Here is a 111,622-nt window from a genome sequence, read left to right as displayed (position 1 = left end):
TAATTCCTGAACCTATCAGGGTTTTTTAGGGCCTGCTGGCGGCAACGCTGGCGGGCCCTTTTCTGTTTGCGCCGAGACCGGAGAAAACCCGCCTATTGCCGAAGTTTCAACCTGAGATGGGATTGTACCCGGCCCGGCAGTGCTTACCTTAGGTAGGGCGGAGGGAGAGAGCCGCCAATCAAAAGAATGCACTCAGGCAACGCGCCGGTTTGGTCCAGGCGCGTCACAGCACAGATGTGCCTGATGGAACAGGGATAGCCACAATAGTAACAACAGGAGAACATGATGGTCGCACTTGAACAGGGAACTTGGGTTGTCATTGCCGATGGCGAAAAGGCGCTGGTTGTCGAGAACATCACCGATGCAGAAGATCCAAACCTCGTGGTTGTTTCCGTGGAAGAGCACGACGCCCCGCTGCGTCCAACCGACAGGGCAGGGCGGCGCTTTGACGGCGGGCCAAGCCAGAAGTCAGCGGTGGAAGAACCGAACTGGAAGGCGCACGCGAAATCTCTGTTTGTGCAGGACGTTGCCAATCTATTGAACCGCAAGGGGCTGAAGGGGGCGTATAACCGTCTGGTGCTGGTCGCCAGCCCGCATGTTCTGGGCTTGCTTCGTCGCAGGCTGCACAGCGAAGTTCTGTCCAAGGTGGTGGCCGAGGTCGACAAGACCCTGACCAATCATCCGCTGAACAAGGTGGAATCCATGCTTAAGGCAAGGTTTGCGAAACCCGCTTAACCTGGCAGAACCATGGCGCGGGCGGCGCTTGCGGCCCGCAGCCTCTCAGGTCAGAAGACCCCGCAGCCGGGTCATCGCGCCCTTTGGGTTATCGACCCAGGTGACAAAGTCCCCCAGCGAGGCATCTGCAAAACCCTGATCAACCACCTGATCCAGCAGCGTTTTCAGTCCGTCCCAATAGCCGTTCACATTAATCACCAGGATCGGTTTGTCGTGCAGGCCCAGTTGTCGCCAGGTCAGCGCCTCGAACAGCTCATCCAGCGACCCCGGGCCGCCGGGCAGGACCACGACAGCATCCGCATTCATGATCATCACCTTTTTGCGTTCGTGCATGGTTTCGGTGATTACAAAATGGGTCAGGTCGGTCTTCCCAACCTCACGTTGCAGAAGGTGAACCGGTATCACACCAAACGTATCGCCACCGGCGGCTTGGGCGGCGCGGGCAACCTCGCCCATCAGGCCCACATCCCCTGCACCGTAGACCAGCCGCCAGCCTTCCTTCGCCAACAGCGTGCCAAAGGTGCGCGCGGCTTCGGGATATGCGGAATCGGCCCCATTTCGTGACCCGCAATACACACAAACGGATTTCTGAGACATTGTGATCGCGCTCCGGGGTTGTGCCTGAGGTTTTGACCCCTGATAGCGGGATTGATAGGTTGGCTCAACCGTCAGGCAGAATGTGTTTTAGCCAAAGCACTTGCGCTGTGAAGTGAAGGGGAAAAAATGGCCGAGTCGGGAAGTGGAAGGTCCGGAGGTGCGCTGTGGGGCGCAATTGCTGGTATCGTGGTCTTGGCCGTAGCGGGCGGGGTTTATCTGTTTGGCACCAACACAGAGGCACCGCAAACGACCGCCCCACAGGATGAAGTTGCTGATCAGGCCCCGCAGGAAAACACCGAGGACGTCACCGTTTCCGAAGACGCGGCCGAAACCCCGGATACCGCGTCAACGTCAGATACGGAAACTGCGGCAGCAGAACCCGAACCGCCCAAGGCGCCCGCGCTGGACCAGATTTTTGTCGAACCCGATGGCAATGCTGTCTTGTCCGGCTCGGCTGAGCCGGGATCGCAGGTTAATGTGCTGCTGGACGGCGAACCCGTACACCGTTTCACCGTAGATCCCAGCGGCAAATTTGCTGAATTCATCTCAATCCCATTTGCCAATGCCGCGCGGGGGCTGACGCTCGAGACACATGGCGAAGATCCAGTGCGCTCGGACGATTATGTGATCGCGGCTCTGCCAGAGCCTGAACCCGAGGTCGAGCCGACCCCCCCGATCGAAACGGCGGAGGCACAGCCCGAGCCCGCTCAGGATACCCCGGTTGAGGCCGAGGAGGGCGCGCCGCAGGACGAAACTGCTGAGGCTGCGGCTGAAGAGGCTCAGGCCCCTTCGACCGGCGCCGAAGAAACCCCGGCACCAGATGTGGTAGCGTCGGCTGAGCCTGAGGCTGCGCAAGAAGAAGAGAGCGCAAGCACAGGCCAGAACGTGGCGGTCCTGCGCTCGGGTGAGGATGGGGTTGAGCTGGTTCAGGCCCCGACGGCGCAGCCGCAAGACCCCGAAGAGGTCGCGCTGGATACAATTGGCTATTCCGACACGGGCGATGTTGAGCTGACGGGCCGTGTGCCGGGCGGGTCCGTTGTTCGCCTGTATCTGGACAATAAGCTGGTGGCCGACCTGACCCCGGCTGAGGACGGCAAATGGCGGGGCGAATTGGATGGGGTTGATCCCGGTGTCTATACCCTGCGTGTGGACGAGGTCGGCGTGGATGGCACGGTGGTCAGCCGCCTTGAAACACCGTTCAAACGCGAGCCGGTTGAGGTTCTGCGCGCCGCCGAAGCCCCCGCTGAAACCGATCAGGTCAGCGATGCGCCGCCGCCGATCCGGTCCGTGACCGTGCAAGAGGGCGATACATTATGGGCGATCTCGCGCGACCGTTTTGGTGATGGCGTTTTGTATGTGCGTCTCTTTGAGGCCAACCGGGACGCGATCCGCGATCCCGATCTGATCTATCCCGGTCAGGTTTTCACGATCCCCGAGTAAGATCACGGTTCGGGCGGGTAAGAAAAAAGGCGGGCCAATCAGCCCGCCTTGTTTTATTCGGCCGCTTTCAGAGGAGAGGAGGGCGGACGCCCCGGTTCAGATTGCGCGCTAGACGAGAAGGCGTCGTCGGTCCAGAGAACCTCGTTGGCTTGTACCTGGCGCGCAGCTTTGCCGATGGCCATGTCCTGCGCGATCTGGCTGGACCGGCCCGAAGTCACGCTGGCCAACAGTCTTCCCAGCCAGATGATGTAGGTCGATAGCCAGACCCGCAGTGCCAGGAACGAAGGCGTTACGATCAGCGTCAGGATCGTCGCAACCCCCAGGCCAAAAACCACCGCCGTGGCCAGCTGTTTCCACCACAGCGCTGTCGGGCTGTTGATCGAATAACCGCCATTGATGAAGTCCAGCGACAGGCCGAACATCATTGGCGCCAGACCGGCCATCGTGGTCAGCGTGGTCAGCAGAACTGGGCGAATACGCGCCTCGGCCGTGCGGATAATCGCCTCGATCCGGGGCATATAGCGGCTGTATTCCTGATAGGTGTCGATCAGAACGATATTGTTGTTAACCACGATCCCCGCCAGCGCCACGATACCCGTGCCTGTCATGATGATCGAAAAGGGCTGGCCCATGATGATCATCCCGATCAGAACGCCGGTCGTCGACAGCACCACCGCCAGCAGAACCAGCACCGAGTTATAGAGCGAGTTGAACTGTGCCAGCAGGATCACGAACATCAGACCCAGGGCCCCCATGAACGCGCTGACCAGGAAGGCGCCAGATTCCTCCTGATCTTCCTGATCTCCGGTCCATTCCCAGCTGATCGCGTTCGAGAAAGGATCAGTGTTCAACCACTCGGTCAGAACAGCGATACGCTCATTCGCGTTGATCAACGCAAAACGCGCATCCCCATCGTCAATCGATGTGCGCAGATCGTCCAGCGATGGCGCGCCGGTCAATTGGAACAGCTCATAGTCGGTTCCGTCGGGCCCCGTGATCACTGCGCCCCTTGGCGTTGCGTCTTCTTCCAGCGTGCGGACAATGGCCAGACGCTGTTCTGTGCCGTCAGGGCCATCGACCACCACCTTTGACAGGCCCGGTTCAACATCGGCCTTGATGTCGTAATAGCGCTGCTGGTCGACCCGGTCGATCTCGGCCAGTTTGGCCACCGGCTGGCGGGTGACAAAATTCGACAGGGGCACCAGCCCGTCCGGTGTCCGCACCTTGAGCGAATCGAGGGTCGACAGCACGCGGTCTTCCTCGGGCAGGCGCACGCGGATTTCGACCTCTTCATCGGTGGTGTCGGGGCGCATCTCACCCAGCAGGATACCGCGCGTGACCAGCTGCACCATCGCGCCAACCGTTGCCACATCGGCCCCGAACCGCCCCGCCTTGGCGACATCCACGTCAATCTGCCAGTCGATGCCGGGCAGGGGCATCGTGTCTTCGATCTTGATCAGGCCCGGAGTTTCTTCAAACGCCGCACGTGCGGATTCGGCGGCGGCGGTCAATTCCTCCCACCCGTCGCCTTTGACGCGCAGATGTACAGGCTTGGCTGATGCCGGGCCCTGTTCCAGCGCGCGAATTTCGACCACAAATCCCGGCAGTTGGGCCAGCTCTGCGCTGAGCTGTTCCAGAACGTAATCACCATCATATTCCGGGTCGATGATCTGACGTTCGAACAACCCGAAAAAGGCGGGTTCCGACAGATTCGGGCGGTCTTCCCAAGGGGTGATTTCAAACTGAATGCGGCCTACGGTGTCTGACGGCGAACCTGCCCCGCCATCATTCTGATCCAGCCCGCCTTCACCGGCGAAAGCAAATACGTTCGTGACAGCCGGGTGGGCGCCGATCACTGCCTCGGCCGAGCGGACCATCGCGTCCTTTTCGGTCAGCGACAGGTTCCCTCGGGCGCGGACAAAGGCAGTGGCCTGTTCCGGTTCGGTTTCGACGAAGAATTCGACGCCCCGGTTGTTGTCGCCGTAATAGGACATGACTTGCATGACGCAGAAACCGACGACCACCAAAGAGACGATTGGCATAACCGGATTGCCGACCAGGAACTTGATCAGATAGCCAAACCAAGTGTGTTCGCGGGCCGAATGAACGCGCTCTTCGCGGTGGCGTTCGATCTTGGCCGCGCTCAGTGTGACCGAACCGGCAAAGCCACCGAGCACGAACAGCAGCGCGCCAAAGATCACCCCACCCGAGCCGCCTTGCGGCAGCAGGTAGTCGGAGTTCAGCATCTGCATTGCGCCAAGGAAGATCATGTAAAGCGATGGCGGCACCAGCGCCGCGCGCACCCACCACGGGGTCAGGCTGCGCAGCCAGGTGGATGTGCGATCAAAGCTGCGGCTCAGTCGACCCGACACGCCGCCCACAACGGGCAGATAGATCAGGGCAACGATCAGCGAGGAAGACAGAACAAAGATCAGCGTAATCGGCAGCATCTTCATGAATTCACCGGGAACGCCCGGCCAGAACAGCATGGGCAGGAAGGCACACAGCGTCGTCGCAGTGGACGATACGATGGGCCAGAACATCCGCTGCGCTGCCTCGACATAGGCGTGCATGGGGCCGATGCCTTCTTTGATGCGTTTGTCGGCATATTCAACCACCACGATGGCGCCATCGACCAGCATTCCAACGGCCAGGATCAGGCCGAACATCACCATGTTCGAAATGGTCACACCCATGACCGCCAGAAACGCAAAGCTGAGAAGGAAAGAGGTCGGGATGGCAAAACCTACCAGCAAGGCCGCGCGCGTTCCCAATGAGGCCAGAACAACGATCATCACCAGTGCGATGGCGGTCAGGACTGAGCCTTCAAGCTGTCGCACCATTGAGGCGACGATGCGGCTTTGATCGTTCGACGTGCCGACATCCACCGCCGCGCGCAGCTCGGCCGGCCATTTTTCCTGTGCGGTGGCAATGGTCTCTTTCACCTGTGCGACGGTGTCGATCAGGTTAAAGCCCTTGCGCTTGACCACCTGCAGGGCAACGGTGGCCTGATTGTCGAACCGCGCCGTGCCTTCGCGGTCTTCGAACGTATAGTTGATCTGCGCCAGCTCACCCATGGTGACCACCCGGTCGCCATTGACCTTGACGGGCAGGCTATAGACGTCCTCGGCGGTTTTGAAAGACGAGGGGATCTTGACCGAGAAAGTGCCCTGCGCCGTATCAACCTCACCCGCTGCGATCAGCTGGTTGTTGTTTTGCACCACGCTGATCAGCTCATCCGCCGACACGTTGTAGGCCTCCAGCCGCAGCGGGTCGATGATCACCTCAAGCAGCTCGTCGCGATTGCCTGCGATACCGGCTTCAAGCACCGAATCCAGGGCCTCAAGGTCGTCCTGCAAGTCTTTGGCAAGCCGCGCCATTGTGCGTTCTGGTACCGCGCCTGTCAGGTTAACGATGACAATCGGAAACTCTGACAGATTCACTTCGTTGAGCGAATATTGCTCGGCCCCGTCGGGGAAGTCCGCCTGCGCGCTGTTCATGGCATCCCGCACGTCGGCGGTGATGGCGGTCTTGTCCCAGCCGAAATCGAATTCGAGCAGAATTCCGGCATAGCCTTCGGCCGCGGTGGCCACCATCTCTTTCAGGCCATCCAGATCAGCCAGCTCGGTTTCCATCGGCTTGATCAACAGGTTCTCGGAATCTTCTGCCGAGATGCCGGGGAACTGGACTGACACGAACAGGACCGGAACCTCGATATCCGGTTCACCTTCTTTCGGAAGGCCCACATAGGCAAACCCGCCAACCGTCAGCGAGATTGCAATGAAAGCCAGAACCATTCGGGCCCGTGTGGCGGCCCATGCAACCAATCCTGTCATTGTGCAGCTTCCCGATAGGTGGGTCGGACGGTCACGCCCTGCATGACAAATTCCTGTCCGACGACGATGACATTCACGGTTTCCGGCAACCCATCGATCCAGACACCTTCGGCGGTGTCGCGCAATAGGCGCACGGGCATGAAGTTCACGATGTTTCCGTCTCCGACCGTGCGCACGCCTACTTGGCCCTGGTTGTTCAGGGTCAGCGCAGACTGGGGCAACAGATGCGCCTTGGCCCCTGCCGCCGAGATACGGATATCTGCGGTCTGCCCGTCGCGGATAGAGAGGTCGGAGTTCGGAACAGTGATCTCAACCTCGAAGGTGCGGGTCGTTTCATCTGCCGACCGGCTGAGGAAGGTGACGCGCCCGCCGACCTCAAGCCCAGTGACCAGTCGGGCCGACGCCTCGGAACCGACGATGATCTTGTTCACATCGGTTTCGGGCACAAAACCCACCAGCTTGATCGGGTCCAGCTGAATGACCGTGGCACACAGCGAACCCGGCTGCATCAGACTGCCCAGTTCTGCGGTGTCACTTTCCAGCAGCCCGGTGAACGGGGCCTCGATGGTTTGACGCCCGACCTCGCGCTCGGCGGCGTGGACCTCGGCTTTCGCGGCTTCGATACCCGCGCGCGTGGCCTCCAGCCCCGCCTCGGCGGTTTTCACACCGGCTTCGGCCGAACGCATAGCTGCCTCGCTGGAAATCCGGCGGGTCTCTGACCCAAAGCCCGTTTCAGACAGCCGCTGCGCCGCGGTCAGGTTGATTTCGGCCTCAGCCACAAGCGCATGTGCCTCGTCAAGGCGGGCTTCAGCTTCGGGGATGCGGCTTTCGGCTTCCAACTGGGCTGCCTTGGCTTCGGCCAGGCTGGCAGGGCGGGTGCCGGGGTCAAGTTCGCACAGCAAGTCGCCGGGTTCGACAAAAGTCCCCTTGCGCTTGGGTTCAGAGATCACGGTCGACGTAGTTTCGGCCAGAACCTCGACCTGACGGTTGGCTTTGGTTTGCCCGCGCAGCAGCACCGCGCTGTCAATTTCACGCGCGACCGAGCGCAGCGCCACGACCCCGATACCGGTCTGATCCTCGGGCGAGTCGGCTGCGGCCTCGGCGGTTGACGTCGCGTCTGCCTCGGTATCTCCGCGTCCGGCAAAGGCGAACAGCGCGTCGCGCTCAAACACCAGCAAGAACAACGCTGCAATCACAAGCAGTGCATTCACGAGTGAAATCAATCGCATACAGGGTGTCTCCCAGAGTTTTTTGCCGATTTCTTAAGGGCGTATATGCCAGAAAGTGGGGCCAGACTTATATCATTTCTACACTAAACTGGATAGTTCGGATCACTTTTTTGCGCAAGATACGTCAGCTGCTTTGAAAATGTGCAAATTCCGGCCCTTGGCTTGGCAAAGGCGGCGGGGTATGACATTGCGCCATACGAACACGTCAAACCCCGGGGAGCAGGGATGAGCGACACCGACAGTTTTATTGAAGAGGTGACCGAAGAGGTCCGCCGCGATCGCCTTTTCCTGCTGCTGCGCCGCTGGGGTTGGGTTGGTGTTCTGGCCGTGGTCCTGATCGTCGGTGGTGCCGCGTTCAATGAGATTCGCAAGGCCCGCACGACCGGGCAGGCGCAGGCGCTGGGGGATGACATCCTGACCGCGCTGGCGCAGAACGACTCGGGTCAACGGGCGTCCAGCCTGGCCAGCATTGAAACTGTCTCGCCGGGCGGGGATGCGGTTGTGAACATGCTGCTCTCGTCCTCGCAGATTGAGGCGGGGTCGCGGGATGAGGCTGTGAACAGTCTGAACGCAATCGCCGTTCAGGGTGACCTGCCCGAGATTTACCGCGCCATCGCGGCCTTCAAAGCGCTGCTGCTGCAAAGCGACACACTGCCAGCCGCAGATCGGCGCGTGCAGTTTGAGGCGCTGGCGGCACCGGGTGCCCCCTTGCGTCTGCTGGCCGAAGAACAACTGGCCCTGATCGATGTGTCCGAGGGCAATGTCGATGCGGCCATTGAACGGCTGCAAGCCATGCGTCAGGATGCCGAGATCGGTGTCGACCAACAGCAGCGCGCGGCGCAACTGATTATCGCCCTTGGCGGCGAACCGGAACCGTTGGTGGCCCAGCAGGGCTGATCCACGGCAGAAAAATGACAGGCGAGTTCAGAGCATCATGGTGACAAGTCTTTTCTCACGCATAGGATTGTCGGTCGCGACCCTTTCGCTCACGGTGCTGGCGGCCTGCGAAGAGCCCGAGATCATCCTGCCCGGTCTGCGTGAAGACATCCGCCCCGCGTCGGACAACGAAGCGGTTGTGACACAGGGCTCGAAACCCATCAGCCTGCCGGCGCAGAGCGCGAATGCCACCTGGTCGCAAAGCGCGGGAACGCCCGCCTATCGCACCACCAACGCAGCGCTGCGCGCGGCACCTCAGCGCGTCTGGTCAGCCTCGATCGGTGAGGGGGATTCACGCAAGAAGCGCATCACGGCAGAACCTGTTGTGGGCGGTGGCCTGATCTATACGCTGGACGCGGGTGCCACTGTTTCGGCGGTAAACCCACAAGGGCAGGTGGTCTGGAGCACGGACCTGATCCCGCCCAATGACGGCGACACGGACGCAACCGGCGGCGGGCTCGCCTATGCCAATGGCGCGCTTTATGTGTCGTCCGGGTTTGGCCGCCTGACCGCTTTGGATGCCACATCCGGCGGGATCAGATGGCAAAAGCGCCTGAATGCCACCGGCAGCGGCGCGCCTTTGGTCAATGACGGGTTGCTGTATCTGGTCGCGGGCGATGAAACCGGCTGGGCGGTGAACACCAAGGATGGCCGGATCGCTTGGCAAATTCAGGGCACGCCGAGCGTAGGCAATGTTCTGGGCGCTCCGGCGCCGGTGATTGCATCGGAATTTGCAGTGTTTGCTTTCGGATCCGGCGACGTTGCTGCAACTTTCCGCAAGGGCGGCATTCGCCGCTGGAACGCATCCGTGGCCGGTGGCCGCCGGGGTCGCGCCGCCGCGCAGATCGTGGACGTGACCGGCGGGCCGATGGTGGTGGGCGACACAATCTATATCGGCAACCACTCGGGCCGCACGGTCGCATTCGATTCAAACTCTGGCGAGCGGATCTGGACTGCGGGCGAAGGTGCCGTGGATACGGTCTGGCCTGCGGGTGACAGCCTGTTCCTGATCAGCGACCGCAGCCAGCTGGTGCGGCTTAGCCGGGCGGATGGGTCGGTAATCTGGGCGCAGGACCTTCCGGGTTTTGTGAAAGACAAACCCAGACGCCGTGGTCCGATCGTGGCCCATTACGGCCCGATCCTTGCGGGCGGTCGCATTGTCGTCGCCTCAAATGACGGGTTCCTGCGGTTCTTCAACCCGGTCGATGGCACGCTGGTCAATCAGATCGAAGTCCCCGGCGGTGCCACCACGGCTCCGGTTGTGGCGGGTCAGACGCTGTACGTGGTGTCGACCAAAGGTGATTTGCACGCTTTCCGTTGACCGCAAGATGCGCTAAAGGGCGCGTCTGAGTCTTGAAAGTTGAGTATCATGTCGCTGACCCTCGCCATCGTGGGGCGCCCGAATGTGGGCAAATCCACCCTGTTCAACCGCCTTGTGGGCAAACGTCTGGCGCTGGTCGACGACCAGCCCGGCGTGACGCGCGACCTGCGCGAGGGCGAAGGGCGGTTGGCCGATCTGCGGTTTACCGTTATCGATACGGCGGGTCTTGAGGACGCAACCGACGACAGCCTGCAGGGCCGCATGCGCCGTTTGACCGAACGTGCTGTGGACATGGCCGATGTGTGCCTGTTCATGATCGACGCGCGGGTGGGGGTAACCCCGACTGATGAGCTTTTCGCCGACATCCTGCGCAAACGGTCCAAGCATGTGATCCTAGCGGCCAACAAGGCCGAAGGCAGCGCCGCCGATGCCGGTGTGCTTGAGGCGTATAATCTGGGTCTTGGCGAACCCGTGCGCCTGTCGGGTGAGCATGGCGAGGGGATGACGGATCTGTATGCGCAACTGATGCCTCTGGCGGACGCGGCGGCAGAGAAAGCCGAAGAAGAAGCCCCCGAGACGGATATTGAACTGGATGAGGATGGCGAGGGCGAAACCCCTCTGATCACCGCAGCCAAGCCATTGCAGGTGGCCGTTGTTGGGCGTCCGAATGCGGGGAAATCCACGCTGATCAACAAGATCATGGGCGAGGACCGCCTGCTGACCGGCCCCGAGGCCGGGATCACCCGCGATGCGATCAGTCTGCGGATCGATTGGGCCGACCCGGATGGTGACAGCACACCGATGCGGATTTTCGACACGGCGGGCATGCGGAAAAAGGCCAAGGTGCAGGAAAAGCTGGAAAAGCTCTCCGTATCGGACGGCTTGCGTGCGGTGAAATTTGCCGAGGTTGTGGTGGTTCTGCTGGATGCAGCCATTCCGTTTGAGCAGCAGGACCTGCGCATTGCCGATCTGGCCGAGCGTGAAGGCCGCGCCGTGGTTGTTGCCGTGAACAAGTGGGACATCGAGGAAGACAAGCAGGAAAAGCTGCGCGATCTGAAAGAATCCTTTGAGCGTCTGCTGCCGCAACTGCGCGGCGCGCCGCTGATCACGGTATCGGCCAAAACCGGTCGCGGGCTGGAGCGTCTGCGCGCCGCAATCCTGCGGGCTCATGATGTCTGGAACCGCCGCGTGCCGACGGCTGCCCTGAACCGCTGGCTGACCGCGATGCTGGAACAGCACCCACCGCCAGCGCCGCAGGGCCGCCGGATCAAGCTGCGTTATATGACTCAGGCCAAGACCCGCCCGCCGGGATTTGTGGTCATGTGTTCGCATCCTGACAAGATGCCGGAAAGCTATAACCGCTATCTGGTCAACGGTCTGCGCGAAGATTTCGACATGCCCGGTACCCCCATTCGCCTGACATTGCGCGGGCAGGGCGACAAGAACCCCTATAAGGGACGGCGCAAGAAAAACGCCGGTGCCTTGGCCAAACATCTGAAGGGTCGCGCGTAACTGCGCCAATTTTCAGCATTTTCAACCGAAGGGCGTGACAGCCCCGTCGTCGCAGGCTAGCATTCGCTTGCGCGCATGTGTTTTCGTGCGCGCTGCTTGAATATCAGCGATATGCAAATAGTTTCATTGTGAAATTGACTTGGCCAAGCGTAGGGACAGGCTGAATGAATTTGCGGGAATATACACGACAATACGCGGTGCAGGACAATCGGCTGGCTGCACTCAGCTATTTTGGCACCTTCGCCGTCTATTTTGCCTCGCTTGCGCTGGCCATCGCAAATGCGGACCGGTGGTATGTGATGATCCCGGCCGGGATCGTTTTCGCCTTTTCCGCTGTGCGGCTTTACGTGCTGCAGCATGATTGCGGTCACCATTCTCTGTTTGAAACGCGCGAACAAAATGAATGGGCGGGCCACGGGCTTTCACCTTTCACCTTTGCGCCGTTTGAGGTGATGAAGCAGAACCACAACCTGCACCACGCGGGGATCGGCAATCTTGAGCATCGCGAAACCGGTGAAATCCACACCATGACCCTGCGCGAATGGAATCAGGCGGATTGGAAAACACGCCTGTTCTACCGCCTCTACCGCAACCCGTTCATACTGGTGCCCGTGGGGGCCTTGTTTACCTATTTCATCCGCTACCGCTGGCCCAAGAACACGATGCGGTTCGGGGTATGGGGGGTTGTGCTGCACAATCTCTCGATCGTGGTCTTTCTTGGGTTGCTGTACCTGATCGCGGGTGCAACGGGCATTCTGGTCTGGTTGGTGTTTTCGCTGCTGGGCGGGATGCTGGGTGTCTTCCTTGTCTACTTGCAGCATAATTTTGAGGACACCTATTGGGATCGCCGCCCTGACCTTGATCCGCAACTGGCGGCGTTGCAGGGGTCCTCGGCGCTGGATTTCGGGTGGTGGTTTGACAATGCCGTGGCCTGCATCACCTTGCATGACATTCATCACTTCAATGCCCGTATCCCGTCTTACCGGCTGCGGGCCTGCCACTATAACCTGCCACCGGAATACACGCCGCGCCGGATCAAGTTCCCCGAGGCGGTGGCGGCGCTGAACCTCAAGCTGTGGGATGAGGACGCCAAGCGGCTTGTTCCTTTCCCCGCAAAGGGCGGAACAGGAACGGTGGCGCAGGGGACGTAAACGGGTTGTGGGTGTGTATATCCTTGGTATATACAGGGCCGTGCAGGGAGACAGAAAGGACAACGAATGACCGCAGTGACAGAAGTTAAGGGCGTAGGTGAGGCGATGGCGCAAGCGCTTAGCGCCAACGGTTTCAAGACCGCCGAAGCCATAGCCAAGGCCAGCCCCGCAGACCTGATCAAGGTCCCCCGAATTGGGGCGGCGCGGGCTCCGCTTCTGATTGCTGCTGCGAAAGAGGCGATTGCCGCCAAACCGGCTGCCACCAAGCGGGCTGCGGCCAAACCCGCCGCTGCAAAACCCGCTGCGGCCAAACCGGCGGCCAAAAAACCTGCTGCGGCCAAACCCGCAACCCGCCGAGCACCGGCCCGCAAACCGGCCACGCGCCGGGCTGCACCGCGCAAAACAGTCGCTGCCGCAGCCGCCGAGAAACGCGCCGAAGAGGCCGCGCGCAAAGCTGCCGAGGAAAAAGCAGCAGCCGAAGCTGCCGAAGCAAAGGCCCGCAAAAAGGCCAAAGCCAAGGCCAAGGCCGAAAAGGCCGCCAAAAAGCGGCAAGAGATGGAGGCCGTGTTCTCAAAGGCCAAGGATAAGGTGAAAGCCAAGTCCAAAAAGGACAAAAAGTCCAAGAAGGACGACAAGAAAAAAGACGACGCAAAGTCTGATAAGAAAAAAGACAAGAACAAGGACAAGAAGAAAGACAAGAAAAAGGCGAAGAAGTAAGCCTTCCTCGCCTTTGAATGTTTGAAACCGGCGGCTTTGGCGCGCCGGTTTTCTTATGCCAGCGTGCCGTCCTGCTGCAGGGTCAGCTTGCCGCCCAGATAGGGGCCAAGTACCTCGGGAAGGGTAACGGTGCCATCGGCGTTCTGGCCGTTTTCCAGCACCGCAATCAGGCAACGCCCAACGGCCAGACCTGAGCCGTTCAGGGTGTGAACATATTCCGGCTTACCACCGCCCTCGGGACGGAACCGCGCATTCATGCGGCGGGCCTGAAAATCCCCACAGGTCGAGACCGAGCTGATCTCACGATAGGTGTTCTGACCGGGCAGCCAGGCTTCGATGTCATAGGTGCGGCGCGCGCCAAACCCCATGTCACCAGTGCACAGGATCACGGTGCGATAAGGCACGCCCAGTTTCTCCAAAATCCCCTCGGCGCAGCGCAGCATGCGTTTCTGTTCCGCGTCCGAATTGTCGGGATGCGTGACCGAGACCATCTCGACCTTTTCGAACTGGTGCTGACGCAGCATGCCACGGGTGTCTTTACCCGCGCTGCCCGCCTCGGACCGGAAGCACAGCGAATGCGCGGTATAGCGGCGGGGCAGATAGCTTTCGTCGATCAGCGTGTCGTTGACGATGTTGGTCAGCGAGACCTCGGAGGTTGGGATCAGCCACCAGCCTTCGCGGGTCTGATAGCTGTCTTCGCCGAATTTCGGCAGTTGGCCGGTGCCCTGCATCATCTCGGACAGAACCAGAACCGGGCCGTTGACTTCGGTCAGGTCGTTTTCGTTGATATGCGTGTCCAGCATGAACTGCGCCAGCGCGCGGTGGATGCGCGCAACGCCGCCGGACAGCAGCACAAAGCGCGAGCCAGAGAGTTTGGCTGCTGTTTCAAAGTCCATGCCATCCTGAACAGCTTGGATTTCAAAATGCTCTTTCGGAGCAAAGTCGAGTTCACGCGGGGTGCCCCAGCGGTTGACCTCGACATTGTCGTTTTCATCCGCGCCTTCGGGCACATCGTCTGCGGGCAGGTTGGCGATGCGGATCAGTTGGTCCGCAAGCAGGGCGTCCAGATCCTTGGCCTCGGTCTGCATGCGGGCAACTTCGGCCTTTTTCTCGGCGACCAATGCGCGCAGGCGCTCAAACTCGGCCTCATCACCGCGCGCTTTGGCGGCGCCCACCTCTTTGCTGGCCTTGTTCTGTTCGGCCTGCGCGGTTTCGGCGGCCAGGATCTTGGCACGGCGGCTTTCGTCCAGCCTCAGTACATCTGACGACACCGGCGCGTCTCCACGGCGCGCAAGGGCGGCGTCGAAGGCGGCTGGGTTTTCGCGAATGGCGCGGATGTCGTGCATGGTTCAGATCCTTAAATGCGTGAATCACTGAACCCGCTTATGCACCATCTAACTGGCAGGTTGTAGCACCGCTTACGCTTTATCCATGTCCCCGTGTGTTTCATGCGCCAGATGGCCATCCCAATCCTCGGTCGGGATTTTCGGCTCGGGCGGGTCGGCCATGTAGGATGGCGTCATGATCTGAACACCGTTTTCGTTGAACACCGCCACGATATTGCGATGCAGATCCGAGCGGATCTTGGGGATGATACTGCCGCGCGTGGTGTAGCCGTTGATCTGGTAGTTGATCGCGTAATCGGCCAAAGCGGTCCACAAAACAAAGGGTTCCGGCTTGGCCTTGATGCCCTTGGTGCGATCTGCGGCCTCGATCAGCATGGCCTCGATCTTTTTGGGCGGTTCTTCATAGCCAATGCCGACGGTGGTGTGCAGCAACAGCCCGCTGCCATCGGTTTTCTTGGAAAAATTCACCACGTCCGAGTTCATCAACTGCGCATTGGGGATCGAGATCAGCTCGTTCTTGATGGATTTCAGATGGGTCTCCATCAGCTTGATCTGCACAACGTCACCGATGTGATCCCCGATCTGAATACGGTCCCCGATCGAGGTAGAGCGGCGGTAGATCACGAACAGACCCGCCAGCATGTTCGACACGACCGAGTTCGCGCCCAGCGACAGCATGGCGCCCACCAGAATGGTCAGCCCCTGAAACGCGGCCGAATCCGATCCGGGGATGTAGGGGACGGCAAAGACCAGCGCGATCAGGATGACAACGACACGCGCGATGTTGAAGGTTGGGTTGACCCAGTGTTTTTCGAAATCGCCCAGATCAAACGACCCTGCCTCGACCGCATCAAAGAACACGCGCATGCCCCGGATGATATACAGCGTGACCCAGGTGATCAGCCCCAGCATGATCATGTTCGGGATATAGCTGAGGATGCCCCGGAAGATGACCAGAACTGGTTCTGTCAGGTAGGTCAGCAGCAGCTGCGCGAAATAGCGCGTCTCGGCAAAAGCCAGCAGAACGAAGGACAGGTTGTAGTAGAAGCCCAGAAAGAACACCACCAACAGCACGAAATTCAGACCATAGCGGACCAAAGCGGCAATCGCCTCGGCCTGAACGCTTTTGGCGGTGGCGGTTTCCACGTCTTTCAGATGGCGGGTGACGAATTCCAGCGTTTTGCGCCTGATCCGACGGTGCAGCCACAAGATGGCAAAGATGAAGACAGCAAAGCCCAGCGTCCAGGCGCCGGCCTCGATTGCGCCGGACACGCGTGCCTGGTCGGTTCGGTTGGCGCGGTATGAGAGGATCGCGGTTTCAATCGCCCGACCATGCAGAAAACTGAGAACGTCCAGCTCCATCTGCTCAAGCTCGGCATCGGCCTCGGTGACGACAGAGACCGAGGTGCCATCCACCAGAATGCGCGTGCCCAGATCGATGTCTTCGTAGGTGACGACCACCTCTGATGCTTCCGACGCTTCAGCGACGTCAATGATCGCGGTCTGAACCGTCTCGGCGCGTTCCGAAGCGGGCAGGGCAGTTGAACCGCGCAGGAAAAACAACATGTCGCCGTCTACGATGACTGGCGCTCTAAAAACTTCCGAGTTGGCGATCTCGGGTTGCTCCAGTTCTGTCGGTGCCTCTTGCGCCGCCAACGGCAGGGATAGAAAGGCAAAGACGATACCCGCGCGCAGCATATGCACCACAAGATGGAAGGGGTTGAAGTTTCTTGTCATTTGGCCTCCTTACCCCAGAGTACAGCCAACGCAACAGATGTTTCTAGGACATATCTGCAACGCTGACGAACATCCTTGCTGCACGATGGGGTCTGTCACAACATTCCGGTGCCGCCTTTGCTTGCAAACGGCGGGTTCAAGGCATAGGTTCTCGCCAAATTTGCGGAGCCCTTTCGCAAAACACCAAACCAAAAGGAATGTCCCATGGAAGGTGGCGCAATCGCCCAGTTTCTCCCGCTGATCCTGATCTTTGCGATCATGTATTTCCTGCTGATCCGTCCGCAGCAGAAGAAGATGAAGGAACATCAGGCCATGGTCGAGGCCGTGCGCCGGGGCGATCAGGTGGTCACCCAGGGGGGTCTGATCGGCAAAGTGTCGAAGGTCAAGGAAGGCGAGAACGAGATCGAGGTCGAACTGGCCGAGAACGTCAAGGTTCGTGTGGTCAAGTCGACCATCGCTCAGGTGCTGAACAAGACCGAACCGGCGAAGTAACTTCGCGCGACACTTCGTTGAAAAGGCAGGGTAATGCTGCAAATTGATACCTGGAAGCGGGTTCTGATCTGGCTGGTCTGTGTGACGGGCCTGCTGATGGCCCTGCCGAATGCGTTCTATACGCGCGTCGAGCAATCCAACGACGCCAAAGCCGCGATTGAGCTTGGCGTCGACACTCCCGAGATGCAGGCCGAAGCGGCGCAATGGCCCAACTGGCTGCCGTCTTCGCTGGTCAATCTTGGCCTCGATCTGCGCGGCGGCGCACATCTGCTGGCCGAGGTGAAGGTTCAGGACGTCTACGAATCCCGCATGGATGCCATGTGGCCCGAGATCCGCGACGCGCTGCGTGATGAGCGCGCGACCGTGGGCACGATCCGCCGTCAGGACTCGGCCCCCGATGAGATTCGCGTTCGCATCAGCCAGCCCGAGGGCATGCCCCGCGCGCTGGAGGTTGTGCGCGGTCTGGCCCGTCAGGTGCAAACCCTGACCGGGGTCGGGGCCACCGACATTGAGGCCCGCGCCGAGGGCGACACCATCGTCGTGCAACTGTCCGAGGCGGAAAAGCTGGCCTCAGACGACCGCACCGTGCGTCAGTCACTGGAAATCATCCGCCGCCGGATCGATGAGGTCGGAACGCGTGAGCCGACCATTCAACGTCAGGGTGCCGACCGTATCCTGATTCAGGTACCGGGCATCGGCAGTGCAGGTGAACTGAAAGAGATCATCGGCACCACCGCGCAGCTGACATTCAACCCCGTCGGTGGCCGCACCACGGACCCGGATACCGCGCCGGGCATCGGACAAGAGGTCGTGCCGTCAATCGATGAAGAGGGTGTGTATTACATCATCGATTCCGCGCCCGTCGTCACGGGTGAAGAGCTGGTGGACGCGCAACCCTCGTTCGATCAGAGCGGGCGTCCGGCGGTCAGCTTCCGGTTCAACACCTCTGGCGCGCGCAAATTCGGTGACTACACGCTTGAAAATATTGGCGCGCCCTTTGCCATCGTTCTGGATGATGAGGTGATCTCGGCCCCCGTGATCCAAAGTCATATCCCGGGCGGATCGGGCATCATCACCGGCAATTTCACGGTTGAGGAGAGCACCAATCTGGCTGTTCTGCTGCGCGCAGGGGCCCTGCCTGCGGGGCTGGAATTCCTCGAAGAACGCACCATCGGACCCGAGTTGGGACAGGACAGCATCGACGCGGGTAAAATCGCCACCATCGTGGCCTTTGTCGCGGTGCTCAGCTTCATGGCGCTCAGCTATGGTTTGTTCGGGGTGTTCGCCAATATCGCGCTGATCATGAACGTGGGGCTTCTGTTTGGCCTGCTCTCGCTGATCGGGGCCACGCTGACCCTGCCGGGTATTGCGGGGATCGTTCTGACGGTGGGTATGGCGGTGGACGCGAACGTGCTGATCTTTGAACGTATCCGCGAGGAACTGAAATCCGCCAGAGGGCCAGCGCGTGCGATTGAGCTGGGCTATGAAAAGGCGCTGTCGGCTATCGTCGACGCCAACGTCACCACCTTCATCACCGCCGTGATCCTGTTTGCCATGGGCAGCGGTCCGGTGCGCGGCTTTGCGATCACGCTGGGTCTGGGCATCCTGACCTCGGCCTTCACCGCGATCTTCGTCACACGCCTGATGGTTGTGATGTGGTTCGAACGCCGCCGTCCGAAAACGATCGAGGTTTGATCATGAGACTGAAACTTGTCCCCCAGAACACCTCGTTCGATTTCTTCAGCCGCTGGAAGGTCTGGCTGGGTATCTCCGGCCTGATGATGGTGATTGCCTTCACGTCCTTCATGTTGCAGGGCCTGAACTTTGGCATCGATTTCCGGGGCGGGACCACCATCCGGACCCAATCCGCGCAAGAGATCGACATCGGCGTCTACCGCGACGCCATCGCTCCGCTAGAGCTGGGCGATGTCACGATCACCGAGATTTTCGATCCCACCTTTGGCGAAGATGAAAACGTCGCCATGATCCGCATTCAGGCGCAGGCCGATGCCGAGGCAGTCGAAGCCGCGACCATTACCGCAGTCGAAGCCGCCTTGCAGGGCGTGGTGCCGGACATTCAATTCGTGTCCGTGGAATCTGTAGGCCCCAAAGTGTCAGGGGAGTTGATCCAGACAGCGGTCATCGCCGTGGCCTTGGCTATCGGTGCGGTGCTTGTCTATATCTGGCTGCGGTTCGAATGGCAGTTTGCGCTGGGGGCGGTTGCGGCCCTTGTGCATGACGTGATTCTGACCATCGGCATCTTCTCGGAACTGCAAATCCGCTTCGATCTGGCCATCATCGCGGCCTTGCTGACTATCGTGGGCTATTCGCTGAACGACACGGTGGTTGTCTTCGACCGGGTGCGCGAGAACCTGCGGAAGTACAAAAAGAAGGACCTGAAAGAGGTTCTGAACATCTCGATCAATGAAACCCTCAGCCGGACGGTTATGACCTCGGTCACCACGCTGCTGGCGCTGATCTCGCTCTATGTTCTGGGCGGGGATGTGATCCGCGGCTTCGTCTTCGCGATGATCTGGGGCGTGATCGTGGGGACCTATTCGTCGGTCTTTGTGGCCTCGACCATCCTGTTGTGGCTTGGGGTCAAGCGCGACTGGTCCAAGCCGTCGAACACGTCGGGCAATCAGTTTGCCAATATCGACGCCTGAGTTATTCGGCCAGTCCCCCACGGGGCTGGCCGTTATCCTTTTCGCGGCCTTTCTTGGCGGAGTGGTGCGCGGCTTCTCGGGCTTTGGTACCGCGCTGATATTTCTGCCCATCGCGACACCCTATCTCGGGCCCTTCGGTGCGTTGATCGGCCTGACCATCATGGACATATTCGGCCCGCTGCCGAACCTGCGCAGAGCTTGGCGTGCCGTGGACAGGGGGGACCTGACCCGGCTGGCCATCGGATGCGGGGTCATGCTGCCGGTCGGGCTATGGCTGCTGACAATGGTGCAGCCCGAAGTGTTCCGTTACGCGGTCAGCCTATTGGCGATCTTCATGCTGGCCGTGCTGATCCTTGGTCTGCGCTATCACGGCCATGTCGGTCGCGCGATGGTTGCGGGTATCGGGGCGGCGGCCGGGTTTCTGGGTGGTGTCGCGGGCCTGCCGGGACCGGCGGTGATCCTGTTCTATATGTCGCGGCCTCTGCCGGTCGAAACGATCCGCGCCACGATCCTGCTGTTCCTGTTCGTATTCGATTTCCTTCTTCTTGGTTACCTAACGGGTATGGGCCGAGTTACCTGGCCCGCAGTTGCGCTGGGTTTGGCGCTTGCACTTCCGAATCTGTTGGGCAACTGGATCGGCGGCTGGCTGTTCCGGCCCGAGTACGAGCGGCTCTATCGCGGCGCAGCCTATCTGGCGATTGCGGTTGCGGCCTTGTCGGGCCTGCCCCTTTGGGGCTAGAAAACCCCATGCGCCTGAATGAAATCTCATACAACAACTCCGCCCCGGTCGACGGCTATGGCCCCGGCTTTTTCCGCATTGGTGGGCAGGTCTATCACGGACCCGTCCTGACCGGCCCCGCCGGAACATCGGATTGGGGCGGATATGCTGACACCGCCCCTTTGCTGGCTCTGTCGGATGCGGTGGATGTCCTGTTTATCGGCACCGGTGAGGCAATTGGGCATATCCCCGCCGACCTGCGCACCGCGCTCGAAGGGGCAGGGCTGGGGGTGGAAATCATGAACTCCCCGGCCGCCTGTCGTACCTATAACGTGTTGCTTTCCGAAGGCCGCCGCGTCGCGCTTGCCCTGATCCCTGTCTAAAGGATCCTCTTCATCTGTCCAAAAATATCCCGGGGAGCGCGAGGGGCTGGCCCCTCGCTCCCTCACTATCCAAGTGAACAACACCAAACACCCTGCGGCAAATCTCGCCTTTTGCCCCTGACAGCAATCAGATAAGCGGGTCCCATGACTTTGACTGTGACCGATCTGGCCATCACCCGGGGTGGCGTTCCCGTCCTTGAGGGCCTGAGCTTTACGCTGCATCCGGGCAAGGCACTGATCCTGCGCGGGCCCAACGGGATTGGCAAAACCACCTTGCTGCGGACTTTGGCCGGGCTTCAGCCGCCCATGACCGGGCAGATCGAAGGGGCCGAGGATCAGATCGCCTATGCCTCTCATTCCGACGGGTTGAAGCCCACGCTTACGGTGGTTGAAAACCTGAGCTTCTGGGCCTCGGTCTTTGGCACACAGGGCATTCAACCCGCGCTGGACGCTTTTGCCCTGAATGATCTGGCCGACCGCCATGCGGGCAACCTGTCGGCAGGGCAGAAACGGCGGCTGGGGCTGGCGCGGATGCTGGTGACGGGGCGACCGATCTGGATGCTGGACGAACCCACCGTTTCGCTGGACAAAAACGCCGTGCAGATGTTTGCCGACGCGGTGCGCGCCCATCTGGGGCAGGGCGGGTCAGCCCTGATCGCCACCCATATTGACCTTGGTCTGGATGGCGAGGTGCTGGACGTGGGGCCCAACAAGGCCAAACCCAAACCTATCGAAGATTTCGACGGAGGCTTCCTGTGATCGCCCTTTTGATGCGGGACCTGAAACTGGCCCTCCGCGCAGGCGGGGGCTTTGGCCTTGGGCTGGCGTTCTTTCTGATCGTCACCGTGCTGGTGCCCTTTTCCGTGGGGCCGCAATCCTCACTGCTGTCGACCATTGCACCGGGTATCCTGTGGCTGGGCGCGCTGCTGGCCTGCCTATTGTCGCTGGACCGCCTGCTGGCGCTGGATTGGGAGGATGGCTCGCTGGACTTGTTAGCCACCGCGCCTTTGCCGTTGGAGGCTGTGGTCTCGGTCAAGGCGCTGGCCCATTGGCTGACCACCGGCCTACCTCTGGTTCTGGCCGCGCCGTTCCTTGGCGTGCTGCTGAACCTGCCGGTGCCGGGGTTTTTCTGGCTGGTGATCTCGCTGCTGATCGGCACCCCGGCGATGAGCGTCATCGGCACATTCGGTGCCGCCCTGACCGTCGGCTTGAAACGCGGCGGCTTGCTGCTATCGCTGCTGGTCCTACCGCTTTATGTCCCCACGCTGATCTTCGGTGCCGAAGTGGCCCGCCGTGGCGCCACGGGGATGGAGACTCAGACCCCGCTGCTCATGCTGGCTGGGATCACTGCTGCGACAATTGCATTACTGCCTTTTGCCAGCGCCGCCGTTTTACGCATCAACCTTCGGTGACGTGCTCAGACTTTGACCAAGGTCAATTGAGAACACACCCGACTCGGACTAGATAAAACACATGTCTATCGCAGCCAAAGCCAACGCCCTCTGGGAATATGCCAACCCGCGCAAGTTCCTTGCGACCAGCGAACGTGTGATGCCGTTTTTCTGGATCACATCAATCGCCTGCATCGTTGTCGGTCTGGTCTGGGGGTTCTTCTTCACGCCGGACGACTACAAACAGGGCTCGACCGTCAAGATCATATACCTGCACGTTCCTGCGGCGCTGATGGCGATCAATTGCTGGCTGATGATGCTGGCGACCTCGCTGGTCTGGCTGGTGCGTCGCCACCATGTCAGCGCGCTGGCCGCGCGGGCCGCCGCGCCGATTGGTATCGTCATGACGCTGATCGCGCTGGCCACCGGGGCGATCTGGGGGCAGCCGATGTGGGGCACTTGGTGGGCCTGGGACCCGCGTCTGACTTCATTCCTGATCCTATTCCTGTTTTACCTGGGCTATGTCGCCCTGTGGGAAGCGATCGAAGACCCCGATACGGCGGCTGATCTGACCTCGGTCCTCTGTCTGGTGGGGTCGGTCTTTGCGATCCTCAGCCGCTATGCGGTGAATTTCTGGAATCAGGGCCTGCATCAGGGCGCGTCCGTGATGCGCGCTGCGGCTGTCACCGGTGCGGATACCGAGGAAAAGGTCAGCAATATCTATTTCTATCCGCTGCTGCTGTGCATGATCGGGTTTGTCCTGCTGTTCATCGCATTGGTCCTGTATCGCACGGGCACAGAAATTCGCGCACGCCGGATTCAGGCGTTGCTGGCGCGGGAAAGGGTGAACGGATGATACCTGACCTGGGAAAGTATGCCGACACGGTCATGTGGTCCTATGTGGTCTCGATCGGCTTGCTGGTTGCGCTGGTCGCACTCAGCGTGATGCGCGGCCGCAAGGTCCGGGCCGAGATGGAGAAGGTCGAACAAAGGATGACGCGCAATGGCTAAGATCTCGCCCCTGATGCTGGCGCCGCCGCTGATCTTTGGCGCGTTTGCCGTACTGGCTGGCATTGGCATGTTTCGCGACGACCCTGATGCCTTGCCTTCAGCCCGTCAGGGCCAACCGGCACCGCCCGTTGTTCTGACGGAGTTCCCGGGCAAGGCGCTGTTTGACGATGCAACCCTGCGCGATGGTGAGGTCAAGCTGGTCAACTACTGGGCCAGCTGGTGCGCCCCGTGCCGCGCGGAACATCCCAACCTTGAGGCCCTTTCGGATGAGGGCATCCCGGTCTACGGCATCAACTATAAAGACCCGCTGGGCAATGCCGAATCCTTTCTGACGGAGCTGGGTGACCCCTACGCTGCTATCGGCCGGGATGAGCAGGGCCGCATGGCGCTGGACTGGGGCCTCTACGGTGTGCCCGAGACCTATGTTGTGGACGGCGAGGGAACGATCATCCTGCGCTTTGCCGGGCCGATCACCCAGCGCGTGATCGAAAGCACGATCCGCCCCGCATTGGAAAAGGCGGCTGGCAACTGACGCCGGGTTTCACATCCCTCAAATGCCACAAAGCGCGCGGCAGAGCTGCGCAACAAAAAAGGACGCCGCTTGGGCGTCCTTTTGCGTTTTCGATCAAACAGGTGCCGGGCTTTAATCAAACCCGATGCCTGTTTCATTTGGCGATGGTGTTCGCAGCAACCTCGTTGGCGATCAATGTGCGTTTCGCACTGTCATCCTGAGCAATCATGCCGGGGATCAGGAAGGCGTCGACCAGCATCCAGATGCCCAGAGGGATCAGCAGAACCAAACCAACCAGAAACGCGACCGTGGCCCAGCCGATGATGAACATCAGCAGCATCGCGACGGCGGTGCCTGTGCGGCCAAGATAAAAACGGTGCGCGCCAAAACCGCCCAGAAAGAACCACAGCAGATAGGCGACCACGGTTGATTTCTTTTCGTTGGTCAGGCGTTGCTCGACCAGCATTTGCTGCTCTGTTGAAAGTGCCATTAGACGTACCCTTTTCAATTATCTTTTTGAGATGTGAATCACCTATAAGATGAGCATCCGGAACAAGAAAACCCCGCCAGAGGCGGGGTTTGTGAAAGCTTTGTAAGTTGTGGCTTTTTCGTCAGCCAGCCTTGGCAAGGTTGCGTAGCACGTATTGCAGCACGCCGCCGTTCTCGATGTATTCGATCTCGGGCGCTGTATCGATGCGGCACTTGAGGGTGATGTTTGCCTCGCGCCCATCCGAATAGGTGATCGTGCAGGGCACCTCTTGCAAGGGTTCCACACTGTCCAGACCGTGGATCGAAACCGTCTCATCCCCGGTCAGACCCAGTGACTTGCGGCTGTCGCCCCCTGTGAATTCCAGCGGAATGACCCCCATGCCCACCAGGTTTGATCGGTGAATACGCTCAAAGCTTTCGGCGATCACGGCTTTCACGCCCAGCAGCGCGGTGCCCTTGGCCGCCCAGTCCCGGGACGATCCCGCGCCATATTGCTCACCGCCAAAGACAACCAGCGGGGTACCCTGTTCCTGATAGGCCATCGACGCCTCGTAGACCGAGGTCTGCTGCCCGTCCGGGCCCTTGGTATAGCCGCCTTCGACGCCGTCCAGAATCTCGTTCTTGATGCGGATATTGGCGAAAGTGCCGCGCATCATGACCTCGTGATTGCCGCGGCGCGACCCATAGGAATTGAACTCGCGCGGCTGCACCTGTCGGTCGATCAAGTACTGCCCCGCAGGCGTTTGCGTGGCAAACGACCCCGCAGGTGAGATGTGGTCGGTCGTCACCATATCCCCCAGAATCAACAGAACCTTGGCCCCGTCGATATTCGAGATTGTCCCCGGTTCCGGCCCCATGCCCTGAAAATAGGGTGGGTTCTGGATATAGGTCGAGGTCGGCGGCCAGTTATAAGTCTCCTGTTGCGGAACTTCGACGTCCTGCCATTTCTCATCACCCTTGAAGACATCGGCATATTTCGACTGGAACGCCTCGCGGGTGACGGTTTGCTGCACCAGTTCGGCAATCTCGCTTTGCGTGGGCCAGATGTCTTTCATGAAGACGTCATTGCCGTCCTTGTCCTGACCAATCGGTTCCGAGGTCAGGTCGATATCCATCGTGCCTGCCAGCGCATAGACGACCACCAGCGGCGGTGAGGCCAGATAGTTGGCGCGCACATCGGGCGAAATCCGGCCCTCAAAGTTGCGGTTGCCCGACAGAACCGAGGTGGCGACCAGATCGCCTTCGGAAATCGCCTCGCTGATTTCCTTCTGGATGGGGCCTGAGTTGCCGATACAGGTGGTGCAGCCATAGCCCACAAGGTTGAAGCCAATGGCATCCAGATGCTGTTGCAGGCCAGCGGCCTCAAGATATTCCGACACCACCTGTGAACCGGGCGCGAGCGAGGTCTTGACCCAGGGCTGGCGGTTCAGCCCCAGCTCATGCGCCTTTTTCGCGACCAAGCCAGCGCCGATCATCACATAAGGGTTCGAGGTATTGGTGCAGGAGGTGATCGAGGCGATCACGACCTTGCCCGATTCCATGCCGTATTCTTCGCCTTTGACCTCAACCTGCTTGCCCATGGGGCGTTTGAACGTCTCGGCCATTTCGCGGGTAAAGGCCGCTTTGGCGTTGGTCAGCGCCACATAATCCTGCGGACGTTTCGGCCCCGAGATGGCAGGTACGATGGTGCCCATATCCAGCGTCAGCGTGTCGGTGTAGATCGGCGCATAGTTCTCATCGCGCCAGAACCCGTTTTCCTTGGCGTAGGCTTCGACCAGTGCCAGACGATCCTCATCCCGGCCGGTATTGCGCATGTAGCGCAGGGTTTCGCCATCGATCGGGAAGAAGCCACAGGTCGCCCCATATTCGGGGGCCATATTCGCAATGGTCGCCCGGTCGGCCAAGGGCAGACGGTCCAGACCTTCGCCATAAAACTCGACGAACTTGCCGACCACGCCCTTTTCGCGCAGCATTTCAACGACCTTCAGCACCAGATCGGTGCCGGTGGTGCCCTCGACCATCGCGCCGGTCAGTTCAAAGCCCACAACCTCGGGGATCAGCATCGAGATCGGCTGACCCAGCATCGCGGCCTCGGCCTCGATCCCGCCGACGCCCCAGCCCAGAACCGCCATGCCGTTCACCATGGTGGTGTGGCTGTCAGTGCCGACCAGCGTGTCGGGATAGGCGACCTCATCCCCGTTCTGGTCAGTATCTGTCCAGACGGTTTGGGCCAGATACTCAAGGTTCACCTGATGGCAGATGCCAGTGCCGGGGGGCACAACGCGGAAGTTGTTAAAGGCCGACTGGCCCCATTTCAGGAACTGGTAGCGTTCCATATTGCGTTCGTATTCGCGATCCACGTTCATCTGAAACGCGCGCGGGTTGCCGAATTCGTCAATCATGACTGAATGGTCGATGACCAAGTCCACAGGGTTCAGCGGGTTGATCTTTTGCGCATCACCTCCAAGGCCCTTGATCCCGTCGCGCATCGCGGCTAGGTCGACCACCGCCGGAACACCGGTGAAATCCTGCATCAACACCCGGGCAGGGCGATAGGCGATCTCACGCGGGTTCTTGCCGCCATTGTTGGCCCATTCCCCAAACGCCTTGATGTCATCGACGGAAACGGAAAAGCCGTCATCCTCGAACCTGAGCATGTTCTCCAGCACCACTTTCAGCGCGGCGGGCAGGCGTGAGAAATCGCCCAGACCGGCCTCTTGCGCGGCGGGGATGGAATAATAGGAAATGGATTTGCCATTCACGCTCAGGCTGCGGCGTGTCTTGGCGGTGTCCTGTCCAACTTTAATGGGCATGTACTGGCCTCCCTCTCAAATACTTGGATGTTGGGATTCGCTATGAGTTTTCTGTCGCATGATTGCGGTTGGTTCAAGGTTAAGGTGCCTTGCTCTTGATTTGTATGCAAAAGTATACAAATCAAGAGCAAGTAACATAAAGTCTCAAGAAACCTTGATTGGTGGGTGAAGCGGAAAGCGGTTACACCATTCAGGCATCTTATAGGTTTCAGACAGAAAAGTTATCAGCCCGAGGTCACACATGATCAGATCCGCCGCCATCGCAACTGCGCTTTCTCTTGCCCTGACTGCCCCGGTAGCAGCAGAAAGTGATCCCGTGGTGATCGAGCTGTTTACGTCACAAGGGTGTTCATCCTGCCCGCCAGCGGACAAGCTTATGCACGAATTGGCCAAGCGTGACGATGTGATCGGACTGGCCCTGCATGTGGATTATTGGGACTATATCGGGTGGGAGGATGAATACGCCAAACCCTCTCATACCCAGCGCCAACGCGCCTATGCGCGGCAGGGCGGGCGGTCGATGATCTATACGCCACAGATGGTGATCAATGGTCAGCAAGACGTGGTCGGCGCGCAATCGCAAGAGCTTGAACGTATCATTGATGCCCATCTGACTGCGGCCCCCGAGGCCGAGGTCACGGCCTCACGCTCTGGCAACGAGGTGACGGTTGAGGTCACGCCGGTTGAGCTGCCTGAGGGGGCGACATTCGAAGTGCGCGTGGTTCAGTATTCGCCCATGCGCCATGCCTCGATCCGCCGGGGCGAGCTGGCGGGGCATGAGTTGGACTATGCTAATGTCGTCGAATCCTGGCAGGTGGCAGGGCAGTGGGACGGCGCTGCTCCGCAAGCGTTTTCTGCCGAGCTCAACTCGGACCTGCCAGCTGTTGTTCTGGTGCAAAAGGTCGGGCATGGCCCGATTGTTGCCGCCACTAAGGTCAAGTGATCAGGGCATATCCTCGGGCTGAACCCCCAGCCCGTTCCATGCCTTCCACCGGCGGTGAATCCAGAACCACTGACCCATATGCTGCCGAACCATGGCCTCAAGATCATCATTTGTGAATTGGGTCATGGTTTTGGGATCGGTATGCTCCACCGGGTCATGCAGAACGATCTCAAAATCGATGCCGTTGGGCTGACGCACCGCATAGCAGGGGATCAGGACCGCATTGTACTTGATCGCCAGTTCGGCATTCAGAACCGAGGTGACGGCGGGTTTGCCGAAAAAGGTCAGCTCTTCCCCGCCATGGGCATGCAGGTCTGACACGATGGCAATAATGCCGCCCTTTTTCAGGGACCGGACCATTTCCACCATGCCGCGGCGCCCCTGTTCGAACATGGGTGCGCCGGTTTTGTAGAACGCCTCGACATAGGCGTCGTTGAAATAGGGGTTGGCCATGCGACGGTACAGGCAACCGATGGGCTGGCCGCTGCGGGCTTGCAGGGCGATCCGGGCGGCCAGGTAATGCCCGAAATGGGCGGTGATCATCATCACCGGGCGTCCTTCTGCCAAAGCGGCATCAAATGCTGCGATGCCCGGGCCTGAGACCTTGGCCGTGCTTTGACGTTCCGTGAACCCTTCGGGCGAGAAATGCTCCATGATCGCGCGCCCCGCATTGTCGGGGACATCGCGGCAGATGCGCTTGACCTCAGCATCGGACAATTCGGGGCAGGTCAGTTTCAGGTTCTTGCGCACGCGCTCGGTAAAGCCGACCAATGGCGCAAGAGAGCGCACAATAGCCCCCATCGCAGCGATCCGACGTTCATAGGGCAACAGGCGCATCGCCCCGATCACGCCCTTCAGAAACAGGCCGGTGACATAGTATTTCCGAAGCGCCCCGCGGCTGAGCTCCGACTTTTCGACGGGCATGATCTGGTCTCACAGGCTGTTGATGTTCGGAGGCCAGACATACAAGGCGCATTCCCCGATCACAAGCGCTCCAATGGTATGTCAGTCTTCCGCGTCTTCGTCGACCAGCGTGATGGTTCCGTCATCTACAAGGGGGCGAATGGCCCCGACGATCAGCGTCATGGCGGCTTCGGCGTCTGATTGTTTGACCTTACCGCGCTCGCCGATCTCTTCCCGCAAATTGTCGGCCATGCGGGTGGACATGTTGGACAGCAGGAATTCCGTCGCGGCCTGATCATCCTCGGCCGATGAGCCCGCCAAGGCCGTCACCAGATCCGCCTGATCCACACCGCGCAGAATTGCCGGGACGTCGCGCGGCAAAATCCGAGCCGGAATATGCGCATAGGTAAAGATCGAGCGGCGCACGACGCTGGCGAAATCCGAATCCTCTTCGTCCAGCGCAGACAGAACACCGTCGCGGGTCGAGGCGGCGGATTGATTCAGGATCGATCCAAGCCGCGCACCGGGCCCATCGGCAAAGGCAAGCGAGGGCCTTTGGTCCAGTTGCGCAGCCAAGGACCAGCCAATCCGTTCCACGGCTTCGGGCGTGACATTGGCGGTTTTGGAAACGGCATAGGTGATCCGGCGCGCGATGGGGCCGGGCAGATGCCCCAAAAGCTCAGCCGCCTTGGCGGTGTCCAGTTTCGACAGCATGACGGCAGCAATTTCGGTGCTTTCGGCCTGAGCCATCGCGGCCAGATCTTCGGCGGGGATATCGCGCAGTCGTTGCCAAGGATCACCGATTTGCCGCACACCGGCCACCTTGCGCAACCGCGCGGCTGTGGCGGGTGCGATCTTGCCATCCACCGCATCCAGCGCCCCGGCAAGACCATGGGGAAAAGACAGCCCGATTCCATCCAGCGCCTCGGCAAATTCATGGGCCACGGCGTCCAGCGTAATCCGATCGACCAGCCCCATCTGCCCCAGTTGATGGGTCAATTTTTCCTGCAGCTCGTCAGGCAGTTCTTCCAGTGGGATGTCAGCGCCTTCGTTCAGCAACAGCCGGACAACGACCGCAGCCTTTTGCCGATTGCTGAGCGCGCGGGGTACGACACGGGGGGCGTCGTCTTTGAGATCGTGTACCGGAGCTGCCCCCGGTGCCACCTGTACCAATGAATGTGTGTCCTGCATCTGCCTGTGGTGCCAAAGTTCTGTTCCACAGGCAGATTACGGAGAGTCGGGTAAAGAAAGGCTGAAGCTTAGTAGTTAAAGGTCAGCCCGGTGCGGATAGCCTCGCGCAGCGACGCCTCGGCCCAAGTGCCTTCTCCACCGCGGGCCTTGATCTCGCGCCATTGTTCGATGGCCAGATCGGTTTTGCCCTCGGTCACGAAACCCTGACCCATATAGCTGCGGGCAAGGATGTTGTCGGGGTTGGCTTCGATGGCGTTGTTGTAGAAGACATTCGCCAGCTCAAGCTCACCCATTTTGCGGTAGGTAAAGCCCCAATAGGTCAGAACGCGATCGTCGTCCTGATCCATGATACGCAGAATGTTCTGCGCGTTCTCAAGCTGTCCGTCATAGGCCAGCTCGCGGACGGCCTCATAGAGTTCGTCTTGGGAAAAGTTGGTTTTGTCCGGCTTGACGCACCGCCCGGCCTCTTTGTCATAAACGCGGCCAAACAGGCATTTCTTGGTTGTATTGGTTGGCTTCGGGGCGGTGCTGCCACCGCCGCCTGCGGCATAGACGGCCGGGGTGAAGACAAGGGCCTGAAGGGCAATGGCAGAAGCTAGTACGAGACGCATTTTCCTACTCCGTTCTCTGGGCTGCTTAGACCAAGCATAGCGTGATCCGATAAAAAGCTAACAACCGCAGGCTCGCTTTTATTCACAAGTAGGAAAAATTTTCGTCTTTTCTGTTTCTTTCGCGCGGGTTTCGCACCCGGCCCAAGATTTTTCGACGAAAAATCTTTGCGAAGGGCCGGGGCGGTCGCTCGGGTTACTCGCCGAAGACGCGGGCAAAGATCGTGTCGACATGTTTGGTGTGATAGCCAAGGTCGAATTTCTCTTCGATTTCTTCGGGGCTGAGGGCGGCGGTGACATCGGCGTCGGCCAGCAGCTCTTCTTTAAAATCGGTGCGGTGTTCCCAGACCTTCAGCGCGTTACGCTGAACCATGGCGTACGCATCCTCGCGGCTGACACCGGCTTGGGTCAGCGCCAGAAGCACCCGCTGGCTCATGACCAGACCAGGGAATTTATTCATGTTTTCAAGCATGTTTTCGGGGAAGATCAACATCTTGTCGATCACACCGGTGAGACGGGCCAGCGCAAAATCCAGAGTGATCGTGGCGTCCGGCCCAATCATGCGTTCCACCGAGGAATGCGAGATATCACGTTCGTGCCACAGCGCCACGTTCTCCATCGCCGGGATTACCGCCGCACGCACCATGCGCGCCAGACCGGTCAGGTTCTCGGTCAGCACCGGGTTCTTCTTGTGCGGCATGGCCGACGAGCCCTTTTGACCCATCGAGAAGAACTCGGCCCCTTCCAGCACCTCGGTCCGTTGCATATGGCGGATTTCGATGGCGATGTTTTCGATGCTGCTGGCGATCACGCCCAGCGTCGCAAAGAAGGCCGCGTGACGGTCGCGCGGGATGACCTGCGTGCTGATCGGCTCGGGCACCAGCCCCAGCTTGTCGCAAACATGCTCTTCAACCGCGGGATCGATATTGGCGAAGGTGCCAACCGCGCCGCTGATTGCGCCAGTGGCAATTTCGGCCCGCGCGTCGCGCATGCGGGACAGGTTGCGGTCCATCTCGGCGTAAAAACGGGCGAAGGTCAGGCCCATGGTGGTGGGCTCGGCGTGGATGCCGTGGCTGCGGCCGATGCGAACAGTATCCTTGTGTTCGATCGCGCGGCGTTTCAGGGCGGCCAGCAGACCTTCGAGATCGGAGATCAGCAGGTCGGCGGCACGGGTCAATTGCACATTCAGGCAGGTGTCCAGCACGTCCGATGAAGTCATGCCCTGATGGACAAAGCGCGCCTCTTCGCTGCCGACATGCTCAGCCAGATGGGTCAGAAAGGCGATGACGTCGTGCTTGGTGACGGCCTCGATCTCATCAATACGCGCCACGTCGAATTCCACATCCTTGGCCTTCCACACGGCCTCAGCGTTTTCGCGCGGGATCACGCCCAGATCGGCCATCGCGTCGCAGGCATGGGCCTCAATCTCGTACCAGATGCGGAACTTGCTTTCGGGCGACCAGATGGCAACCATCTCGGGGCGGGAATAACGTGGAATCATTGGCGGCGGCACCTTATTGTGATTTGGCAGAGATCGATGCGGCGCGGTTTAAACCTGACCCGCCACAGGAACAAGGTGTGAGTGTGCATATGAGACGGTTTGCCCTGATTTTAGCGCTTTTCCCCGGTTTTCTGGCAGCGGAAGAGTTTCGACCGCTGAGCGGGGATGAGATTCAGCAGGCGTTGACCGGGCGCAAGCTGGGTTATGGCGCGGATGTCTGGCAGACATTTGATGCCTCAGGGGTGACCGACTATTTCTCGGGCGGTCCAAGCGCCGGACGTTGGGCGGTGCGGGGGGAGCAGTATTGCTCGGTCTGGCCGCCATCGTCGCTGTGGGCTTGCTATGATGTGCAGCGATCGGGCGATGTCATCCGGTTCATAGACAATCAGGGTGCTCGAACAGACGGTGCGTTTACGGAATGACCCTGCCGCAAACCCTGTCAGATTTCGAAGGACGCTGGTCCCTGACACGCACCATACGCGACGCGCGGGCAGGGCAGGTTGTGCAGGCCGATGGGGTCGCTCATCTGCACCGCACGGACGATGGGTTGATCTATGACGAAGAGGTCATCCTGCGCATCCCCGGACAGGCCGAGATGAAGGGCACCCGACGCTACCTGTGGCGCGGCGCGGGGGATCGGATCGCGGTTTACTTTGACGATGGGCGCTACTTTCACGGCCTGAAACTGGGAACGGATCGGGCCACTGACTATCATGATTGCGCCCCCGACAGCTATGATGCCGAGTATGATTTCTCGGGCTGGCCCCGCTGGAGCGTGCGCTGGATCGTCTCGGGGCCGCGTAAATCCTATGAAATGGACACGGAATTTGTTCTAAGATAGCGTAATCAACTTGAAGTGAGTGCCCTTAAAGGGCATTGCTTTCACAAAATTCCGTTCCGAATGGGGAGAAGTGAAAATGAATGCAAACGTACTGGCCAACGCCTTTGGCCCGCGCGAGGGCACTGCACTGCGCGTCAAGCAAGCGGCTCTGGTCGCACTGGGCATTGTTGTTCTGGCCGTTGCTGCGAAGATCAAAGTGCCGATGTGGCCTGTTCCGATTACGATGGGCACCTTTGCCGTTCTGACCATCGGCACAGCCTATGGTGCACGCCTTGGTCTGGTGACGATGCTGGGCTACCTGTTGGTCGGCGCGCTGGGCTTTGACGTGTTCGCGGGCTCTTCGGCCGAGAAATTTGGCCTGACCTACATGATGGGCGGCACCGGCGGTTACCTGGTGGGTTACCTGATGGCAACTGTCCTGCTGGGTGCGCTGGCAGCGCGTGGCTGGGACCGTTCGGTTGGCAAATTGGCGCTGGCGCTGGTTCTGGCAAACGTTTTGATCTATGTCCCCGGCCTGCTGTGGCTGGGTCAGCTGTATGGCTGGGACAAACCGATCCTGGAATGGGGTCTGACACCGTTCCTGCTGGGGGATGCGATCAAGCTGGCTCTGGCCGCGCTGCTGATCCCTGCAGTCTGGAAACTGATCGGTGACGCCCGGACCTGATTTCCGATAATTCTGTTCAGACAAACCCGCGCCCGGAGCGATCCCGGCGCGGGTTTTTTGTTGCAAGATGAATGAGATACTGGACAACACTGACCCAAACCGGGCAATCTGATGTCAAACAAATCATCAGGTTATTGAGATATGCGTATTTTATCTGGCCCAACCCTGGCGTCCTGCGCGGCGCTTTGGATTGGTGCAACCGCACCCGCCTTGGCTGAGACGCCGGTCACTTATACAGATGCAGGCCGTGTGCTTTTCAGCTTTGCGGTTCCGGACTTCTGGGCGGTGCGCACAGGCGGCCCGCGTGAGATTGAGGATACAGAGCTTGGCGATCTGCGCGCGGTGGCGCGGGTCATGGGGATCAAACCGGTCACGGATGACAATGTCTGGATGGGATTCGTTTCGCCCGCAGGGGTCGCGTCGATCGAGGGCGGGCTGCGGTATCTCGGCGATATCGACAAGTTCCTTGTTCAGGAACCGACTGTGACGGGTACGTCGGACACGCGCATCGGGGGACTGCCTGCCAAGGTGATCCGTGGCACCGGTACGCGTGACGGGCGCGGGATCAACTTTACCGCCACGGTTATCGACCTTCCCAATAACCGCGTCGCAGTGGTGGTCGCCATCCTGCGCGAAGGGGCCGATCCGGCGTATGTCGATGTTCTGAATGACGTTTTCACGTCGTTTCGGGCCCAGCGGTAAGGAAACATGCAGATGGTAACCAAACCTATCAAACGTCTGGTGCTTACTTTGGGCCTTGGTGCGGCAAGCTTTTCTTTGACGGCCTGTGACGGTGTCACGGTGGGTGTCGGGTACGGGTATGATCCGTTCTACGACTCGATGCTGTGGAACGACTATTACCACGATGTCGACGTGGATATTGACGTGGACCGCCCGGTGCGTCCCAGACCACCCGAAGGACGCCCCCCGGCGCGGCCAAATCCCCCTGTGGGCAAGCCGCCCGCGCGGCCAAAACCGCCGGTAGCGAAACCGCCCGCACGACCACGTCCTCCGGTCGCCCGACCCCCGGCGGCGCGTCCGCCGATCCATCGCCCGGCAGGACGCCCGCGCCGGTAAGGGGTCAGGTCAACAGCTCGGTTGTGATATGGGCAGATCCCTCAAGCGTTTTGTGAACCGGGCATTTGTCGGCGATTTCCAACAGCCGGTCCCGCTGTTCCTGATCCAGCGGACCCTCAAGGCGTATCTTGCGTCGGAACTGGTCGATTTTGCCCTCGCCGACAAGGCCAGCATCCTGCGCGTGGACCTTGTTGTGGCAGACATCCACGGTAACACCGGTCAGCGGCCATCTTTTGCGCCGGGCATACATGCGGATCGTCATTGATGTGCACGCGCCCAGTCCCGAAGAGACGAACCCATAAGGCGACATACCTTTGTCCGTGCCGCCGTAGGATTCAGGTTCATCCGCAACCGCGTGGTGACGGGGGCCGGATTGAATATCCTGCAGGAACCCTGCCGCATCCGCCTCGGTCACGCGCACGACACCTTCGGGTGCGCCCGGAGGCGGGGCCGGAGGGCACAGAGGGATATAGCGCCCGACCCAGGCCGCAATCACATCCGCCGCATATTCCGCGTCTGCGGCGCGCGTGATCAGATGATCGGCGTCGTCCAGTGTCACAAAGCTTTTGGGATGCTTGGCGGCCAGAAAGATCGTGCTGGCATTGTCGATGCTGACGGTCTCATCACGTGGTGCATGCAGGATCAGAAGCGCAGCCTTGAGATCGGCAATCGCAGGTGTCAGGGCGGATTCCGAGATATCGTCGACAAAAGCCTTGCCGATGCGGAAGGGACGACCGCCCAGCATCACCTCGGCCGAGCCCTCCTGCTCGATCTCGGGCAGTGCATCCGTGAAATGGTGCGACACGTGACCGGGATCGGCGGGCGCACCCAATGTCACCACGGCCTTTACGCTGGGGATGCCCGCGCGTGCGCGCAAAACGGCAGCTCCGCCCAGCGAGTGGCCGATCAGCAGCGACGGGGCCATGTCGCGGCCTGCCAGATACTGTGCAGCGGCAATCAGGTCATCGACATTTGACGTAAAGGTAGTGTTGGCAAACTCACCCCCCGAATGACCCAACCCGGTAAAGTCAAACCGCAGCACCGCAATGCCCATCGCTGCCAGTCGCGCAGCGACCCGGCGGGCGGCAGGAATATCCTTGGAGCAGGTAAAGCAGTGCGCAAACAACGCAGTAGACAGAACCGGCCCATCCGGCAGATCAAGGCGCGCAGCCAGTTGGTTGCCGTCGTGACCGGCAAAAGTAATGCGTTCGGTGGGCATAGCCATTCCTTACGTGTCGGGATGAGTGTAATAGTGTTTATTTCCGGCTGGTTGCTCAACCCCAATGTAGGATGCGTCACGGGAAGGTGAGTGGAAACTACACATTTTAATCAATGAGACCGCGAGTATAAATGTTCAAATTTGGTGATGAATACACACTCAAATATTCGTTTTAATTATTTTAATTCAGGCCCCATCTTGTCGTTATCACACCTGACAAGCCAAGGAGGCCCCAATGTCCCATACCGCATCCGCCCCGCGTGGCGTTGTTTTCCGCCCTGATCTGCTGATCATCATTGCCCTGACCGGAGTGCTTGGCTTTGCCCTGGGGCATGAATGGAAAATGGCAGCCCCGACCGAAATCGAGGCTGCCATTCCATCCGAAGACTGGCACGGGAATGTCCGGCGTTCAACCTGGCCGGACTAGGCCGCTTATTCCTGACCCATAAGTTGCGGGTCGAATGGATAGGTGGTGAGGTTCTCATACCCATCCTCGGTGATCAGAACCTGATCTTCCAGCTTAATCGAGAAGTCGCCGCCAACCTCGCCGACGGCGGCTTCGACACACAAAACCATGCCGGGTTCCAGCGCATAGTCGTACGATCCCGCAACCGCCTGATCCGGGTAGGCGACCAGCGGCCATTCATCACACAGACCAACACCGTGCATCAGGCAGCCATATTTCTGCGCCTGAAACTTGTCGTCCAGCTTATGCGCATTGGCGGTCAGTTCGGGGATGGTAACGCCGGGTTTCAGCATCTCCATGTTAGCCATGATATGTTCATGCGCGTGCTGCATGGCATAGACCATATCGGCGCGGGGCTTCTGATCCCCGATCCACCAGGTGCGCGAGATGTCGATGCAGATCCCGTATGAGCCGATCAGGTCGGTATCAAAGGCAATGATCTCATTTTGTTGCGTGATCCGTGGACCGCATTCCTGAAACCACGGGTTAGTGCGCTGACCCGAGGCCAGCAGGCGGGTTTCGATCCACTCACCACCGCGGCGGATGTTTTCAGCGTGCAGAACGGCCCAGATGTCATCTTCGGACGTCTTGCCGTCACCCACATTGGCGCGGGCGAACTTCTCCATCTCGGCAACGGCGGTTTCGCAGGCGTGGCTGGCGCAGCGCATGGCCAGAATTTCGTCCGGGCCTTTGATGGCGCGGGTCTTTTCGGTGACCTCTTCGCCCTCCATGATCTCGAACCCTTGCGCCTCAAGCGCGCGCAGGCCGTGCAGCATGATCTTGTCAACCGCCAGACGTTTGTTGCCGCCGCTATGCTCTTCGATCAGAACCCGCACTTCGTTCGAGAAGACATCGGCTGCCACGTCGACCTTGTCGCCCCGGTCGAAATAGAACAGGTCCGCGCCCGAGCGCTGTTCGCGCACCAGCGGGTTGAATGTCGACAGGAAGGGTGAGTTTTTATAGTCCCAGATAACCATGTAGCCGTCGGCACACAGCAGCACCGCGCGGAACGGGTTGTGGGTGTTCCACAGCTGCATATTGGTGCTGTCGGTGGCGTAGCGAATGTTGAGCGGGTCAAACATCAGCAACCCGCCATAGCCACGATCCACGATGGCCTGCGTCAGGCGCTTCCAACGGTGCTCGCGCATGCGGGCCAGATCGGGAAGGACCAGACCCGCGGCCTCCCATTCTGCAAAGGCCAGCTGGGTCGGACCGATTTCAATCCGGTCATTTTCATTCGGAGTACCGTCGCCAAGTGTCTCGCCCCTGGACGGGTCGATTTTGCGGGTGTCGCGGTAATGTTGATTCATAGTGGGTCTCCCTGCCTGAGCGGCAGAATGAAGAATCAGCGGCTGGTTGTCCCGAGAATATGCGACAGCGCGCCGGTCGTTTTCGACCCACGACGCCGCGGCGAAATGCTATGCATCCCTCATGAAGATTCTGCAGAAAACCATCCCCTATGATCCGCGAAACCCGCGCCCTTTGCCCGGCATCCAACCGGCCAATATGAAGGATTGGTTGCATCGCGATGACGCCTTTGCCGGTCAGATGCAAAGGCGCGAAGACATTCTGCGGGATCATCGCAAAGACGTTCTGGCAATGGATTCACAGGCTGAACCCGCCGCGCAGGAGCTGTTGGCGCTTGTGTTGGAGTGCGCCTATGGGGGTGCAACCGATCACGTGGCGCGGCCCGATGGTCGGCGCATTCAGATCGACCGGGATCAGCCGCTAGAGACGCTGTGCCTGCTGGTGCAAGAGGATTTCTGCATTCTTCAGAAACAAGGGGAGGAACATGTTCTGACCGGGGCAATCCTGTGCTTTCCAGCCAGTTGGCGTCTGTCGGAAAAATTCATGCGGCCGCTTATCGGCATACATGATCGGGTGGACAGTTATGACCCCAATGTCGCACGCCGTGTGCAACGTCTGTTCGACGGGATACAGCCGGGGCGCCCGCTGTGGCGATTCAATGCGCTGTGGTACGCGGATGCCGAACTGTATCAACCCCGCAGCGCCAGTGACCCGCGCGACATCAGCGACCCGCAAGCGACGCAGTTTATGCGCAGTGAGCGCCAAACCCTCGTGCGCTTGCCACACACACAGGCAGTGGTTTTTTCGATCCACACCTATGTCCTGGATGCCGAAGATCTGCCCAAAATGGAAAACCCCGCCTGATGGCGGGGCCTCCAAGGAGGGTCTTAGGGGTAAGTGCTACATGCCCAACACGCTGGCGACGCCGGCAAATGCTCCGCTTGTGCTGAGAGCGGAGATTGCAACAGTGTAGGCAAGTACCTGAGTGTTCAGGCGAAAATCTTCACCCTTTATCAGGTTCACAGCGGCCACAGAGACCGCGATGGGCACGGACACGCTGGCCACGGCACCGGTCAATCCCCAACTGGTCAGTCGCAGGATATCGCTGGGTTTGTCGTGGTCGAGGGGGCGCGTGCCTTCGTCCTCATCCTTAGGCTGCTCGATAGGTTCCGTCCGAAAAGCGATGCTGAGCAACTGCTCATCAGACAGCTGGATCGGCCGGGCTGCTGGTGCCAGCGCCCGTTTTTGTGCCTCATCCAGGTCTTCTGTTTCAGTGATGTCCAGCCCCGCGAAGGGGCCTGTCACTGCCTCGAAAATCTGTTTTCTGTCTCGTGGTTTTGAAGGCGTCAGCGTGTTGAACGCGCTCATGAATTGTTCGGTGGTCAGTACGGTGTTGGGCGACAGCCACTCAATACGACGCGTGGCGCAGATATCGACCATCCGGTACAGCATGACCACAAGCATCAGCTCGGAAATCTCGCTGTCATCCAACAGGGGAGAGACGGGAGAGATTGTGACGGTCAGTCGGTTTTTGGGCAGGGTGGCGACCTGCTTTTGCATGGTTTTCAGACCTGCGGCGCGATCCATGCGCTCAAACCGGTCGCCCGAGCCGGGAACCTGCGTGTCAAGGGTCAGGCGAACCAGGTACTGGCTGCAGACAATGCTGGCTTCGGTGTCGCTCAGCATGCTTTTGCGTTCGACCAGATGCCCGTAATCCTGCAGGGTCGCGGCTACGATGCTGCCGAACCGTTCGATTTCGCCATCGGTTTCACCGTCGAACTGAAGACCACCATGATAGTTGTGCTTCGGGCTCACTGCGCTGTCCTTTGTCGTAGCTTGTCTGAGAAACAGGTTAACGACCGAGTTGGGGCAGATTTTGGCGAAAATGGAAAAAAATCAAAAATCGAAGGGATTGATTACACTATGGAAACCTAGACATTTTAGGGGCCACTTAATGTCTGTGGCAGAAATGTGTCGGTATTGAGGTCCATTGCCGCCGAAAACTGGCGTAGATCAGCCGTCGATTCGGGTTGCCATAATCGCAATGGACTGCTGGTAGACCGTGGCGGCATTCCATTCCTGAATAACCGTGAAATTCGGTTGCCCGGGCTGATAGCCACGGCCCGGTTTCCAGCCTTTTTGCCGCAGAAAATTGGCGGTTGAGGCCAGCGCGTCCGTCATGTTGTAGAAATCCACCTGACCGTCGCCCGTAGCATCGACGCCAAAGGCCAGCGCATTGCCGGGCAGGAACTGAGTATGCCCCAATTCTCCATGCTTGGCCCCCTTGGTTGCGGTCGTAATGCTGCCTTGATCCACCAGTTTCAACGCCCCGATGGCATGGGGGATAAAGAACTCGGATCGGCGACAATCATAGGCCAGAGTGGTTATTGCTGACACAACCTGACTGTCGCCCATGAAGTTCCCAAAGCCGGTTTCCATTCCGTGGATCGCAATCAGAATCCCGCTTGGCACTCCATATTGACGCTCAAGCGCGGCGTAGAATTGCGGGTTGCGCGCCTTACGCTTGCGCCCCTGCGCGACGATCGTGTCGGCCCCGCGCACACGCATGAATTTGTCTAGCGAGTACTTGAAGCTCTTCTGATTACGGTCCGCTGCAATGGTGCGGGTGGCATATTGCGTCTGCGCCAGCGCCTGCAGTCCCTTTTTCTTAACACCCGCCCGTCGCGCCTGTTTCGCGAAATCCTGTTTCCAAGCTTCAAACCCGCTGCTGGTGTTTCCGCAGGGGGCGGCGGCTGCAAGTGTCGGCAGGGAAAAGGCAAGGATCAGTGCAAAACGTAACATCGGTGAAATCCGTTCAAATGAACTGCTGGAATCAGGGTACGCCGCATCCCACAATGTTCAAAGCCGTTAATACAGATCCAGTTCGCCCGTCCCTTTCAGGCTTTCGAACCATTCGTCCGGCGTTTTGTTGATCTTGGCATGCTTGACCATCATCGCATTCATGTTCGGCAGCTGTGATGAGTCTGGCCATGCGTCCGGTTGCCAAAGGTTTGCGCGGATGACGCATTTTGGACAATGGGCAAAGACCGTGTCGACCCGAACCAGCAGGGCCAGTTTGGGCGCGTGTTTCTGGATTGCCATTTCGTTCAACAGTTTCGGATCAGCGCAGATCCGGGCGGTTCCGCGAATGCGCAGGGTCTCCATCTTGCCTGGAACGAAAAAGATCAGACTGACGCGGGGGTCCTCAAGGACGTTGTGAAACGTATCGACACGCTTGTTTCCGGGCCGATCCGGAATCGCGATCAGCGTGTCCGAGAGCACCTCAACAAACCCTGCCGGGTCGCCGCGCGGCGAGATGTCCAGGTGGCCGCCGGGATTGGCCGAGGCGATCAGGCAAAAGGGCGAAGCAGCGATGAAGTCGCGGCACATCTGATCCAGCGCAGGCAGTTCCTTGGCGATGATTTGGGGCAGGGGCGCGCCGGTGAGACGTTCCAGGTCTTCGGCGGTGGTCACGAAGTTCGAGAATTCTGTGTCCATGCGATCTCCTCCTGAGGTTAACTGTGGAAGATCGGTCCGAACGAAACAAGGGCGCCCGATTGGGCGCCCTAGAAAGAATTTTCGTCGAAAATTCTTGGATCAGCAGCTGTAGTACATGCCGTATTCTACAGGGTGCGGCGTGTGCTCGTAGGTTTCGACCTCTTCCATCTTCAGCGCAATGTAGCCGTCGATCTGGTCTTTGGTGAACACGTCGCCCTGCAGCAGGAAGTCGTGATCGGATGCCAGAGCTTCCAGAGCTTCGCGCAGCGAACCACATACGGTCGGGATGTCGGCCAGTTCTTCGGCCGGCAGATCGTACAGGTTCTTGTCCATGGCTTCGCCCGGATCGATCTTGTTCTTGATGCCGTCCAGACCAGCCATCAGCAGAGCTGCAAACGCCAGGTAGGGGTTCGCTGCCGGATCGGGGAAGCGGGCCTCAACGCGCTTGGCTTTCGGGCTTTCGGTCCACGGAATACGGACACAACCCGAACGGTTACGGGCCGAATAGGCGCGCAGAACAGGGGCTTCGAAACCCGGGATCAGACGCTTATAGCTGTTGGTCGACGGGTTGGTGAAGGCGTTCAGGGTCTTGGCGTGCTTCAGGATGCCGCCAATGAAGTAGATCGCTTCGTCCGACAGGTCGGCATATTTGTCGCCAGCGAACAGCGGCTTGCCGTCTTTCCAGATCGACATGTTTACGTGCATGCCGGTGCCGTTGTCACCCGCGATCGGCTTCGGCATGAAGGTGGCCGATTTGCCGTAGGCGTGGGCAACGTTGTGGATGACGTACTTGTACTTCTGCAGCTCGTCGGCCTGTTTGGTCAGGCTGTCAAAGATCAGGCCCAGCTCGTGCTGACAAGATGCAACCTCGTGGTGGTGCTTGTCGACCTTCATGCCCAGACGCTTCATGGTCGACAGCATTTCCGAACGCAGGTCCTGCGCTTCGTCAACGGGGTTCACCGGGAAGTAGCCACCCTTGACGCCCGGACGATGGCCCATGTTGCCCATCTCGTATTCGGTGTCGGTGTTCCACGACGCGTCGGTTGCGTCAACTTCGTAGGATACCTTGTTGATGCTGTTCGAGAAGCGGACGTCGTCAAACAGGAAGAACTCAGCCTCGGGGCCCATGTAGGCAACGTCGCCGATGCCGGATGCCTTCAGGTAGGCTTCGGCTTTCTGCGCCGTACCGCGCGGGTCACGCTCATAGGCTTCGCCAGTGTCGGGCTCAACGATCGAGCAGTGCAGGCAGATGGTTTTCTCTGCATAGAACGGATCGACATAAGCGCTTTCGGTGTCGGGCATCAGTTTCATGTCTGAGGCTTCGATCGACTTCCAGCCTGCGATCGACGAGCCGTCGAACATGAAGCCTTCTTCCAGGAAGTCTTCGTCAACCTGATCAGACATGATGGTGACGTGCTGAAGCTTGCCGCGCGGGTCGGTGAAGCGGATGTCGACGTATTCCGCGTCTTCGTCGCGGATCAGCTGAAGAACTGCGTCCTTGCTCATACTCTCTATTCCTCTACTTGGAGTGTTCGATTACAGCGCGTCCGAGCCGGTTTCACCGGTCCGAATGCGAATGGCTTGTTCAACGGGCGACACAAAGATTTTGCCGTCGCCGATTTTGTCGGTTTTCGCGGCCGAAACGATGGCCTCGATTGCGGCGTCGACCTGATCGTCATCCAGAACGACCTCGACCTTTACCTTGGGCAGAAAGTCGACGACATATTCCGCGCCGCGATAGAGTTCCGTGTGGCCTTTCTGACGGCCAAACCCTTTGACCTCGATCACGCTGAGGCCCTGGACACCCACGTCCTGCAGCGCCTCTTTCACTTCGTCCAGTTTGAACGGTTTGATGATCGCTTCGATCTTCTTCATCCCGGGCTCCTATAACACTTGTCAGGGTCGGACTGATCACGTCTAAGATCGGCGGGCAATCTGATAGCGAAAACCGAGGCAGGCGCGTGCCGAGAAAAGAGGCGTTGGATTAAATTTTGACCGACTTGCATAAAAAGTAATCAGAATTGAATCGCGAGGGGATTTGAGATGACGGAATTGCTGACAGCCGCGCAAATGCGGGCCATCGAACAGGCCGCGATTGAGTCCGGTGAGGTAACCGGGCTGGAGCTGATGGAGCGGGCCGGGCGCGGCGTTGTCGATGCGATCTATGAGGAGTGGCCCGAGTTCAAGGATCGAGGGGCCAGCCCCTCGAACTCCCCGGGATATTTGGGGCCAGATGAAGGGGATCCGCTGCGCGCTGTGGTGCTGTGCGGGCCGGGGAATAATGGTGGGGATGGGTTTGTTGTTGCGCGCCTGTTGCTTGGGCTGGGGTGGCAGGTTGAGGTTTTTCTGTATGGAGATGCAGAAAAGCTGCCGCCGGATGCGCGGGTGAATTATGAGCGGTGGGTGGAGTTGGGGAGTGTGCTGCCGTTGCCTGAAGGGATGTGGTTGCCACGCTGCGATTTGCATGTTGATGCGCTGTTTGGCACTGGTTTGACACGTCCGATTTCCCATGCTGTTTCATATTCCCTTTCCTATTTGCACAAACGCCACCCGCACTTTGTTTCTGTTGCCGTCGATATTTCTTCCGGCCTGTGTTCCGACAGCGGACGTCCTATCGGAATTTCTGGCAAGGCGGATTTGACGGTCACCTTTCACAGGGCAAAGAGAGGTCATTTCTTGGCGGAAGGTATTGCGCGTAGTGGTAAGATAAGGATCGTAGATATTGGCTTGCCGACAAAAAAGTTTTGCACGACCGAGGATTTAGTGGCTTCAATAAACGATCCAGCGCGCGCGATCATGGGGCCTGATGAAATTGAAAAACTCAATATAGAAGCAGCGCGAGAGTTCGGGTCAAAGGTAAGGCTGGCGGTGCCAGTACATTCTTTGGAGAAATCTGAGCCGCAACACAAATACTCCCACGGCCACGCTCTCATCCTCTCGGGCGGTCCGGCCAAGACCGGCGCGGCGCGGTTGGCGGCGCGGGGGGCTTTGCGGATTGGGGCAGGGCTGGTGACGCTGGGGGTGCCTCCGTCGGCGCAGATGGAGGTGGTGGCGCAGGTGACCGCCATCATGGTGCAGCGGGTTGATGGGGCCGAGGGGCTTGCGGATGTGCTGGGCGATGAGCGGCTGAATGCGCTGTGTCTGGGGCCTGGACTGGGCATAGAGCGCGCGCGGGAGTTGGTGCCGGTGGCGCTGCAGGCCAAGCGGGCGACCGTGTTGGACGCCGATGCGCTGACGGCGTTTGGGGATGATCCAGAAGCCTTGTTCCAGCAGCTTCATGAGGCGTGTGTTCTGACCCCGCATGGGGGCGAATTTGCGCGCCTCTTTCCTGATATTGCCGAGAAATTGGCGGCTATTCCGACCAAAGGACCAGCTTATTCCAAGGTGGATGCGACGCGTGAGGCCGCAAAACGGGCAGGCTGTGTGGTGCTTTTCAAGGGGCCGGACACGGTCATCGCCGCCCCAAATGGGATGTGCGCGATCAACGCGGCCTGCTATGAGCGGTCCGCCCCGTGGCTGGCTACGGCAGGATCCGGCGATGTGCTGGCCGGGTTCATCACGGGATTGCTGGCGCGCGGGTTTAGCCCGATGCAGGCGGCAGAGACGGGGGCCTGGCTGCATGTGGAATGTGCGCTGCAATTCGGGCCGGGGCTGATCGCCGAGGATTTGCCTGAGCAATTGCCCAGTGTTTTTACAAAACTGAATATATGATTTTATAGGCGATTCTTGGCCGACTTGCGACCTCTTCGGCGGCAATTGGCCGAGCGGTTGGCGCGGGTGGAGCAACGAGTGTTTGCCACCGACCCAACACCACGCCAGACTTTGCTTGGAGGGGAACTCCGACTGCGGCAGTGCTGCGGATAATTTGTTGAAAAAAATGAAATTACGTCCGGCTTTCTACCGGCCAAACAACGGCGTCTTTTCCATTTGCCAAAGCGCGTCGGGGTGCGGAACCCCGGGATCGGACGGCCATAAACCGAGGGTCGAAAGCCGGGTCTTTCAAGGTGAGTGAAATGACCCAGAACCTTAAACTGACTTCATCCCTGGCGGCCCTGGCCGCGTCCATGGCCATTCCCGCCGCGGCTGAGCTGAAATATGAGAACAACAGCGGCGGCTATGTTGAACTTTATGGACAGTTGGACCCGGTTATCGTGTCTGTCGATGATGGCGAAGAAACCGAAACGCGATTGCTGGACAACGATCTGTCCAACAGCCGCGTGGGTCTGCGTCTGATGCAGCCTTATGGCAGCAATGAGTTCATGTTCCGCTTTGAGACGGGGTTGGGTCTTCCGGGGACCGGAACAGCCAATCAGGACGGAACCAACACCAATGGCTGGACCCGTGAAGATATCCGGCATGTCGATTTCTCTTTGAAAGGGGGATATGGCAAGTTTTCGGCCGGGCAGGGGAGTATGGCCTCGGATGGGGCAGCCGAGACGGACCTGTCTTATGTCGGAACGGCGCTCTATTCCTTTACCAATGATGAAAACGGGGCCTTTTTCTATCGCGGCCCCGACGGCGTTCTGAGTGACATCACCGTGGGCGATTCCTCAAGCAACTTTGACGGCAGCCGCAGGGGCCGCATCCGCTATGACACGCCCGATTTCAACGGGTTTTCGGGGTCGATCGCCTATGGTCAGAACATCCTGTCGAGCAGCGATGACGATGATTACTACGACATTGCGGTTTACTACCGGAATACCTTTGCAAATGGCGTCGCCTTTGCGGCCAGCGCGGCCTATGCGGTGCGCGACTTCGATGACGGCTCGGGCGAGCGGCGGGATGTGATCGGCTCAGCCTCGGTCCTGTTGCCCAGCGGGTTCAGCTTTACGGCGGCTTTGGGCGCGCGTGACGATACGGCGGCGGGGGCCAGTGATCCGGATTATTGGTACACAAAACTGGCCTATGAGGGCGATTGGGTGTCCTGGGGGAAAACCGGAATCGGTATCGATTACTTTGACGGAGCGGATTTCGAGAACGACGGATCCAGCACGAAATCCTGGGGGATTGCGGTTGTCCAGCGGATCGACAGCATCAACACCGATGCCTATCTGAAATACCGCAATCACGACTTTGACGACATGGTCGATTTCGACAAGAACGAAGCCTGGGTGCTGGGCGCGCGTTGGAAGTTCTGATCTAGGGATTGGGGTCATGGGGCGCCCTGGGCCTGTCCGGGGTGCTTTTTTGTTCAAAACACCGGCAAAACAAGACTGATCCGGGCTTTGCCCTCTTGCACGCGGGCGGCTGGGCAAATAGAAGGCGTCAAATTTGCCCGGCGCGCCGTTTTGCGCGCCCCGAATCCTATGGGGACTACCATAATGCAGGTTACCGAGACGCTGAACGAAGGTCTGAAACGCGGCTATAACATCGTCGTTTCCGCGGCTGAGCTGGACGACAAAGTGAATGAAAAGCTGGTTGAAGCGCAGCCTGAGATTGAGATGAAGGGCTTCCGCAAAGGCAAGGTGCCGATGGCGCTGCTGAAAAAGCAGTTCGGCCAGCGTCTGCTGGGCGAAGCGATGCAGGAAAGCATCGACGGCGCGATGAACCAGCACTTTGAAGACAGCGGCGACCGTCCGGCGCTGCAGCCGCAGGTCAAGATGACCAACGAAGACTGGAAAGAAGGCGACGACGTCCATGTCGAGATGTCCTATGAGGCACTGCCTGCGATCCCCGAAGTTGACCTGAAATCGGTCGAGTTGGAAAAGCTGGTTGTCAAAGCGGATGACGCAGCCATCGACGAGGCGCTGAACAACCTGGCCGAAACCGCACAGGATTTCAAAGCGCGCCGCAAGGGTTCCAAGGCGAAAGACGGCGATCAGATCGTGTTCGATTTTGTCGGCAAGGTTGACGGCGAAGAGTTCGAAGGCGGTGCAGCCGAGGATTATCCGCTGGTTCTGGGCTCCAACAGCTTTATCCCCGGTTTCGAGGATCAGCTGGTTGGCGTGAAAGCCGAGGAAGAAAAAGACGTCACCGTCACCTTCCCCGAAGAATACGGTGCCGCGCATCTGGCCGGTAAAGAAGCCGTTTTCACCTGCACCGTGAAAGAAGTGAAAGAGCCCGTCGCCGCCGAGATCAACGACGAGCTGGCAACCAAGTTTGGCGCCGAGGATCTGGACGGTCTGAAAGGTCAGATCGCCGAGCGTCTGGAAGCCGAATATAACGGTGCGTCGCGTGCAGTCATGAAGCGCGCCCTGCTGGACGTTCTGGACGAGAAAGTGTCGTTCGAGCTGCCGCCGTCGCTGGTTGAAGCCGAAGCCAAGCAGATCGCACACCAGCTGTGGCACGAGGAAAACCCCGAGGTTGAAGGCCACGATCACGATCCGATCGAGCCGACCGACGAGCACAACAAACTGGCCGAGCGCCGCGTGCGTCTGGGCCTGTTGCTGGCCGAGCTGGGCCAGAAGGCCGAGGTTGAAGTGACCGACGCCGAGATGACTCAGGCGATCATGAACCAGGCCCGTCAGTACCCGGGTCAGGAGCGTCAATTCTTTGAATTCGTGCAGCAGAACGCTCAGATGCAGCAGCAGCTGCGTGCGCCGATCTTTGAAGACAAAGTCATCGACTACATCGTCGAGCTGGCACAGGTTGCAGACAAAGAAGTCAGCAAAGACGACCTGCAAAAAGCCGTTGAGGCACTGGAAGAGGAATAATCCTCTTCTGCCCATGACCCATGGGCACAAAAAAGCGGAGCCGTCTGACAATCAGACGGCTCCGGTGGGTGGCTTTTGAACTTATGAGGTGAGGGGGTCAGGCCTCATGAGCAAAAGCACGGGGGGTACTTAACAGAGCGAATTTCTGCTCTGGCGTGAAGCGATCCGAGAGCGCTTCGATCAATTTCAGCACATCGTTGACCTCTTCCTGCGTTCTGGCGGAATGCATCTGTTCAACGAAGTATTTTTCAAGTTCGGTCAGTGGTTGGTGATCGACATTTGCCGGCGTCTCGACCTCTGTGCCTGCAAAGCGTTCCAGCGCCTGCTCTTCGGTCAGGAAGACGTCATGCTCGATCCCGGCATAATCGCGAATGCCTGCGATACGTTCATCCGAGCAGTCCATCAGCGCGGCCATGGCCACCACTTTGCCCATCGGTTTTGCCGTGCCCAAGTAGTCATAGGGCGCATTGCCTGATCGTTGCAGGACACGGTTCATGATCGGATCGATCACGGCGATCGAATCCAGAACACCGGCGGCCTTGGCATATTCGAATGATCCGATCATCACCTCACTGGTGACATAGGATACAGAGTTCTTGCCACGACCGCGGCCAAGCTTCTTGGTGTCGACGCAAAAGCGGGTCGCTTCCCAAATCTGCGCGCTGCGCAGCGGTGGTTCCCCGTCCAAGATCGAATGAAAGACGTCGGACAACATGTGCGGCCCCGTTGTCTGCAGCAGGCGCATGCACCCAACGACGTCCCCTTCGTCGCTGATGCTGACCACATGTGCAGGATTCAGGTCGTCAAACATGTCGCGCTCGCGACCGTCCTGAATATTCACTTCCCATCCCAAACGATCCCCGAACACGCGCGCGCGGAGTTGATACATTTCGTCCAAGACGTCTTTAAACTTATGTTGGTTGATACCATCAATTACGATGATCATTTCCATCCCCCTACAGTCTGGTTACCGTGAACCCAGAGTTAACCAACTCGTGAATTGAGACTATTGGGGGTTTCCCGTAATTTTGCGGTTTTTTTGCTTACCCGGGGGCGATTAACCCTAGACCAATGGCCCGGCCAATGGCCTGAGGTGTGGTCAATGCACCGAGTTTTTCCCGCCCGGAACGCACATGTACTTCAACCGTGCGGTGGGAAATGGACAAAATGTCGCCGATATCCTGCTGAGATTTACCCTCGGCCACCCATTGCAGGATCTCTTTTTCGCGGGTCGAAAGCGAGGGCAGATACAGCGCCTTTGCAAGAACGCCGGACTGCATAACCGTATCATGCGCATTCACGGCCGCCATTTGCAGATCGCCCATGACGTGCTTTTTGAGCTTTTCCCACTCAGCGTCTGAACAATCGCGCGTCACGCTGAGGATACCGCATTCCCCATAGGGCCCGCGAACCGGAACCGTCAGACCACGCGGCGTGATCCCGAAATCATGGGCGTCGCGGAACACCGCATTGAATTTCTCGTCATGGTTAAAGCGGCTCCAATCTACCGGAGCGATACTGAGCACTGACTGATAGATCGTAGGATCGAAATGGTGAAAGCCCTGGCTGCCGTAATGAATCTTCCATTCATCGGGATAGTTGGCATAGCCCTGCACATCACCTTTGACAGGATTCATGGTGGCGTAAGACGCGTAGTCAAAGCCAAGTTCCTCGCAGACCGAGTTGATTATGTCAGCGGTCGACTTCTCCTGTTGGTCGAGCGCGGCCAAGTCTATGAGTTTCACCTGTCCAACCCTTATATGGCTCCCTTCATCCCCAAGAGCGCCAAGCCTGTTCGCATTTCGTACTACGTTGCGTTAACTTATACGCTGAATTCAAGGCAATAGTTCAATTCACGCATACATATTGCGTACTTCGCGCAACAGAACCTGTCGAATTTGGTCCATTTCGGCGGAATTCCTCTCACTTTGACGCTAAATCGCGTCGAAAGTCCATGGTTTTTGCGTTTTGCGATCGCGCGTCATTCGGGGACAAGACCAGTTTCTACCAGCATGCCGCGTGCTTTTGCTTCGGGCCAATAACCTTTGGCATAGAGGAAAATAGCGCGTTGTTGATCTCCGTCAGACAACAGCCAAGCGCCGCGCAGGTATTTCCCGGCAAATTCCAGGTTCGTGTCTGCGTCCAGAAGACCTTGCGGGTTTCCGGTGTATCCCATCGAGCGCGCCGTGGCGGGCAGGATCTGCAGCAAGCCGTAATAAGGGCGGTTTACGGCCCATGGGCGGTGTGTGCTTTCCCGGATGGCCAGCTTGTGGACCAATTCCCGCGGCACCTCATAGTGATCGGCCCATTTGTTGATCGAGGCCCGCAGTTCGGGGGTTTCGTTGGGATAGAGCGGGGGATCAAACGCGGCTTGGGTCGGTGTGTCCGGGCCACCGCATGCGGCAAAGGGGATTAGCAGCAACATGGCCAGAACGCTGCGGCGCAGGAAGGATGTCATCTATATACTCCGGTCGTCTGGGTGCGATGATAGAAGGCGAAAACGCACCGGCAAGCCTAGGTGTGAAATCTGGCTGAATTTTGCCCGTTCTGCGTGTGCAACGAAAAAAGGCCGCACGAGTCGCGCGGCCTTTTCTTGTTCAAATCAGCCAGATCAGGCTTTGGCTTCGTCTTCTTCCGCAGCCGGTGCGTCTTCGGCAACCAGGTCGTCGTCGTCGGACGCAGCCGAACCGATATCGTCGAACAGTTCGGCGATTTCGAATTCTGCAGCTGCTTCTTCTTCAGCGGCCAGTTCCTGGATGGATTTGCCCGACGCCTGCAGTTCGGCTTCTTCTTCCGAACGGGCGACGTTCATCTGGATTTCAACTTCAACCTCGGGGTGAAGTTTAACCGCCAGCGAGTGCAGACCCAGTTCCTTGATCGGAGCGATCAGGGCAATCTGTTTTTTGTCGACGGTGAAACCAGCCTCGGTTGCGGCATCTGCGGCGTCACGCGGTGTGACCGAACCGTACAGAGCACCGGCGTCCGATGCCGAGCGAATCACGATGAACTGCTGACCGTCCAGCTTTTCAGCCAGAGCTTCAGCTTCTTTCTTGGTTTCCAGGTTGCGGGCTTCCAGCTGCGCTTTCTGGGCTTCGAACGACGCGATGTTGGCGTTCGAGGCGCTCAGGGCTTTGCCCTGGGGCAGCAGGAAGTTGCGGGCGTAGCCGGGCTTGACGTCAACGACGTCGCCCATCTGACCCAGTTTCGCAACGCGTTCCAGCAGGATAACTTGCATGTCAGTCTCTCCTTACTTCACAGCGTAGGGCAGCAGGGCGAGGAAGCGGGCGCGCTTGATAGCACGGGCCAGTTCACGCTGCTTTTTCGCCGAAACGGCGGTGATGCGCGAGGGAACGATCTTGCCACGCTCAGAGATGTAGCGCTGCAGCAGACGGGTGTCTTTATAGTCGATCTTCGGCGCGTTATCGCCCGAGAACGGGCAGACCTTGCGGCGGCGGAAAAATGGTTTTGCGGCCATGGTTTATGTCCTTTCGTCAGGCGTTGATCAGCGGCGCTCGCGGCGGCCTTCGCGCTCATCGCGCTTCTGCATCTGGACCGAGGGGCCCTCGGCATGCTCGTCGACCTTGATGGTCAGAACGCGCATAACGTCGTCATGCAGGCGCATCAGGCGTTCCATTTCCTGAACGGCGCCAGCGGGGGCGTCGGTCTTCAGGAAGGCATAGTGGCCTTTGCGGTTCTTGTTGATCTTGTAAGCCATCGTCTTGACGCCCCAGTACTCGCTTTCGACGACGTTGCCGCCGTTGTCAGCCAGAACGGTGCCGAAATGTTCGACAAGGCTTTCTGCCTGCGCGTTGGACAGGTCCTGACGCGCGATCATTACATGCTCATACAGTGGCATGTGCACTCCTGTTTATATCAAGGCGCATTTCATAGGCGGGGCCATCTGGTCCTTCGCGACCCTGCCACGAGAGGCTGCGCGATTCATACGATGTGCGAAGGATGGCCCCGTATACACGTTTATGGGGGCAGGGCAAGTCCCGTCACATATGCCTTGGTGAAGTCGTGCTATTTCCACTGCACCGCCCAATTCCTGACGCTTTTCGGCTCAAAGTTGTTTTCAATACCGGGGACTAGCCGGACAGCCAGATCCCACACGGACAACCTGAAAACCAGGGTGAGAGATATGACCGCGACGAACACGAATACATTCGAAGATTCCGCAAATGCAGCCGGCTATGACAAGGCCGTACCTGTCTTGATCGCATTCGAGGCGAATTGGAAGGTTCGCATGGTTCTGGCCCGCGTTTTGGGTGCCTTTCTGATCGTCATGGCCTTTTCGATGTGGCTGGTGGCCGGTTCCACAATGGCTGCCGAAGTCTGGCCAATCAAACTGGCGGCGTCGCTGGTGTTCCTGCTGATCGGTGTTAGCCTTCTGACGATTCAAATTTTGGATGCGCGCCCCGACGCTTATTTTGATCCGATCCGCCGCGAGGTGCGCGTGCTGCAAAAGAACGAAAACGGCCGCCCTCAAACGGTTCTGCGCCGCAGCTATGATACGCTGGGCGGAGCACGCTTCGAGGAAGATCAGGTTGAGCTGTTCGACGTGGATGGCAGCCTGCTGATGAAGCTGCCGCTGCAGTCGGCGGATATCAGCCGAGCGCTGAAAGGCCAGTTGAGCGGAAGTGTAACAATCTTCGCCTGAATTTTATTCTGTTCATATAGGAACAGAAGTTGTGAGCGAATAATACTTGTGTGCTGCCCTCGGGCAGCACATTTTCGTTATTGAGCAACCCAAGCGGTTTGCATCCACAAAATTGCGGAGTTTGTCATGAAATCCACCCTTCTTGCTGTTGCACTGGCCGTCACGGCAACTTCGGCGTTTGCCAGCGCCGAGAAATACGTTCTGGACCCCAGCCACAGCCAGGTCATCTTCAACTATAACCACCTTGGTTTTTCGACCACCTACGGCATGTTCTCGGGCTTTGAAGGCGAGATCATGTTCGACCAGGAAAACCCGGCAGATTCGAGCGTCAGTGTCTCGATGCCCGTGATCGAGATGTTCACCGGCTGGCAGCCGCGCGAAGATCACTTTATGACCGAAGACTTCTTTGGCGCCTCCGAGGGCGATCTGGTTACGTTCAACTCGACCAGCATCGAAGTTACCGGTGAAAACACCGCCAACATCACCGGCGATCTGACCATGAACGGTGTGACCAAATCTGTTGTTCTGGACGCCAAGCTGAACCAGGTGGGCGAACATCCGATGGCGGGCAAGCCCTGGGCCGGTTTCGATGCGACCACCACCCTGATCCGCAGCGATTTCGATCTGGGTCAATTCGCCCCCTTCGTCAGCGACGAGGTTGAGGTGCGTATTTCGGTCGAAGCGCAAAAAGCCGACTAAACCGATCCAATCGACCCAAACCGAAACCGCCGGGGTAGAACCCGGCGGTTTTCTTATGCGCCACGCTCGGCGGTCAGTTGGACGTCGACGGTTACCCCAAACCCCAAGGACGCCTCGGTTGGTTGGGAAGTGCCGACCTCGAAATCCATCCGGTTCAGGTCCAGTTGGCCGGACATGGTTGCGGTGTTGTCCTGCAGGTCAAGGGTGAAGGGCAAAACCACGTCCAAAGATTTGTCGCGGATCGTCAGCGGGCCGCGCGCTTCGTATCCGGTGTCTGTTTTGTAGATGTCAGCCTTGAACTGCGCGGTCGGAAATTGCGCGCTGTCAAAGAAATCGGCACCCATGGCCTGATCTGTCACCGTTCCAAGGCTGAGCGACGCGATGGCAATCGTGACGTCGACCGAACCCGCCAGACCCGGCTCGGCAGGGTCTTCAAAGGCGATTGCGGCGGTCCAGTCGGCAAAGCTGCCGGTCACAGGGCTGCCCAATTGGGAAATGGTGATGGACAGGGTGCCGTCCTGAACGGCCCAGTCCGACTGAACCTCGGTCAACTCGGCGGTGTCGGTCGCGGCGGCAGAGTGGTCAGACAACAGGCCAATCGACCACCCGCCAATCAAAACCGCGCCCCACACGGCAAGCGCCGCAACGGCGGGCACGGCTGAATGATGTTGCGCCGGAGGTTCAGGCGCATCCGACGGTCCGGGCAGCATGCGGCGCAGGGTGCTGTCCTTATCGATCACGTGGTGTTTCAGTGCTCCGGCGATATGCAAAGCCAGCGAACCGGCCAGAACCCAGATGAACAGCCAATGCAGATTGGCGGTCAGCTCGGCCAGAAAAGCGGATTTGGGAACAAAAGGCAGGTTTTGCCCAAAGGGCCACAGGATCGGTGCAAACCCTTCGGCAGCTGCGTGGTGCACCCAGCCCGTCAGCGGCACCAGCACCAATGAGGCATACAGCATCCAGTGCACGGTTTCGGCGGCAAAGGCTTCGGGTTTGTTTTCCGCATTCAGCAGGCCGGGTTTGGTTTGTGTGGCAGCCCACAGGATGCGGGCAAGGGCCACAAAGAACACCGTGACGCCCACTGTTTTATGCAGCGAGAACAGGCGAGCGGCGCGTGCGATGTCCTCTTCATTGGTCGGGATCGTAGGATCATAGATCGCGTGGGCGAGGTTATTGGCGAACCATCCCAGCGGAATCGCGGTAAAGATCAACAGGGCCGTCAGCCAGTGAAACGTCTTGGTTACGCTGCCATAGCTGGAAAACGTATTGGTAGAAGGCATAGGTTGCTCCGGGGCTGGGGTCGCTGGTTCCAACCTAAAGCCATGGGGTCAGGACACAATAGCGGGATGCGCACAGCTCAGGTGCCTGTGTGCAGAGGTGAGGCAGTGCTTGTGCCGCGCGCACACTCGGTTTACACCCCCCGGCAACCTAACGTCATCCAAGAGGTCGCAATGACACGCGCATTCGTTTTTCCGGGGCAGGGTGCCCAAACCATCGGGATGGGCAAGGCTTTGGCCGAGGCTTATCCGGCTGCGAAAGCTGTGTTCGACGAGGTCGATGAAGCCCTTGGGGAAAAGCTGAGCGATCTGATCTGGGACGGCGATATTGCCGATCTGACGCTGACGCAGAATGCGCAGCCTGCACTGATGGCCACGTCAATCGCTGCCATGCGCGCGCTTGAGGCCGAGGGCGTCTCGATCACGGACGCCGCTTTTGTGGCTGGGCATTCGCTGGGTGAATACTCGGCCTTGGCCGCTGCGGGGGCCTTGTCTGTTGCGGACACTGCGCGCCTGCTGCGCACCCGGGGTCAGGCCATGCAAAGCGCCGTGCCCGTGGGTGAAGGCGCGATGGCCGCTATTCTGGGTCTGGATCTGGACGCTGTGCGCGCGGTGGCAGAAGAGGCCGCGCAGGGCGATGTCTGTCAGGCGGCAAATGACAATGACCCAACTCAGGTTGTTGTGTCGGGCGCAAAGGCCGCTGTCGAGCGCGCCGCCGAGATCGCCAAGGAAAAAGGGGCCAAACGCGCGGTGATGTTGCCGGTCAGCGCCCCCTTCCATTGCGCCCTGATGCAGCCTGCAGCTGATGTTATGGCAGAGGCTTTGGCCAGTGTGCAAATTCAGGCCCCTGCCGTACCTCTGGTGGCCAATGTGCGGGCCGAGGCAGTAAACGATCCTGACCTGATCCGCCAATTGCTGGTCGAGCAGGTCACAGGCTCGGTCCGGTGGCGTGAAAGCGTGCAATATATGGCCGCACAGGGTGTGACCGAAACATGGGAGATCGGCGCGGGTAAGGCCTTGTCCGGCATGATCCGTAAAATCAATCGCGACATTGCGGGTAAGGCGGTGGGCGCCCCGGAAGATGTCCAAAAAGCCGTTCAGGCCGATTCGTAATTCAATAGCGTTCAGAACAGACGCACCAAGAGGGAAACCGAATGTTTGATTTGACAGGTAAGAACGCGCTGATCACCGGCGCCTCGGGGGGGATTGGCGGCGATATTGCGCGTGTGCTGCACGGCGCAGGCGCGGCAGTCGGGCTGTCGGGCACGCGCGTCGATCCTTTGCAGGCGCTGGTGGATGAGCTGGGTGAACGAGCGCATGTTCTGCCCTGCAACCTGGGTGATCCAGAGGCGGTCGCGGCGCTGCCGAAACAGGCGGCGGATGCGATGGGGTCTGTTGATGTTCTGGTCAATAACGCAGGCATCACGCGCGACAACCTGTTCATGCGCATGTCGGATGAAGAATGGCAGAGCGTGATCGACGTGAACCTGACGGCAACTGCCAAGCTGTGCAAAGGCGTACTGCGCGGCATGATGAAGGCGCGCTGGGGCCGGATCATCAATATCTCGTCCGTGGTTGGTGCAACGGGCAACCCGGGGCAGGCGAACTATGCCGCCGCCAAGGCTGGCATGGTCGGCATGACCAAATCGCTGGCCTACGAAGTGGCAAGCCGCGGAATCACTGCCAACGCGGTGGCACCCGGCTTTATCCAAACGGCGATGACCGACAAGCTGAATGACGATCAGAAAGCGGGCATTCTGGGTCAGGTTCCGGCAGGCCGTATGGGCGAGCCTTCGGAAATTGCTGCGGCAGTTCTGTACCTTGCCAGCCCAGAGGCCGGATATGTGACCGGAACAACCTTGCATGTGAATGGCGGTATGGCCATGTTGTGATCGCATACCAGGGCTGGCGCGAAAGCGTTTGCCTTGGGCGTTGTCTGTGCTATAGGCGGCGCATGAATGCAGGGGTCGGCCAAATGGTCGGCCTTCTACTTTCCCGGTATTCGGGAACCAAAACCGCCCGAAACGGGCACATCAAAGCCAGCCTGAGCGGGCAAGGGCAGAACCGGGCGCCACGCCCTGAAATGGAATGAGGAATAGACATGAGCGACGTCGCAGATCGCGTTAAAAAGATCGTTGTTGAGCACCTGGGTGTTGAAGAAGACAAAGTAGCGGAAAACGCTTCCTTCATCGACGATCTGGGCGCAGACAGCCTGGACACCGTGGAACTGGTTATGGCCTTCGAAGAAGAGTTCGGCATCGAGATCCCCGATGACGCAGCCGAAACCATCCAGACCTTTGGCGACGCCGTCAAATTCATCTCGGAAGCGTCCTAATCGCTCTGAAATCGCTAAAAGCGGCGCTTCCGTGCAACGGAGGCGCCGTTTTTTATGCCCTGCCGAAATTCACACTTGCTTGACGCTTTTTCGCTAAGCAGTCTGCGCTATGAGGCAAAATTTCTGAGCGGGCAGGGCATGATACGATCCACCCCGACGATAAATACGGCCCGTTTGATGCTTTGCGGCATGCGGCCAGAGGATTTTAACCGGTTCGCCGAAATTTGGCGCAACCCGTGTATCGTGCGGCATGTCGGTGGCAAACCGCGGTCGCGTGGTGAGGCTTGGGATTCCTTTCTGCGCAATGCGGGGCATTGGCAGATGGCCGGGTTCGGGCAATGGGCCGTTCTACAGCAATCGAATCGGACGATGATCGGCCAGGCAGGGTTTTTCTATGGAAACCGGGCGCTGGGTGACGATTTCGACAGCTTCCCTGAGGCCGGATGGATATTGGTCCCCGAGGCGCAGGGTCAGGGCCTGGGCTATGAGGCCGCGCAAGCTGCGCATGACTGGTTTGATCGCATCATGCCAGGGCCCTTGGTGGCAATGGTGAATTCGGCCAACTCGGCATCTCGGGCTTTGGCTGAAAAGCTGGGCTATGTGCCGATGCGGGAATGCACGTACAACGATACGCCGGTTGTGCTGTTGCGCAGAAACGGGCCGCCCGCCCGCATCTAGTTTCACGTTTTCGCCGATGCCGCAAAATGCCTTCGGTTTGCCGATACTGGTGGTATCAGGCACGCTCCGTATCTGTATGATACAGTGAATTTCAAAGCGATTGGGCTAAGGAGCGTGCTCATGAGGATTTACCCAACTATGGAACTGCAGAACGGCCGGTGTGTTTCACTGGAAAAAGGCCGTTTGGACGAGGCCATGATCTGGCATGTGGACCCGGTAGAGACAGCACGCAGCTGGTCGGCTGCGGGCGCCGAATGGATGCAACTGACCGATTTCGACGCAATCGAAGGGCGCGACACGAATAACGCGTTGGTTGAAGACATCATTCGCTCGGCAGAAATGCCGGTGCAACTGGCCGGTGGTATGCGTACGCGGGAACAGGTTGAACACTGGATCGACAAGGGGGCCGGGCGCATTGTCATCGGTACGCTGGCGGCCTGGGATCCGATCCTGGTTAAGGAACTGGCAAAGCTGTACCCTGACCAGATCGTGCTGGCCGTGGATGTCTGGCAAGGTCAGGTGATGACCGAAGGCTGGCGCAGCCAAAGCGCCTTTACCCCTGACGCCTATATCGAAGCTTTTGCCGACGCGCCTTTTGCGGCAATCCTGGTGACCGATATCGACAGCGACATGGACGATGTTGAGGCTCAGTTGGGGCTGATCTCAGGGCTGGCGGAAAAATCCCGCACCCCGATTATCGCCAGCGGTGTAGTGCGCGCTGCGGACGATATCTCGCGCTTGGCTTACATCCCGAACATTTCGGGTGCGATTGTCGGGCGCGCTTTGTTCCGCAAATCGATCGACCTGTCCGAGGCGCTGCAAATGGCGCAGGCCGCCCACGAGCCGGTCGCGCAGTTCCAATAAGACGTCGGAGAAACTGGTGCCGCCCGTTGTCGCATCTCGGCAGCGGGCGGTTTTGCGTTCAGCCCTTCGGGATGGTTGAAAAAGAGTGATTTCTTTCACATTTGGCGAGATCATGCCGGAGGGGAAGATGCTGTTCCTCTTGCCCCCGGGGCCCGGGCCGGGGTATGAGCGGTTCTCAAATAGGAAGCAGGCAAGAGGCATTTCATGCGCAGAGTCGTTGTAACCGGTCTTGGGTTGGTCACTCCGTTGGCCAGCGGGGTCGAGGAAACCTGGTCGCGGCTGCTGGACGGAGAATCCGGTGCGGGCCCGATCACGCAGTTCGATGCTGAGGCAAGCGGGGTCACCACGACCTATGCCTGCGAAGTGCCGCGCGGCGATGGCACAAACGGGACGTTCAATCCCGACGACTGGATGCCGCCGAAAGAGCAGCGCAAGATCGAGGACTTTATCCTGTATTCCATCGCAGCTGCCGACATGGCCTGTGAGGATGCGGGCTGGATGCCCGAAGACGAAGACGCCCGTCTGCGCACCGGTGTTCTGATCGGGTCTGGCATTGGTGGGCTTGGGTCCATCGCGGAAACGGCGAATTTGATCCGTGACAAAGGCCCGCGCCGCGTGTCGCCCTTCTTTATCCCGGGCGCGCTGATCAACCTGGCCTCGGGTCAGGTCTCAATCCGTCGTGGGTTCAAGGGGCCGAACCATTCGGTCGTGACGGCCTGTTCCACCGGCGCGCATGCCATTGGCGACGCAAGCCGTATCATCCGTGCCGGCGACGCGGACGTCATGGTCGCAGGTGGTGGCGAGGGCTGCATCTGCGAGATCGGCATCGCCGGTTTCAACGCGTGCAAGGCGCTGTCGACCAAATATGCAGACGACCCCAAGAAGGCGAGCCGCCCTTATGACATTGACCGTGATGGGTTCGTCATGGGCGAGGGCGCAGGCATTGTCGTTCTGGAAGAATATGAACATGCTGTGGCGCGCGGTGCCAAGATTTACGCCGAGGTTCTGGGCTATGGCATGTCCGGTGATGCCTATCACATCACCGCGCCGTCCGAAGATGGCGACGGGGCCGAACGCTCGATGAAAGCCGCGCTTCGTAGCGCCGGGCTTGAGCCGAAGGATCTGGACTATATCAACGCGCATGGCACCTCGACCATGGCGGATACGATTGAGCTGGGCGCGGTTGAGCGTCTGCTGGGCGATCATGCGGGCAACGCGACCATGACCTCGACCAAATCCGCCACGGGCCACTTGCTGGGTGCTGCGGGCGCCATTGAGGCGATCTTTTCGATCCTTGCGATCCGCGATCAGGTGGCCCCGCCCACGATCAACCTGGACAACCCGGCGGTTGAGACGCCGATTGACCTGGCCCCCAACGCCAAGCGCGAGCGCGAGATCAACGTGGCCCTGTCGAACTCGTTTGGGTTTGGCGGCACCAATGCCAGCGTGATCTTCGGAAAGGTCAGCTAAATGTGGCGGGCTTTGGCATCGAACGCGCTGACCATTCTGGTGGTCGGCCTGTTCCTGATGGGCGGTCTGATCCTTTGGGGGCAGTCGCAGTACAAGTCCGAAGGCCCGCTGGAAACCGCCATGTGCCTGCAGGTCAGGCCCGGGTCGAACATGACCCGCGTCAGCCAGCAGCTTGAGGATGAGGGCGCTGTCAGCAGCGCCATGATCTTCCGCATGGCGGCAGATTACACCGACAAGGCCCAACAGCTGAAAGCAGGTAGCTTTCTGGTGCGCGAGGGCGCGTCGATGGAGCAGATCATTGACGAGATTACCAGCAGCGGTGCCAGCACCTGCGGATCGGAAATCGAGTACCGCATCGGCGTAACGCGGGTTCAGACCCGCGTGCGTGAGTTGGACCCCGCCACGCTGGACTTTGTCGAGATCGCGAGCTTTGAGGCCGCAGAAGACGAAGCCCCCGCTGCGTATCTTGAGAAACGTCAGGAAGCCGATACCCGGTACCGCGTGTCCGTGGCCGAAGGCGTTACCTCGTGGCAGATCGTGGATGCGCTGAAAGGGATTGATGCGCTGACCGGTGAAGTGGGCGAAGTACCGGCCGAGGGCATGCTGGCCCCGGACAGTTATGAGGTCACCCCCGGTGATGACCGGGTGGCGATTTTGCAGGACATGCAGGACAGGCAGCAGCTGCGTATCAACGCCGTCTGGGAAAGTCGTCAGGATGGCCTGCCAATCAAAAACCCCGAAGAAATGCTGATCCTTGCGTCGATCATCGAAAAGGAAACCGGTGTACCGCATGAGCGCGGTCAGGTTGCCAGCGTCTTTGTCAATCGTCTGGAAAAAGGCATGAAGCTGCAGACGGACCCAACGGTGATCTACGGCGTAACCAAAGGGCAAGGCGTGCTTGGACGCGGCCTGCGTCGGAGTGAGCTTCGCCGAGCAACGCCTTGGAATACCTATGTGATTGATGGTTTGCCGCCTACACCGATTGCGAACCCGGGCATGGCGAGCCTTGAAGCTGCTGTTGCGCCTGAAGAAACGGACTACGTGTTCTTTGTGGCAGACGGCACGGGTGGTCATGCCTTTGCGGTAACGCTGGATGAGCATAACCGCAATGTCGCCAAGTGGCGAGAGATCGAAGCCGAGAGAAACAGCTCGGGCAACTAAAGCGTTTCGGGTTTTACCTGAATCACTCTGTGACACGAATGTCCCGAGAACACCGCAGTCGTGGCAGGGTATTCGTGTTTCAAGTTAAACCCGAAACGCTTTAAGAAAAAGGGCCGCGTCGGAAAACGCGGCCCTTCTTGTATCAGGCGGCAGGACGCCGACGGGGACGCCGCCTTTTGTTGGATGAGGGCTTGGACGCACCGCCGTTCCCACCTTGCGGTTTGCGCGCCCGGAAGCCGCCGCGATTGCGCGGTTTCTTGGGTTCTGCAAATTCCGGCATGGTGCCGCTGGCGACCGGAAGTTCGATCTTCATCAGCTTTTGGATTTGTTTCAGCTGATCCAGCTCATCCGGGGCGCAGAAGGCGATACCTTCGCCCTCGCGACCGGCACGGGCGGTGCGGCCGATACGGTGGACATAGTTGTCCGGCACTTCGGGCAGGTCATAGTTGATCACATACGCAACGCCGGGGATATCGATGCCCCGCGCGGCAACGTCCGTGGCGACCAGCACATTAACCTCACCCGCACGGAACGCCTTGATCGCGCGATCCCGCTGGCCCTGGCTTTTGTTGCCGTGGATCGATGCGGCATTGAACCCGTCTTTGACCAGGTCTTTCATCAACCGCTCGGCCCCATGTTTGGTGCGCGAGAACACTAGGGTCAGGGCGTCTTTATCCGCCGACAGGATTTCGCGCAGTTTCTGCGGCTTTTCCGCCCGGCTGAGGAAGTGGACCGATTGCGTGATCTTATCAGCAGCTTTGCCCGGAGGCGACACCTGCACGCGCTGCGGGTTGTTCAGATAGGCTTGGCTGAGTTCCTCCATCTGCTTCGGCATGGTTGCCGAAAACAGCATGGTCTGGCGCGGTGTACCCAGCGCGGGTGCGATTTTGCGAAGGGCATGGATAAAGCCCATATCCAGCATCTGGTCAGCCTCATCCAGAACCAGATGGCGCACCGAGCTGAGGTCAACCGCCCCACGCTCCATCAGGTCGATCAAACGGCCCGGGGTGGCGACCAGAATATCCGTGCCGCGCGACAGAAACGAAATCTGTTTGCCGATCGATTGACCACCAACAACAGTGGCGACGCGGAGTTTGGTCTTTTTGGTCAGGTTGCGCAGGCTTTCGGCGATCTGGTTCACCAGCTCACGCGTGGGCGCAAGGATCAGGGCTTTGACGGTCTTTGGTGCCGGTTTGCCGGGCTGGGCCAGCAAGTGGTCGATCAGCGGCAGGCCAAAGGCCAGTGTCTTGCCCGTACCGGTCTGGGCCAGTCCAAGGATGTCATGGCCTTTCAGGGCCAGCGGTATGGCTTGGTTCTGGATCGGTGTGGGTTGGGTAAAGTTGGCGCGTTGCAGCGCGTCATTCAGGGCCGGATCAAGGCCCAGCATATCAAAATCGAACAAGTATCATTCCTTTTTGGCCCGAGGCGAGGATGCGCACCGGGCAACAGTAGTGGCCACGCCAAAGGCGCAACCGGCAGGGTTTTGCGAAGCCTCGGGGCGGATGGGCGAGTCCCATACGTCTGGCCGTCGCATCAAGAACCCTGCGTGAAGGGGAACTAGGAAAAGTGTCGTGCGCTGTGGGGGGCCATTGTGGCCAGAATGCTCACGCGTCAGCGCTGTGTGGGCGGCTGATGCGGCTTATGGACGGGATTGTCAAGCTTTGATGCCTGAGCGGGTCGGTGCGAGGGAAGGCTGCTGTGCGGTTTTGATCGCACCACGCGAAAGGAAATATTAACCGCTGCGCGCGTTGGGCGTTGCGTGTGTGTTGCGCAAATCATTGACTTTGGGCGCTTTTTATCGTACACATTGTGGCATGCTAGAAGAAATGGGCAACGGCCCCGGGGCGAACCGGCGGCCGTTTTTCGTTTCTCTCGTGCGGAGAAAACTCACGCATGAGGTCACAGGCAAACATGACTTTGATTACCCCGGAAGAGCGGATTTCTCAGACGGCCGACTTACTGCAGTCGCTTGAAAGATCCATTCGCGATTTGCGCCAGGCAGCGGAAGAACTGCGCAGGCAGATCGGTGCCGGGGAGGATGCAGACCTTGCCGGAACAGGCAAGCAACTGGGTCAGTTAGAGGGGCTGATCCGAAGTTGCCAGAAAGTGGAGACAAGCTTTGTCGAACAACATCACAGACAAGCCGGAATTGCCCAAGGGGGCTATGCGCTCGACCTTGAGCGCGCTCGATTTGAAATCGGGTGCAGGCTGGCTCGCCTCCGCCGATGCTGCGGTGAGGGACAGATTTCTGAGTGAGATCGGGGAGGGGGGGCTATGTGCCCTCCCTTTCCTGTTTGAGTTCTGGGCGCTGTCGCACCAACTGCCGCCCGAGGGCGACTGGCGGTCTTGGGTCATCATGGGCGGGCGCGGTGCGGGTAAGACGCGTGCGGGGTCCGAATGGGTGCGGTCGATGGTTGAAGGGGCCAAGCCGTTGGATCGCGGTGAAGCCAGTCGGGTGGCGCTGGTGGGTGAGACCTTTGATCAGGTGCGCGATGTGATGATCTTTGGCGATAGCGGGATTTTGCGATGCTCACCGCCGGATCGTCGGCCTGTGTGGAAGGTGTCGGAACGCAAGCTGATCTGGCCCAACGGGGCCGAGGCGCAGGTGTTTTCGGCGCATGATCCCGAAGGGTTGCGCGGCCCTCAGTTCGATGCCGCCTGGGTGGATGAGTTGGCCAAGTGGAAGAAGGCGGGTGAGACGTGGGATATGCTGCAATTCGCCCTGCGGTTGGGGGATCGCCCGAGGGTCTGTGTGACGACGACACCTCGTAATGTGAAGGTTTTGAAGGATTTGCTGACGTCGCCCTCGACCGTGCAGACCCATGCGCCGACCGAGGCGAACCGAGCCAATCTGGCCGACTCGTTTCTGGCCGAAGTGCGCGCGCGTTACGCGGGCACGCGGCTGGGGCGGCAGGAATTGGACGGGGTGCTGCTGTCGGATGCTGAGGGGGCGCTGTGGACAGGCTCGATGCTGGAGGCGGCGCGGATGGACACTGTGCCCGAGTTGGATCGGGTTGTGGTCGCTCTGGACCCGGCGGTGACGGCGGGGTCCAGCGCGGATGCCTGCGGCATCGTGGTCGTGGGCGCGCAGCTACAGGGGTCGCCCGAGCAGTGGCGCGCCTATGTGCTGGCCGACCGGACGGTGCAGGGCGTTGGTCCGGCGGGTTGGGCACAGGCAGCGATTGACGCGATGGACGGATTCGGGGCCGAGCGGCTGGTGGCCGAGGTCAATCAGGGCGGGCAACTGGTCGAGGAGGTCGTGCGGCAGGTGGACCCTCTGGTCCCGTTCCGGGCGGTGCGGGCGTCACGCGGCAAGGTCGCGCGGGCCGAGCCTGTGGCGGCACTGTACGAACAGGGGCGGGTGCGCCATGTCGCCGGGCTGGACGCGCTGGAGGAGCAGATGTGCCAGATGACCGCGCGCGGGTTCGAGGGGCAGGGTTCGCCGGACCGGGTGGATGCACTGGTCTGGGCGCTGCATGAGTTGATTGTGGGGCCTGCGGGGGCGTATCGGCGGCCTAGGGTGCGGACGCTCTGAATTACTCGAACAGAACGAAGGCAAACGTATGTTCGGGTAAGTGAAGTCCTATTTCGGTCCGCGGGTGACGTTACTAGAATGACCTATTGAAAAGTGCTTCGGTTTGTGACCAAGTTTCCTTTAGTAGCTTTTTCCCGGATTTAAGGCGCTTGTTCATGTTGGAATGATTCAGAACCAGATGCATTTTTCTTGTACTTTTGGATTTCAACTGCGGATTCTTGCACTCGGTTTGATGTGTCAAAGTTGTACACAGGCTATCCAACCGCCCCGAATTTCCTTAGAGGAACGGCAGCCCGTAGAGATTTCGCGGGCAGTAGCGACGTTTGCTGAATTCTGTTATAAAGATGCTCCAAGTTTTGCGGGTGTCGAGAGGAAGGCACTTTCTGGAAATTATAACGAAGCGCCAAACGGTTGGTTGGAGCATCAGAAACTGGCTGTCGATCTGGTCGTACGCGAGCATATAAGCCACAAGACATGTCAAGTAGCGTTTCGTTCAGATCAGTCAGAAAGAGAATTTCTAAATCTGATGCAACACCCATTTAACGCAACGGAATTCTCCGGCGCTGAGTTTAGGTCTCTGTTTTCTTCTGAAACAAGCAGCGTTCCTTTTTTCGAATACATCGAGAAGGCCTTTGTCTCCCGCACAAACTTTGACGGTATTGAAGCGGTATTTTATGGGTTCGTCCTTGATGATCGTACTCAACTTGAAAACCTGACGACCTTTGGCTTGTTACTGCGTATTTGAAAAAAGTGAGTCACGTTCTGCTGCGATAGTTGTTACGGGCTGTTCGCCTACCAATGGCACGTGCGGAAAGTGCTATGCGACGGCTACATCACTCTAAACTAACGGAGCCGCAATTCGGTTTCACCCGTTGCCCAACCGCCGTACGCCCCATTCCCAAGCCTTAAACTTCTTTCCGTCATAACTCCTTTCAACAAGCCGGACACAGCGGCGAAAGAAAGGAGCACAGATGGTATTCGATTTCTTGCGTCGTGGAGCGGCCGGGGAAGCGCCCGAGGCGAAGGCCAGCGCGGCGGGCCCCGTGGTGGCGTGGCAAACAGGTGGGCGCGTGGCGTGGAGCCCTCGGGACGCGGTGTCGCTGACGCGGACGGGGTTTTCGGGGAACCCGGTGGGGTTCCGGTCGGTCAAGCTGATTGCTGAGGCGGCGGCGGCGCTGCCTCTGGTGTTGCAGGATCAGGCGCAGCGTTACGATGCGCATCCGATCCTGTCTCTGATGCGTCGACCCAATGCGGCGCAGGGGCGGGCGGAGTTGATGGAGGCTCTGTTCGGTCAGCTGCTGCTGTCGGGTAACGCGTATGTCGAGGCGGTGCAGGCCGATGAGGGCCTGCCGGTTGAGCTGCACGTCCTGCGTTCGGATCGGATGAGTGTGGTTCCGGGTGCGGATGGCTGGCCCAAGGCGTATGATTACACGGCGGGCGGCAAGACGCACCGCTTCCCTGCGGATGCGATCTGTCACATCAAGTCCTTCCACCCCCAGGACGATCACTATGGCTTCTCGCCGATGCAGGCGGCAGCGATGGCGATTGATGTGCATAACAGCGCGTCTCGGTGGTCGAAATCTCTGTTGGACAATGCGGCGCGGCCTTCTGGCGCTTTGGTGTGGAAGGGCGATGGCCATGGGGTGATGGCCGAGGAGCAGTTCCGGCGTTTGTCGGATGAGATCGAGCAGAACTATCGCGGGGCACGCAATGCAGGGCGTCCGATGGTTCTGGAAGGGGGCTTGGATTGGAAGCCGATGGGGTTCTCTCCGTCCGATATGGAGTTTCAAAAGACCAAGGAAGCCGCCGCCCGCGAGATCGCGCTAGCCTTTGGGGTCCCGCCGATGTTGCTGGGGATCCAGGGCGACGCGACCTATTCGAACTATCAGGAGGCCAACAGGGCGTTTTATCGCCTGACCGTGCTGCCTCTGGTGACGCGGGTGGCGGCGGCGGTGTCGGAATGGCTGGCGGGCTATACCGGTGAGGATTTGGTGCTGAAGCCCGATCTGGATCAGGTGCCGGCACTGTCGGCGGAACGCGATGCGCAATGGGCGCGGGTCAACGGGGCCGATTTCCTGACGGATGCCGAAAAGCGTGCATTGCTGGGGCTGCCGGAGCGTGCGGATGGCTGATGGGTATCCTCCGTTCGACTGCGCGCCGGGCCTGCGTCTGGCCGCGCATGAGCGGGTGGCTGAAATCCAGCATGCACATCTGTGTCGCAGGCTGGACCAGATCGAAGAGATGATGGAGCGGCTGGAGAAGCGATTGTGGCTGACGGTCTATGGTGTCGCCGCCGTGATTCTTGCGCAGGTGTTTCAGTCGTTCCTAACGGCAGTGCCGTGAATTCACAGACTTATGAGGAGGTGTTCATGGATTTGGAACACAAGTTCGCACGGTTCGGAGACGGGCTTTCGGTGTCCGAGAATGCGGTGATCGAAGGCTATGCCAGCCTGTTCGGACAGGTCGATCAGGGTAGCGATGTGGTGCAACGCGGGGCATATCGAGGCTCGCTTGGCGGGCTCAAGGCCGCTGGACAACGGGTCAAGATGCTGTGGCAGCACGACCCGGCGCAGCCCATCGGCGTCTGGGATGAGGTGCGCGAGGATGACCGTGGCCTGTGGGTCAAAGGGCGTCTGCTGGAGGCCACGCAAAAGGGCCGTGAGGCAGCCGAGCTGATCCGGGCCGGTGCGATGGACGGGCTGTCGATTGGCTATCGCACCAAGCGGGCCGTGAAAAACGATAAGGGCCAGCGGGTCCTGACCGAACTGGAGCTGTGGGAAGTGTCCTTAGTGACGTTCCCGATGCTGCCCAGTGCGCGGGTGGCGGCGAAGGGCGTTGAGCCTGAAACCGAAAACACCTGGCGCAGTATTGCCGAGGTGTTCAACGACGCCCGGCAGGAGCTGGCGCGGACCTAGCGCGCCTCAACCCCCACCCAAGAAATGGAAGTGCTGATGAGCAAGACCGAAACCCCGGCCTTGACCGGAGAGGGTGCGCCCCTGGTTCAGGAGGTGAAGCAGGCGATGGCTGGCTTCGTGAATGAATTCAAGGGCCTCAAGGCCGAAGTTAAAACCAAACTACAACAGACAGAAGAGCGACTGACCATGCTGGATCGTAAATCAACCATCGCGGCGCGCCCGCATCTTGCGGCCTCGATCGAGGACGGCGCACCGCACCAAAAAGCATTCGACGCCTATGTGCGTTCGGGCGAGGATGACGGACTGCGCGGGCTTGAGATGGAGTCGAAATCTCTGTCCAGCGCCGTAAACAGCGATGGCGGCTATCTGATCGACCCGCAGACCGCCGAGATGATCAAGTCGGTGCTGAAATCCACCGCCTCGATCCGGTCGATTGCGTCGGTGGTGAATGTCGAGGCGAACTCGTTCGACGTGCTGATCGACCATACCGACGTGGGCGCGGGCTGGGCCGATGAGAACGCCGCCGCGACCGAGACCGCGACCCCGTCGATTGATCGCATTTCCATCCCGTTGCACGAGCTGAGCGCACTGCCGAAAGCGTCGCAGCGCTTGCTGGATGATAGCGCCTTTGATGTCGAGGGCTGGCTGGCCGGTCGCATTGCCGACAAATTCGCGCGCGCCGAAGCGGCGGCCTTTATCAATGGTGACGGCGCGGACAAGCCCAAGGGTATTCTGAACCACGCCAAGGTCGACAATGACACTTGGGACTGGGGCAACATTGGTTATGTGCCCACCGGCATCGACGGCGGTGTCGAGGCGGATGCAATTGTCGATGTGGTCTATGCGCTGGGCGCGCAGTACCGGGTGAACGGCACCTTCGTGATGAACTCGAAAACTGCGGGTCTGATCCGCAAGCTGAAGGACAGCGATGGCCGCTTCTTGTGGTCGGACGGTCTGGCCGCGGGTGAGCCCGCGCGCCTGATGGGTTATCCGGTGCTGATCGCCGAGGACATGCCGGACGCGGGCACCGACAGCTTCTCGATCGCTTTCGGTGACTTCCAGGCCGGTTACACCATTGCCGAACGCCCTGACCTGCGCGTCCTGCGCGACCCGTTCAGCGCCAAACCGCATGTCCTGTTCTACGCAACCAAGCGCGTTGGCGGCGACGTGAGCGACTTTGCCGCGATCAAGCTGGTGAAATTCGGCACCGCCTAAAGCGGACCGAAACCTTGGGGGGTTTCGGCCCCCCAAGGCGGCGGGCGCGGGCCGGGGTGAGATCCCTTGCGTTGTCTAGCTGCTCCCCTCCGTCCGAGCAACGTGGGGCGGCGCGTGCCCGTCAATTCCTGAAGTTACGGCCCCGGAGGGGTCCGAGATTGCGGAGTGTATGGATGATGTTGATCGAAGAAACCGCCATCGCGGATGCGGCGCTGCCGGTGGATCAGTTCAAGGCTCATCTGCGGCTGGGTACCGGCTTTGCCGAGGACAGCGTGCAGGATGAAGTTCTAAAAGGTTTTCTGCGTGCAGCGATTGCAGCGATTGAGGCGCGTACCGGCAAGGTGCTGATCGCGCGTGAGTTTTCGTGGGATCTGAACGGTTGGCGCGATGCGGCGGGTGAGGTGTTGCCGGTGGCCCCGGTCACGGTGATCAGCGCGGTGACTGTGACCGATCCGAGCGGTACCGACACGGTCGTGGACAGTGCCCGGTATCGTCTGGCCCAAGACAGCCAGCGCCCGCGTCTGCGCCCTGCGGGGACGTCCCTACCGACCATTCCCACGGGTGGGTCGGTCAAGATCGCCTTTACCGCCGGGATGGCTGCGGATTGGGGCGCTCTGCCCGCTGATCTGGGGCAGGCGGTGCTGCTGTTGGCCGCGCATTACTATGAATACCGGGATGAGACGGCGTTGGGCGCGGGCTGTATGCCCTTTGGCGTCACCAGCCTGATCCAACGCTACCGGGTTGTGCGCTTTGGTGCAGGGGTGGCGCAATGAAGACGCCCCGATTGAACAGAAAGCTGGTGCTTGAGGCACCGGTGCGCAGCGCGGATGGGGCTGGTGGGTATACCGAGACCTGGGCCGCCGTGGGAACGGTTTGGGCCGAGGTCACGGCCCGCAGCGGGTCCGAGCGGTCTGTTGCAGGTGTCCCGGTCTCGCGCGTTGGCTATCGCATCGTGGTGCGCGGCGCGCCCGAAGGATCGGCGATGCGCCCAACCCCGGATCAGCGGTTTTCAGAGGGCACGCGCCGGTTCGTGATCCGCGCGGTGGCCGAGCGCGACCCGCGCGGCCAGTACCTGACCTGTTTCGCGGATGAAGAGGTGGCGGCATGAGTTACGGCGTATCAGCCGCTTTGCAGGCGGCGGTGTTTCAACAGCTGTCGGGCGACGCGCAGGTCAGCACGCTGTCAGGCGGCGCGATCTATGACGCAGTTCCGGCGGGGGCGGTGCCCCAGACCTATGTGACGCTGGGGCCGGAAGAGGTGCGCGATGCCTCGGACCTGTCAGGCGCAGGGGCCGTGCATCGCTTTACCGTGTCGGTGATGTCCGAGGCCGCTGGTTTTGGCGCGGCCAAGACGCTGGCGGGCGCGGTGTGTGATGCGCTGGAGGGCGCGGCGTTAACCTTGGATCGTGGCCGCCTTGTGGGGCTGTGGTTCGAGCGCGCCAGCGCCCGGCGCACCGGAACGGGCGGCGCGATCCGCCAGATCGACCTGAGATTCCGCGCCCGCGTGGAAGACGACTAAGCAATCAACGGAGAGAGCATATGGCTGCCCAGAACGGAAAAGACCTGTTGGTCAAAGTGGATATGAACGGCTCGGGCCTGTTCGAGACCATCGCGGGCCTTCGCGCCACGCGGGTCAGTTTCAACGCGGAAAGTGTGGATGTCACCAGCCTTGAAAGTCAGGGCGGATGGCGCGAGCTGCTGTCGGGTGCGGGGGTCAAATCGGCCTCGATCTCGGGGTCGGGTGTGTTCAAGGACGAGGGTACCGATGAGCGTGCGCGTCAGTTGTTTTTTGACGGCGAGACGCCGAACTTTCAGGTGATCATCCCCGATTTCGGCATTGTCGAAGGCGCGTTTCAGGTGACGGGCATCGAATATGCGGGCTCGCATAATGGTGAGGCCACCTATGAGATGAGCCTGGCCAGCGCCGGTGCCCTGACCTTTACGGCGCTGTAAGTCCGATGGCCAATCCGTGGACAGGTGAGGTGGCATTGACCATCGATGGGCAGCAGCGGGTGCTCAAGCTGACGCTGGGTGCTTTGGCGGAACTGGAGCAGGAACTGGGTACCGGGACATTGGTGGAACTGGTGCAGCGGTTCGAAGGCGGGGCCTATTCCAGCGGTGATGTGCTGGCGCTGATCGTGGCCGGGCTGCGGGGGGGCGGGGCGGATGTGACCCGCGCCGACCTGCTGCGCGCTGAGATCGAGGGCGGTCCGATGGCGGGCGCCCGTGCGGCGGCTGAACTGCTGGCACGCGCCTTCATGGTGCCGGAGCGGTGAGCGGGTTCGACTGGCCCGCCCTGATGCGGGCCGGGATGACCGGCCTGCGTCTGACGCCGGAACAGTTCTGGCGTCTGACCCCGGCCGAGCTGGGGCTGATGCTGGGGCAGGGCGCAGGGATGCCCGCGATGAACCGGGCGGGGCTGGACGAGTTGCTGGCGGCCTACCCCGACAAGAAACAAGGAGAGCATGATGACGACGGATCGTGACGGGTTTGACGACCTGCAAGAGCGGGGCGAGGCGCTGGGCGACTCGCTGGGGGATGCGGCGTCTATGGCTGCAGCGTTTGACGGCCAGATGAAGCGGATCAAGCAAGCTTTTGAAGAGACAGGCAAAGATGTGGCGACGCTGGAGCGCGGTATGTCGGGCGGTTTGCGCAAGGCATTTGACGGCGTTGTGCTGGACGGGATGAACCTGTCGGAGGCGCTGAATGTGCTCAAAGATTCGATGATCCGCACAGCCTATTCGGCAGCGATCAAGCCTGTGACGGATCATTTCGGAGGGATGCTCGCCAATACAGTAGGCGGGTTGGTGCAAGGCATTCTGCCTTTCGCAGATGGCGGCAGCTTTTCCCAGGGACGTGTCATGCCCTTTGCCAATGGCGGTGTGGTCAGTGGGCCCACGACATTCCCAATGCGCGGCGGCACCGGCCTGATGGGTGAGGCTGGTCCCGAAGCGATCATGCCGTTGGCTCGTGGTTCGGACGGCAAACTGGGCGTGCGCACCTCGGGCGGGGGACGGGCGGTGAACGTGGTGATGAATATCACCACGCCTGATGTGCAGGGGTTCCGCCGCAGTCAGGGGCAAATCGCTGCACAGATGAGCCGCGCCTTGGGCCGTGGCAATCGCAACAGATAATTCAGGGAGCAGCAGGTCATGAATTTCCACGAAGTCAGATTTCCCGCCAGCCTCAGCTTTGGCTCGGTCGGCGGCCCGGAAAGACGTACAGATATTGTCACGCTGGCCAACGGTTTTGAAGAGCGCAACACGCCATGGGCGCATTCCCGCCGCCGCTATGACGCCGGGCTGGGGATGCGGTCGCTGGATGATATCGAAACGCTGATCTCGTTCTTCGAGGCGCGCCAGGGCCAGATGTTCGGCTTTCGCTGGAAAGACTGGTCGGACTACAAGTCCGGTGCGGCCACTGCCGAAGTCAGCCAGCGCGATCAGGTAATCGCCCTTGGCGATGGCACGACAACAACGTTCCGCTTGGTCAAGACCTATAGCTCGGGCGGGTTCAGCTATGTCCGGCCAATCGTCAAACCTGTCCAGGGGACGGTAAAGATCGGCATTGAACAGGACCAGATGCGCGAAGGTGTAGATTTTGAGGTTGATCTGGCGACCGGCGCGATCTCGTTCACCGCGCCGCCACCGGAGGAGGTGGAGATCACAGCCGGGTACGAGTTCGATGTACCGGTGCGGTTTGACACTGACAAGATCCAAACCAGCGTGGCGAGTTTTCAGGCCGGCGACGTTCCCAATGTTCCCGTGGTTGAGGTGCGTGTGTGATGAGCGGCGACAAACAGGGATTACAGGCGCATTTGCACAGCGGGCTGACGACGACCTGCCGCTGCTGGATGATCCGGCGCGCGGACGGACAGGAATACGGGTTTACCGACCACGATATGGAACTGCGCTTTGACGGGATGACCTTCACGGCCAGTTCCGGCCTGACCGCGTCGGCGATTGAGCAGGCGACGGGCCTGTCCATCGACAATTCCGAGGCGATGGGCGCGTTGTCGGACGCAGCCGTCACCGAAGGGGATATCGAAGCGGGTCGTTTCGATGGTGCCGAGGTTCGTGCCTGGCTGGTGAACTGGACTGATACCGATCAGAGGATGCTGCAGTTCCGCGGCTCGATCGGAGAACTGCGGCGCGCGGGTGGGGCGTTTCATGCCGAACTACGCGGGCTCACGGATTTACTGAACCAGCCGATGGGGCGCATTTACCAGAAGCCATGTACGGCGGTTCTGGGGGATCGGGCGTGCAAGTTCAAGCTCGACACGCCGGGCTATCAGGCCGACGTCGAAGTGGTGGAGCTGACGGCGGGCAGCAATCTGTTACTGAAAGGCGCGGGTGGCCGCGACAATGGTTGGTTCAAACGTGGCAGGCTGGATGTGCTGACCGGACAGGCTGCCGGGCTTTGGGATGTCATCAAACAGGACAAACGCGTTTCCGGCGGGCGGAACGTCACGTTGTGGTCCGGTATCTGCGGCGGTTTGGCCGTCGGCGATCGGGTCAGGCTGACTGCCGGATGCAACAAAAGCATGTACACCTGTCGGCTGAAGTTCAACAACCTTCTGAACTTTCAGGGATTTCCCGACCTTCCCGGTGAGGATTGGATGATGGCCGTGCCCAAGCAGGGTAATCCCAACACCGGAGGGAGCAGACGATGAGCACCCGCAGACAGGATATCGTGACCGAAGCCCGCAGTTGGCTGGGAACACCCTATGTTCATCAGGCGTCGGTCAAAGGCGGCGGCACGGATTGTCTGGGCTTGCTGCGCGGTGTGTGGCGGGCCCTTGTCGGTCATGAACCCGAAGCAGTGCCCAGTTACAGCATGGATTGGTCTGAACCGCAGGGTGACGAACGGATGTGGGCCGCGGCCCGCCGCCATCTGGTTGAAAAGCCACAAGATCAGGCTGCAATGGGTGATGTTCTTCTGTTTCGCATGCGTCAAGGGCGTGTCGCCAAACATGTCGGGATCGTCAGCGAAACAGGGGCCGTACCGCGCTTTATCCATGCCTATTCCGGCCATGGCGTCGTTGAAAACACGCTGAGTGATCCCTGGCGCCGCCGGGTGGTCGCCTGTTTTGAATTCCCTCTGGAGGATAAGTAAATGGCGACAATAGTTCTGTCCGCAGCGGGGGCTGCAGTTGGCGGCGCGATTGGCGGTACGGTTGCGGGGCTATCAACGGCTGTCATTGGCCGCGCAATCGGCGCGACTTTGGGCCGTGTGATCGACCAGCGACTCATGAGCCAGTCAGTCATGGGAGGCGGTAGCGAGGTTGTCGAAACCGGACGCCTGGATCGGTTTCGCCTGACTGAAACAGGGGAAGGTGCCCCGGTCGCGACGGTCTTTGGGCGGATGCGTGTGGGTGGTCAGGTGATCTGGGCCTCGGACTTTCTGGAGACCAAATCCACAAGCACGACGACCCAAGGGGGCGGGGGTGGCGGCAAGGGCTCTCCCAAAGCGCCGGAGGTGACCACAACCACGCATAGCTACAGCTATTCGATCTCGCTGGCCATTGCATTGGGCAACGGCGTGATTTCGGATGTTCCTCGCATCTGGGCCGACGGAGAGGAGCTGGAACGCGCAAACCTGAACATGCGGTTTTATCGCGGCGACAACCAACAGCTGCCCGACCCTTTGATCGAGGCGGTCGAAGGTACGGGCAAAGTGCCCGCCTATCGCGGGACGGCTTATGTTGTGATCGAAGACTTGCAACTGGCTCAGTTTGGCAACCGAGTGCCGCAGTTTTCGTTCGAGGTCGTGCGACAGGAGCAGCCGGGTTTGCCTGATACTCCGAGCGCTTTGTCCCGAACTATCCGGGGTGTGGCGTTGATGCCGGGCACCGGTGAATACGCGTTGGCCAGTGAACAGGTCAACTATACCAAAGGCGCTGGGCAAAGCTGGGCTGCAAATGTGAATTCGGCCTCGGGCAAGCCTGATCTTGTGACTGCAACACGCGCGCTGCGGACCGAGCTGAAATCCTGCGGTGCTGCATCCCTTATCGTGTCATGGTTCGGGAACGATTTGCGGTGCGGGTCGTGTCAATTGCGGCCGAAGGTCCTGCGCAAGGACATCGAAGGTGAGAACATGCCCTGGCAGGTCGCCGGGGAAATACGTCATTCGGCCCAGCAGGTCCGTTATCAGAACGACCGGCCAGTCTATGGTGCTACACCTTCGGATAAGGCCGTAGTGCAGGCGATCCGCCATTTAAAAAGCACCGGTAAACGCGTCATGTTTTATCCGTTTATTCTGATGGATCAATTGGAGGGCAACGGTTTGCCCGACCCATGGTCCGATGCTGGCAACCAGCCGCATTTGCCGTGGCGCGGTCGTATCACGTTAAGCGAGGCGCCAGGGCGCGCGGGCTCTCCGGATCAGACAGCCGCCGCTGATACGCAGGTTGCCGCGTTTTTCGGTTCGGCCCGCGCCAGCGATTTTGTCGTGAGCGATGGAACTGTCACCTATACCGGCCCACAGGAATGGGGGCTGCGTCGGTTCATCCTGCACTATGCGGCCCTGTGTAAATCCGCAGGTGGCGTGGCGTCTTTCTGTATTTCATCCGAGATGCGTGGATTGACTCAAATCCGGGGTCTTTCCGGGTTCCCGGCGGTCGCGCAATTGCGCCAGCTGGCAGCAGAGGTTCGGACCATTTTGGGGCCGGATACCAAGATCGGTTATGCAGCTGATTGGAGTGAGTATTTCGGCTATCAGCCCAATGATGGGTCCGGTGACCGGTATTTCCACCTCGATCCGTTGTGGGCCGATGACGATATCGATTTCGTGGGTATCGACAATTACATGCCGCTGTCGGACTGGCGAGATGGCGTGGACCATCTGGATGCCCAATCCGGTGTAGATGCGATCTATGATCTGGAATACCTGCGGGGCAATATCGAGGGCGGCGAGGGCTATGAGTGGTACTACGCCTCGCCAGAAGAGGCCAAAGCGCAAATTCGCACACCCATCGAAGACGGCGAGCATGATGAGCCATGGGTCTGGCGTTACAAGGATCTGCGCAACTGGTGGTCGAACCGTCATCACGAACGGGTGGGCGGTGTGCGCCGCGCAAACCCCACGAATTGGGTTCCGGGGTCGAAACCGATCTGGTTCACCGAGCTTGGCTGCGCGGCGATCGACAGGGGGACCAATCAGCCGAACAAATTCTTGGACCCGAAATCATCGGAATCCAGCCTGCCGCGTCATTCCAACGGGATGCGTGATGATTTCATGCAGGTGCAGTACCTCAGGGCGATGCTGGGCTATTGGTCCGATCCGGCCATCAACCCGAAATCCGATCAGTACAGCGGCCGTATGATCGACATGTCCAACGCCTATGTCTGGGCCTGGGACGCACGCCCGTTTCCCACTTTTCCAAATCTGCGCAGCCAGTGGAGCGATGGTGCAAACTATCCGCGCGGTCATTGGCTGAACGGACGGTCGGGCAGCCGCACTCTGGCCTCGGTCGTCACCGAGATTTGTTATGGGGCCGGGGTAACCCATATCGATGTGTCGCGCCTGTACGGTGTGGTGCGCGGTTATGCGATCGAAGATGTCACAACCGCCCGGGCTGCCTTGCAACCATTGATGTTGCGATACGGCTTCGACGCGATTGAGCGGGACGGCATTTTACGCTTTCAGATGCGGGATGGTCGCAAGGCAATTGAGCTGGACACTGACCTGCTGGCGGACAGCGCCGATATCGAAGGACGCGTGGAACACCGGCGTGAGGCTGAGGCCGAACTGACGGGCCGTGTTCGTCTGCGCTTTGTGCAGTCTGATGCTGACCATGACGTCGTCTCGGAAGAGGCCGTTCTGCCGGACGCGCGCACCCATGCGGTCTCGGTCAACGAAGTGCCCTTGTCGATGACCCGCGCCGAAGGCCGCCAGACGGTGGAACGGTGGTTGAGCGAGGCGCGTGTTTCACGCGAGACGACGCGCTTTGCGCTGCCGCCCTCGATGCTGCATGTGGGGGCAGGCGATGTCGTCACCTTGGCCCAGGACGGGCAGGGTGCGCGGTATCGCATCGACCGGGTAGAGCAGGCCGATCTGCAAATCGCGGATGCCGTTCGGATTGAACCGGGCGTCTATGCGGCCTCGGACCTGCCCGATGATGAGGTAAGCGAAAAACCGTTTGTCGCCCCGGTTCCCGTTTTGCCAGTGTTTCTGGACCTGCCGCTGCTTACCGGATCAGAGGCGCCGCACGCGCCCTATGTGGCGGCCTCGGCAAATCCATGGCCCGGCAGCGTTGCCGTATATTCAGCTGCCCAGGACGAAGACTATGCTTTGCAAGAGGTCATCGCGGGCCAGGCGGTCATAGGATTCACCGAAACACCATTGCGGCGGGCCAGTGCGGGTCTGTGGGACGAAGGTACGCCCCTGCGCGTCAATCTAATCGATGGGGTACTGGAATCCCGCCCGCGCGAGGCGCTTTTGAACGGAGCCAACCTGGCGGCGATAGGGGACGGGACGCCGGGGAATTGGGAGCTGTTCCAGTTTGCCGACGCGACATTGCAGGACACTGGTGTTTACACCCTGTCCGGGCGTTTGCGTGGTCAGCTGGGAACCGATGCTGTGATGCCGGACGTATGGCCGGACGGGTCGATGTTTGTTCTGCTGGATCAGCGCATCTACCAAACCGGGCTGTTGCGCTCGGAACGGCGCGTCGCCAAGCATTACCGGATTGGACCGGCGACACGGGGCTATGATGACCCTTCCTTTGTGCATTTGGTTCAGGCGTTCGATGGCAACGGCCTGCGCCCCTATGCGCCGGTGCATCTCAGGTCAGTGCAGCACGCCTCGGGCGACCAGCTGATCTGGACACGTCGCACGCGGCTTGATGGCGATGACTGGGCCGGTCTGGACGTGCCTTTGGCAGAGGAGAACGAAACCTACCTTGTCCAAATCCGCCAAGGCGGTTCGCTTGTGCGCGAGCAGGTGGTAAGCGAAGCTAGTTGGTACTATTCGACGGTTGCAAAGGCGGCAGATGGGGTGAGCGGGCCTTATGACATTCAGGTGGCGCAAGTCTCGGCCAGCTATGGGCCGGGTCTGTTCGCCACTCTGACGGTGGAATAGTCGCTGCGATGCGCCCCGTTCTGCATGGTGACATCAGTGCCGCCGCCCGCGCTTTGCTGGCGGCACCGGCGACCGAACGAGAGCGTCTCTGTTCCCGGATGATTTATGAGGCGGAGATGGCCGACAAATATGTCGGCCACACCGGACGGCTGCACCCGCTATTTGGCAACGGATCATTGATGGCGGCGGCTCGCAACCGGCGCCTGGTAGATGAGCCGGGCTTTGATGATCTGCAATATTGTCAGTGTTTCGAGATGGTTCTGCACCATCTCATCCGGTTGCACAGCTGACACATCTGGTGGCGGCAAGATCAAGCGCCAGGCGACCGTGCGGAATTGTGTCTCCGCAATCTTCGCAATAGCCGTACTCGCCTTCGTCGATACGGATCAGAGCGGCCTGCAAACGCCTGGTTTCGTTGTCCCTTTGGGCTTGTTGCGCTTTGGCCATGGCTTGATTTTGCAACGCGTCCATTCGGCTGAGGCGTCCAACGGCCTGCTGATCCAGATCCACAATCGCCTGCGCGTCTTTTCCGGCAGCTGACTGACCTGCTATCTCGGCCAAACGCGCCTGAATTCGGGCCGCAAAATCCTTTGTTTCGGCGTCATTCATTTTTGTTACCCTGTCGATCACGGGTTTGCGTTTGGTGTTTTTGCAACTAAATGGCATTCTAGGCGCAGCAAAGGAAGAAAAGCCATGTTGGAAAAGCGCAGTCACGTGACACCGGTTGATCCGGTCTGGACCCGTATCACAACCGAAGCTCAGACCGCCGTTGAAGATGAGCCGCTGATGGGCGGCCTGGTTCACGCCTGTATCCTGCACCATCGCAGCCTTGAGCGGGCCTTGTCGTACCGTGTGGCGGCCAAACTGTGCTCGAATGAAATGTCCATGATGGTCCTGCGTGAAATCGTGGATGAGGCTTATGCCGACGATCCTTCGCTTGTCGAAGCTGCCCGTGCCGACCTGATGGCAGTGTATGAGCGGGACCCGGCCTGCCACCGGTTGTTGCAGCCGATCCTCTATTTCAAAGGGTATCAGGCGATGCAGGCGTATCGCGTGGCCCACTGGCTGTGGAACAAGCGCAGGTATGATCTGGCCTATTTTTTCCAGATGCGCTCGTCCGAGATTTTCGGGATCGACATTCATCCAGCCGCGAAAATCGGCAAAGGGATCATGATCGATCACGCCCATTCCATCGTGATCGGGGAAACTGCCGTGGTCGGTGACAACGTGTCAATGCTGCATTCCGTGACGTTGGGCGGAACCGGCAAGGAAGAAGAACAGCGTCACCCGACGATTGGTGACGGGGTTCTGATCGGGGCCGGGGCCAAGGTTCTCGGCAATATCCAGGTTGGCCATTGCAGCCGTATCGCCGCCGGATCGGTGGTGCTGCAAGAGGTCCCCGCCTGCACGACCGTCGCCGGCATTCCGGCAAAGATCGTGGGGGAGGCGGGGTGCGACCAGCCGTCGATCTCAATGGATCATATGCTGGGCAAAGATCAGTAGCGCGTTCAGTTCAGGCGGTTGTCCTTCTTGGTCTGCCGCTTGAGCCGCCGCTCCTCGCGCCGTTTCTTCCGCTCTTCTATGCGCTTGGCGCGATCAGCCTCCCATTTTGCGACAGCGCTTTTCGAGTTGAATTTCGAGTTTTCACCGGGATAGCTGTTGGGCTTGGAATAGGCATCGGCCGGCGCGATTGCGGCCAGCATCAGGAAAACCACAAACATTCTGGACAGGCGAGTAAGGGTCATAGGGCACCTCTGCATCTGTGATGGGCGTGTACAGAGTGTGGGGGTCCGCCCGGGATTGAACAAGCATTGGGCCGCTCACGCTGGCTCACATCCCGGCAGGTCCAAAAAGAAAACCGCGCCGGAATTCACCCGGCGCGGCAAAACATGGGTTGGTTCGTGGCTGGGTCAGGCCAGCATGACCATCGGGTTTTCCAGATTGTCCACGATGGCTTGCAGCAACTCAGCCCCCAATGCGCCGTCAATCACGCGGTGATCAACAGACATTGTAACGGACATAACGGTGGCGACCGTCAGCTCTCCGTCATCGCCCACGACCGGTTTCTTGACCCCGGTGCCCACGGCCAGAATACCTGCATGGGGCGGGTTCACGATGGCGTCGAAATTGTCGATGCCGAACATGCCCAGGTTCGAGATCGCAAAGGTCCCGCCCTGATATTCATGCGGGGCCAGTTTCCGTTCACGGGCGCGACCGGCCAGGTCCTTCATCTCGGTCGAAAGCGCGGACAGCGATTTGGTGTCGGCATCCTGAAGGACCGGGGTGAACAGGCCGCCTTCGATGGCGACCGCGACGGCCACGTCCGACGGTTTCAGTTGCAGCACCCGATCGCCGGCCCAAACCGCGTTACAGGCCGGAACCTGTTGCAGTGCGTTTGCCACGGCTTTGATGATGAAGTCATTGACGCTGAGCTTGACGCCCCGACCTTCCAGCTGTTTGTTCAACTGGCTGCGGAACTTGAGCAGCGCATCCAGCTTGATGTCACGACGCAGGTAGAAATGCGGGATCGTTTGCTTGGCTTCGGTCAGGCGCGCAGCAATGGTCTTGCGCATGCCGTCGAGCTTGATTTCCTCGTAGTCCCGGGTTTCGTACATCTTGGCGACTGCGTCTGCAGATGGGCCAGCCGGTGCTGAAGCTGCCGGGGTGGCGGCTGCAGGTGCGGGTGCTGCCGCCGGGGCAGTTGCTGTTGCGCCTTCCACATCCGCTTTGACAATACGGCCATGCGGGCCAGAGCCGGTGATCTGCGCCAGATCGAGGCCCTTTTGCGCGGCAATCCTGCGGGCCAGCGGAGAGGCAAAGATACGACCGCCATCGGCCTTGACCGGGGCAGCCGGGGCAGGGGCAGGCGCCTCGGACGCCGCTGGCGCGGCGGCCTCGTTGTCTGCGGCGGTTGCGGGTGCAGCCGCGGGGGCTGTGGCAGGCGTTGCGCCAATATCATCCGCGCTTTCGCCATCTTCCAACAGAACCGCGATGGCGGTGTTGACCTTGACCCCTTCGGAGCCTTCGGGGATCAGGATCTTGCCGATGGTGCCTTCGTCAACAGCCTCGAACTCCATCGTGGCCTTGTCGGTTTCAATCTCGGCCAGAAGGTCACCGCTTGATACGGTGTCGCCTTCCTTGACCAGCCATTTGGCAAGCGTACCTTCCTCCATCGTGGGCGACAGGGCGGGCATCAGAATTTCTGTGGGCATTTTAGTTCACTCCCTCGTCCTTGCAGCCATCGGATTTCAACCGAGCGCAATGGGCTTGAATTTCGGAAACGTTTCCGTCCTGCAATCGAATAAATACAGGACCAGCAGCGAAACCTTCGCTGCCTTTTGCAAAGTCAAAAACATCAAGTGACTGGAGCCGATCCTTGGCTTCTTCGGCAGACATTCCCTTCCAATGAGTTTCCGCCATAGCTTTCAGAACGTCACTTTCAGCGCGCAAGTTTTCTTGCTCAGAATAAAGGTGTGTGAGAGTGATGCTATGGTCCAGAGCTTGGTAAGAAGCAGTCATTGAGTTTTTGAGCCAATCCAATGAATCACCGGTGAGGAAGCCCAAGACGAACCCTGCTACTACCAGAAGAGATGTCTTGAGCTTTGTCATGCTCCTTACCGGTAGGTCACTTGTTTGACGGCGGCGATCACCTCATCGGTGGTGATCAGGGCCAGTTTTTCGAGGTTCGCGGCGTAAGGCATCGGAACATCCTTGCCGGTGCAATTGATGACGGGCGCGTCGAGATAATCGAACGCCTCCTGCATCACGACCGAGCTGATGTAGCTGCCGACCGAGCCTTGCGGCCAACCTTCTTCGACGGTCACCAGACGGTTGGTTTTCATCACCGAGTTGATGATCGCGCCGGTGTCCATCGGACGGATGGTGCGCAGGTCGATGACCTCGGCGCTGATGCCGTCTTCGGCCAGCTTGTCGGCGGCTTCCAGCGCGTATTGCATGCCGATGCCAAAGCTGACGATGGTCACGTCCGAGCCTTCACGCCAGATACGCGCCTTGCCCAGAGGGACGGTCAGGTCATCCACTTGCGGTACGTCGAACGTCCGTCCGTAGAGGATTTCGTTTTCTAGGAAGATCACCGGGTTGGGATCGCGGATTGCCGATTTCAGCAGGCCTTTGGCGTCGGCTGCCGAGTAGGGCATGACGACTTTCAGGCCGGGGATTTGCATGTACCACGCCGCATAGTCTTGGGAGTGCTGCGCGGCCACGCGGGCGGCGGCACCGTTGGGGCCACGGAAGACGATGGGGCAGCCCATCTGACCACCGGACATATAGAGCGTCTTGGCGGCGGAGTTGATGATCTGGTCAATCGCCTGCATGGCGAAGTTGAAGGTCATGAATTCGACGATGGGTTTCAAACCCCCAAAGGCCGAACCAACCGCGATACCGGCAAAGCCGTGCTCGGTGATCGGGGTATCGATCACGCGCTTGGCGCCGAACTCGTCCAGCAGGCCCTGACTGATCTTATAAGCCCCCTGGTATTCTGCGACTTCTTCGCCCATCAGGTAGACATCGTCGTCGCCGCGCATTTCCTCAGCCATCGCGTCGCGGAGCGCTTCGCGGACGGTTTCGGATTTCATTTCAGCGTCCGCCGGCCAATCAGGCGACAGGTCGACTACCGGTGCAGCAGGGGCGGCTGCAGGAGCGGGGGCCTCAACCGCCGCAGGGGCGGCCTCGGTCACCGCTGCGGCTGCGGGCGCAGCCGCGGGCAGGGCAGAGGCGTCTTCGCCTTCCTCCACAAGGATCGCGATAGGGGTGTTCACCTTCACCCCCTCGGTCCCTTCTTCGATCAGGATCTTGCCGACGATGCCTTCATCGACAGCTTCGAACTCCATCGTCGCCTTGTCGGTTTCGATCTCGGCCATGATATCGCCCGAGGATACGGTGTCGCCTTCTTTGACCAGCCATTTGGCCAGCGTGCCCTCTTCCATCGTGGGCGAAAGGGCGGGCATGAGAATTTCGGTTGCCATGTCTTATTCGTCCTCTCAGGCGTAAATGTCTGTCCAGAGCTCTTCGACGGAAGGCTCGGGGCTTTCTTTTGAGAATTCGGCGGCCTGGTTGACGACCTCTTTGATCTCTTTGTCGATCGCCTTCAGGTCATCTTCGGTCGCGTGTTTGCCGGTCAGCAGCAGCTCGCGCACATGTTCGATGGGGTCGCTTTGTTCGCGGACCTTCTGAACCTCTTCGCGGGTGCGGTACTTGGCCGGGTCAGACATCGAGTGGCCACGGTACCGGTAGGTTTTGACCTCAAGGATGTAAGGGCCCTTGCCAGCCCGGCAGTGGGCGACGGCTTTTTCACCGGCGGCTTTGACCGCAAGCACGTCCATGCCGTTGACCATTTCGCCCGGGATGCCGAAGGCTTGACCGCGGTGATAGATATCTGCCGAAGAGGTCGAGCGCGCCTGCGCCGTGCCCATGGCGTATTGGTTGTTCTCGATCACAAAGACCACGGGCAATTCCCAAAGAGCCGCCATGTTGAACGTCTCATAGACCTGACCCTGGTTGGCGGCACCATCCCCGAAATAGGTGAAGGTGACGCCACCGTTTTCCTTGTACTTGTCAGCAAATGCCAGACCTGCGCCCAGCGGAACCTGCGCGCCGACGATGCCGTGGCCGCCATAGAAATGCTTCTCTTTCGAGAACATGTGCATCGAGCCGCCTTTACCTTTGGACAGGCCGCCCTCGCGCCCGGTCAGTTCGGCCATCACGCCGCCCGGGTCCATGCCGCAGGCCAGCATATGGCCGTGGTCGCGATATGAGGTGATGCGTTTGTCGCCTTCCTGTGCTGCGGCCTCAAGACCCACAACAACGGCTTCTTGTCCGATATAGAGGTGGCAGAACCCCCCGATCAAACCCATACCATAAAGCTGACCTGCCTTTTCCTCGAATCGGCGGATCAACAGCATCTCGCGGTAATAGGTTTTGAGCTCTTCTGCAGAAACATTTGGTTTCTTTGTGGTTTTTCGCGCAGCCATTGTGGCGATCTCCCCCTTTCGGACAGATAGTTTAGCGTTAAACTATCTATTAAAGCATTTCCTGCTTTCTGGCGAGTGTTAATGTGACGCAGCGTCCGTTCGCGCGGAAGCCGACCGAAAGCGCAGAGGGTTCAGTGATGCGCGATAGATTTTTCGTCGAAAAATCTTGGCCCTTGATCAGCGGATGACAATCTCATCCGAGCGGATCATGCCCAGAACGGAACGCGCCTGCTGATCTAACAGGTCGAGGTCCAGATAGGTGTCTGACAGGCGACGGGTCAGGTTTTCCATTTCGGCAATCTCGGCCTCAAGTTTGGCCAGGTCGCGCGACAGGGCGTCCCGTTCCGCCGCAATCTCGACCCGTCGGAACAGGCCATAGTCGCCCTGCACGGCAGCGAAGGTGAAATACACACCCAGCATAAATGCCACCATGAAGAAAACGACTGCGCCCAAACCGGGCCGATGGGAACGGGACACTCTGTTTACCGCCGTATGAAACGCCTCAATAACGGGCCCTTTGCGAGCCTCTGAACACACTATGTCACAGGCGATTCGGGTTGTGAATCCCCTGATTCGCAAAAATCCGCAAAAGCGGGCTTTTTATTGATCCAGCGCGGCAACGCCCGGCAGGGTTTTGCCTTCCATCCATTCCAGGAACGCGCCGCCAGCCGTCGAGATATACGAGAAATCCGCCGCTGCGCCCGAGGCGTTCAGCGCGGCAACCGTATCACCGCCACCTGCGACCGAAACCAATTGGCCTGCGCGGGTTAACTCTGCAGCTTTCAGGGCGGCGGCATTGGTGGCCACATCGAAGGGCGCGATTTCGAACGCGCCCAAGGGGCCGTTCCAGATCAGGGTCTGGCTGTTGCCAAAGATCTCGGAAATCGCGGCGACGCTATCCGGGCCGGCATCCAGGATCATGCCGTCTGCTGTGCATTGATCGGCGGGCAAGACCTGATGCGGCGCGCCCGCTGCGAACTCTTCCGCAACCACGATGTCCGAGGGCAGCACAATAGTGCAGCCCGCGCTCTCAGCCTTGGCCAGAATTTCGGCCGCAGTGTCTTTCATCGCCGTTTCAGCCAGCGATTTGCCAACATTCACGCCTTGGGCAACGAGGAACGTGTTGGCCATGCCGCCGCCGATCACCAGGTAGTCCACCTTGTTGATCAGGTTGCCCAGCAATTCCAGCTTGGTAGATACTTTAGCTCCACCAACCACAGCGGTCACAGGGCGTTTGGGGGCGCTCAGTGCGCCCTCCAGCGCCTCAAGCTCGGCCTGCATCAGACGGCCCGCATAAGCGGGCAACAGACGGGCAATGGCCTCGGTCGAGCTGTGGGCGCGGTGCGCGGCCGAGAAGGCATCGTTGCAATATACATCCCCCAGCTTGGCCATGCCGGCGGCAAGGTCCGCGTCGTTCTTGGTTTCAGCTGCATGGAAACGGGTGTTTTCCAGCAGCAGAACCTGACCGGGCTGCAGCGCCTCTGCGGCGGCCTCAGCCTCGGGCCCGACACAATCGGGGGCGAATTGGACAGTGGTGCCAAAGGTGGCCTCAAGGGCGGGGACCAGTTGTTGCAGCGACAGGTCCATCTTGCGCTCACCGCCCGGGCGACCGAAATGAGCCAGCAGGATCGGCCTGCCACCAGCGGCCAGAATATCCTGAACGGTCGGCACGATGCGCTGAATGCGGGTGTCATCGGTGACAACCCCGTCCGCAACCGGCACGTTGATATCGACGCGCACCAGCACGCGTTTGCCGTTCAGGTCCATGTCGTCGAGTGTTTTCCAGCCCATCGCGCGATCCCTCAGAAATGTGAAACAGATTTAGGCGGTTCTTTTCCTGCATTTTGCCCTCAGGTCAATGCGTCACTTGGCATTCACGCCCATGCCGCATAGGTATTTGCGCAAGACAAACGACAGGAGGGCCTCATGGCCGAGATCAAGGATCCCGAAAACACCATCATCATCGAGCTGAAAGGCGGCAATGTCGTCATCGAGCTGCTGCCCGACGTGGCCCCTCAGCACTCGGCCCGTATGAAGGAACTGGCCCGTGGCGGCGAATACGATAACGTTGCCTTCCACCGTGTGATCGACGGTTTCATGGCGCAGACCGGCGATGTGCAGCACGGCGACATGGAAGACGGGTTCAACATCCGCATGGCGGGCACAGGTGGTTCTTCGCTGCCGAACGTTCCGGCCGAATTCTCGAAACTGCCGCATGACCGGGGCACGCTGGGCGCGGCCCGTTCGCAAAACCCGGATTCGGCCAACTCGCAGTTCTTCATCAACTTCAAGGACAACCACTTCCTGAACGGTCAGTACACTGTTTATGGCCGTGTCATCGACGGGATGGAGCATGTGGACGCGATTGTTCGTGGTGAGCCGCCTGCGAACCCCGATCGCATGATCAGCGTTAAGGTGGCGGCCGATGTATAAGCTGGCCGCAGCTTTTGCCCTGCTGGCCAGCCCGGCGCTGGCGACCGGGCTGCAGATCGAAATCGAAGGTGAGGGCGCCAATGGCACCGTCACCGTCGACCTGTTCGAAGACCTTGCCCCCAACCATGTCGAGCAAATCAGCGCTCTGGCCGCCGAAGGCAAATACGATGGCGTGGTGTTCCACCGCGTGATCGACGGCTTCATGGCACAGACCGGTGATGTCGAGTTCGGACGCATCGGCAGCGATATGCGCCGCGCGGGTACTGGCGGGTCGGACCGTCCAGACCTGGCGGCTGAGTTCTCGGACTATAACTATGACCGTGGCGTCATTGGTATGGCGCGGGCTCAGGATCCCAATAGTGCCAACTCGCAATTCTTCATCATGTTCGCCCCCGGTCCGTTCCTGAACGGCGAATACACCGTAGTGGGTCAGGTGACCGGCGGTATGGACGTTGTCGATGCCATCAAGCGGGGCGAAGGCCCCAACGGTGCCGTCATCGGCCAGCCGGACGTTATGAAAACGGTGACTGTCACTGACTAAATCAAAAGGCCCCGAGGCACGCCACCTCGGGGCTTTTTCTTCAATCGTCTCCCATCGCCTTCCAGATCAGCGCGCCGATTGCGCCGCCGATCAGCGGGGCGACCCAGAACAGCCACAGCTGCGACATAGCCGGAGCATCGGCAAACAGGGCAACCCCGGTAGAGCGGGCCGGGTTGACCGATGTGTTCGTCACCGGGATTGAGATCAGGTGGATCAGCGTCAGGCACAGGCCAATCGCAATCGGGCCAAACCCCTGTGGTGCAAAATTTGATGTGGCCCCCAGGATAACCACAAGGAAAAAGGCGGTCAGGACGATCTCGATCACAAGGGCCGACATCATCGAATAGCCCTCGGGCGAGGCCGCGCCGTACCCGTTTGAAGCAAAGCTGCCCACGCCTTCGAATTCCGGCGCGCCGCTGACAATCAGGTATAGAACCGCGGCGGCTGCGATGGCACCGACCACCTGAGCGATCCAATAGGGGATCAGGTCTTTGGCGGGAAAGCGCCCTCCGATCATCAATCCCAAACTGACTGCGGGGTTAAAGTGACCGCCGGAGATATGCCCGACCGCATAGGCCATGGTCAGAACCGTTAGGCCAAAGGCAAACGAAACGCCTAGCCAGCCGATGCCCACGTCAGCAACACCCGCTGCCAATACGGCGCTGCCGCAGCCGCCCAGCACCAGCCAGAATGTGCCGAAAAACTCGGCCAATAGTTTTGATGACATGAAAAGCCCTCCTGAAAACAATGAGTTTAGTGTAATTCAAAAATGTAATTTTGTGAAATCATTGGAGAATTGCCAAAGCAACCTGCGTCAGTTCCAACTGGCAGGATCAAGTCGGAACAGCTTGGAGAGCTGCTCATAGACGCTTGGGACCGAGGTTTTCAACTGCTGCGGCTGTTCAAAGAATACCTCGACGGATACGGCAAAAAACTCTTCGTGGCCGGTTGCGCCATAAGGGTCGATGACCGTGTGCTGACCGCGTTCAACCGCTTGGACATGGGCGTCATAGGCGGTCAGGAACACGCGTTCCCATTCCGCGAAACTCTGCCCGTCACTCAGGATCGGAACGCCGTTCGTGCCGCCTGACAGATCATCGACCTGATGTGCGAATTCGTGCAGGACCACGTTCTGACCGTCGTGATCATTCGCGGCACCTTGCTTGCTGTGGGACCAGGACAGGATGACCGGCCCGCGATCCCAGCTTTCGCCGGTGCGGATGATTTCCTTTTCGCTGACCACATAGCCGTCTTGCCGGCGCTGACGTGATTTGAAGGCAGTGGGGTAGATCAGAATGGTCGTCAGGTGATCATACCAGAGATCACTGTTGACCAGCAGCAGGCTTGCCTGTGCTGCGATGGCCAGCTCCATCTCTTCGGTGACCTCCAGACCGTCGCAGCCGTGGAACTGAACCTGATCCAGAAACAGGTTCACCTTACCGTCCAGTTTCGCCCGCAGGTCAGGGGGCAGGCGTTGGATCAGCGGAACCTGCTGTTCGATCACGCGGCGCTGATGGTCTGTCAGCGGTGTTGCCAGCAACTGGTGCCGTGCCTGGGATTTGGCCCAGTGGCGGTACAGAAAAAAGCCCGCGACCAACAACAGGATAAGGAAAAGGATCACCATACGGGAAGCTTATCGCCGTCAGGCCAGGCAACAAGGGGAAAAGAAAAACGCCGCAGGCATGGCCCGCGGCGTTTGTTCCTTTCGGTATGAGGTCAGGCTTACTGCTTGACCTCTGCCGCCGGGTTCGCGCCCGACTTGGCGCTGCGGCCGGGATTCAGCGGATCGTCCTGACGCTGGACCGAGCCTTCGAAATGCGCGCCGCTTTCGATGGCGATGGTCTTGTGGATGATGTCGCCTTCGACACGCGCGGTCGAGGTCAGGCGCACCTTCAGGCCACGCACGCGGCCCACGATGCGACCGTTGATCACGACGTCATCGGCGGTCACTTCGCCCTTGATGGTTGCGGTTTCGCCAATGGTCAGCAGATGCGCGCGGATGTCGCCTTCGACCGTGCCCTCAACCTGAATATCGCCCGAGGTTTTCAGGTTCCCCGTGATGTGCAGGTCAGAGGACAGAACCGACGCCGGAGGCTTGGGCTTGGGCGCGGTGCTGGCCTTTTTTTCAGCAGGTGCAGGGGTCGCCGGGCTCGCCGGAGCAGCAGGCTTTGCTGTCTCGGGCGCGTTGGATGCGGGCTCATTGATTTTGCTCTTAGAAAACATTTCTCGCAGCCTTAATATAGTCCATTGGATTTCTGGGTACACCGTCAACGCGCACCTCATAGTGCAGATGCGTCCCGGTAGACCGACCAGTGCTACCCATATCAGCAATATGATCCCCGCGCGAGACCCTTTGACCAACCTTCACCAGGATCTTGGTGTTATGAGCGTAAAGTGTCTCAATTCCGAAGGCATGCTTGATTTTTACCAATCTGCCGAACCCGGACTGCCATCCCGCATGGGTTACAACACCGTCAGCCGTGGCAAAGATGTCTGTTCCATGGGCACCTGCAAAATCGGCGCCGTTATGCATGCGGCGACCGCCGGTTTTGGGATCGCGGCGGGTGCCGAAACCGCTGGTATAACGCACGGCGGCGCGCACCGGGCTGGCAAAGGGGGCCTTTTCGGCTGCGATGCGATACAGGTTCAACTGATCCATCTGCTGCAGCAGGACATTGGCGCGGATTTCGTCCGCGGTAAGATCTTCACCGCGCGTACTGAACGAGATCGGGGTCAGGGGGCCGCCCATACCGCTATAGCCGCGGCGGACCTCTTCAATGATGCGGTCGGTGGGCATGCCCGCCTGACGGAACATCTTGTCCAGCGGCTCGACCGAGATCACCATCGCCTCTTCCAGTTGGCGGAAAATCTCGTCGCTGCGTTCCTGCATCAGGCGGATTTCCAGCTCAAGCTCATCCCGCTGGTCCAATGCGTCCCGCGCATCCGAGGCGATCTGATCGCGTTCCTGCGCCGTGCGGGCGAGGGCGTCGGTCATAAATGTCATCTGTTCGGGGGCGGCCATGGCGGTCAGGTAGACATCGCCTTCACCGGTTTCGGCCTGCATGTTCGCCAGCTCTGTGCGTGCCTCTTCGCGCTGTTTCATAGTGGCGCGCAAGGTGGTCTGGATCACCTCGATCCCGGTCTCAAGCTCGCGCCTGCGATTCTCCGACGCCAGCAGTTCCGATTGCATGGCTGAAATCTGCTCCAGCGCGGCATTGAACCGGTCCTGCGCCATCAGCGCTTCTTCGGCGCGCATGTCGCGCTCGGCTGACAGGATGTTCAGACGTTCCTGATAGGTTGCCTGATCGCGTTTTGCCTGCTCGCGGAAATTGCCTGATCCGATGCTGTCCATCAGCAGGATCGCCGTGGCCACAGCGGTCCAGCCGACGATCACCGCAACGCCCGCAACGGCGACCACCTGAGTTTCCGAGCTGAGTCGGATGAACCGCGTGTCATTATCAGATTTCAGGAAAACCCGGCGCTCCGGGAAATGCCGTTCAAGCAGTGAGTGTAGTTTGATTGCCAGACGAGTTCGCACGCGTCTTCACCTCTCATCCCCAAGATCGGGACCGGTCGTGAGTGATAGCCGTCCCTTGGGCGAAGTGCATAGAGGGCGCGAATGCTTTGGGCAAGTTTGTTAACCAGTTCACACAAGAAACGGGTTTTTTACCGCCCATTCTCGGCGGGAATTTGCCGATAACACCGATTTGAGCATGCTTATTGCGCAGCACCAGGCAGGGGGAGGTCTTCGGTCAGGGGCCAGTAAAAATCGGGTGGCAGCCCCGCCTCGGCGCGTTTTTCTTCGTTGAACGGGGGTTTGAGAACGCCGTGGAAATAGCGGCGCACCAGATTGTGAAACACATCCTTGGGATCGGCATTTTCGCGCCCGCACAAAAAATGGAACCATTTCGACCCGTAGGCGACATGCCCGACTTCTTCGGCATAGATCACCTCAAGCGCGGCGATGGCCTTTTCGTCTTTGGCCTTGCGGAAGATGTCGATCATGCCGGGCGTCACATCCAGCCCGCGTGCTTCAAGGACCATGGGCACAACGGCCAACCGGCCCATCAGATCCTCGGCCGTGTCCTCGGCCGCGCGCCACATGCCCGCATGCGCGGGCAGGGCGCCATAGTGACTGCCCATCGCTTCAAGGCAGTCGCAGACCATCTCGAAATGGCGCGATTCCTCTTCGGCGCATTTGACCCAGTCGTCGTAGAAACCAATGGGCATGGGCACATGTCCGAACCGGGCGATGATGTCCCAATGCAGGTCCACCGCGTTCAGCTCAATATGAGCCACGGCATGCAACAGGGCGATGCGCCCCGCCTCGGTCCCCGGTTTGCGCTTGGGGACTTCGCGGGGGGATAGCAGTTCAGGCCGGTCGGGGCGGGCAGGTTGCAGCGGCGGTTCTGCGGTGCCGACCTCAATCGCAGGGGCGTCGCCCTTGCGTGCCGCGAACCACGCAGCGGCATGGCGTTTGGAAAGGGCGGTCTTGGCCCGCCCATCCGCCGTGGTCAGAACTTCGGTCGCCATCTGGGTCAGTGTCAGGGGCACTGTTTCTCTCCGCCTAATCCGTTCTGCGGGTCATAGTTCGGATGGCGACCGTGGAAAAGGGGTTACAGGCCGCGCACGGCCTCAAGCACCTCATCCACATGACCGGGCACTTTGACCTTGCGCCAGACGCGGGCGATCTTGCCTTCGGCATCGATGAGGAACGTGGACCGTTCAATGCCCATCGATTTGCGGCCGTACATGTTCTTTTCGACCCATACGCCGTAGTCCTCGCAGACTGTAGATCCCTCATCCGAGAGCAGCGGTGTGGTCAGGCTGTGCTTGGCGACAAACTTGTCATGCTTGGCCACGCTATCGCGTGAGATGCCGTAAACGTGAGCGCCCGCATCTTCAAAGGCTTGAAGTTGTTCCGAGAAACCGATGGATTCCTTGGTGCAGCCCGGCGTATCATCGCGGGGATAGAAAAACAGAACGACGGCACCGCCGCGCAGGGAAGACAGTGTTACCTCGCCGCCGCCGTCACGGGGCAGGGTAAAATCAGGGGCGATGTCTGAGACGTCGGGCATTGGAAACTCCGCTAAAGTTTTTTAAGGGCTGCCCGAGATCATAGGGCGGTGCAAGCGGGTTGGAAGGCGTGGATAAGAAATTGGTTCAGCACGACAAAAAAAGTGCGACCGAATCCAGGAAACCCCGGCGTCGCCGGTCACGTCGTCGTATCGCCGCGCATTTTTCTGTCTGGTCGGTCCTGTCGATGGCCCTGCTGGTGTTTCTGGGCTGGTTCTTTTTGTTCGGGCAAAACCTGCACGCGCCGGAATGGCTGCGCCACAGGGTCGAACAACGGCTGGAGCAAAGCCTGGGGGGCCTGAAATTCAGCTTTGGTGACGCAAGTTTCATCGTCAATGAGGATTGGCGCCCCCGTCTGCGGCTGACGGATGTGACGATCAGCGATGCCGCAGGGCAGCAGATCGCGCGCGTTTCCGACCTGCGCACACGGCTGTCTATGCGTGGCCTGCTACGCGGGCAGATTCGCCCGCGCCGCATTGCCGTGCGGGGGGCGCAGTTCGACCTGACCCGGGGCAAGGACGGGGCACTGTCCTTGTCTGTCGGCACTGGCAGCGCCCCGGTGCAAGAGGCCCCGGACCTGGCGCAACTGATCGAGGAATCGGATGATGTGTTCCTGTCGCCTCTTTTGTCCGGGCTACGTTCGATCGAACTGCAATCCCTGACGCTGGACTACAAGGATTTGCGGCTGGGTCGCGCCTGGGTGTTTGATGGTGGCCATATCACCATCACCCGCGACGGCGACGAAATGCGTTTGGCCACCGGGTTCTCGGTTCTGACGGGGCGGGACTATGCCAGTTCCATCGAAGCGAATTACACCAGCGTTCTGGGAACGCCCGAGGCCAGCTTTGGCGTCGCCATCACCGACCTGCCTGCCGAAGACATAGCAGGGCAGACGGTGGCCCTGTCCTGGCTGCAGGTGCTTCGGGCTCCGATCTCGGGCGCTTTGCGCGGCAGCGTGGACAGCAATGCCGCACTGGGTCCTGTCTTTGCGACGCTGAACCTTGGGACCGGCGCATTGCAGCCCACTCAGGAAACCCGTCCAATCCCCTTTGAGTCCGCCAGAACCTATTTCACTTATACTCCCAACCGTCAGGAGCTGGACTTTAACGAAGTGTCGGTGGTCTCGGCCTGGGGCGCGTTTCAGGGTGAAGGTAAGGCGTATCTGAACGGGATCGAAAACGGTACGTTGGACAGCCTGACCTCGCAGCTGAGTTTCAGCAGCATCAATGTCAATCCGGCCAATCTGTTCCCCGAGTCGCTGAAACTGGAACGGGCCGAACTGGACATGCAGATGAAGCTTGCCCCGTTTGACCTGCGTTTGGGCCAGATCATGATACAGGATGCCAATTACCGGCTGCTAGGGACGGGGAGACTGAAGGGAGAGGCCGATGGCTGGGCGGCGCAGGTGGACGCGCATCTGGACAGTATGGGGGCGGATCAGCTGTTGAACTACTGGCCTGACCTTCTGGCCCCCAAGCCGCGCCTGTGGGTGGAACAGAACCTTAAGGCGGGTCATTTCTCGGATGTCGATTTTGCGCTGCGGCTGCGTCCCGACACCAAACCAGACATCTATCTGGACTTTGGGTTCGATAGCGCCACGATCCGGTTTGCCAAGACATTGCCGCCATTGGTGAATGCGCAAGGCCAGGCCAGCCTGATCAACCGCCGCTTTACCGCCACGGCCGAGGCCGGTGTCGTTGTCGCCGATCAGGGCGGTGAAATCGACGCAACGGGGACGTCTTTTATCATTCCAGACACAAGTATCAAAAAGGAATCGCCCTCAATCACGCGGATCATAGCCAAGGGCAGCGCCACCGCCGCCTTGTCACTACTGGACCGGCCGCCGTTGCAGTTGCTGACCAAGGCAAACCTGCCTGTCGATTTGGCCGAGGGTGAGGTCAGCCTGACCGGCACGCTGTCTTTGCCCATGAAGAAGGGCCTGAAATTCCAGGAGGCCGAGTTCCACTTTCTGGGCGATATCGACAACGTCCAAAGCGACAAGCTGGTGCCCGGATTCGAGGTCAGCGCGCCGCGTCTGAAACTGGATGGCGATCAGACACAGGTTTCGGTGTCCGGGGATGGGTTGTTTGGCGACGTTCCGTTGCAGGCTACATGGCGTCAGCCCATCGGCGGTACTGAACCGCAGCGCAGTGAACTGACGGGACAGATCGAACTTTCGCCGCGCCTGATGGCCGAGCTGAAGGCCGGACTGCCGCAAGGTATGCTGACCGGCCGGGGCATCGCCGATATTGCGCTGGGCATCGGGGCGGGCGAGCCGCTGAAACTGACGGCAAATTCGGACTTGTCGGGCGTGGTATTGTCAGTGCCTGAACTGGGCTGGCGCAAAGGGGCGGGCACGACCGGGTCATTGACCGTGGATGCCACACTCGGCGAAAACCTGCGCGTGGACGAGCTACAGCTGGACGCTGCAGGGCTGCGCACCACCGCGTCGATCTCATTCAACGACGGAGAGTTTGAGCGCGTCTCGTTCAGCTCATTCGATCTGGGCAATTGGCTGGCCGTTCCGGCTGAGTTGGTCAATACCGGAGGGGCCGTGCCCGATATCCGGGTGCTGGGCGGGGTCATGAACCTGGGCCGCGCAACCTTTGGCAGCAGCGAAGGCGGCGGAGGCGGCGCGTCCGGTGCCAGCCCCCGGCTGGACGTGTCGCTGGATCGTTTGCAGGTGACCGAAAGTATCGCTCTGACCGGGTTCAAAGGCGCGTTCCAGACCGCCGGGGGCGTCAACGGAGCCTTCACCGCCAGTGTGAACGGGGGTGCCCCGGTGCGGGGACAGGTCTCACCCCGTGCGGGTCGCAGTGCGGTGACCCTGCTGTCGGACGATGCGGGTCAGGTATTGCGGTCGGCCAACATGATCACGCAGGCGCGGGGCGGGGCAATGAATCTGCAACTGGAACCGGTCGCTGGCCCGGGAAATTACGATGTAAACCTGAAAATCTCGAACACCCGTATCAAGGATGCCCCGGCCATGGCCGCGCTGCTGAACGCCATCAGCCTTGTTGGCCTGCTGGATGAGATGGCCGGGCAGGGCATCTTTTTTGCCACAATCGAAAGCCGGATGCGTATCACACCAACCGAGGTCAAGGTTCTCAGCGGCAGCGCGGTCGGGCCGTCCATGGGCCTGTCCTTTGATGGCACGGTTGATATCGTGTCCGGTATGCTGAACCTGCGCGGGGCGATTTCCCCGATCTACCTGCTGAACGCAATCGGCAGCGTCTTTACCAAAAAGGGCGAGGGCGTGATCGGCTTTAACTATACCCTGACCGGCCCGTTGCGAGAGCCGAAAGTGTCGGTCAATCCGCTGTCCGGGTTGGCCCCGCTGTTTCTGCGCAACCTGCTGCGGGCCCCGGCGCCCACAGTGACGGATGGGCCCAACGCGACGCCACCCCGTCCGGACGCTGCGCAACGAACCTCGGGGTCGCGGGCAGAGGAGCGTTGAACTGGCGCGACGAGCGCGTTATGGCGCGGCCATGAAACTCAGCGATTTTGATTTCCATCTGCCCGAAGACCTGATTGCCACGCGGCCCGCCAGTCCGCGATCCTCGGCGCGATTGCTGGTGGCAAAGGGCGATACCGTGTCGGATGCGCATGTGTTCGATCTGCCCGATTGGCTGCAGCCCGGCGATCGGCTGGTGCTGAACGACACCCGTGTCATCCCAGCCCGCCTGAACGGCCGCCGCCACCGCGACAGCGCCCAGGGCCCGGTGTCAGCCGCGATCGAGGCGACGCTGCTGGACCCGCAAGCCGATGGCACATGGGCGGCCCTGATCAAACCGCTGAAAAAGGTAAAGCCGGGCGAAGAGATACGGTTCTCTGACGCCCTAAGCGCCACGCTTGAACGGGTCGAGGACGGGCAGGCGCACCTGCGGTTCAACCTGACGGGCGAAGATTTCGACGCCGCGCTGGAACAGGCCGGTGCGATGCCTTTGCCACCCTATATCGCCGCGAAACGCGCAGCGGATGAGCAGGACAAAACCGACTATCAAACGATCTGGGCGCGCAATTCGGGGGCGGTCGCCGCGCCCACGGCCTCCCTTCATTTCGACGAGGCGCTGATGCAGGCGCTTGCCGCGCGCGGTGTCACGCTCAGCTATGTGACCCTGCATGTGGGCGCGGGCACCTTCCTGCCGGTCAAGGTCGAGGACGTCACCACCCATAAGATGCACGCCGAATGGGGCCAGGTCAGCGCGACGGTCGCCGCCGAGATCCGCGCCACCAAGGCCGCAGGCGGGCGCGTGATCCCGGTGGGGACCACAGCGCTGCGCCTGATCGAAAGCGCCGCGCGGTCAGGTCAGATCGAACCGTGGGAAGGCGAGACGGACATCTTCATCTATCCCGGTTTTCAGTTCCACGTGACCGATGCGCTGATGACCAATTTCCATCTGCCCAAGTCCACGCTTTTGATGCTGGTCTCGGCCCTGATGGGTCAGGATCGCATGCGCGACGTCTATACGCATGCGATTGCACAAAACTATCGTTTCTTTTCTTACGGCGATGCGTCGCTTTTGATCCCATAAGGGGCGCGATGTCGGGATCATTCCTTGGCGATGTCGTAGACAAGCGCGAACAAAAGCGGTTTCCATACCAAAACGAATCCAACTACCAAGTCGGCATCTAACGGAGTCCCCAATGATCCAGGTCCTGTCCAGCGCATGGGCGCTTTTGCTCGGTATGGGCCTGTTGATGGTCGGCAACGGCCTGCAGGGCACGATGCTGGGTGTTCGAGGTGAGATCGAGGGCTTCTCGACCCTTGAGATGTCGGTTGTCATGTCCGCCTATTTCATGGGCTTTCTGGGCGGATCGCGGCTTGCCCCTGAAATGATCCGCAGGGTCGGGCATGTGCGGGTCTTTGCGGCGCTTGCCTCGTTCATTTCGGCGGTCATGATCCTGTATCCGCTGATGACCAACCCGGTCATCTGGATTCTGGGCCGCTTTGTCATCGGCTTTTGTTTTTCCGGCGTGTATGTGACCGCTGAAAGCTGGCTGAATAATGCGGCCAGCAACGAAAATCGCGGCCAGGCGCTGTCGCTTTACATGATTTTTCAGATGATCGGCATCATCAGCGCGCAAGGGCTGGTCCTAGTGGGCGACCCGGCCGGGTTTGACACCTTTGTTGTCGCCTCGATCCTTGTTTCGATTTCCTTCGCGCCCATTTTGTTGTCGATCTCTCCCACGCCGGCCTTTGACACGACCAAACCCATGACGCTGCGCGAGCTTTTCGGGTATTCCCCGTTGGGCTGTGTCGGGATGTTTCTGCTGGGCGGAGTCTTTTCGGCCCAGTTCGGCATGGCGTCGGTTTACGGCGCGCGTGCGAACCTTTCGCTGGCCGAGATTTCGACCTTTGTGGCGGCGTTCTACGTCGGAGCGCTGGTTCTGCAATACCCGCTGGGATGGATGTCCGACCGCATGGATCGCCGCTTTCTGATCATGCTGGTGGCGGGCGTCGGGGCCTGTTCGGCCACAGTGGGTATGTTGTTCGGTGCGGCCTTTCCTGTTCTGCTGGGGGCGGCCTTCGTCATCGGCGGGATGTCGAACCCGCTCTATTCCCTGCTGATCGCCCATGCCAATGACTTTCTCAACCATGAGGACATGGCAGCCGCCTCAGGCGGTCTGCTGTTTATCAACGGTCTTGGGGCGATTGCCGGCCCGCTGATCACCGGTTGGCTGATGGGGGATAAGGTATTTGGCCCTCCGGGCTACTTTCTGTTCATCGCGGCGTTGCTGCTGACAATGGCGGTCTATGCGCTGTATCGCACCACACAGCGTGCGGCAATTCCGGTCGATGAGACAGGCACCATGTCCACGGTTTACCCAACCGCATCGCCGGTTGCCTTTGAGGTTGCTCAGGAAGTGGCGATCGAAGCCGCCGAAGCCGAGCAAGAAGCGCAAGATGTTGCCAAGGACACATGATTATGTCGCAAATGTTGCAAATCTTTACTGTCACAAATCTGTAAAACACCCTTAAATGACGTTACGTCCCTGGGGAGGGCAACACGACGGAGTTTAGGGCAATGGCAGGGCCTGAAGACGTATTGAGTTTTTGGTTGGATGAAGTTGGTCCCAAGGGGTGGTATCTACAGGATGACACTCTGGACACAGACATTCGCAACCGTTTCTTGACCACCTGGGAAGCCGCGAATGAGGGTAAATTCTCACTTTGGCTAACCTATCCAAGCGGGGCTTTGGCCTACATTGTTCTGATGGATCAGTTCCCAAGGAACATGTTCCGCGGCAGCGCGAAAGCATTCGCCTCAGACCGCGCCGCTCTTACAGCCGCAAAATGCGCGGTGGACAAGGGATGGGACCTCAAGATCGATGAACCCGCGCGGCAGTTCTTTTACCTTCCGATGATGCATTCGGAAAACCTGTGCGATCAGGAACGCTGCGTGCGTCTGATGTGCCAGAACATGACTCAGGACAGCGAAAGCAACCTGTTGCATGCCCGCGCCCATCGCGAGGTGATCCGCAAATTCGGACGGTTCCCCTATCGCAACGAAGCGCTTGAGCGTCCGATGACAGCCCCCGAAGCCGCTTATGTCGACATGGGCGGATATGGCTCGACAGTGCGTGAGCTACAGGCGGCGCGTTAAGACGCGGGAACGCATCCACGAATTGCGACAATGTGGTCGGCGGCTTCGCCGGCCGCTTTTTCTATGGCCGCGTCAAGCAGCAGTTCAGGGGCCTCGGTCAGCTCAGCGATGCGCGATTGCGTAGCTTGTAATTGCGCTTCAAGATTGTCCAGTTTCACAAGGGCGGTGGACATTTGCAGCTTCTCTGAAATGTTCGCGCCTGTATTCTCTTGTTGAATTGCAGCAAGGTCGGTGCGTAGTGCGACAAGCTCACCCCGAATGCCGCGTATTTCGTCCTTCAAAGGCGCGACAATCTGCACTTTTTCTGCAAACCCGGTGGTGATGTCATCCACAGTTGAAGCCAGTTTCCACCCCAGAAACAGGCACAGGGCGACAAGGATCAGCGTGGCATTGAGCAACGCAAGCAACAGGTCTTTGAGCGTTTTGGCCATGGTAAGCCTTTCGAATAACTTGTGTTTAAGAAAGATCACGTCTGCAGGATAGCAATATCCTAGCCTTTGTGAAATCTCGGGTATAGGCTGAAAACCGCGAAAACAGAGGCCATTGACCCTGCGTCGCATTTGTCGCGGGTCCGGTCTGTTGATGCGTTGAGAAAAGTAGTTTAATGGTAAACTAATTTTCATTCGACCTGTGCCGAGAGGAAAACATGGCTGCACAATCTTTTGATCTGATCGTAATCGGCGCTGGTCCTGGCGGCTATGTGGCGGCAATCCGCGCGGCTCAGCTGGGTCTGAAAACCGCCGTTGTCGAACGCGAACACCTGGGTGGCATCTGCCTGAACTGGGGCTGTATTCCGACCAAGGCGATGCTGCGGTCGTCGGAAGTGTTCCACCTTATGGAACGCGCCAAAGACTTTGGCCTCAAGGCCGAAAAGGTCGACTACGATTTGGATGCAGTGGTCAAACGTTCACGTGGGGTCGCGGCGCAGCTTTCGGGCGGAATCGGCCATCTGCTGAAAAAGAACAAAGTCACTGTGGTCATGGGGGAGGCGACGATCCCGGCCAAAGGCAAGGTCTCGGTCAAAACCGACAAGGGGACCGAGGAACTTACCGCCAAAAACATCGTGCTGGCCACTGGGGCCCGTGCCCGTGAATTGCCGGGGCTTGAAGCGGACGGTGATCTGGTCTGGACTTACAAACACGCGCTGCAACCGCCCCGGATGCCCAAGAAATTGCTGGTCATCGGTTCGGGCGCGATCGGGATCGAATTTGCCAGCTTTTACAACACGCTGGGCGCGGATACGACCGTGGTCGAAGTCATGGACCGTGTGTTGCCGGTTGAAGACGCCGAAATCAGCGCCTTTGCCAAGAAAGCCTTTACCAAACAGGGCATGACCATCATGGAAAAGGCGATGGTCAAGCAGTTGGATCGCGCCAAGGGCAAAGTCACCGCGCATATTGAGGTGAAGGGCAAGGTCGAGAAGCATGAGTTCGACACCGTCATCTCGGCCGTTGGCATCGTGGGCAATGTCGAAAACCTGGGGCTGGAAGCCTTAGGTGTCAAAATCGACCGCACCCATGTCGTCACAGATGAGTTCTGCCGCACGGGTGTCGAGGGGCTCTATGCTATCGGCGACATCGCCGGTGCGCCGTGGCTGGCGCACAAGGCAAGCCACGAAGGTGTCATGGTGGCCGAACTGATCGCGGGTAAACACGCCCATCCGGTGAAACCCGAAAGCATTGCAGGCTGCACTTACTGTCAGCCGCAGGTGGCCTCGGTCGGGTATACTGAGGCAAAGGCCAAAGAACTGGGCTATGACATCAAAGTCGGTCGCTTCCCCTTTATTGGCAATGGCAAGGCCATCGCTTTGGGTGAGCCTGAGGGCATGATCAAAACCATCTTTGACGCCAAAACCGGCGAACTGCTGGGCGCACACATGATCGGTGCTGAAGTGACCGAGATGATTCAGGGCTATGTGGTGGGTCGTCAGTTGGAGACCACGGAAGAGGACCTGATGAACACCGTCTTCCCGCATCCGACGCTGTCGGAAATGATGCATGAAAGCGTTCTGGACGCTTACGGCCGCGTCATTCACATGTGATCTGCGTGGGGTGGGGGCTCTGCCCCCGCCGCCCTGCGGGCGACTCCCCCGGGATATTTATAGACAGATGAAGCAGGGGATCCTCACTTCATCTGTCCGAAAATGTCCCGGAGCGCGAGGCAGAGCCTCGCAAAAAATCAGCGCGTCAGCGCGTCCAGAATGCGGGCCCAGGACCGGATACCCTTGTGGAAGCTTTTGACGTCATATTTCTCATTTGGGGAGTGGATGGCGTCATCTTCGTTGGCAAAGCCAACAAGCATTGAATCCAATCCCAGCTCGGTCTTGAAATAGCCCACGACCGGAATCGATCCGCCCATTCCGGTGAAGACGGCCTCACGCTCCCATTCATCAGACAATGCGCCACGGGCGGCTTCGAATTCGGGGCGGTCGAGGTTCATCACCGAGGCGGGTGAGCCTTCGAGGTCATTGTCCCATTCGATCTTTATGTCGGGCGAAAGGCGGTCTTCCACATGTTTGCGGAGTTTGGCGCGCAGCGCGTCCGGGTCAATGTCGCCGACAAGGCGGCAGGTGATTTTGCAATGCGCCTGCGACGGAATCACGGTTTTTGATCCAGCCCCGTTGTAGCCGCCCCACAGGCCGTTCACCTCAAGCGTGGGGCGCGCCCATTGCTGTTCCAGAGTGGAATAGGCTTTCTCGCCATGGGGTTGTGTGTATCCGGCGTGGCTGAGGTATTCCTGCTCGTTGAAGCCGCATCCTTCCCATTGGCGCAGCTGTTCAGCGGGCACGTCGTGCACGCCTTCATAGAACCCGTCGACCGCGACGCGGCCCGTTTCGTCATCGTAGAACGAGGCGACGATCCTGGAGAGTTCACGCAGAGGGTTCAGGGCGGGGCCGCCGTAGTGGCCCGAATGCAGGTCGATGCGCGGGCCGATGATGGTGAATTCATCCTTGAGCATGCCGCGCAGTTGGGCGGCGATGGAGGGCACGCCACGCGATACCATCGAGGTGTCGCAGACCAGGGCCAGGTCCGCCTTCAGCTCGGCGGCGTTTTCCCGCAGGAAAGGCACCAGTGAGGGAGAGCCCGATTCCTCTTCGCCTTCGAAGAAGAAAGTGATGCGGCAGGGCAGGGTGCCGTGCACGGCTTTCCACGCGCGACAAGCTTCGACAAAGGTCATCAGCTGGCCTTTGTCATCCGATGAACCGCGCCCCCGAATGACAGGGCCGTTTTCGGTCTCTTCGATGGCCGGATCAAAAGGATCGCGATTCCACAGGTTCAGCGGGTCGACGGGTTGCACGTCGTAATGGCCGTAGAACAAGACATGGGGGGCATCGCTGTCTTCTCCGACATGGCCCACAACCATCGGGTGGCCCGATGTCTCGCGTTTTTCTGACGCGATACCGATCTGTTTCAAATCCGCGACCAGCCAATCAGCGGCCTGATCGACCTGCGCATTATAGGCCGGATCGGTCGAGATCGATGGAATGCGCAGCAATTCCATCAGGCGGTCAATCGATGTTTGCAGATCGGCATCAATGCGGTTCAGCACAGCGTCCAGTGACATAAGAGTCTCCTGATGTAGAAATTTGGCCGAACCCTATCAGCGCCATCAGCGCCGTCCAGTGCGGTTTGACCGGAAAAGCACGAGAGGACAGAAAGGAAATCCGGGGCCTGCGTCGTTTCCCCGCGTCTTATAGACGTAAGTTTACTTGTCGCAGCAGAGTTGAAGGGATATTTGATGCAAATCAAATGAGCGATTTCAATGTGGTCTATACCTGAGGACCACAGGGAAACGCGGCGGTGCGACTCGGATTCGGTCTGTAGATGTACCAAGTAAGACGCCCGGTCATGCCAGTCTTGGTCGGGTAGGTAAGGAGAAACTGGTGGACTATACTGCTCAGCTCGATCAAGCGATTGCCAGGCTACATGATGAAGGACGGTATCGGACTTTCATCGACATAGAACGCCGGAATGGCCACTTTCCGCATGCGGTGCGGACGCGCCCGGACGGGACGCAGCAGAATATCACCGTGTGGTGTGGCAATGACTATCTGGGCATGGGCCAAAACCCGGTTGTTCTGGATGCTATGCACGACGCCGTTGACGCCGCTGGTGCAGGTTCCGGTGGCACCCGCAACATCTCGGGCACCACTGTATTCCACAAGCGGCTTGAGGCTGAACTGGCCGATTTGCACGGCAAGGAATCCGCCTTGCTGTTCACCAGCGCCTATATTGCGAATGACGCGACTCTCAGCACGCTGCCCAAGCTGTTTCCGGGCCTGATCATTTATTCCGATGCGCTGAACCATGCCTCGATGATCGAAGGTGTACGCCGCAATGGTGGCGCCAAGCGTATTTTCCGCCACAATGATGTTGCCCATCTGCGCGAACTGCTTGAGGCCGACGATCCCAAAGCGCCCAAGCTGATCGCGTTCGAATCGGTTTACTCGATGGATGGCGACTTTGGTCCGATCGAAGAGATCTGCGATCTGGCCGACGAATTTGGCGCGCTGACCTATATTGATGAGGTTCACGCGGTTGGCATGTATGGCCCGCGCGGCGGTGGCGTGACCGAGCGTGACCGTCTGGCGCATCGCATTGACATCATCAACGGCACGCTGGCCAAGGCCTATGGCGTGATGGGCGGCTATATCGCAGCCAGTGAGAAAATGTGTGACGCTGTGCGCTCTTACGCGCCGGGCTTCATCTTTACCACGTCGCTGCCGCCTGCGGTTGCCGCCGGGGCCGCCGCATCGGTTGCGCATCTGAAAACAGCACCCGAGCTGCGCGAACAGCATCAGACCCAGGCCAAGATCCTCAAGCTGCGGCTGAAAGGGCTGGGCCTGCCTCTGATCGATCATGGCAGTCACATTGTGCCGGTGATCGTGGGCAACCCGGTGCATACCAAAATCCTCAGCGACCGCCTGCTGGATGACTTTGGGATTTACGTGCAACCGATCAATTTCCCGACCGTTCCGCGCGGCACCGAGCGCCTGCGGTTCACCCCGTCGCCCGTGCATGGCCCGGATGAAATGAATCGTCTGGTGCAGGCGATGGACGAACTTTGGTCACATTGTGCGCTAAATCGCGCCGAACTTGCGGGATAATCTCTTCTCAAAGTGTGCATTGTGTTTAGCACGTGTTACACTTGCTCTAATAAAAACAACGGGCGAATCGTCAATGGGGCGATTCGGCGTTGGCGCGAAACACGCGCAGGCAGAATGGGGCAGCAGGGATGATTGGGCGCAGATCTCAGCGCGATTCCGAAGAGGATACCGACATCAGACCCAAAGGGTTTGATGACTATGAGGTACGGCTTGGCGACCGGATGCGCGGCGAACGCGCAACGATGGGCAAGTCTCTTTTGGATGTTCAGCGCGAGCTGCGGATCAAAGCCAACTACATAGCTGCCATCGAAGACGCCGACCCCGATGCGTTTGACACACCCGGCTTTATCGCCGGGTATGTGCGGTCTTATGCGCGGTATCTGGGTATGAATCCCGATGACACTTTCGCGGATTTCTGCAAGGAAAGCGGCTTTGAGGTCGCGCATGGCATGTCGGCCGAGGCGTCCGTTGTGCGCAAGCCAACGGGGCGGGTGGCCGCGCGTGGGCCGATGGGGTCTGATCCGTTTATCTCGCCGAACACCCCCTACATCCCGGGCAAGGAATCCTTTGTCAGCCAGATCGAGCCGAGGGCGATTGGTTCCTCTCTCGTGTTGGTCGCTGTGATTTGCGGCATCGGATATGGCGGCTGGTCAGTTCTGAACAAAATTCAGCAGGTTCAGGTCAGCCCGGTTGAACAGGCACCCGTGGTGGTGTCCGATCTTGATCCGCTGGACGCCGCGCGCAACCGTGCTGAGACTGAGGTCGCTGCGGTTGAAGCCCCAAGTGCCGAAGCGCTGGATCGGCTCTATCGCCCTCAGGCGCTGGATGTACCGGTGCTTGTGGCGCGGGACGCGCCGATTTCCACACTTGATCCGCGCACGGTGGGCACCTTCCAACCGCAGGCTTTGCCGCAGGTCGAAGTGGCCGAGGTGCATACAGTTGAACGCCCGGCCTTGCCGCAGGTGGTTGAAAAGATCGATACGACCCTCAAGATCGTGGCCATTAATCCGGCCTGGATGCGGGTCACAGCAGCCGATGGCAGCGTGATTTTCGAAGGCACGCTGGGTACAGTTGAACAAGGCAGCGTGTTCGAAGTCCCGCTGACCGAAGAACCCCCCTTGCTACGCGCAGGTGCCTCAGGCTCTGTGTTCTTCTCGATGAATGGCGAACATTTCGGACCGGCAGGTGCGCCGGGGACTGTGGCAAAGGGCGTCGTTCTGTCTAAGGACGCTGTTGCCGAGACATATGCTGTGGCCGATCTTGAGGCCGAGCAGAACACGGTTATCACCCAATTGGTGGCTGAGTTTCAGGCCCAGGATGCCGACGAAGCCGTCGAGTAAACCGGAATTTGGTACGCTCTTTCAAGTCAGCTGAGTTTAAACGAAGCAATCGTTGATTGTGTCATCGGCATGCGCTTTCGCTACTGAGAACTGTAAGGCAGCCGAAATCAAAACGAATTGCTGTGCGCCTGCCGACAGGGGCAGCTGATCGAGTTTACTTTATGGATGAATGCTTTGCGTGCAGATCAAACCAGCCAATGACAGCGGCGAAAAGGTTTTCCGGGGCGCTCTGCGTTGCAAGGTTCAGCCCTTTTTGCACTTTCATTGCGTCGTCATAGGACAACCAATCGCCTGGCAGATCTTCTCCAAAGAGGCCGGAGGCACCGTAAGGGAATTGGTGATCAATAACTTTTCCATGCCGGGATCGCGGCGGAATGGTCTGATATTCCACATATTTCTGGTTCGAGAATTTGAAGCGGTCATAGCCGTTCTGATGCAGCGTCTCAAGCAGGTGGGAACTGCCATTTTCGACCGAAAGATATGGCGGCAAATGCTCCAACGACATGATTTGTGACACGGCAACACTGTCGAACCCTTCAATGTCGATCTTGATATAGCGGATTCTGCGCGCGACATCCCGCAGGATGCTGGACACATCAATCGCAGGAACAACGATCTGTTCAGACCCTTCCGCGCGGCTTCCGAATTGCTCGTCGACTGAACTCCACTCGGTGTTGAACTTGTTCACATGGAATGTAACTTCGCTTGTCTTTCCGTCAGTGACGGCAAAGTTCTTGATGTCGATGCCGTAAATGCCAAGATCAGTCAGTTTTGCAGAGACTTTTGCGCAAAGGTCAGGAATCGCCTCAACCGAAATGACCTGAAACCCTCGTTTGCGATAGTAGATCGTGTCCGTGCCGTCATTCATGCCGATATCAACGACAATGCCTTGATCCGCCGCAGGAAGGCGCGTTTTTGACAACGTTTCAAATGCGGGCGAGATGTCCACTGATTTGGTTTTGCGCGAGGTTTTCTTGCCTCGGATCACCCGACCGGCATGACGCACTTTGGCGGCCGCGCGGGACAATCCAGATTTTTGGTTGTTGCTCATTCGTGTCTCGGCCGTTGGATCAAAGGCTTTTGTTCCATCAATGCCTGAGACAAGGGTCGCATTCAACAGAAAGTGTCTGGACGTTGCAGTCACCAAGCCTGGGCGTTCTGGAAAAGCTCCGATTTTCGCATCTGACCCACGCACTATGGGCACCTTCCCGATGCAGTCGCCATTGGTGAAGGAATGGGCCTGACCTTCACCTCGGAAGAGGCATTCGAATGGGTCAATGAACAGCACACGATGCAGCAGGTTGGTGAGCTATCAAAAATGCAGCTTGAATTCGTTGCAAGTGGCAAAAGCAATTCGTCCAAGGCTGAAGCGTTTTCAGGTGCTTTGGGCTGTGAGGCAGCCGGCACTATGATCCTGAGTGGCGTTGCGGCCTGCGCGACCGGCGTTGGCGCTGCTGCGGGTGTCAGTCTGATTACAGGCGGCTCGGCCGTCGTTGTGGCCACCAACAAAACCTAAACAAAAGCGTTTGGGGCGGCGCATGGCCGCCCCGAGACGTTAACTCTGCTCTTCACGCACGCCATTTGCGATCTGCAGCATCTGATCGGCAGGCAGAAAGCCACGCAGCATTTCAGTACCCAGCACAAAAGACGGCGTGCCCGAGATGTTCATCCGCTGCGCCAGCGCTCGGGTTTGCGAGATTTCCTCGGTGACCTCATCGCTGTCCATCGCGGCAACGATGGCGTCACTGTCCAGCCCCAGACCATCTGTAATACGGCGCAACGTGACTTCGTTGGGTTCGCCGCTAAAGGCAAGCAGGGCGTCATGCACCTGTTTATAGGCGTCGTCGCCCGCCACATGTTTGGTCGCAATGGCAAAGCGTGATGAGACGACCGATGCATCGCCCAAAATGGGCAGTTCCTTGATCACCAGCCGGATGTTGCCGTCGGCCTCCAGCAGGGTGGCCACTTCGGGCACGGCACGGCGGCAATAGCCGCAACGGTAATCCATGAACTCGACCAGAGTGATGTCGCCGTCGGGGTTGCCACCCACCCAGCTATAACCGTCCTCGAACAGCTCATCCGCGTTGGCTTTGACCAGTTCTTTGTCGGCTGCGGCCTCGGCCACGGCGTTGCGCTGTTCCAGCACATTGATCGCTTCGATGATGACTTCTGGATTTTCCAGCAGATACTCGCGCACCTGTGCGCCAAACTCGGCCTTTTCCGCATCGCTCATCGCGTTCAGGTCCAGCGCCTGTACCGGGCCACTTATCAGGGAAAGCCCCAGAAGGGCGGGGGCTGCATGTCTGAGGATCATTTCCGTTTCCTTTTCGATTTTTCGGCGCGCTCTGAGGCAATCAACACATCCTGAGCCCGTTGCCAACCCGGAGACCCTTCGGGCAATTGCCGGATCGCGCGTTTCGCGTGGATGCCTGCATCGGCCATCTTGCCTTGCAGTGCATATCTTTCTGCGGTCACGGCCGAGGCCATGCCGGTATTGCCGACCTGCGCATATGCGACCCCAAGGTCCTGCATCAGACGGAGATTTCGATGGTCCCGGGCGCGTGCTTTTTCAAGTACTTGCAGGGCGTTCTTTGTGTGACCTTGTGTCAGCAGGGCGCGACCATACCCGGCAAGGATCAGGGCATCGTTCGGGGCCATATCGACCGCGTCGGAATAGGCGGTGACTGCCTCTTTGAACTGCCGGTTTTCAAGCAGGATCTGGCCCTTGAGCTCGTAGTAGAACGGGTCCTCTGGGCGAACCGCGATGGCTGCATCAATGGCCGCACGAGCCTGGGCGAGGTTGCGGTTTTGATGATGTGCCGCGGCCTCTCGCATCAGGCGAATATCTCGGGCGTCTTCTTCTTTCGCACGGCGCAGGGTCCAGCCCGGCGCGCGCAGGAACGCGGACAATTTCCCCTTGATCCGGGCAAACCAGTAATCGGCATTGGGGTTCGGCTGGGCCAGATCCTCGAATTGTACCATGAACGACTGGGCTGCCCTCAGACGCTCGCGGCTGGTGGGGTGCGAGCGCATGTAGGGGTCTTGGTTGACCACGCTCAGCAATTCCTGACCTGCGAATTTCTGATGCAGGGCCACCATGCCGCTGGGTGAAATGCCCGCCGCACGCAGGTAGCTGGCTGCGCTGCGATCCGCCGAGGCCTCTTCGGCGCGGGTGTGCCCCAGAAAATCGCGCATCGCGGCACTTTGGGTGCCTGCGGCGATACCGGCAGCGGCCTCACCGCCGCCCGCAGCCGCGGCAATCAGGGCAAGCGCTGTGCCAAGACCGGCATTGCGCTGCGCCTGCCGCAGGTTTTCCACCCGGCGCGACAGGTGGCCATTGGCGATATGGGCGGCCTCATGGGCGATCACGGCCTGCAGCATTTCGGGGCTTTCGACTGTCAGGATCAGGCCATAGTTCAGATAGATCGCGCCATAGTCGATGACGAAGGCATTAAAGGTGCTGTCGTTGACTACCAATATCTTAACGCGGTTGGTGTTCAGCCCGGCGGCACGCAGGACAGGAAAGGCCAATTCGCGCAAGCCGTATTCAATATCGGGATCACGGATCAGGCTTTGCGCTTTCAGCGGCGCAGCGGCAGACAGCCATGTCACTGCAACCAGCAACAAAGCCGGGATTGACGCCAGCCTGGATACGCGTTCAAAAGCCATGGCTGCAACATGGGAGATGGGCATGAGAAACTCAACCCGGTCCGGGGTCGATCCTTTCATTGTGATGGACGTGATGGAGGCTGCGCGCCGCGCCGAAGAGGCCGGGCGTCACATCATCCATATGGAGGTCGGCCAGCCCGGAACAGGGGCCCCAAAGGGTGCGACGGCAGCGCTGGCCAAGGCGATGGAGCAAGGCCCGCTGGGCTATACGGTCGCCCTGGGCCTGCCCGCACTGCGGCAACGGATCGCGCAGCTGTATGGTGAGTGGTACAATGTCGACCTGAACCCTGACCGGGTGGTGATCACCCCCGGGTCATCGGGCGGGTTCTTGCTGGCTTTTACGGCGCTGTTTGACAGCGGCGACCGGGTCGGGATCGGCGCGCCGGGTTATCCCTCGTATCGTCAAATTCTCAAGGCGCTGGGATTGGTGCCGGTCGATCTGCCCACCGCAACGGAAAACCGGCTGCAACCTGTGCCTGCGGATGTCGCCGGGATGGACCTGCAGGGCCTGATGGTGGCTTCGCCCGCCAACCCGACAGGCACGATGCTGGATCACGCTGCAATGGGGGCTCTGATTGATGCCGCACACGGGCAGGGCGCGTCCTTCATCAGTGATGAGATTTACCATGGGCTCGAATATGAGGCCAAAGCCGTCACCGCGCTGGAGTTGACGGATGAGTGCTATGTGATCAACTCGTTTTCCAAGTATTTCTCGATGACCGGCTGGCGCGTGGGCTGGATGGTCGTGCCCGAGGATCAGGTGCGCGTGGTCGAGCGCATCGCCCAGAACATGTTCATTTGCGCGCCCCATGCCAGCCAGGTGGCGGCGCTGGCCGCGATGGATTGCGAGGATGAATTGCAAGCCAACCTAGACGTTTATCGCCGCAACCGCGCGCTGATGCTGGATGGGTTGCCCAAGGCAGGGTTCACCAAAATCGCGCCGCCGGATGGGGCGTTTTATGTTTATGCCGATGTCTCGGACCTGACAGATGACAGCCGCGCCTTTGCGGCTGAGATTCTGGACAAGGCCGGTGTGGCGGTCACGCCCGGTCTGGATTTCGACCCGGCGCGGGGGCACCACACGCTGCGGTTCTCCTACGCGCGGTCCTCGGCCGATATCAAAGAAGGACTACTGCGCCTGCGTCGCTTTATGGCTGAACGCGGAGCGATCACAGTGTCGGTCTAGGGCGTTCACAAAACCGCATTCGTCAGATAGGATGACGGCAAACGATCTCGGGAAAACTTGAGGCCATGAGCAGGATTTTCTACGCCGTCGCGCTGATCTGGGCGCTGAGTTGTGCTGCGTTCGCGCAGGATTTCAACGCGCTTGCCCGGGTTCTGCCTCAGGACAGCCGGATCACCGATGATGGGCGATCCGGTGTGCGGGTCGAACTGGGCCTCAGCCAGGGTGTGCCGTACCGCGTTTTCACGCTGCAGGACCCGTATCGCATGGTTCTGGACTTTCAGGAGGTCGACTGGACGGGTCTGGACGCGGACGCCCTGTTGCAGACCGACCGGATCAGCGGCGTGCAATTCGGAACCTATGTTCCCGGCTGGTCCCGCATGGTGCTGGACCTTGGCGCGCCCCTGTCGGTTGAAACCTCAGACTTACGGGTGGATCAGGTAAGTGGTCAGGCGCGTTTGTCACTGGCGCTGATGGGAACAGATTTCGACAGTTTTGCCGCCAGCTCCGGCATCCCCCGTCAAGCGGGGTGGGACTTACCGGAACCCGCAGTGCCGCCGGTTGTGCCCGGAAATGACGGCGCACGCCCCTTGGTCGTGATGCTGGACCCCGGCCACGGTGGCATTGATCCCGGCGCCGAAGCGGGCGGGACGAATGAAAAAACATTGATGCTGACATTCGCGCGAGAGTTGCGTGAAACGCTATTGCGGTCAGAGGGTTACTACGTTGTCCTCACGCGCAATGACGACTATTTCGTCAGTCTGGAACGTCGCATTGCACTGGCGCATCAGGCGCAGGCGGATGTGTTCATCTCATTGCACGCAGACATCCTGCTTGAGGGACGCGCGCATGGGGCTGCGGTTTATACGCTGTCCGAAGAGGCCTCAGACGTTGCCAGCCAAAAACTGGCCGAGCGTCACGACCGGGGCGACCTGATCTCGGGGGTTGATCTAAGTGGCGCTGATGATGAGGTCACCGATGTCCTGCTGGATATCGCCCGGCAGGAAACCAAACCGCGCACCGATGCTTTGGCGCGCTCTCTGGCCGGTGGAATGGCGCAGACAAGCGGGCCGATGAACAGCCGCCCGCTGCGCTCTGCCTCGTTTTCGGTGCTCAAGGCCGCTGATATTCCCTCGGTTCTGATCGAGCTTGGATTTCTGTCCAGCCCCAGAGACCTGAAAAACATCAAAGACCCGGAATGGCGCAGGGGCATGGCGGTTGGCATCGTCAACGGGCTGGATCAATGGCGGCAGGACGATCTGGTCAAAAGGTCGCTGATTGGTCAGTGACCCTGCGGCGCAAATCGGCTAATGTAGTCGAACGTGTTTTGACCCGGCACCGGGGCATCCCTATATAGACGGCACCGCGAGTAAAAGGCAGTAACGTGATCCGTTTCATTCTTTCGTTTTTCGGGGCGATCTTCAGCCTCGTCACCCTGGGTATCTTCATGGCCGCGCTGGTGATTGGCGCGATCTTCTGGATGTATGGGCGCGACCTGCCCAGCCATGAATCGCTGGCGCAGTACAAGCCGCCGACGATCAGCCGGATTTATTCCGGCGAGGGTCAGCTGATCGACGAATTCGCGCAGGAACGCCGCTTGTTCACGCCATCCGAGGAAATTCCCGATCTGGTGAAACAGGCCTTCATCTCGGCGGAAGACAAGAATTTCTACACCCATCAGGGCTATGACCCGCGCGGCATCATTGCGGCCGGTGTTGAGGCGGTGAAATCCAAAGGTGAAAATGTGCGCGGTGCCTCCACGATCACCCAGCAGGTGATGAAGAATTTCCTGCTGTCCGGTGACCGCCGCGCCGAACGCAAGATCAAGGAAATCATCCTCGCCACCCGGCTTGAGGATACGCTGGACAAGGAACAGATCCTCG

General features: G+C 59.5%; 116 protein-coding genes (2 of these 116 only partly in view). 71 read left to right on the top strand and 45 right to left on the bottom strand.

The window, feature by feature from the left end:
* Positions 1-3 carry the final stretch of a superoxide dismutase gene (locus ACR0J5_RS07870; RefSeq protein ID WP_480652060.1) on the top strand. It extends 597 nt beyond the left edge of the window, so the window shows 3 of its 600 coding nt (coding positions 598-600); its start codon lies beyond the left edge, outside the window; it ends in the stop codon at positions 1-3.
* 282 nt (positions 4-285) lie between these two features.
* A complete protein-coding gene (locus tag ACR0J5_RS07865) occupies positions 286-735 on the top strand; it encodes a host attachment family protein (RefSeq protein WP_480652058.1) in 450 nt (149 codons plus the stop codon).
* A gap of 45 nt (positions 736-780) precedes the next feature.
* Here ACR0J5_RS07865 and ACR0J5_RS07860 read toward each other — a convergent pair whose 3' ends face one another.
* Complete coding sequence (locus tag ACR0J5_RS07860) at positions 781-1,332, bottom strand: LOG family protein (protein WP_480652056.1); 552 nt, start codon at positions 1,330-1,332, stop codon at positions 781-783.
* A 126-nt stretch (positions 1,333-1,458) separates the two neighbouring features.
* Between ACR0J5_RS07860 and ACR0J5_RS07855 the strand changes: the two genes are divergently transcribed.
* Positions 1,459-2,772: a LysM peptidoglycan-binding domain-containing protein gene (locus tag ACR0J5_RS07855; protein WP_480652054.1), complete on the top strand. Its 1,314-nt coding sequence runs from the start codon at positions 1,459-1,461 to the stop codon at positions 2,770-2,772.
* Positions 2,773-2,825: 53 nt separating this feature from the next.
* On the opposite strand, the gene ACR0J5_RS07850 is transcribed toward ACR0J5_RS07855, so the two are convergent.
* Together ACR0J5_RS07850 and ACR0J5_RS07845 are read right to left on the bottom strand one after the other, a co-directional pair.
* Positions 2,826-6,608 (bottom strand): efflux RND transporter permease subunit, encoded by a 3,783-nt coding sequence (locus tag ACR0J5_RS07850; RefSeq protein ID WP_480652052.1) that lies wholly within the window; start codon positions 6,606-6,608, stop codon positions 2,826-2,828.
* Positions 6,605-7,837 (bottom strand): efflux RND transporter periplasmic adaptor subunit, encoded by a 1,233-nt coding sequence (locus tag ACR0J5_RS07845; protein WP_480652050.1) that lies wholly within the window; start codon positions 7,835-7,837, stop codon positions 6,605-6,607. Before ACR0J5_RS07845 ends, ACR0J5_RS07850 begins: the two co-directional genes overlap by 4 nt.
* A gap of 225 nt (positions 7,838-8,062) precedes the next feature.
* On the opposite strand from ACR0J5_RS07845, the gene ACR0J5_RS07840 reads away from it, so the two are divergent.
* The 5 genes from ACR0J5_RS07840 to ACR0J5_RS07820 all read left to right on the top strand — a co-directional run bounded on the left by ACR0J5_RS07840 (position 8,063) and on the right by ACR0J5_RS07820 (position 13,474).
* Complete coding sequence (locus ACR0J5_RS07840) at positions 8,063-8,734, top strand: hypothetical protein (RefSeq protein ID WP_480652048.1); 672 nt, start codon at positions 8,063-8,065, stop codon at positions 8,732-8,734.
* A gap of 37 nt (positions 8,735-8,771) precedes the next feature.
* Positions 8,772-10,094, top strand: coding sequence for a PQQ-like beta-propeller repeat protein (locus tag ACR0J5_RS07835; protein WP_480652047.1), 1,323 nt, complete (start codon positions 8,772-8,774; stop codon positions 10,092-10,094).
* 48 nt (positions 10,095-10,142) lie between these two features.
* Positions 10,143-11,606, top strand: a complete 1,464-nt coding sequence (der, locus tag ACR0J5_RS07830; protein WP_480652045.1) for a ribosome biogenesis GTPase Der — start codon at positions 10,143-10,145, stop codon at positions 11,604-11,606.
* Positions 11,607-11,770: 164 nt separating this feature from the next.
* Positions 11,771-12,757 (top strand): fatty acid desaturase, encoded by a 987-nt coding sequence (locus ACR0J5_RS07825; RefSeq protein WP_480652042.1) that lies wholly within the window; start codon positions 11,771-11,773, stop codon positions 12,755-12,757.
* A gap of 66 nt (positions 12,758-12,823) precedes the next feature.
* Positions 12,824-13,474, top strand: a complete 651-nt coding sequence (locus tag ACR0J5_RS07820) for a helix-hairpin-helix domain-containing protein (RefSeq protein WP_480652040.1) — start codon at positions 12,824-12,826, stop codon at positions 13,472-13,474.
* A gap of 53 nt (positions 13,475-13,527) precedes the next feature.
* Here the strand turns inward: ACR0J5_RS07820 and serS are convergent, their stop codons facing one another.
* Together serS and ACR0J5_RS07810 are read right to left on the bottom strand one after the other, a co-directional pair.
* Positions 13,528-14,820, bottom strand: coding sequence for a serine--tRNA ligase (gene serS / locus ACR0J5_RS07815; RefSeq protein ID WP_480652038.1), 1,293 nt, complete (start codon positions 14,818-14,820; stop codon positions 13,528-13,530).
* Positions 14,821-14,892: 72 nt separating this feature from the next.
* Positions 14,893-16,557, bottom strand: coding sequence for a mechanosensitive ion channel family protein (locus tag ACR0J5_RS07810; protein WP_480652036.1), 1,665 nt, complete (start codon positions 16,555-16,557; stop codon positions 14,893-14,895).
* Positions 16,558-16,761: 204 nt separating this feature from the next.
* Here ACR0J5_RS07810 and yajC point away from each other — a divergent pair, with 204 nt between their 5' ends.
* The 10 genes from yajC to ACR0J5_RS07760 all read left to right on the top strand — a co-directional run bounded on the left by yajC (position 16,762) and on the right by ACR0J5_RS07760 (position 23,750).
* On the top strand, positions 16,762-17,049 hold the full coding sequence (gene yajC, locus ACR0J5_RS07805; RefSeq protein ID WP_170325331.1) for a preprotein translocase subunit YajC: 288 nt from the start codon (positions 16,762-16,764) through the stop codon (positions 17,047-17,049).
* A gap of 33 nt (positions 17,050-17,082) precedes the next feature.
* Positions 17,083-18,744, top strand: coding sequence for a protein translocase subunit SecD (gene secD, locus ACR0J5_RS07800; protein ID WP_480652034.1), 1,662 nt, complete (start codon positions 17,083-17,085; stop codon positions 18,742-18,744).
* A 2-nt stretch (positions 18,745-18,746) separates the two neighbouring features.
* Positions 18,747-19,715 carry a protein translocase subunit SecF gene (gene secF, locus ACR0J5_RS07795; RefSeq protein ID WP_480652032.1) on the top strand — a complete coding sequence of 323 codons (969 nt, stop codon included), beginning with the start codon at positions 18,747-18,749 and terminating at the stop codon, positions 19,713-19,715.
* On the top strand, positions 19,696-20,454 hold the full coding sequence (locus ACR0J5_RS07790) for a TSUP family transporter (RefSeq protein WP_480652030.1): 759 nt from the start codon (positions 19,696-19,698) through the stop codon (positions 20,452-20,454). Before secF ends, ACR0J5_RS07790 begins: the two co-directional genes overlap by 20 nt.
* 8 nt (positions 20,455-20,462) lie before the next feature.
* Positions 20,463-20,816 carry an Mth938-like domain-containing protein gene (locus ACR0J5_RS07785; protein ID WP_480652028.1) on the top strand — a complete coding sequence of 118 codons (354 nt, stop codon included), beginning with the start codon at positions 20,463-20,465 and terminating at the stop codon, positions 20,814-20,816.
* A 144-nt stretch (positions 20,817-20,960) separates the two neighbouring features.
* Positions 20,961-21,575, top strand: a complete 615-nt coding sequence (gene ccmA, locus ACR0J5_RS07780; protein ID WP_480652026.1) for a heme ABC exporter ATP-binding protein CcmA — start codon at positions 20,961-20,963, stop codon at positions 21,573-21,575.
* Positions 21,572-22,228 carry a heme exporter protein CcmB gene (gene ccmB, locus ACR0J5_RS07775; RefSeq protein ID WP_480652024.1) on the top strand — a complete coding sequence of 219 codons (657 nt, stop codon included), beginning with the start codon at positions 21,572-21,574 and terminating at the stop codon, positions 22,226-22,228. Before ccmA ends, ccmB begins: the two co-directional genes overlap by 4 nt.
* A gap of 61 nt (positions 22,229-22,289) precedes the next feature.
* Positions 22,290-23,063 carry a heme ABC transporter permease gene (locus tag ACR0J5_RS07770; protein ID WP_480652022.1) on the top strand — a complete coding sequence of 258 codons (774 nt, stop codon included), beginning with the start codon at positions 22,290-22,292 and terminating at the stop codon, positions 23,061-23,063.
* Positions 23,060-23,218 carry a heme exporter protein CcmD gene (ccmD, locus tag ACR0J5_RS07765; RefSeq protein WP_480652020.1) on the top strand — a complete coding sequence of 53 codons (159 nt, stop codon included), beginning with the start codon at positions 23,060-23,062 and terminating at the stop codon, positions 23,216-23,218. Before ACR0J5_RS07770 ends, ccmD begins: the two co-directional genes overlap by 4 nt.
* Entirely contained in the window at positions 23,211-23,750 is a 540-nt protein-coding gene (locus ACR0J5_RS07760) for a DsbE family thiol:disulfide interchange protein (RefSeq protein WP_480652018.1), read from the top strand. Before ccmD ends, ACR0J5_RS07760 begins: the two co-directional genes overlap by 8 nt.
* Positions 23,751-23,883: 133 nt before the next feature.
* Here ACR0J5_RS07760 and ACR0J5_RS07755 read toward each other — a convergent pair whose 3' ends face one another.
* Together ACR0J5_RS07755 and acnA are read right to left on the bottom strand one after the other, a co-directional pair.
* Positions 23,884-24,219 (bottom strand): TM2 domain-containing protein, encoded by a 336-nt coding sequence (locus ACR0J5_RS07755; protein ID WP_480652016.1) that lies wholly within the window; start codon positions 24,217-24,219, stop codon positions 23,884-23,886.
* A gap of 121 nt (positions 24,220-24,340) precedes the next feature.
* Positions 24,341-27,031, bottom strand: coding sequence for an aconitate hydratase AcnA (gene acnA, locus ACR0J5_RS07750; protein WP_480652015.1), 2,691 nt, complete (start codon positions 27,029-27,031; stop codon positions 24,341-24,343).
* 241 nt (positions 27,032-27,272) lie between these two features.
* On the opposite strand from acnA, the gene ACR0J5_RS07745 reads away from it, so the two are divergent.
* Positions 27,273-27,974, top strand: coding sequence for a DUF1223 domain-containing protein (locus ACR0J5_RS07745; RefSeq protein ID WP_480652013.1), 702 nt, complete (start codon positions 27,273-27,275; stop codon positions 27,972-27,974).
* Here ACR0J5_RS07745 and ACR0J5_RS07740 read toward each other — a convergent pair whose 3' ends face one another.
* The 4 genes from ACR0J5_RS07740 to purB form a co-directional block, all read right to left on the bottom strand.
* Positions 27,975-28,898 (bottom strand): lysophospholipid acyltransferase family protein, encoded by a 924-nt coding sequence (locus ACR0J5_RS07740; protein ID WP_480652010.1) that lies wholly within the window; start codon positions 28,896-28,898, stop codon positions 27,975-27,977.
* Positions 28,899-28,979: 81 nt separating this feature from the next.
* Positions 28,980-30,068 carry a flagellar motor switch protein FliG gene (locus tag ACR0J5_RS07735; RefSeq protein WP_480652008.1) on the bottom strand — a complete coding sequence of 363 codons (1,089 nt, stop codon included), beginning with the start codon at positions 30,066-30,068 and terminating at the stop codon, positions 28,980-28,982.
* Positions 30,069-30,136: 68 nt separating this feature from the next.
* Entirely contained in the window at positions 30,137-30,679 is a 543-nt protein-coding gene (locus ACR0J5_RS07730) for a tetratricopeptide repeat protein (RefSeq protein WP_480652006.1), read from the bottom strand.
* A 193-nt stretch (positions 30,680-30,872) separates the two neighbouring features.
* Positions 30,873-32,177, bottom strand: a complete 1,305-nt coding sequence (purB, locus tag ACR0J5_RS07725) for an adenylosuccinate lyase (protein ID WP_480652004.1) — start codon at positions 32,175-32,177, stop codon at positions 30,873-30,875.
* Positions 32,178-32,266: 89 nt separating this feature from the next.
* On the opposite strand from purB, the gene ACR0J5_RS07720 reads away from it, so the two are divergent.
* From ACR0J5_RS07720 to ACR0J5_RS07700, 5 genes are all read left to right on the top strand, one after another.
* Complete coding sequence (locus ACR0J5_RS07720; RefSeq protein WP_480652002.1) at positions 32,267-32,599, top strand: hypothetical protein; 333 nt, start codon at positions 32,267-32,269, stop codon at positions 32,597-32,599.
* Positions 32,596-33,018 (top strand): DUF6314 family protein, encoded by a 423-nt coding sequence (locus ACR0J5_RS07715; protein ID WP_480652000.1) that lies wholly within the window; start codon positions 32,596-32,598, stop codon positions 33,016-33,018. The genes ACR0J5_RS07720 and ACR0J5_RS07715 overlap by 4 nt, the downstream gene beginning before the upstream one ends.
* A gap of 76 nt (positions 33,019-33,094) precedes the next feature.
* Entirely contained in the window at positions 33,095-33,682 is a 588-nt protein-coding gene (locus tag ACR0J5_RS07710; protein WP_480651998.1) for a biotin transporter BioY, read from the top strand.
* 141 nt (positions 33,683-33,823) lie between these two features.
* Positions 33,824-34,384, top strand: a complete 561-nt coding sequence (locus tag ACR0J5_RS07705; protein WP_480651996.1) for a hypothetical protein — start codon at positions 33,824-33,826, stop codon at positions 34,382-34,384.
* A gap of 12 nt (positions 34,385-34,396) precedes the next feature.
* On the top strand, positions 34,397-34,759 hold the full coding sequence (locus ACR0J5_RS07700; protein WP_480651994.1) for a hypothetical protein: 363 nt from the start codon (positions 34,397-34,399) through the stop codon (positions 34,757-34,759).
* 4 nt (positions 34,760-34,763) lie between these two features.
* On the opposite strand, the gene ACR0J5_RS07695 is transcribed toward ACR0J5_RS07700, so the two are convergent.
* Entirely contained in the window at positions 34,764-35,978 is a 1,215-nt protein-coding gene (locus tag ACR0J5_RS07695) for a bifunctional alpha/beta hydrolase/OsmC family protein (protein ID WP_480651992.1), read from the bottom strand.
* Between the two features lie 235 nt (positions 35,979-36,213).
* Here ACR0J5_RS07695 and ACR0J5_RS07690 point away from each other — a divergent pair, with 235 nt between their 5' ends.
* Positions 36,214-36,405 carry a hypothetical protein gene (locus tag ACR0J5_RS07690; RefSeq protein ID WP_480651990.1) on the top strand — a complete coding sequence of 64 codons (192 nt, stop codon included), beginning with the start codon at positions 36,214-36,216 and terminating at the stop codon, positions 36,403-36,405.
* A 5-nt stretch (positions 36,406-36,410) separates the two neighbouring features.
* On the opposite strand, the gene dddP is transcribed toward ACR0J5_RS07690, so the two are convergent.
* Complete coding sequence (dddP, locus tag ACR0J5_RS07685) at positions 36,411-37,754, bottom strand: dimethylsulfonioproprionate lyase DddP (protein ID WP_480651988.1); 1,344 nt, start codon at positions 37,752-37,754, stop codon at positions 36,411-36,413.
* Between the two features lie 121 nt (positions 37,755-37,875).
* Between dddP and ACR0J5_RS07680 the strand changes: the two genes are divergently transcribed.
* A complete protein-coding gene (locus ACR0J5_RS07680; protein WP_480651986.1) occupies positions 37,876-38,616 on the top strand; it encodes a heme-dependent oxidative N-demethylase family protein in 741 nt (246 codons plus the stop codon).
* A 36-nt stretch (positions 38,617-38,652) separates the two neighbouring features.
* Here ACR0J5_RS07680 and ACR0J5_RS07675 read toward each other — a convergent pair whose 3' ends face one another.
* The 5 genes from ACR0J5_RS07675 to ACR0J5_RS07655 form a co-directional block, all read right to left on the bottom strand.
* A complete protein-coding gene (locus tag ACR0J5_RS07675) occupies positions 38,653-39,567 on the bottom strand; it encodes a hypothetical protein (protein ID WP_480651984.1) in 915 nt (304 codons plus the stop codon).
* 198 nt (positions 39,568-39,765) lie between these two features.
* Entirely contained in the window at positions 39,766-40,554 is a 789-nt protein-coding gene (locus ACR0J5_RS07670) for a lytic murein transglycosylase (protein ID WP_480651982.1), read from the bottom strand.
* Between the two features lie 66 nt (positions 40,555-40,620).
* The gene (locus ACR0J5_RS07665; protein WP_480651980.1) at positions 40,621-41,250 is read right to left on the bottom strand and encodes an MSMEG_1061 family FMN-dependent PPOX-type flavoprotein; all 630 of its coding nucleotides are present in this window, start codon (positions 41,248-41,250) and stop codon (positions 40,621-40,623) included.
* A gap of 99 nt (positions 41,251-41,349) precedes the next feature.
* Positions 41,350-42,756, bottom strand: a complete 1,407-nt coding sequence (glnA, locus tag ACR0J5_RS07660; RefSeq protein ID WP_170354533.1) for a type I glutamate--ammonia ligase — start codon at positions 42,754-42,756, stop codon at positions 41,350-41,352.
* Positions 42,757-42,786: 30 nt separating this feature from the next.
* Positions 42,787-43,125 carry a P-II family nitrogen regulator gene (locus ACR0J5_RS07655; RefSeq protein WP_050602105.1) on the bottom strand — a complete coding sequence of 113 codons (339 nt, stop codon included), beginning with the start codon at positions 43,123-43,125 and terminating at the stop codon, positions 42,787-42,789.
* A gap of 168 nt (positions 43,126-43,293) precedes the next feature.
* On the opposite strand from ACR0J5_RS07655, the gene ACR0J5_RS07650 reads away from it, so the two are divergent.
* The 3 genes from ACR0J5_RS07650 to tig all read left to right on the top strand — a co-directional run bounded on the left by ACR0J5_RS07650 (position 43,294) and on the right by tig (position 47,903).
* Entirely contained in the window at positions 43,294-44,961 is a 1,668-nt protein-coding gene (locus ACR0J5_RS07650) for an NAD(P)H-hydrate dehydratase (protein WP_480651978.1), read from the top strand.
* 302 nt (positions 44,962-45,263) lie between these two features.
* Positions 45,264-46,388 carry a porin gene (locus ACR0J5_RS07645; protein WP_480651976.1) on the top strand — a complete coding sequence of 375 codons (1,125 nt, stop codon included), beginning with the start codon at positions 45,264-45,266 and terminating at the stop codon, positions 46,386-46,388.
* Positions 46,389-46,571: 183 nt separating this feature from the next.
* Positions 46,572-47,903 (top strand): trigger factor, encoded by a 1,332-nt coding sequence (gene tig, locus ACR0J5_RS07640; protein WP_480652883.1) that lies wholly within the window; start codon positions 46,572-46,574, stop codon positions 47,901-47,903.
* A 97-nt stretch (positions 47,904-48,000) separates the two neighbouring features.
* On the opposite strand, the gene ACR0J5_RS07635 is transcribed toward tig, so the two are convergent.
* From ACR0J5_RS07635 to rpsF, 6 genes are all read right to left on the bottom strand, one after another.
* The gene (locus ACR0J5_RS07635) at positions 48,001-48,849 is read right to left on the bottom strand and encodes an acyl-homoserine-lactone synthase (RefSeq protein ID WP_480651974.1); all 849 of its coding nucleotides are present in this window, start codon (positions 48,847-48,849) and stop codon (positions 48,001-48,003) included.
* 97 nt (positions 48,850-48,946) lie between these two features.
* Positions 48,947-49,648: a helix-turn-helix transcriptional regulator gene (locus tag ACR0J5_RS07630; protein WP_480651973.1), complete on the bottom strand. Its 702-nt coding sequence runs from the start codon at positions 49,646-49,648 to the stop codon at positions 48,947-48,949.
* A gap of 236 nt (positions 49,649-49,884) precedes the next feature.
* Positions 49,885-50,361: a transglycosylase SLT domain-containing protein gene (locus ACR0J5_RS07625; protein WP_480651971.1), complete on the bottom strand. Its 477-nt coding sequence runs from the start codon at positions 50,359-50,361 to the stop codon at positions 49,885-49,887.
* Between the two features lie 153 nt (positions 50,362-50,514).
* Entirely contained in the window at positions 50,515-51,138 is a 624-nt protein-coding gene (gene rplI / locus ACR0J5_RS07620; protein WP_480651969.1) for a 50S ribosomal protein L9, read from the bottom strand.
* Between the two features lie 12 nt (positions 51,139-51,150).
* Entirely contained in the window at positions 51,151-51,378 is a 228-nt protein-coding gene (gene rpsR / locus ACR0J5_RS07615; protein ID WP_005982441.1) for a 30S ribosomal protein S18, read from the bottom strand.
* Between the two features lie 27 nt (positions 51,379-51,405).
* Complete coding sequence (rpsF, locus tag ACR0J5_RS07610) at positions 51,406-51,759, bottom strand: 30S ribosomal protein S6 (RefSeq protein WP_155151103.1); 354 nt, start codon at positions 51,757-51,759, stop codon at positions 51,406-51,408.
* Between the two features lie 285 nt (positions 51,760-52,044).
* Here rpsF and ACR0J5_RS07605 point away from each other — a divergent pair, with 285 nt between their 5' ends.
* Together ACR0J5_RS07605 and ACR0J5_RS07600 are read left to right on the top strand one after the other, a co-directional pair.
* Positions 52,045-52,563, top strand: coding sequence for a hypothetical protein (locus ACR0J5_RS07605; RefSeq protein WP_480651966.1), 519 nt, complete (start codon positions 52,045-52,047; stop codon positions 52,561-52,563).
* Positions 52,564-52,689: 126 nt separating this feature from the next.
* Entirely contained in the window at positions 52,690-53,262 is a 573-nt protein-coding gene (locus ACR0J5_RS07600; RefSeq protein WP_480651964.1) for a YceI family protein, read from the top strand.
* Between the two features lie 53 nt (positions 53,263-53,315).
* Here the strand turns inward: ACR0J5_RS07600 and ACR0J5_RS07595 are convergent, their stop codons facing one another.
* The gene (locus tag ACR0J5_RS07595) at positions 53,316-54,542 is read right to left on the bottom strand and encodes a cytochrome b/b6 domain-containing protein (protein WP_480651962.1); all 1,227 of its coding nucleotides are present in this window, start codon (positions 54,540-54,542) and stop codon (positions 53,316-53,318) included.
* Between the two features lie 171 nt (positions 54,543-54,713).
* Between ACR0J5_RS07595 and fabD the strand changes: the two genes are divergently transcribed.
* From fabD to mltG, 7 genes are all read left to right on the top strand, one after another.
* Positions 54,714-55,652 (top strand): ACP S-malonyltransferase, encoded by a 939-nt coding sequence (gene fabD / locus ACR0J5_RS07590; RefSeq protein WP_480651960.1) that lies wholly within the window; start codon positions 54,714-54,716, stop codon positions 55,650-55,652.
* Positions 55,653-55,693: 41 nt separating this feature from the next.
* Positions 55,694-56,431 (top strand): 3-oxoacyl-[acyl-carrier-protein] reductase, encoded by a 738-nt coding sequence (gene fabG, locus ACR0J5_RS07585; RefSeq protein WP_480651958.1) that lies wholly within the window; start codon positions 55,694-55,696, stop codon positions 56,429-56,431.
* 209 nt (positions 56,432-56,640) lie between these two features.
* Positions 56,641-56,874, top strand: a complete 234-nt coding sequence (locus ACR0J5_RS07580) for an acyl carrier protein (RefSeq protein WP_008756330.1) — start codon at positions 56,641-56,643, stop codon at positions 56,872-56,874.
* A gap of 138 nt (positions 56,875-57,012) precedes the next feature.
* Positions 57,013-57,552 (top strand): GNAT family N-acetyltransferase, encoded by a 540-nt coding sequence (locus ACR0J5_RS07575; protein ID WP_480651956.1) that lies wholly within the window; start codon positions 57,013-57,015, stop codon positions 57,550-57,552.
* A 120-nt stretch (positions 57,553-57,672) separates the two neighbouring features.
* Positions 57,673-58,416 carry a 1-(5-phosphoribosyl)-5-[(5-phosphoribosylamino)methylideneamino]imidazole-4-carboxamide isomerase gene (locus tag ACR0J5_RS07570; protein WP_480651954.1) on the top strand — a complete coding sequence of 248 codons (744 nt, stop codon included), beginning with the start codon at positions 57,673-57,675 and terminating at the stop codon, positions 58,414-58,416.
* A gap of 204 nt (positions 58,417-58,620) precedes the next feature.
* Entirely contained in the window at positions 58,621-59,886 is a 1,266-nt protein-coding gene (gene fabF, locus ACR0J5_RS07565; protein WP_480651952.1) for a beta-ketoacyl-ACP synthase II, read from the top strand.
* Positions 59,887-61,047, top strand: coding sequence for an endolytic transglycosylase MltG (gene mltG / locus ACR0J5_RS07560; protein WP_480651950.1), 1,161 nt, complete (start codon positions 59,887-59,889; stop codon positions 61,045-61,047).
* A 142-nt stretch (positions 61,048-61,189) separates the two neighbouring features.
* Here mltG and ACR0J5_RS07555 read toward each other — a convergent pair whose 3' ends face one another.
* Complete coding sequence (locus ACR0J5_RS07555) at positions 61,190-62,449, bottom strand: DEAD/DEAH box helicase (RefSeq protein ID WP_480651948.1); 1,260 nt, start codon at positions 62,447-62,449, stop codon at positions 61,190-61,192.
* A 509-nt stretch (positions 62,450-62,958) separates the two neighbouring features.
* Between ACR0J5_RS07555 and ACR0J5_RS07550 the strand changes: the two genes are divergently transcribed.
* The 19 genes from ACR0J5_RS07550 to ACR0J5_RS07460 all read left to right on the top strand — a co-directional run bounded on the left by ACR0J5_RS07550 (position 62,959) and on the right by ACR0J5_RS07460 (position 78,082).
* Positions 62,959-63,303, top strand: a complete 345-nt coding sequence (locus ACR0J5_RS07550) for a hypothetical protein (protein WP_480651946.1) — start codon at positions 62,959-62,961, stop codon at positions 63,301-63,303.
* Entirely contained in the window at positions 63,212-64,582 is a 1,371-nt protein-coding gene (locus ACR0J5_RS07545) for a DNA-packaging protein (protein ID WP_480651944.1), read from the top strand. The genes ACR0J5_RS07550 and ACR0J5_RS07545 overlap by 92 nt, the downstream gene beginning before the upstream one ends.
* Before the next feature lie 163 nt (positions 64,583-64,745).
* On the top strand, positions 64,746-65,327 hold the full coding sequence (locus ACR0J5_RS07540; RefSeq protein ID WP_480651942.1) for a hypothetical protein: 582 nt from the start codon (positions 64,746-64,748) through the stop codon (positions 65,325-65,327).
* A gap of 226 nt (positions 65,328-65,553) precedes the next feature.
* Complete coding sequence (locus tag ACR0J5_RS07535) at positions 65,554-66,714, top strand: phage portal protein (RefSeq protein ID WP_480651940.1); 1,161 nt, start codon at positions 65,554-65,556, stop codon at positions 66,712-66,714.
* Entirely contained in the window at positions 66,707-66,925 is a 219-nt protein-coding gene (locus tag ACR0J5_RS07530; protein ID WP_480651938.1) for a GTA head formation protein, RCAP_rcc01685 family, read from the top strand. The genes ACR0J5_RS07535 and ACR0J5_RS07530 overlap by 8 nt, the downstream gene beginning before the upstream one ends.
* 26 nt (positions 66,926-66,951) lie before the next feature.
* Positions 66,952-67,497, top strand: a complete 546-nt coding sequence (locus ACR0J5_RS07525; RefSeq protein ID WP_480651937.1) for an HK97 family phage prohead protease — start codon at positions 66,952-66,954, stop codon at positions 67,495-67,497.
* Positions 67,498-67,533: 36 nt separating this feature from the next.
* Positions 67,534-68,712, top strand: coding sequence for a phage major capsid protein (locus ACR0J5_RS07520; protein ID WP_480651935.1), 1,179 nt, complete (start codon positions 67,534-67,536; stop codon positions 68,710-68,712).
* A 173-nt stretch (positions 68,713-68,885) separates the two neighbouring features.
* Positions 68,886-69,485, top strand: a complete 600-nt coding sequence (locus ACR0J5_RS07515; protein ID WP_480651933.1) for a head-tail connector protein — start codon at positions 68,886-68,888, stop codon at positions 69,483-69,485.
* Complete coding sequence (locus tag ACR0J5_RS07510) at positions 69,482-69,820, top strand: phage head closure protein (protein WP_480651932.1); 339 nt, start codon at positions 69,482-69,484, stop codon at positions 69,818-69,820. Before ACR0J5_RS07515 ends, ACR0J5_RS07510 begins: the two co-directional genes overlap by 4 nt.
* Entirely contained in the window at positions 69,817-70,230 is a 414-nt protein-coding gene (locus ACR0J5_RS07505) for a DUF3168 domain-containing protein (protein WP_480651930.1), read from the top strand. The genes ACR0J5_RS07510 and ACR0J5_RS07505 overlap by 4 nt, the downstream gene beginning before the upstream one ends.
* 20 nt (positions 70,231-70,250) lie before the next feature.
* Positions 70,251-70,664: a phage major tail protein, TP901-1 family gene (locus ACR0J5_RS07500; protein WP_480651928.1), complete on the top strand. Its 414-nt coding sequence runs from the start codon at positions 70,251-70,253 to the stop codon at positions 70,662-70,664.
* A 5-nt stretch (positions 70,665-70,669) separates the two neighbouring features.
* On the top strand, positions 70,670-70,987 hold the full coding sequence (locus ACR0J5_RS07495; RefSeq protein WP_480651927.1) for a gene transfer agent family protein: 318 nt from the start codon (positions 70,670-70,672) through the stop codon (positions 70,985-70,987).
* Positions 70,984-71,196, top strand: a complete 213-nt coding sequence (locus tag ACR0J5_RS07490; protein WP_480651925.1) for a rcc01693 family protein — start codon at positions 70,984-70,986, stop codon at positions 71,194-71,196. The genes ACR0J5_RS07495 and ACR0J5_RS07490 overlap by 4 nt, the downstream gene beginning before the upstream one ends.
* Positions 71,180-71,845: a phage tail tape measure protein gene (locus ACR0J5_RS07485; RefSeq protein ID WP_480651923.1), complete on the top strand. Its 666-nt coding sequence runs from the start codon at positions 71,180-71,182 to the stop codon at positions 71,843-71,845. The genes ACR0J5_RS07490 and ACR0J5_RS07485 overlap by 17 nt, the downstream gene beginning before the upstream one ends.
* 18 nt (positions 71,846-71,863) lie before the next feature.
* On the top strand, positions 71,864-72,496 hold the full coding sequence (locus tag ACR0J5_RS07480; RefSeq protein ID WP_480651921.1) for a phage distal tail protein, Rcc01695 family: 633 nt from the start codon (positions 71,864-71,866) through the stop codon (positions 72,494-72,496).
* Complete coding sequence (locus ACR0J5_RS07475; RefSeq protein ID WP_480651919.1) at positions 72,496-73,383, top strand: DUF2163 domain-containing protein; 888 nt, start codon at positions 72,496-72,498, stop codon at positions 73,381-73,383. The genes ACR0J5_RS07480 and ACR0J5_RS07475 overlap by 1 nt, the downstream gene beginning before the upstream one ends.
* The gene (locus tag ACR0J5_RS07470; RefSeq protein WP_480651917.1) at positions 73,380-73,826 is read left to right on the top strand and encodes an NlpC/P60 family protein; all 447 of its coding nucleotides are present in this window, start codon (positions 73,380-73,382) and stop codon (positions 73,824-73,826) included. The genes ACR0J5_RS07475 and ACR0J5_RS07470 overlap by 4 nt, the downstream gene beginning before the upstream one ends.
* Positions 73,827-77,792: a baseplate multidomain protein megatron gene (locus ACR0J5_RS07465; protein WP_480651915.1), complete on the top strand. Its 3,966-nt coding sequence runs from the start codon at positions 73,827-73,829 to the stop codon at positions 77,790-77,792.
* 8 nt (positions 77,793-77,800) lie between these two features.
* Complete coding sequence (locus ACR0J5_RS07460) at positions 77,801-78,082, top strand: DUF7742 family protein (protein ID WP_480651913.1); 282 nt, start codon at positions 77,801-77,803, stop codon at positions 78,080-78,082.
* Here the strand turns inward: ACR0J5_RS07460 and ACR0J5_RS07455 are convergent.
* Complete coding sequence (locus ACR0J5_RS07455) at positions 78,063-78,401, bottom strand: TraR/DksA family transcriptional regulator (RefSeq protein ID WP_480651911.1); 339 nt, start codon at positions 78,399-78,401, stop codon at positions 78,063-78,065. The two genes, ACR0J5_RS07460 and ACR0J5_RS07455, sit on opposite strands and share 20 nt — an antisense overlap.
* A gap of 84 nt (positions 78,402-78,485) precedes the next feature.
* Between ACR0J5_RS07455 and cysE the strand changes: the two genes are divergently transcribed.
* A complete protein-coding gene (gene cysE, locus ACR0J5_RS07450) occupies positions 78,486-79,295 on the top strand; it encodes a serine O-acetyltransferase (protein ID WP_480651909.1) in 810 nt (269 codons plus the stop codon).
* Between the two features lie 5 nt (positions 79,296-79,300).
* Here cysE and ACR0J5_RS07445 read toward each other — a convergent pair whose 3' ends face one another.
* From ACR0J5_RS07445 to ACR0J5_RS07415, 7 genes are all read right to left on the bottom strand, one after another.
* On the bottom strand, positions 79,301-79,537 hold the full coding sequence (locus tag ACR0J5_RS07445; protein ID WP_480651907.1) for a hypothetical protein: 237 nt from the start codon (positions 79,535-79,537) through the stop codon (positions 79,301-79,303).
* 165 nt (positions 79,538-79,702) lie between these two features.
* Positions 79,703-81,004 carry a pyruvate dehydrogenase complex dihydrolipoamide acetyltransferase gene (locus tag ACR0J5_RS07440; RefSeq protein ID WP_480651905.1) on the bottom strand — a complete coding sequence of 434 codons (1,302 nt, stop codon included), beginning with the start codon at positions 81,002-81,004 and terminating at the stop codon, positions 79,703-79,705.
* A gap of 1 nt (position 81,005) precedes the next feature.
* A complete protein-coding gene (locus ACR0J5_RS07435) occupies positions 81,006-81,401 on the bottom strand; it encodes a hypothetical protein (RefSeq protein WP_480651903.1) in 396 nt (131 codons plus the stop codon).
* A gap of 5 nt (positions 81,402-81,406) precedes the next feature.
* The gene (locus ACR0J5_RS07430; RefSeq protein WP_480651901.1) at positions 81,407-82,777 is read right to left on the bottom strand and encodes a pyruvate dehydrogenase complex E1 component subunit beta; all 1,371 of its coding nucleotides are present in this window, start codon (positions 82,775-82,777) and stop codon (positions 81,407-81,409) included.
* A 15-nt stretch (positions 82,778-82,792) separates the two neighbouring features.
* Entirely contained in the window at positions 82,793-83,782 is a 990-nt protein-coding gene (gene pdhA, locus ACR0J5_RS07425) for a pyruvate dehydrogenase (acetyl-transferring) E1 component subunit alpha (protein ID WP_480651899.1), read from the bottom strand.
* Between the two features lie 177 nt (positions 83,783-83,959).
* A complete protein-coding gene (locus ACR0J5_RS07420) occupies positions 83,960-84,259 on the bottom strand; it encodes an FtsB family cell division protein (protein WP_068331927.1) in 300 nt (99 codons plus the stop codon).
* 123 nt (positions 84,260-84,382) lie between these two features.
* Positions 84,383-85,573: a phosphoglycerate kinase gene (locus ACR0J5_RS07415; protein WP_480651897.1), complete on the bottom strand. Its 1,191-nt coding sequence runs from the start codon at positions 85,571-85,573 to the stop codon at positions 84,383-84,385.
* Between the two features lie 135 nt (positions 85,574-85,708).
* Here ACR0J5_RS07415 and ACR0J5_RS07410 point away from each other — a divergent pair, with 135 nt between their 5' ends.
* Together ACR0J5_RS07410 and ACR0J5_RS07405 are read left to right on the top strand one after the other, a co-directional pair.
* Complete coding sequence (locus tag ACR0J5_RS07410; protein ID WP_480651895.1) at positions 85,709-86,215, top strand: peptidylprolyl isomerase; 507 nt, start codon at positions 85,709-85,711, stop codon at positions 86,213-86,215.
* Positions 86,208-86,756, top strand: a complete 549-nt coding sequence (locus ACR0J5_RS07405; protein WP_480651893.1) for a peptidylprolyl isomerase — start codon at positions 86,208-86,210, stop codon at positions 86,754-86,756. The genes ACR0J5_RS07410 and ACR0J5_RS07405 overlap by 8 nt, the downstream gene beginning before the upstream one ends.
* Positions 86,757-86,796: 40 nt before the next feature.
* Here ACR0J5_RS07405 and aqpZ read toward each other — a convergent pair whose 3' ends face one another.
* The 6 genes from aqpZ to ACR0J5_RS07375 all read right to left on the bottom strand — a co-directional run bounded on the left by aqpZ (position 86,797) and on the right by ACR0J5_RS07375 (position 91,834).
* Positions 86,797-87,483, bottom strand: a complete 687-nt coding sequence (gene aqpZ, locus ACR0J5_RS07400; RefSeq protein WP_480651891.1) for an aquaporin Z — start codon at positions 87,481-87,483, stop codon at positions 86,797-86,799.
* Positions 87,484-87,570: 87 nt separating this feature from the next.
* The gene (locus tag ACR0J5_RS07395) at positions 87,571-88,380 is read right to left on the bottom strand and encodes a M90 family metallopeptidase (RefSeq protein WP_480651889.1); all 810 of its coding nucleotides are present in this window, start codon (positions 88,378-88,380) and stop codon (positions 87,571-87,573) included.
* A gap of 98 nt (positions 88,381-88,478) precedes the next feature.
* Positions 88,479-88,979 (bottom strand): bactofilin family protein, encoded by a 501-nt coding sequence (locus ACR0J5_RS07390; RefSeq protein WP_480651887.1) that lies wholly within the window; start codon positions 88,977-88,979, stop codon positions 88,479-88,481.
* The gene (locus ACR0J5_RS07385; protein ID WP_480651885.1) at positions 88,969-90,294 is read right to left on the bottom strand and encodes a DUF5930 domain-containing protein; all 1,326 of its coding nucleotides are present in this window, start codon (positions 90,292-90,294) and stop codon (positions 88,969-88,971) included. The genes ACR0J5_RS07390 and ACR0J5_RS07385 overlap by 11 nt, the downstream gene beginning before the upstream one ends.
* 179 nt (positions 90,295-90,473) lie before the next feature.
* Positions 90,474-91,289, bottom strand: coding sequence for a ferritin-like domain-containing protein (locus ACR0J5_RS07380; RefSeq protein ID WP_480652881.1), 816 nt, complete (start codon positions 91,287-91,289; stop codon positions 90,474-90,476).
* An 83-nt stretch (positions 91,290-91,372) separates the two neighbouring features.
* Positions 91,373-91,834: a peroxiredoxin gene (locus ACR0J5_RS07375; RefSeq protein ID WP_480651883.1), complete on the bottom strand. Its 462-nt coding sequence runs from the start codon at positions 91,832-91,834 to the stop codon at positions 91,373-91,375.
* A gap of 68 nt (positions 91,835-91,902) precedes the next feature.
* Here ACR0J5_RS07375 and ACR0J5_RS07370 point away from each other — a divergent pair, with 68 nt between their 5' ends.
* The 4 genes from ACR0J5_RS07370 to ACR0J5_RS07355 all read left to right on the top strand — a co-directional run bounded on the left by ACR0J5_RS07370 (position 91,903) and on the right by ACR0J5_RS07355 (position 98,440).
* Entirely contained in the window at positions 91,903-95,289 is a 3,387-nt protein-coding gene (locus tag ACR0J5_RS07370; RefSeq protein ID WP_480651881.1) for a YhdP family protein, read from the top strand.
* A gap of 31 nt (positions 95,290-95,320) precedes the next feature.
* Complete coding sequence (gene queA / locus ACR0J5_RS07365) at positions 95,321-96,367, top strand: tRNA preQ1(34) S-adenosylmethionine ribosyltransferase-isomerase QueA (RefSeq protein WP_480651879.1); 1,047 nt, start codon at positions 95,321-95,323, stop codon at positions 96,365-96,367.
* 112 nt (positions 96,368-96,479) lie between these two features.
* The gene (locus ACR0J5_RS07360; RefSeq protein ID WP_480651878.1) at positions 96,480-97,760 is read left to right on the top strand and encodes an MFS transporter; all 1,281 of its coding nucleotides are present in this window, start codon (positions 96,480-96,482) and stop codon (positions 97,758-97,760) included.
* A gap of 101 nt (positions 97,761-97,861) precedes the next feature.
* Positions 97,862-98,440 (top strand): DUF924 family protein, encoded by a 579-nt coding sequence (locus ACR0J5_RS07355; RefSeq protein WP_480651876.1) that lies wholly within the window; start codon positions 97,862-97,864, stop codon positions 98,438-98,440.
* On the opposite strand, the gene ACR0J5_RS07350 is transcribed toward ACR0J5_RS07355, so the two are convergent.
* Entirely contained in the window at positions 98,437-99,063 is a 627-nt protein-coding gene (locus tag ACR0J5_RS07350) for a hypothetical protein (RefSeq protein ID WP_480651874.1), read from the bottom strand. The two genes, ACR0J5_RS07355 and ACR0J5_RS07350, sit on opposite strands and share 4 nt — an antisense overlap.
* 23 nt (positions 99,064-99,086) lie before the next feature.
* On the opposite strand from ACR0J5_RS07350, the gene lpdA reads away from it, so the two are divergent.
* Positions 99,087-100,481 carry a dihydrolipoyl dehydrogenase gene (gene lpdA / locus ACR0J5_RS07345; protein WP_480651872.1) on the top strand — a complete coding sequence of 465 codons (1,395 nt, stop codon included), beginning with the start codon at positions 99,087-99,089 and terminating at the stop codon, positions 100,479-100,481.
* A 137-nt stretch (positions 100,482-100,618) separates the two neighbouring features.
* Here the strand turns inward: lpdA and ACR0J5_RS07340 are convergent, their stop codons facing one another.
* Positions 100,619-102,004, bottom strand: a complete 1,386-nt coding sequence (locus ACR0J5_RS07340; protein ID WP_480651870.1) for a M20/M25/M40 family metallo-hydrolase — start codon at positions 102,002-102,004, stop codon at positions 100,619-100,621.
* 319 nt (positions 102,005-102,323) lie between these two features.
* On the opposite strand from ACR0J5_RS07340, the gene hemA reads away from it, so the two are divergent.
* Positions 102,324-103,547 carry a 5-aminolevulinate synthase gene (gene hemA, locus ACR0J5_RS07335; protein WP_480651868.1) on the top strand — a complete coding sequence of 408 codons (1,224 nt, stop codon included), beginning with the start codon at positions 102,324-102,326 and terminating at the stop codon, positions 103,545-103,547.
* A 128-nt stretch (positions 103,548-103,675) separates the two neighbouring features.
* Positions 103,676-104,887: a helix-turn-helix domain-containing protein gene (locus tag ACR0J5_RS07330; protein ID WP_480651867.1), complete on the top strand. Its 1,212-nt coding sequence runs from the start codon at positions 103,676-103,678 to the stop codon at positions 104,885-104,887.
* 154 nt (positions 104,888-105,041) lie between these two features.
* Here ACR0J5_RS07330 and ACR0J5_RS07325 read toward each other — a convergent pair whose 3' ends face one another.
* Positions 105,042-105,938: an FkbM family methyltransferase gene (locus tag ACR0J5_RS07325; RefSeq protein WP_480651865.1), complete on the bottom strand. Its 897-nt coding sequence runs from the start codon at positions 105,936-105,938 to the stop codon at positions 105,042-105,044.
* A gap of 183 nt (positions 105,939-106,121) precedes the next feature.
* Here ACR0J5_RS07325 and ACR0J5_RS07320 point away from each other — a divergent pair, with 183 nt between their 5' ends.
* Positions 106,122-106,403: a hypothetical protein gene (locus ACR0J5_RS07320; RefSeq protein ID WP_480651863.1), complete on the top strand. Its 282-nt coding sequence runs from the start codon at positions 106,122-106,124 to the stop codon at positions 106,401-106,403.
* Positions 106,404-106,442: 39 nt separating this feature from the next.
* Here the strand turns inward: ACR0J5_RS07320 and ACR0J5_RS07315 are convergent, their stop codons facing one another.
* Together ACR0J5_RS07315 and ACR0J5_RS07310 are read right to left on the bottom strand one after the other, a co-directional pair.
* The gene (locus tag ACR0J5_RS07315) at positions 106,443-107,201 is read right to left on the bottom strand and encodes a DsbA family protein (protein WP_480651861.1); all 759 of its coding nucleotides are present in this window, start codon (positions 107,199-107,201) and stop codon (positions 106,443-106,445) included.
* Positions 107,198-108,556 (bottom strand): M48 family metalloprotease, encoded by a 1,359-nt coding sequence (locus ACR0J5_RS07310; RefSeq protein WP_480651859.1) that lies wholly within the window; start codon positions 108,554-108,556, stop codon positions 107,198-107,200. The genes ACR0J5_RS07315 and ACR0J5_RS07310 overlap by 4 nt, the downstream gene beginning before the upstream one ends.
* A 22-nt stretch (positions 108,557-108,578) precedes the next feature.
* Here ACR0J5_RS07310 and ACR0J5_RS07305 point away from each other — a divergent pair, with 22 nt between their 5' ends.
* The 3 genes from ACR0J5_RS07305 to ACR0J5_RS07295 form a co-directional block, all read left to right on the top strand.
* A complete protein-coding gene (locus ACR0J5_RS07305) occupies positions 108,579-109,742 on the top strand; it encodes a pyridoxal phosphate-dependent aminotransferase (protein WP_480651857.1) in 1,164 nt (387 codons plus the stop codon).
* Between the two features lie 65 nt (positions 109,743-109,807).
* Entirely contained in the window at positions 109,808-111,028 is a 1,221-nt protein-coding gene (locus ACR0J5_RS07300; RefSeq protein WP_480651855.1) for an N-acetylmuramoyl-L-alanine amidase, read from the top strand.
* A 95-nt stretch (positions 111,029-111,123) separates the two neighbouring features.
* Positions 111,124-111,622, top strand: the beginning of a protein-coding gene (locus tag ACR0J5_RS07295) for a penicillin-binding protein 1A (protein WP_480651853.1). 1,988 nt of this gene lie beyond the right edge of the window; only the first 499 of its 2,487 coding nucleotides appear in the window; its start codon is at positions 111,124-111,126; the stop codon falls past the right edge of the window.

This window comes from Ruegeria sp. BE1 (genome assembly GCF_056538885.1).
This window is presented reverse-complemented; position numbering and strand designations above follow the sequence as displayed.

Bases quoted from the DNA above. Each gene is read 5' to 3' on its own strand.
- ACR0J5_RS07865 (WP_480652058.1), top strand. From the start codon at position 286: ATGGTCGCACTTGAACAGGGAACTTGGGTTGTCATTGCCGATGGCGAA.
- ACR0J5_RS07860 (WP_480652056.1), bottom strand. From the start codon at position 1,332: ATGTCTCAGAAATCCGTTTGTGTGTATTGCGGGTCACGAAATGGGGCC.
- ACR0J5_RS07855 (WP_480652054.1), top strand. From the start codon at position 1,459: ATGGCCGAGTCGGGAAGTGGAAGGTCCGGAGGTGCGCTGTGGGGCGCA.
- ACR0J5_RS07850 (WP_480652052.1), bottom strand. From the start codon at position 6,608: ATGACAGGATTGGTTGCATGGGCCGCCACACGGGCCCGAATGGTTCTG.
- ACR0J5_RS07845 (WP_480652050.1), bottom strand. From the start codon at position 7,837: ATGCGATTGATTTCACTCGTGAATGCACTGCTTGTGATTGCAGCGTTG.
- ACR0J5_RS07840 (WP_480652048.1), top strand. From the start codon at position 8,063: ATGAGCGACACCGACAGTTTTATTGAAGAGGTGACCGAAGAGGTCCGC.
- ACR0J5_RS07835 (WP_480652047.1), top strand. From the start codon at position 8,772: ATGGTGACAAGTCTTTTCTCACGCATAGGATTGTCGGTCGCGACCCTT.
- der (WP_480652045.1), top strand. From the start codon at position 10,143: ATGTCGCTGACCCTCGCCATCGTGGGGCGCCCGAATGTGGGCAAATCC.
- ACR0J5_RS07825 (WP_480652042.1), top strand. From the start codon at position 11,771: ATGAATTTGCGGGAATATACACGACAATACGCGGTGCAGGACAATCGG.
- ACR0J5_RS07820 (WP_480652040.1), top strand. From the start codon at position 12,824: ATGACCGCAGTGACAGAAGTTAAGGGCGTAGGTGAGGCGATGGCGCAA.
- serS (WP_480652038.1), bottom strand. From the start codon at position 14,820: ATGCACGACATCCGCGCCATTCGCGAAAACCCAGCCGCCTTCGACGCC.
- ACR0J5_RS07810 (WP_480652036.1), bottom strand. From the start codon at position 16,557: ATGACAAGAAACTTCAACCCCTTCCATCTTGTGGTGCATATGCTGCGC.
- yajC (WP_170325331.1), top strand. From the start codon at position 16,762: ATGGAAGGTGGCGCAATCGCCCAGTTTCTCCCGCTGATCCTGATCTTT.
- secD (WP_480652034.1), top strand. From the start codon at position 17,083: ATGCTGCAAATTGATACCTGGAAGCGGGTTCTGATCTGGCTGGTCTGT.
- secF (WP_480652032.1), top strand. From the start codon at position 18,747: ATGAGACTGAAACTTGTCCCCCAGAACACCTCGTTCGATTTCTTCAGC.
- ACR0J5_RS07785 (WP_480652028.1), top strand. From the start codon at position 20,463: ATGCGCCTGAATGAAATCTCATACAACAACTCCGCCCCGGTCGACGGC.
- ccmA (WP_480652026.1), top strand. From the start codon at position 20,961: ATGACTTTGACTGTGACCGATCTGGCCATCACCCGGGGTGGCGTTCCC.
- ACR0J5_RS07770 (WP_480652022.1), top strand. From the start codon at position 22,290: ATGTCTATCGCAGCCAAAGCCAACGCCCTCTGGGAATATGCCAACCCG.
- ccmD (WP_480652020.1), top strand. From the start codon at position 23,060: ATGATACCTGACCTGGGAAAGTATGCCGACACGGTCATGTGGTCCTAT.
- ACR0J5_RS07760 (WP_480652018.1), top strand. From the start codon at position 23,211: ATGGCTAAGATCTCGCCCCTGATGCTGGCGCCGCCGCTGATCTTTGGC.
- ACR0J5_RS07755 (WP_480652016.1), bottom strand. From the start codon at position 24,219: ATGGCACTTTCAACAGAGCAGCAAATGCTGGTCGAGCAACGCCTGACC.
- acnA (WP_480652015.1), bottom strand. From the start codon at position 27,031: ATGCCCATTAAAGTTGGACAGGACACCGCCAAGACACGCCGCAGCCTG.
- ACR0J5_RS07745 (WP_480652013.1), top strand. From the start codon at position 27,273: ATGATCAGATCCGCCGCCATCGCAACTGCGCTTTCTCTTGCCCTGACT.
- ACR0J5_RS07740 (WP_480652010.1), bottom strand. From the start codon at position 28,898: ATGCCCGTCGAAAAGTCGGAGCTCAGCCGCGGGGCGCTTCGGAAATAC.
- ACR0J5_RS07735 (WP_480652008.1), bottom strand. From the start codon at position 30,068: ATGCAGGACACACATTCATTGGTACAGGTGGCACCGGGGGCAGCTCCG.
- ACR0J5_RS07730 (WP_480652006.1), bottom strand. From the start codon at position 30,679: ATGCGTCTCGTACTAGCTTCTGCCATTGCCCTTCAGGCCCTTGTCTTC.
- purB (WP_480652004.1), bottom strand. From the start codon at position 32,177: ATGATTCCACGTTATTCCCGCCCCGAGATGGTTGCCATCTGGTCGCCC.
- ACR0J5_RS07720 (WP_480652002.1), top strand. From the start codon at position 32,267: ATGAGACGGTTTGCCCTGATTTTAGCGCTTTTCCCCGGTTTTCTGGCA.
- ACR0J5_RS07715 (WP_480652000.1), top strand. From the start codon at position 32,596: ATGACCCTGCCGCAAACCCTGTCAGATTTCGAAGGACGCTGGTCCCTG.
- ACR0J5_RS07710 (WP_480651998.1), top strand. From the start codon at position 33,095: ATGAATGCAAACGTACTGGCCAACGCCTTTGGCCCGCGCGAGGGCACT.
- ACR0J5_RS07705 (WP_480651996.1), top strand. From the start codon at position 33,824: ATGCGTATTTTATCTGGCCCAACCCTGGCGTCCTGCGCGGCGCTTTGG.
- ACR0J5_RS07700 (WP_480651994.1), top strand. From the start codon at position 34,397: ATGGTAACCAAACCTATCAAACGTCTGGTGCTTACTTTGGGCCTTGGT.
- ACR0J5_RS07695 (WP_480651992.1), bottom strand. From the start codon at position 35,978: ATGCCCACCGAACGCATTACTTTTGCCGGTCACGACGGCAACCAACTG.
- ACR0J5_RS07690 (WP_480651990.1), top strand. From the start codon at position 36,214: ATGTCCCATACCGCATCCGCCCCGCGTGGCGTTGTTTTCCGCCCTGAT.
- dddP (WP_480651988.1), bottom strand. From the start codon at position 37,754: ATGAATCAACATTACCGCGACACCCGCAAAATCGACCCGTCCAGGGGC.
- ACR0J5_RS07680 (WP_480651986.1), top strand. From the start codon at position 37,876: ATGAAGATTCTGCAGAAAACCATCCCCTATGATCCGCGAAACCCGCGC.
- ACR0J5_RS07670 (WP_480651982.1), bottom strand. From the start codon at position 40,554: ATGTTACGTTTTGCACTGATCCTTGCCTTTTCCCTGCCGACACTTGCA.
- ACR0J5_RS07665 (WP_480651980.1), bottom strand. From the start codon at position 41,250: ATGGACACAGAATTCTCGAACTTCGTGACCACCGCCGAAGACCTGGAA.
- glnA (WP_170354533.1), bottom strand. From the start codon at position 42,756: ATGAGCAAGGACGCAGTTCTTCAGCTGATCCGCGACGAAGACGCGGAA.
- ACR0J5_RS07655 (WP_050602105.1), bottom strand. From the start codon at position 43,125: ATGAAGAAGATCGAAGCGATCATCAAACCGTTCAAACTGGACGAAGTG.
- ACR0J5_RS07650 (WP_480651978.1), top strand. From the start codon at position 43,294: ATGACGGAATTGCTGACAGCCGCGCAAATGCGGGCCATCGAACAGGCC.
- ACR0J5_RS07645 (WP_480651976.1), top strand. From the start codon at position 45,264: ATGACCCAGAACCTTAAACTGACTTCATCCCTGGCGGCCCTGGCCGCG.
- tig (WP_480652883.1), top strand. From the start codon at position 46,572: ATGCAGGTTACCGAGACGCTGAACGAAGGTCTGAAACGCGGCTATAAC.
- ACR0J5_RS07635 (WP_480651974.1), bottom strand. From the start codon at position 48,849: ATGATCATCGTAATTGATGGTATCAACCAACATAAGTTTAAAGACGTC.
- ACR0J5_RS07625 (WP_480651971.1), bottom strand. From the start codon at position 50,361: ATGACATCCTTCCTGCGCCGCAGCGTTCTGGCCATGTTGCTGCTAATC.
- rplI (WP_480651969.1), bottom strand. From the start codon at position 51,138: ATGCAAGTTATCCTGCTGGAACGCGTTGCGAAACTGGGTCAGATGGGC.
- rpsR (WP_005982441.1), bottom strand. From the start codon at position 51,378: ATGGCCGCAAAACCATTTTTCCGCCGCCGCAAGGTCTGCCCGTTCTCG.
- rpsF (WP_155151103.1), bottom strand. From the start codon at position 51,759: ATGCCACTGTATGAGCATGTAATGATCGCGCGTCAGGACCTGTCCAAC.
- ACR0J5_RS07605 (WP_480651966.1), top strand. From the start codon at position 52,045: ATGACCGCGACGAACACGAATACATTCGAAGATTCCGCAAATGCAGCC.
- ACR0J5_RS07600 (WP_480651964.1), top strand. From the start codon at position 52,690: ATGAAATCCACCCTTCTTGCTGTTGCACTGGCCGTCACGGCAACTTCG.
- ACR0J5_RS07595 (WP_480651962.1), bottom strand. From the start codon at position 54,542: ATGCCTTCTACCAATACGTTTTCCAGCTATGGCAGCGTAACCAAGACG.
- fabD (WP_480651960.1), top strand. From the start codon at position 54,714: ATGACACGCGCATTCGTTTTTCCGGGGCAGGGTGCCCAAACCATCGGG.
- fabG (WP_480651958.1), top strand. From the start codon at position 55,694: ATGTTTGATTTGACAGGTAAGAACGCGCTGATCACCGGCGCCTCGGGG.
- ACR0J5_RS07580 (WP_008756330.1), top strand. From the start codon at position 56,641: ATGAGCGACGTCGCAGATCGCGTTAAAAAGATCGTTGTTGAGCACCTG.
- ACR0J5_RS07575 (WP_480651956.1), top strand. From the start codon at position 57,013: ATGATACGATCCACCCCGACGATAAATACGGCCCGTTTGATGCTTTGC.
- ACR0J5_RS07570 (WP_480651954.1), top strand. From the start codon at position 57,673: ATGAGGATTTACCCAACTATGGAACTGCAGAACGGCCGGTGTGTTTCA.
- fabF (WP_480651952.1), top strand. From the start codon at position 58,621: ATGCGCAGAGTCGTTGTAACCGGTCTTGGGTTGGTCACTCCGTTGGCC.
- mltG (WP_480651950.1), top strand. From the start codon at position 59,887: ATGTGGCGGGCTTTGGCATCGAACGCGCTGACCATTCTGGTGGTCGGC.
- ACR0J5_RS07550 (WP_480651946.1), top strand. From the start codon at position 62,959: ATGACTTTGATTACCCCGGAAGAGCGGATTTCTCAGACGGCCGACTTA.
- ACR0J5_RS07545 (WP_480651944.1), top strand. From the start codon at position 63,212: ATGCGCTCGACCTTGAGCGCGCTCGATTTGAAATCGGGTGCAGGCTGG.
- ACR0J5_RS07540 (WP_480651942.1), top strand. From the start codon at position 64,746: ATGATTCAGAACCAGATGCATTTTTCTTGTACTTTTGGATTTCAACTG.
- ACR0J5_RS07535 (WP_480651940.1), top strand. From the start codon at position 65,554: ATGGTATTCGATTTCTTGCGTCGTGGAGCGGCCGGGGAAGCGCCCGAG.
- ACR0J5_RS07530 (WP_480651938.1), top strand. From the start codon at position 66,707: ATGGCTGATGGGTATCCTCCGTTCGACTGCGCGCCGGGCCTGCGTCTG.
- ACR0J5_RS07525 (WP_480651937.1), top strand. From the start codon at position 66,952: ATGGATTTGGAACACAAGTTCGCACGGTTCGGAGACGGGCTTTCGGTG.
- ACR0J5_RS07520 (WP_480651935.1), top strand. From the start codon at position 67,534: ATGAGCAAGACCGAAACCCCGGCCTTGACCGGAGAGGGTGCGCCCCTG.
- ACR0J5_RS07515 (WP_480651933.1), top strand. From the start codon at position 68,886: ATGATGTTGATCGAAGAAACCGCCATCGCGGATGCGGCGCTGCCGGTG.
- ACR0J5_RS07510 (WP_480651932.1), top strand. From the start codon at position 69,482: ATGAAGACGCCCCGATTGAACAGAAAGCTGGTGCTTGAGGCACCGGTG.
- ACR0J5_RS07505 (WP_480651930.1), top strand. From the start codon at position 69,817: ATGAGTTACGGCGTATCAGCCGCTTTGCAGGCGGCGGTGTTTCAACAG.
- ACR0J5_RS07500 (WP_480651928.1), top strand. From the start codon at position 70,251: ATGGCTGCCCAGAACGGAAAAGACCTGTTGGTCAAAGTGGATATGAAC.
- ACR0J5_RS07495 (WP_480651927.1), top strand. From the start codon at position 70,670: ATGGCCAATCCGTGGACAGGTGAGGTGGCATTGACCATCGATGGGCAG.
- ACR0J5_RS07485 (WP_480651923.1), top strand. From the start codon at position 71,180: ATGACGACGGATCGTGACGGGTTTGACGACCTGCAAGAGCGGGGCGAG.
- ACR0J5_RS07480 (WP_480651921.1), top strand. From the start codon at position 71,864: ATGAATTTCCACGAAGTCAGATTTCCCGCCAGCCTCAGCTTTGGCTCG.
- ACR0J5_RS07475 (WP_480651919.1), top strand. From the start codon at position 72,496: ATGAGCGGCGACAAACAGGGATTACAGGCGCATTTGCACAGCGGGCTG.
- ACR0J5_RS07470 (WP_480651917.1), top strand. From the start codon at position 73,380: ATGAGCACCCGCAGACAGGATATCGTGACCGAAGCCCGCAGTTGGCTG.
- ACR0J5_RS07465 (WP_480651915.1), top strand. From the start codon at position 73,827: ATGGCGACAATAGTTCTGTCCGCAGCGGGGGCTGCAGTTGGCGGCGCG.
- ACR0J5_RS07460 (WP_480651913.1), top strand. From the start codon at position 77,801: ATGCGCCCCGTTCTGCATGGTGACATCAGTGCCGCCGCCCGCGCTTTG.
- ACR0J5_RS07455 (WP_480651911.1), bottom strand. From the start codon at position 78,401: ATGAATGACGCCGAAACAAAGGATTTTGCGGCCCGAATTCAGGCGCGT.
- cysE (WP_480651909.1), top strand. From the start codon at position 78,486: ATGTTGGAAAAGCGCAGTCACGTGACACCGGTTGATCCGGTCTGGACC.
- ACR0J5_RS07445 (WP_480651907.1), bottom strand. From the start codon at position 79,537: ATGACCCTTACTCGCCTGTCCAGAATGTTTGTGGTTTTCCTGATGCTG.
- ACR0J5_RS07440 (WP_480651905.1), bottom strand. From the start codon at position 81,004: ATGCCCACAGAAATTCTGATGCCCGCCCTGTCGCCCACGATGGAGGAA.
- ACR0J5_RS07435 (WP_480651903.1), bottom strand. From the start codon at position 81,401: ATGACAAAGCTCAAGACATCTCTTCTGGTAGTAGCAGGGTTCGTCTTG.
- ACR0J5_RS07430 (WP_480651901.1), bottom strand. From the start codon at position 82,777: ATGGCAACCGAAATTCTCATGCCCGCCCTTTCGCCCACGATGGAAGAG.
- pdhA (WP_480651899.1), bottom strand. From the start codon at position 83,782: ATGGCTGCGCGAAAAACCACAAAGAAACCAAATGTTTCTGCAGAAGAG.
- ACR0J5_RS07415 (WP_480651897.1), bottom strand. From the start codon at position 85,573: ATGGGCTGGAAAACACTCGACGACATGGACCTGAACGGCAAACGCGTG.
- ACR0J5_RS07410 (WP_480651895.1), top strand. From the start codon at position 85,709: ATGGCCGAGATCAAGGATCCCGAAAACACCATCATCATCGAGCTGAAA.
- ACR0J5_RS07405 (WP_480651893.1), top strand. From the start codon at position 86,208: ATGTATAAGCTGGCCGCAGCTTTTGCCCTGCTGGCCAGCCCGGCGCTG.
- aqpZ (WP_480651891.1), bottom strand. From the start codon at position 87,483: ATGTCATCAAAACTATTGGCCGAGTTTTTCGGCACATTCTGGCTGGTG.
- ACR0J5_RS07395 (WP_480651889.1), bottom strand. From the start codon at position 88,380: ATGGTGATCCTTTTCCTTATCCTGTTGTTGGTCGCGGGCTTTTTTCTG.
- ACR0J5_RS07390 (WP_480651887.1), bottom strand. From the start codon at position 88,979: ATGTTTTCTAAGAGCAAAATCAATGAGCCCGCATCCAACGCGCCCGAG.
- ACR0J5_RS07380 (WP_480652881.1), bottom strand. From the start codon at position 91,289: ATGGCGACCGAAGTTCTGACCACGGCGGATGGGCGGGCCAAGACCGCC.
- ACR0J5_RS07375 (WP_480651883.1), bottom strand. From the start codon at position 91,834: ATGCCCGACGTCTCAGACATCGCCCCTGATTTTACCCTGCCCCGTGAC.
- queA (WP_480651879.1), top strand. From the start codon at position 95,321: ATGAAACTCAGCGATTTTGATTTCCATCTGCCCGAAGACCTGATTGCC.
- ACR0J5_RS07360 (WP_480651878.1), top strand. From the start codon at position 96,480: ATGATCCAGGTCCTGTCCAGCGCATGGGCGCTTTTGCTCGGTATGGGC.
- ACR0J5_RS07355 (WP_480651876.1), top strand. From the start codon at position 97,862: ATGGCAGGGCCTGAAGACGTATTGAGTTTTTGGTTGGATGAAGTTGGT.
- ACR0J5_RS07350 (WP_480651874.1), bottom strand. From the start codon at position 99,063: ATGAAAATTAGTTTACCATTAAACTACTTTTCTCAACGCATCAACAGA.
- lpdA (WP_480651872.1), top strand. From the start codon at position 99,087: ATGGCTGCACAATCTTTTGATCTGATCGTAATCGGCGCTGGTCCTGGC.
- ACR0J5_RS07340 (WP_480651870.1), bottom strand. From the start codon at position 102,004: ATGTCACTGGACGCTGTGCTGAACCGCATTGATGCCGATCTGCAAACA.
- ACR0J5_RS07330 (WP_480651867.1), top strand. From the start codon at position 103,676: ATGATTGGGCGCAGATCTCAGCGCGATTCCGAAGAGGATACCGACATC.
- ACR0J5_RS07325 (WP_480651865.1), bottom strand. From the start codon at position 105,938: ATGAGCAACAACCAAAAATCTGGATTGTCCCGCGCGGCCGCCAAAGTG.
- ACR0J5_RS07320 (WP_480651863.1), top strand. From the start codon at position 106,122: ATGGGCCTGACCTTCACCTCGGAAGAGGCATTCGAATGGGTCAATGAA.
- ACR0J5_RS07315 (WP_480651861.1), bottom strand. From the start codon at position 107,201: ATGATCCTCAGACATGCAGCCCCCGCCCTTCTGGGGCTTTCCCTGATA.
- ACR0J5_RS07310 (WP_480651859.1), bottom strand. From the start codon at position 108,556: ATGGCTTTTGAACGCGTATCCAGGCTGGCGTCAATCCCGGCTTTGTTG.
- ACR0J5_RS07305 (WP_480651857.1), top strand. From the start codon at position 108,579: ATGAGAAACTCAACCCGGTCCGGGGTCGATCCTTTCATTGTGATGGAC.
- ACR0J5_RS07300 (WP_480651855.1), top strand. From the start codon at position 109,808: ATGAGCAGGATTTTCTACGCCGTCGCGCTGATCTGGGCGCTGAGTTGT.